The organism is Pradoshia sp. Z3_51 (assembly GCF_058215915.1).
Genome location: NZ_JBZAJC010000009.1, coordinates 1 through 106,829 on the forward strand (window position 1 = coordinate 1; position 106,829 = coordinate 106,829).

At 37.5% G+C, this 106,829-nt stretch carries 109 protein-coding genes, 2 pseudogenes, 2 riboswitches and 1 other annotated feature; of the genes and pseudogenes, 78 read left to right on the forward strand and 33 right to left on the reverse strand.

Annotation, left to right across the window (positions count from 1 at the left end; translation table 11 throughout):
- Positions 1-551: IS1595 family transposase (locus AC4BHA_RS14735; protein ID WP_490558851.1), on the reverse strand; the 551-nt coding region annotated here is incomplete at its 3' end.
- Positions 552-687: 136 nt separating this feature from the next.
- Here AC4BHA_RS14735 and AC4BHA_RS14740 point away from each other — a divergent pair.
- From AC4BHA_RS14740 to addA, 4 genes are all read left to right on the forward strand, one after another.
- On the forward strand, positions 688-1,758 hold the full coding sequence (locus AC4BHA_RS14740) for a beta-carotene 15,15'-monooxygenase (RefSeq protein WP_490552019.1): 1,071 nt from the start codon (positions 688-690) through the stop codon (positions 1,756-1,758).
- A 32-nt stretch (positions 1,759-1,790) separates the two neighbouring features.
- Entirely contained in the window at positions 1,791-2,204 is a 414-nt protein-coding gene (locus tag AC4BHA_RS14745; RefSeq protein ID WP_490551987.1) for a GNAT family N-acetyltransferase, read from the forward strand.
- 372 nt (positions 2,205-2,576) lie between these two features.
- Entirely contained in the window at positions 2,577-6,056 is a 3,480-nt protein-coding gene (gene addB / locus AC4BHA_RS14750) for a helicase-exonuclease AddAB subunit AddB (RefSeq protein WP_066101660.1), read from the forward strand.
- Positions 6,046-9,789, forward strand: a complete 3,744-nt coding sequence (gene addA / locus AC4BHA_RS14755) for a helicase-exonuclease AddAB subunit AddA (RefSeq protein ID WP_490558852.1) — start codon at positions 6,046-6,048, stop codon at positions 9,787-9,789. Before addB ends, addA begins: the two co-directional genes overlap by 11 nt.
- A 123-nt stretch (positions 9,790-9,912) precedes the next feature.
- Here addA and AC4BHA_RS14760 read toward each other — a convergent pair.
- A pseudogene (locus AC4BHA_RS14760) lies at positions 9,913-10,316 on the reverse strand (SMI1/KNR4 family protein).
- Positions 10,317-10,451: 135 nt separating this feature from the next.
- Entirely contained in the window at positions 10,452-11,360 is a 909-nt protein-coding gene (locus AC4BHA_RS14765; RefSeq protein WP_066101657.1) for a 3-hydroxyacyl-CoA dehydrogenase, read from the reverse strand.
- A gap of 243 nt (positions 11,361-11,603) precedes the next feature.
- On the opposite strand from AC4BHA_RS14765, the gene hlpB reads away from it, so the two are divergent.
- On the forward strand, positions 11,604-11,906 hold the full coding sequence (hlpB, locus tag AC4BHA_RS14770) for an HNH nuclease-like protein HlpB (protein ID WP_148630864.1): 303 nt from the start codon (positions 11,604-11,606) through the stop codon (positions 11,904-11,906).
- 4 nt (positions 11,907-11,910) lie between these two features.
- Here the strand turns inward: hlpB and AC4BHA_RS14775 are convergent, their stop codons facing one another.
- From AC4BHA_RS14775 to AC4BHA_RS14800, 6 genes are read right to left on the reverse strand one after another with little or no spacing between them, the layout of a single operon-like run.
- On the reverse strand, positions 11,911-12,129 hold the full coding sequence (locus tag AC4BHA_RS14775; RefSeq protein WP_066101652.1) for a spore germination protein: 219 nt from the start codon (positions 12,127-12,129) through the stop codon (positions 11,911-11,913).
- Positions 12,129-12,524 (reverse strand): spore germination protein GerPE, encoded by a 396-nt coding sequence (locus tag AC4BHA_RS14780; RefSeq protein WP_139891463.1) that lies wholly within the window; start codon positions 12,522-12,524, stop codon positions 12,129-12,131. The genes AC4BHA_RS14775 and AC4BHA_RS14780 overlap by 1 nt, the downstream gene beginning before the upstream one ends.
- 13 nt (positions 12,525-12,537) lie before the next feature.
- Positions 12,538-12,714, reverse strand: a complete 177-nt coding sequence (locus AC4BHA_RS14785; protein ID WP_139063800.1) for a spore gernimation protein GerPD — start codon at positions 12,712-12,714, stop codon at positions 12,538-12,540.
- 8 nt (positions 12,715-12,722) lie between these two features.
- Complete coding sequence (gerPC, locus tag AC4BHA_RS14790; RefSeq protein ID WP_490558853.1) at positions 12,723-13,331, reverse strand: spore germination protein GerPC; 609 nt, start codon at positions 13,329-13,331, stop codon at positions 12,723-12,725.
- Positions 13,332-13,336: 5 nt separating this feature from the next.
- Positions 13,337-13,558: a spore germination protein GerPB gene (locus AC4BHA_RS14795; protein ID WP_139891461.1), complete on the reverse strand. Its 222-nt coding sequence runs from the start codon at positions 13,556-13,558 to the stop codon at positions 13,337-13,339.
- Positions 13,559-13,569: 11 nt separating this feature from the next.
- Positions 13,570-13,791: a spore germination protein gene (locus tag AC4BHA_RS14800; RefSeq protein WP_139891460.1), complete on the reverse strand. Its 222-nt coding sequence runs from the start codon at positions 13,789-13,791 to the stop codon at positions 13,570-13,572.
- A 188-nt stretch (positions 13,792-13,979) separates the two neighbouring features.
- Here AC4BHA_RS14800 and AC4BHA_RS14805 point away from each other — a divergent pair, with 188 nt between their 5' ends.
- From AC4BHA_RS14805 to AC4BHA_RS14840, 8 genes are all read left to right on the forward strand, one after another.
- Positions 13,980-15,170, forward strand: a complete 1,191-nt coding sequence (locus tag AC4BHA_RS14805) for a DUF418 domain-containing protein (RefSeq protein WP_066101635.1) — start codon at positions 13,980-13,982, stop codon at positions 15,168-15,170.
- A gap of 125 nt (positions 15,171-15,295) precedes the next feature.
- A complete protein-coding gene (locus AC4BHA_RS14810; protein WP_148630870.1) occupies positions 15,296-16,180 on the forward strand; it encodes a fumarylacetoacetate hydrolase family protein in 885 nt (294 codons plus the stop codon).
- Positions 16,181-16,260: 80 nt separating this feature from the next.
- Positions 16,261-16,617, forward strand: a complete 357-nt coding sequence (locus AC4BHA_RS14815; protein WP_066101632.1) for a YisL family protein — start codon at positions 16,261-16,263, stop codon at positions 16,615-16,617.
- 124 nt (positions 16,618-16,741) lie between these two features.
- Positions 16,742-17,590, forward strand: a complete 849-nt coding sequence (locus AC4BHA_RS14820) for a GNAT family N-acetyltransferase (RefSeq protein WP_490551966.1) — start codon at positions 16,742-16,744, stop codon at positions 17,588-17,590.
- Between the two features lie 246 nt (positions 17,591-17,836).
- Complete coding sequence (locus AC4BHA_RS14825) at positions 17,837-18,529, forward strand: copper homeostasis protein CutC (RefSeq protein ID WP_490558854.1); 693 nt, start codon at positions 17,837-17,839, stop codon at positions 18,527-18,529.
- A gap of 433 nt (positions 18,530-18,962) precedes the next feature.
- Positions 18,963-19,523: a DUF2238 domain-containing protein gene (locus AC4BHA_RS14830; RefSeq protein WP_490558855.1), complete on the forward strand. Its 561-nt coding sequence runs from the start codon at positions 18,963-18,965 to the stop codon at positions 19,521-19,523.
- Between the two features lie 196 nt (positions 19,524-19,719).
- The gene (locus AC4BHA_RS14835) at positions 19,720-20,253 is read left to right on the forward strand and encodes a DNA topology modulation protein (protein ID WP_140461144.1); all 534 of its coding nucleotides are present in this window, start codon (positions 19,720-19,722) and stop codon (positions 20,251-20,253) included.
- An 83-nt stretch (positions 20,254-20,336) separates the two neighbouring features.
- Entirely contained in the window at positions 20,337-20,873 is a 537-nt protein-coding gene (locus AC4BHA_RS14840; RefSeq protein ID WP_490558856.1) for a DUF1572 family protein, read from the forward strand.
- A 176-nt stretch (positions 20,874-21,049) separates the two neighbouring features.
- On the opposite strand, the gene AC4BHA_RS14845 is transcribed toward AC4BHA_RS14840, so the two are convergent.
- A complete protein-coding gene (locus AC4BHA_RS14845; RefSeq protein WP_066101611.1) occupies positions 21,050-21,619 on the reverse strand; it encodes a DUF2777 family protein in 570 nt (189 codons plus the stop codon).
- A 221-nt stretch (positions 21,620-21,840) separates the two neighbouring features.
- On the opposite strand from AC4BHA_RS14845, the gene asnB reads away from it, so the two are divergent.
- The 4 genes from asnB to AC4BHA_RS14865 all read left to right on the forward strand — a co-directional run bounded on the left by asnB (position 21,841) and on the right by AC4BHA_RS14865 (position 25,468).
- Positions 21,841-23,691: an asparagine synthase (glutamine-hydrolyzing) gene (asnB, locus tag AC4BHA_RS14850; protein ID WP_490551959.1), complete on the forward strand. Its 1,851-nt coding sequence runs from the start codon at positions 21,841-21,843 to the stop codon at positions 23,689-23,691.
- Between the two features lie 130 nt (positions 23,692-23,821).
- Positions 23,822-24,028, forward strand: a complete 207-nt coding sequence (locus tag AC4BHA_RS14855) for a helix-turn-helix transcriptional regulator (protein ID WP_490551957.1) — start codon at positions 23,822-23,824, stop codon at positions 24,026-24,028.
- Positions 24,025-24,432, forward strand: a complete 408-nt coding sequence (locus AC4BHA_RS14860) for a hypothetical protein (RefSeq protein WP_490558857.1) — start codon at positions 24,025-24,027, stop codon at positions 24,430-24,432. Before AC4BHA_RS14855 ends, AC4BHA_RS14860 begins: the two co-directional genes overlap by 4 nt.
- 109 nt (positions 24,433-24,541) lie before the next feature.
- Positions 24,542-25,468, forward strand: a complete 927-nt coding sequence (locus AC4BHA_RS14865) for an aminoglycoside phosphotransferase family protein (protein WP_490551953.1) — start codon at positions 24,542-24,544, stop codon at positions 25,466-25,468.
- A 122-nt stretch (positions 25,469-25,590) separates the two neighbouring features.
- On the opposite strand, the gene AC4BHA_RS14870 is transcribed toward AC4BHA_RS14865, so the two are convergent.
- The 3 genes from AC4BHA_RS14870 to AC4BHA_RS14880 form a co-directional block, all read right to left on the reverse strand.
- Complete coding sequence (locus AC4BHA_RS14870; RefSeq protein ID WP_139891452.1) at positions 25,591-26,073, reverse strand: endolytic transglycosylase MltG; 483 nt, start codon at positions 26,071-26,073, stop codon at positions 25,591-25,593.
- The gene (locus tag AC4BHA_RS14875) at positions 26,063-26,446 is read right to left on the reverse strand and encodes a hypothetical protein (RefSeq protein ID WP_139891451.1); all 384 of its coding nucleotides are present in this window, start codon (positions 26,444-26,446) and stop codon (positions 26,063-26,065) included. Before AC4BHA_RS14875 ends, AC4BHA_RS14870 begins: the two co-directional genes overlap by 11 nt.
- 795 nt (positions 26,447-27,241) lie before the next feature.
- Positions 27,242-28,984 carry a glycoside hydrolase family 13 protein gene (locus AC4BHA_RS14880; protein ID WP_490551951.1) on the reverse strand — a complete coding sequence of 581 codons (1,743 nt, stop codon included), beginning with the start codon at positions 28,982-28,984 and terminating at the stop codon, positions 27,242-27,244.
- A 331-nt stretch (positions 28,985-29,315) separates the two neighbouring features.
- On the opposite strand from AC4BHA_RS14880, the gene AC4BHA_RS14885 reads away from it, so the two are divergent.
- From AC4BHA_RS14885 to AC4BHA_RS14910, 6 genes are all read left to right on the forward strand, one after another.
- Complete coding sequence (locus AC4BHA_RS14885; RefSeq protein ID WP_066101595.1) at positions 29,316-30,581, forward strand: extracellular solute-binding protein; 1,266 nt, start codon at positions 29,316-29,318, stop codon at positions 30,579-30,581.
- Positions 30,582-30,777: 196 nt separating this feature from the next.
- Complete coding sequence (locus AC4BHA_RS14890) at positions 30,778-32,067, forward strand: carbohydrate ABC transporter permease (protein ID WP_066101593.1); 1,290 nt, start codon at positions 30,778-30,780, stop codon at positions 32,065-32,067.
- Complete coding sequence (locus AC4BHA_RS14895; RefSeq protein ID WP_066101590.1) at positions 32,067-32,912, forward strand: sugar ABC transporter permease; 846 nt, start codon at positions 32,067-32,069, stop codon at positions 32,910-32,912. Before AC4BHA_RS14890 ends, AC4BHA_RS14895 begins: the two co-directional genes overlap by 1 nt.
- Before the next feature lie 36 nt (positions 32,913-32,948).
- A complete protein-coding gene (locus AC4BHA_RS14900) occupies positions 32,949-34,490 on the forward strand; it encodes an alpha-amylase family glycosyl hydrolase (RefSeq protein ID WP_139891449.1) in 1,542 nt (513 codons plus the stop codon).
- 77 nt (positions 34,491-34,567) lie between these two features.
- Positions 34,568-36,247: a glycoside hydrolase family 13 protein gene (locus AC4BHA_RS14905; RefSeq protein WP_490551947.1), complete on the forward strand. Its 1,680-nt coding sequence runs from the start codon at positions 34,568-34,570 to the stop codon at positions 36,245-36,247.
- A gap of 18 nt (positions 36,248-36,265) precedes the next feature.
- On the forward strand, positions 36,266-37,285 hold the full coding sequence (locus tag AC4BHA_RS14910) for a LacI family DNA-binding transcriptional regulator (protein ID WP_066101581.1): 1,020 nt from the start codon (positions 36,266-36,268) through the stop codon (positions 37,283-37,285).
- Positions 37,286-37,351: 66 nt separating this feature from the next.
- Here the strand turns inward: AC4BHA_RS14910 and AC4BHA_RS14915 are convergent, their stop codons facing one another.
- Complete coding sequence (locus AC4BHA_RS14915) at positions 37,352-38,218, reverse strand: SDR family oxidoreductase (protein WP_139891448.1); 867 nt, start codon at positions 38,216-38,218, stop codon at positions 37,352-37,354.
- 211 nt (positions 38,219-38,429) lie between these two features.
- Positions 38,430-39,302, reverse strand: coding sequence for an SDR family oxidoreductase (locus AC4BHA_RS14920; protein WP_066101576.1), 873 nt, complete (start codon positions 39,300-39,302; stop codon positions 38,430-38,432).
- A 209-nt stretch (positions 39,303-39,511) separates the two neighbouring features.
- Here AC4BHA_RS14920 and AC4BHA_RS14925 point away from each other — a divergent pair.
- Positions 39,512-39,692, forward strand: a pseudogene (locus AC4BHA_RS14925) (hypothetical protein); the annotation flags it as partial.
- A gap of 75 nt (positions 39,693-39,767) precedes the next feature.
- On the opposite strand, the gene AC4BHA_RS14930 reads toward AC4BHA_RS14925, so the two are convergent.
- The 3 genes from AC4BHA_RS14930 to AC4BHA_RS14940 form a co-directional block, all read right to left on the reverse strand.
- A complete protein-coding gene (locus tag AC4BHA_RS14930) occupies positions 39,768-40,259 on the reverse strand; it encodes a YajQ family cyclic di-GMP-binding protein (protein ID WP_140461149.1) in 492 nt (163 codons plus the stop codon).
- A 126-nt stretch (positions 40,260-40,385) separates the two neighbouring features.
- The gene (locus tag AC4BHA_RS14935) at positions 40,386-40,520 is read right to left on the reverse strand and encodes a DUF3941 domain-containing protein (RefSeq protein WP_139891447.1); all 135 of its coding nucleotides are present in this window, start codon (positions 40,518-40,520) and stop codon (positions 40,386-40,388) included.
- Positions 40,521-40,607: 87 nt separating this feature from the next.
- Positions 40,608-41,465: a DegV family protein gene (locus AC4BHA_RS14940; protein ID WP_139891446.1), complete on the reverse strand. Its 858-nt coding sequence runs from the start codon at positions 41,463-41,465 to the stop codon at positions 40,608-40,610.
- A gap of 135 nt (positions 41,466-41,600) precedes the next feature.
- On the opposite strand from AC4BHA_RS14940, the gene AC4BHA_RS14945 reads away from it, so the two are divergent.
- The 14 genes from AC4BHA_RS14945 to AC4BHA_RS15010 all read left to right on the forward strand — a co-directional run bounded on the left by AC4BHA_RS14945 (position 41,601) and on the right by AC4BHA_RS15010 (position 57,066).
- The gene (locus AC4BHA_RS14945) at positions 41,601-42,443 is read left to right on the forward strand and encodes a YitT family protein (protein ID WP_066101567.1); all 843 of its coding nucleotides are present in this window, start codon (positions 41,601-41,603) and stop codon (positions 42,441-42,443) included.
- A gap of 458 nt (positions 42,444-42,901) precedes the next feature.
- Positions 42,902-43,711, forward strand: a complete 810-nt coding sequence (locus tag AC4BHA_RS14950) for a YveK family protein (protein ID WP_066101564.1) — start codon at positions 42,902-42,904, stop codon at positions 43,709-43,711.
- Entirely contained in the window at positions 43,701-44,390 is a 690-nt protein-coding gene (locus tag AC4BHA_RS14955; protein ID WP_490551942.1) for a CpsD/CapB family tyrosine-protein kinase, read from the forward strand. The genes AC4BHA_RS14950 and AC4BHA_RS14955 overlap by 11 nt, the downstream gene beginning before the upstream one ends.
- An 18-nt stretch (positions 44,391-44,408) precedes the next feature.
- Positions 44,409-45,779: a sugar phosphate nucleotidyltransferase gene (locus tag AC4BHA_RS14960; protein WP_490551940.1), complete on the forward strand. Its 1,371-nt coding sequence runs from the start codon at positions 44,409-44,411 to the stop codon at positions 45,777-45,779.
- A gap of 275 nt (positions 45,780-46,054) precedes the next feature.
- Positions 46,055-46,726, forward strand: coding sequence for a sugar transferase (locus AC4BHA_RS14965; protein WP_066102381.1), 672 nt, complete (start codon positions 46,055-46,057; stop codon positions 46,724-46,726).
- 87 nt (positions 46,727-46,813) lie between these two features.
- Positions 46,814-48,268, forward strand: coding sequence for an oligosaccharide flippase family protein (locus AC4BHA_RS14970; RefSeq protein ID WP_490558858.1), 1,455 nt, complete (start codon positions 46,814-46,816; stop codon positions 48,266-48,268).
- Between the two features lie 24 nt (positions 48,269-48,292).
- On the forward strand, positions 48,293-49,045 hold the full coding sequence (locus AC4BHA_RS14975) for a sugar phosphate nucleotidyltransferase (RefSeq protein ID WP_066101553.1): 753 nt from the start codon (positions 48,293-48,295) through the stop codon (positions 49,043-49,045).
- Between the two features lie 84 nt (positions 49,046-49,129).
- The gene (locus tag AC4BHA_RS14980; protein ID WP_066101550.1) at positions 49,130-49,888 is read left to right on the forward strand and encodes a WecB/TagA/CpsF family glycosyltransferase; all 759 of its coding nucleotides are present in this window, start codon (positions 49,130-49,132) and stop codon (positions 49,886-49,888) included.
- A gap of 13 nt (positions 49,889-49,901) precedes the next feature.
- On the forward strand, positions 49,902-50,819 hold the full coding sequence (locus AC4BHA_RS14985) for a glycosyltransferase family 2 protein (protein ID WP_066101547.1): 918 nt from the start codon (positions 49,902-49,904) through the stop codon (positions 50,817-50,819).
- 66 nt (positions 50,820-50,885) lie between these two features.
- Positions 50,886-51,530, forward strand: coding sequence for a CatB-related O-acetyltransferase (locus AC4BHA_RS14990; RefSeq protein WP_066101544.1), 645 nt, complete (start codon positions 50,886-50,888; stop codon positions 51,528-51,530).
- Positions 51,531-51,589: 59 nt separating this feature from the next.
- Positions 51,590-53,251 (forward strand): right-handed parallel beta-helix repeat-containing protein, encoded by a 1,662-nt coding sequence (locus tag AC4BHA_RS14995; RefSeq protein ID WP_066101542.1) that lies wholly within the window; start codon positions 51,590-51,592, stop codon positions 53,249-53,251.
- Positions 53,252-53,296: 45 nt separating this feature from the next.
- A complete protein-coding gene (locus tag AC4BHA_RS15000; protein WP_066101539.1) occupies positions 53,297-54,733 on the forward strand; it encodes an O-antigen ligase family protein in 1,437 nt (478 codons plus the stop codon).
- On the forward strand, positions 54,730-55,893 hold the full coding sequence (locus AC4BHA_RS15005; protein WP_066101538.1) for an NAD(P)-dependent oxidoreductase: 1,164 nt from the start codon (positions 54,730-54,732) through the stop codon (positions 55,891-55,893). The genes AC4BHA_RS15000 and AC4BHA_RS15005 overlap by 4 nt, the downstream gene beginning before the upstream one ends.
- 27 nt (positions 55,894-55,920) lie before the next feature.
- Positions 55,921-57,066 (forward strand): glycosyltransferase family 4 protein, encoded by a 1,146-nt coding sequence (locus AC4BHA_RS15010; RefSeq protein WP_139891440.1) that lies wholly within the window; start codon positions 55,921-55,923, stop codon positions 57,064-57,066.
- A gap of 42 nt (positions 57,067-57,108) precedes the next feature.
- Here AC4BHA_RS15010 and AC4BHA_RS15015 read toward each other — a convergent pair whose 3' ends face one another.
- The 3 genes from AC4BHA_RS15015 to AC4BHA_RS15025 form a co-directional block, all read right to left on the reverse strand.
- The gene (locus AC4BHA_RS15015) at positions 57,109-57,303 is read right to left on the reverse strand and encodes a DUF3813 domain-containing protein (RefSeq protein ID WP_066101532.1); all 195 of its coding nucleotides are present in this window, start codon (positions 57,301-57,303) and stop codon (positions 57,109-57,111) included.
- Complete coding sequence (locus AC4BHA_RS15020) at positions 57,304-57,444, reverse strand: competence protein (protein WP_066101530.1); 141 nt, start codon at positions 57,442-57,444, stop codon at positions 57,304-57,306.
- Positions 57,445-57,521: 77 nt separating this feature from the next.
- Positions 57,522-58,340, reverse strand: a complete 819-nt coding sequence (locus tag AC4BHA_RS15025; RefSeq protein ID WP_066101526.1) for a Cof-type HAD-IIB family hydrolase — start codon at positions 58,338-58,340, stop codon at positions 57,522-57,524.
- Positions 58,341-58,470: 130 nt separating this feature from the next.
- On the opposite strand from AC4BHA_RS15025, the gene AC4BHA_RS15030 reads away from it, so the two are divergent.
- The 4 genes from AC4BHA_RS15030 to AC4BHA_RS15045 all read left to right on the forward strand — a co-directional run bounded on the left by AC4BHA_RS15030 (position 58,471) and on the right by AC4BHA_RS15045 (position 61,046).
- Positions 58,471-59,235: a prolyl oligopeptidase family serine peptidase gene (locus AC4BHA_RS15030; RefSeq protein ID WP_066101523.1), complete on the forward strand. Its 765-nt coding sequence runs from the start codon at positions 58,471-58,473 to the stop codon at positions 59,233-59,235.
- A 71-nt stretch (positions 59,236-59,306) separates the two neighbouring features.
- Positions 59,307-59,615 (forward strand): metal-sulfur cluster assembly factor, encoded by a 309-nt coding sequence (locus AC4BHA_RS15035; protein WP_066101520.1) that lies wholly within the window; start codon positions 59,307-59,309, stop codon positions 59,613-59,615.
- Positions 59,616-59,765: 150 nt separating this feature from the next.
- A riboswitch (TPP riboswitch) is annotated at positions 59,766-59,867 on the forward strand.
- A 65-nt stretch (positions 59,868-59,932) separates the two neighbouring features.
- Positions 59,933-60,035: riboswitch (TPP riboswitch) on the forward strand.
- Positions 60,036-60,257: 222 nt separating this feature from the next.
- A complete protein-coding gene (locus tag AC4BHA_RS15040) occupies positions 60,258-60,392 on the forward strand; it encodes a hypothetical protein (protein WP_257468970.1) in 135 nt (44 codons plus the stop codon).
- Between the two features lie 183 nt (positions 60,393-60,575).
- Positions 60,576-61,046 carry a GNAT family N-acetyltransferase gene (locus tag AC4BHA_RS15045; protein WP_254654683.1) on the forward strand — a complete coding sequence of 157 codons (471 nt, stop codon included), beginning with the start codon at positions 60,576-60,578 and terminating at the stop codon, positions 61,044-61,046.
- Between the two features lie 118 nt (positions 61,047-61,164).
- On the opposite strand, the gene AC4BHA_RS15050 is transcribed toward AC4BHA_RS15045, so the two are convergent.
- Positions 61,165-61,815 carry an MOSC domain-containing protein gene (locus tag AC4BHA_RS15050; RefSeq protein WP_257468969.1) on the reverse strand — a complete coding sequence of 217 codons (651 nt, stop codon included), beginning with the start codon at positions 61,813-61,815 and terminating at the stop codon, positions 61,165-61,167.
- Between the two features lie 238 nt (positions 61,816-62,053).
- Between AC4BHA_RS15050 and AC4BHA_RS15055 the strand changes: the two genes are divergently transcribed.
- From AC4BHA_RS15055 to AC4BHA_RS15085, 7 genes are all read left to right on the forward strand, one after another.
- On the forward strand, positions 62,054-62,260 hold the full coding sequence (locus tag AC4BHA_RS15055; protein WP_066101510.1) for a twin-arginine translocase TatA/TatE family subunit: 207 nt from the start codon (positions 62,054-62,056) through the stop codon (positions 62,258-62,260).
- Positions 62,261-62,795: 535 nt separating this feature from the next.
- Positions 62,796-63,833, forward strand: coding sequence for an N-acetyl-gamma-glutamyl-phosphate reductase (gene argC / locus AC4BHA_RS15060; RefSeq protein ID WP_066101507.1), 1,038 nt, complete (start codon positions 62,796-62,798; stop codon positions 63,831-63,833).
- A gap of 25 nt (positions 63,834-63,858) precedes the next feature.
- Positions 63,859-65,085, forward strand: a complete 1,227-nt coding sequence (gene argJ, locus AC4BHA_RS15065) for a bifunctional ornithine acetyltransferase/N-acetylglutamate synthase (protein ID WP_066101503.1) — start codon at positions 63,859-63,861, stop codon at positions 65,083-65,085.
- A 14-nt stretch (positions 65,086-65,099) separates the two neighbouring features.
- Complete coding sequence (argB, locus tag AC4BHA_RS15070) at positions 65,100-65,870, forward strand: acetylglutamate kinase (RefSeq protein WP_139891437.1); 771 nt, start codon at positions 65,100-65,102, stop codon at positions 65,868-65,870.
- Positions 65,870-67,033: an acetylornithine transaminase gene (gene argD / locus AC4BHA_RS15075; protein ID WP_139891436.1), complete on the forward strand. Its 1,164-nt coding sequence runs from the start codon at positions 65,870-65,872 to the stop codon at positions 67,031-67,033. The genes argB and argD overlap by 1 nt, the downstream gene beginning before the upstream one ends.
- Before the next feature lie 57 nt (positions 67,034-67,090).
- Complete coding sequence (gene argF / locus AC4BHA_RS15080; protein ID WP_139891435.1) at positions 67,091-68,053, forward strand: ornithine carbamoyltransferase; 963 nt, start codon at positions 67,091-67,093, stop codon at positions 68,051-68,053.
- 46 nt (positions 68,054-68,099) lie between these two features.
- Complete coding sequence (locus AC4BHA_RS15085; RefSeq protein WP_490558859.1) at positions 68,100-68,285, forward strand: YjzC family protein; 186 nt, start codon at positions 68,100-68,102, stop codon at positions 68,283-68,285.
- 26 nt (positions 68,286-68,311) lie between these two features.
- On the opposite strand, the gene AC4BHA_RS15090 is transcribed toward AC4BHA_RS15085, so the two are convergent.
- A complete protein-coding gene (locus tag AC4BHA_RS15090; protein ID WP_066101490.1) occupies positions 68,312-68,503 on the reverse strand; it encodes a YjzD family protein in 192 nt (63 codons plus the stop codon).
- Between the two features lie 264 nt (positions 68,504-68,767).
- On the opposite strand from AC4BHA_RS15090, the gene AC4BHA_RS15095 reads away from it, so the two are divergent.
- The 3 genes from AC4BHA_RS15095 (at position 68,768) to AC4BHA_RS15105 (ending at position 70,567) form a co-directional block, all read left to right on the forward strand.
- Positions 68,768-69,490, forward strand: a complete 723-nt coding sequence (locus AC4BHA_RS15095) for an alpha/beta fold hydrolase (RefSeq protein WP_490558860.1) — start codon at positions 68,768-68,770, stop codon at positions 69,488-69,490.
- A gap of 59 nt (positions 69,491-69,549) precedes the next feature.
- A complete protein-coding gene (locus AC4BHA_RS15100; protein WP_066101488.1) occupies positions 69,550-70,302 on the forward strand; it encodes a Rossmann-fold NAD(P)-binding domain-containing protein in 753 nt (250 codons plus the stop codon).
- 76 nt (positions 70,303-70,378) lie between these two features.
- Positions 70,379-70,567 carry a ComZ family protein gene (locus tag AC4BHA_RS15105; RefSeq protein WP_066101485.1) on the forward strand — a complete coding sequence of 63 codons (189 nt, stop codon included), beginning with the start codon at positions 70,379-70,381 and terminating at the stop codon, positions 70,565-70,567.
- 7 nt (positions 70,568-70,574) lie between these two features.
- Here AC4BHA_RS15105 and AC4BHA_RS15110 read toward each other — a convergent pair whose 3' ends face one another.
- Positions 70,575-70,820: a hypothetical protein gene (locus AC4BHA_RS15110; protein WP_139063793.1), complete on the reverse strand. Its 246-nt coding sequence runs from the start codon at positions 70,818-70,820 to the stop codon at positions 70,575-70,577.
- A 185-nt stretch (positions 70,821-71,005) separates the two neighbouring features.
- On the opposite strand from AC4BHA_RS15110, the gene AC4BHA_RS15115 reads away from it, so the two are divergent.
- The 4 genes from AC4BHA_RS15115 (at position 71,006) to AC4BHA_RS15130 (ending at position 74,975) form a co-directional block, all read left to right on the forward strand.
- Positions 71,006-71,941, forward strand: coding sequence for a beta-ketoacyl-ACP synthase III (locus AC4BHA_RS15115; RefSeq protein ID WP_066101479.1), 936 nt, complete (start codon positions 71,006-71,008; stop codon positions 71,939-71,941).
- Between the two features lie 33 nt (positions 71,942-71,974).
- Positions 71,975-73,216 carry a beta-ketoacyl-ACP synthase II gene (fabF, locus tag AC4BHA_RS15120; protein WP_139891431.1) on the forward strand — a complete coding sequence of 414 codons (1,242 nt, stop codon included), beginning with the start codon at positions 71,975-71,977 and terminating at the stop codon, positions 73,214-73,216.
- Positions 73,217-73,337: 121 nt separating this feature from the next.
- Positions 73,338-74,108 carry a DUF2268 domain-containing putative Zn-dependent protease gene (locus tag AC4BHA_RS15125; protein WP_066101474.1) on the forward strand — a complete coding sequence of 257 codons (771 nt, stop codon included), beginning with the start codon at positions 73,338-73,340 and terminating at the stop codon, positions 74,106-74,108.
- A gap of 105 nt (positions 74,109-74,213) precedes the next feature.
- Positions 74,214-74,975, forward strand: coding sequence for a YjbA family protein (locus AC4BHA_RS15130; protein WP_066101471.1), 762 nt, complete (start codon positions 74,214-74,216; stop codon positions 74,973-74,975).
- Positions 74,976-75,443: 468 nt separating this feature from the next.
- Here the strand turns inward: AC4BHA_RS15130 and trpS are convergent, their stop codons facing one another.
- Together trpS and AC4BHA_RS15140 are read right to left on the reverse strand one after the other, a co-directional pair.
- Positions 75,444-76,433: a tryptophan--tRNA ligase gene (gene trpS, locus AC4BHA_RS15135; RefSeq protein ID WP_066101468.1), complete on the reverse strand. Its 990-nt coding sequence runs from the start codon at positions 76,431-76,433 to the stop codon at positions 75,444-75,446.
- A 46-nt stretch (positions 76,434-76,479) separates the two neighbouring features.
- Positions 76,480-76,718 (reverse strand) — a binding site (T-box leader).
- Between the two features lie 47 nt (positions 76,719-76,765).
- The gene (locus AC4BHA_RS15140; protein WP_490551932.1) at positions 76,766-77,146 is read right to left on the reverse strand and encodes a DUF3899 domain-containing protein; all 381 of its coding nucleotides are present in this window, start codon (positions 77,144-77,146) and stop codon (positions 76,766-76,768) included.
- A 359-nt stretch (positions 77,147-77,505) separates the two neighbouring features.
- Between AC4BHA_RS15140 and AC4BHA_RS15145 the strand changes: the two genes are divergently transcribed.
- From AC4BHA_RS15145 to AC4BHA_RS15170, 6 genes are all read left to right on the forward strand, one after another.
- On the forward strand, positions 77,506-79,161 hold the full coding sequence (locus tag AC4BHA_RS15145) for a peptide ABC transporter substrate-binding protein (protein ID WP_066101466.1): 1,656 nt from the start codon (positions 77,506-77,508) through the stop codon (positions 79,159-79,161).
- Positions 79,162-79,286: 125 nt separating this feature from the next.
- Positions 79,287-80,216 (forward strand): oligopeptide ABC transporter permease, encoded by a 930-nt coding sequence (gene opp3b, locus AC4BHA_RS15150; RefSeq protein ID WP_066101463.1) that lies wholly within the window; start codon positions 79,287-79,289, stop codon positions 80,214-80,216.
- Positions 80,216-81,244, forward strand: a complete 1,029-nt coding sequence (gene opp3C, locus AC4BHA_RS15155) for an oligopeptide ABC transporter permease (protein ID WP_066101462.1) — start codon at positions 80,216-80,218, stop codon at positions 81,242-81,244. The genes opp3b and opp3C overlap by 1 nt, the downstream gene beginning before the upstream one ends.
- Before the next feature lie 18 nt (positions 81,245-81,262).
- Positions 81,263-82,333: an ABC transporter ATP-binding protein gene (locus AC4BHA_RS15160; protein ID WP_066101460.1), complete on the forward strand. Its 1,071-nt coding sequence runs from the start codon at positions 81,263-81,265 to the stop codon at positions 82,331-82,333.
- Between the two features lies 1 nt (position 82,334).
- Positions 82,335-83,282 (forward strand): ABC transporter ATP-binding protein, encoded by a 948-nt coding sequence (locus AC4BHA_RS15165; RefSeq protein ID WP_490558861.1) that lies wholly within the window; start codon positions 82,335-82,337, stop codon positions 83,280-83,282.
- 183 nt (positions 83,283-83,465) lie between these two features.
- A complete protein-coding gene (locus tag AC4BHA_RS15170; protein ID WP_375138407.1) occupies positions 83,466-84,653 on the forward strand; it encodes a putative glycoside hydrolase in 1,188 nt (395 codons plus the stop codon).
- 253 nt (positions 84,654-84,906) lie between these two features.
- Here AC4BHA_RS15170 and AC4BHA_RS15175 read toward each other — a convergent pair whose 3' ends face one another.
- Positions 84,907-85,095: a hypothetical protein gene (locus tag AC4BHA_RS15175; protein WP_066101454.1), complete on the reverse strand. Its 189-nt coding sequence runs from the start codon at positions 85,093-85,095 to the stop codon at positions 84,907-84,909.
- Positions 85,096-85,388: 293 nt separating this feature from the next.
- Here AC4BHA_RS15175 and AC4BHA_RS15180 point away from each other — a divergent pair, with 293 nt between their 5' ends.
- The 7 genes from AC4BHA_RS15180 to AC4BHA_RS15210 all read left to right on the forward strand — a co-directional run bounded on the left by AC4BHA_RS15180 (position 85,389) and on the right by AC4BHA_RS15210 (position 93,110).
- Positions 85,389-85,970 carry a GNAT family N-acetyltransferase gene (locus AC4BHA_RS15180; protein ID WP_490558862.1) on the forward strand — a complete coding sequence of 194 codons (582 nt, stop codon included), beginning with the start codon at positions 85,389-85,391 and terminating at the stop codon, positions 85,968-85,970.
- A gap of 355 nt (positions 85,971-86,325) precedes the next feature.
- Complete coding sequence (gene spxA, locus AC4BHA_RS15185) at positions 86,326-86,721, forward strand: transcriptional regulator SpxA (RefSeq protein ID WP_066101447.1); 396 nt, start codon at positions 86,326-86,328, stop codon at positions 86,719-86,721.
- 259 nt (positions 86,722-86,980) lie between these two features.
- Positions 86,981-87,640 (forward strand): adaptor protein MecA, encoded by a 660-nt coding sequence (gene mecA, locus AC4BHA_RS15190; RefSeq protein ID WP_066101444.1) that lies wholly within the window; start codon positions 86,981-86,983, stop codon positions 87,638-87,640.
- Between the two features lie 193 nt (positions 87,641-87,833).
- Positions 87,834-89,351, forward strand: coding sequence for a cardiolipin synthase (cls, locus tag AC4BHA_RS15195; RefSeq protein WP_490551931.1), 1,518 nt, complete (start codon positions 87,834-87,836; stop codon positions 89,349-89,351).
- Between the two features lie 122 nt (positions 89,352-89,473).
- Positions 89,474-90,619, forward strand: coding sequence for a competence protein CoiA (locus AC4BHA_RS15200; RefSeq protein ID WP_066101438.1), 1,146 nt, complete (start codon positions 89,474-89,476; stop codon positions 90,617-90,619).
- A 50-nt stretch (positions 90,620-90,669) separates the two neighbouring features.
- Entirely contained in the window at positions 90,670-92,481 is a 1,812-nt protein-coding gene (gene pepF / locus AC4BHA_RS15205; RefSeq protein WP_066101435.1) for an oligoendopeptidase F, read from the forward strand.
- 146 nt (positions 92,482-92,627) lie between these two features.
- Positions 92,628-93,110 carry a GyrI-like domain-containing protein gene (locus tag AC4BHA_RS15210; protein ID WP_066101433.1) on the forward strand — a complete coding sequence of 161 codons (483 nt, stop codon included), beginning with the start codon at positions 92,628-92,630 and terminating at the stop codon, positions 93,108-93,110.
- A 105-nt stretch (positions 93,111-93,215) separates the two neighbouring features.
- Here the strand turns inward: AC4BHA_RS15210 and AC4BHA_RS15215 are convergent, their stop codons facing one another.
- The 5 genes from AC4BHA_RS15215 to AC4BHA_RS15235 all read right to left on the reverse strand — a co-directional run bounded on the left by AC4BHA_RS15215 (position 93,216) and on the right by AC4BHA_RS15235 (position 96,466).
- Positions 93,216-93,398, reverse strand: a complete 183-nt coding sequence (locus AC4BHA_RS15215; RefSeq protein ID WP_490558863.1) for a hypothetical protein — start codon at positions 93,396-93,398, stop codon at positions 93,216-93,218.
- A gap of 299 nt (positions 93,399-93,697) precedes the next feature.
- Positions 93,698-94,579, reverse strand: a complete 882-nt coding sequence (locus AC4BHA_RS15220) for a ClpXP adapter SpxH family protein (protein ID WP_066101430.1) — start codon at positions 94,577-94,579, stop codon at positions 93,698-93,700.
- Positions 94,572-94,976 (reverse strand): globin domain-containing protein, encoded by a 405-nt coding sequence (locus AC4BHA_RS15225; protein ID WP_490558864.1) that lies wholly within the window; start codon positions 94,974-94,976, stop codon positions 94,572-94,574. The genes AC4BHA_RS15220 and AC4BHA_RS15225 overlap by 8 nt, the downstream gene beginning before the upstream one ends.
- A 216-nt stretch (positions 94,977-95,192) precedes the next feature.
- Positions 95,193-95,864 (reverse strand): lytic transglycosylase domain-containing protein, encoded by a 672-nt coding sequence (locus tag AC4BHA_RS15230; protein ID WP_490558865.1) that lies wholly within the window; start codon positions 95,862-95,864, stop codon positions 95,193-95,195.
- A gap of 5 nt (positions 95,865-95,869) precedes the next feature.
- A complete protein-coding gene (locus AC4BHA_RS15235; protein WP_490551926.1) occupies positions 95,870-96,466 on the reverse strand; it encodes a CYTH domain-containing protein in 597 nt (198 codons plus the stop codon).
- Between the two features lie 268 nt (positions 96,467-96,734).
- On the opposite strand from AC4BHA_RS15235, the gene yjbM reads away from it, so the two are divergent.
- The 4 genes from yjbM to AC4BHA_RS15255 all read left to right on the forward strand — a co-directional run bounded on the left by yjbM (position 96,735) and on the right by AC4BHA_RS15255 (position 99,606).
- Positions 96,735-97,358, forward strand: a complete 624-nt coding sequence (gene yjbM, locus AC4BHA_RS15240; RefSeq protein WP_066101419.1) for a GTP diphosphokinase — start codon at positions 96,735-96,737, stop codon at positions 97,356-97,358.
- A gap of 22 nt (positions 97,359-97,380) precedes the next feature.
- Positions 97,381-98,175, forward strand: a complete 795-nt coding sequence (locus AC4BHA_RS15245; protein ID WP_066102367.1) for an NAD kinase — start codon at positions 97,381-97,383, stop codon at positions 98,173-98,175.
- Between the two features lie 121 nt (positions 98,176-98,296).
- Positions 98,297-99,184 (forward strand): RluA family pseudouridine synthase, encoded by an 888-nt coding sequence (locus tag AC4BHA_RS15250; protein WP_066101416.1) that lies wholly within the window; start codon positions 98,297-98,299, stop codon positions 99,182-99,184.
- 98 nt (positions 99,185-99,282) lie between these two features.
- Positions 99,283-99,606: a hypothetical protein gene (locus AC4BHA_RS15255; protein WP_490558866.1), complete on the forward strand. Its 324-nt coding sequence runs from the start codon at positions 99,283-99,285 to the stop codon at positions 99,604-99,606.
- Positions 99,607-99,696: 90 nt separating this feature from the next.
- Here the strand turns inward: AC4BHA_RS15255 and prpE are convergent, their stop codons facing one another.
- Positions 99,697-100,443: a bis(5'-nucleosyl)-tetraphosphatase PrpE gene (gene prpE / locus AC4BHA_RS15260; RefSeq protein WP_490552015.1), complete on the reverse strand. Its 747-nt coding sequence runs from the start codon at positions 100,441-100,443 to the stop codon at positions 99,697-99,699.
- A 132-nt stretch (positions 100,444-100,575) separates the two neighbouring features.
- Between prpE and mgtE the strand changes: the two genes are divergently transcribed.
- The 5 genes from mgtE (at position 100,576) to AC4BHA_RS15285 (ending at position 106,717) form a co-directional block, all read left to right on the forward strand.
- A complete protein-coding gene (gene mgtE, locus AC4BHA_RS15265) occupies positions 100,576-101,937 on the forward strand; it encodes a magnesium transporter (protein ID WP_066101407.1) in 1,362 nt (453 codons plus the stop codon).
- Positions 101,938-102,045: 108 nt separating this feature from the next.
- A complete protein-coding gene (fabI, locus tag AC4BHA_RS15270; protein ID WP_066101403.1) occupies positions 102,046-102,825 on the forward strand; it encodes an enoyl-ACP reductase FabI in 780 nt (259 codons plus the stop codon).
- A 287-nt stretch (positions 102,826-103,112) separates the two neighbouring features.
- Positions 103,113-104,132 carry an ABC transporter ATP-binding protein gene (locus tag AC4BHA_RS15275; RefSeq protein WP_490558867.1) on the forward strand — a complete coding sequence of 340 codons (1,020 nt, stop codon included), beginning with the start codon at positions 103,113-103,115 and terminating at the stop codon, positions 104,130-104,132.
- Positions 104,110-105,105 (forward strand): ABC transporter ATP-binding protein, encoded by a 996-nt coding sequence (locus tag AC4BHA_RS15280; RefSeq protein ID WP_490558868.1) that lies wholly within the window; start codon positions 104,110-104,112, stop codon positions 105,103-105,105. Before AC4BHA_RS15275 ends, AC4BHA_RS15280 begins: the two co-directional genes overlap by 23 nt.
- Before the next feature lie 13 nt (positions 105,106-105,118).
- Entirely contained in the window at positions 105,119-106,717 is a 1,599-nt protein-coding gene (locus tag AC4BHA_RS15285; RefSeq protein ID WP_490558869.1) for an ABC transporter substrate-binding protein, read from the forward strand.
- Positions 106,718-106,829: the final 112 nt, after the last annotated feature.

Consider the following 106,829-nt stretch of genomic DNA (forward strand, 5'->3'; position numbering starts at 1 on the left):
GAAACCCCTCTTTTTTCGTCTTTTTCTCCACGCTTCTTGGGTTTTCTATGGGTGATTTCGTTACCTTTCATAGACTCGCGAAAGAAGGTTTCGTCACTCTCAACGATACCTTGCAATTGATTAAATCCAAGACTTCCTAATGCGTTCAAGATTTTATGTCTCCAATAGAATGCAGTAGAGATGTGTATATGAAGTTTTTCAGCGATTTTTGGTAGGGTGTATCCTTCTACCATTAGTTCAATGTATTTCACCCATTTTTCGGGGTAGCGAGAGCCTGAAAATGGCGTATTCGTCATATCATTGAAAGATTTTCCGCAATCATTACATAGATAGCGTTGTCTTGAACGATATTTACCGTTTCGTTTAACCGATGTGCTACCACAATGAACACAACCCAAACCAGACGCAAATCGGGCTTCACGAATGCTTTTAAGTAGTCTCGTAATTTTATCTGGTTCATCTGGAAACAAGTCCTGCTTCATAGCGTTAAACAACGCCATTTGCTCTGATTTAGTTAATTCGCTGAAGTCTTCATACACATCTGTCCACATATCCGAACGCCTCCCTAAACCCCATTATAACCTTTAAAAGTATGGGCAAGAAAGCAACAATCTATACGAAAACAGCCTTATTTTTTAACACATATAGACAGAAAAAAGTCGAATTGTTTCGGAGAAAGGTGTGAAAATGGTGATTGTGAAAAGATTCTTATATCGAGAGTTTTTATTGATTATGCTGTTTCTTCTTGTTCTAATCTCTAATGTTTGTTTATATCGTACAGCGTTTGGAGTTGAAATTTTACAATACAATCCAAATGGTGCAGTGGTAGGCTCCATAATTGATTTGTCATTGGTTTTGCCGGTTTTATTTATGGCGTGGAAGAGAAGCTGGGGATGGAAAAATATGATTTTATTGGCGGCCAGTGGTCTCATTTTAGTCCGCTTCCTAATTCCAATGGAATATTTGGCGCCATTTGAATCAATCACTTGGGCTGGCTTTCTGATTGAAGGTTTATTAGTATGTTTTGAATTGCTGCTCATCGTCACATTCTTCAAATATATGCCGTACATTACCCGTTCTGTTAAAAATAGTCCACTCCCGGTTGTTTTTTCATTCCCGAATGCTGTTGAGCAAAAAATGAAAAAAACGCCTGTTATTGTTCAAATGATTTGTTCAGAAATACTGATGTTTTATTATGCTTTTGCCAGCTGGAACAAAAAGGTGAAGCTGAGCGAAAATCAATACACCCTGCATCAAAAATCAAGCTATATTGCTTTCCAAGTGATGTTGATTCACGCGATTGTTTTTGAGACAGCAGCAATTCATTGGTGGCTGCATGGAAAATACTTTCTATTGTCCATGATCTTACTCCTTCTTAATATTTACTCGGTCATTCTATTTGTGGCAGATATTCAGGCTGTCCGTTTGAATCCCTTAAAGATTACGGAGGACCGTATGTATATTTCTCTTGGGTTAATGAAACGTATGGAAATAAAGTGGACAGATATTGAATCCCTAATTGATGAACAAGAACAACTTAAGCAAAAGGTTACTGAAAAGACGATTGAATTCATTTACCGAGATTTAGAAGAAGTTTATCCAAATGTTATTTTAAAATTAAAACACCCCGTTCAAGCCACTCTCATAATGGGCATAAAGAAAGAATATGAACAAGTTGCGATTCGAGTGGATGAACCAGAAAGATTCAAGGTGATTTTGAAAGAAAAGGTCACATTAGATAGGGAAACTAATCATTAGGAGTAACGATAAAAAAGGCATTGGGGGATATCATGATTTACATAGAGCATGGGCAGCCCATAGAAATCCGCAAATATAGTGAGCAGGACTTTATTTCTATAAATAAGCTGAATGCGGAAGAACAATGGACAAACTTAGTTACGGAGAAAGATAAAACAAAGCAAGCCTGGAACAATTCTAATATTGCATTTGTAGTACTCTCAAAAGAGGAAATTATCGGATATATAAGGGGCATTACTGATAAACATGTCACTCTCTATATTTGCGAACTTTTAATCGAAAAAAGATACCGGGGGCTAGGGATTGGTCAGTATCTGCTAAAGTTTGTACATGGATTGTATCCCTCTACGAGAATAGAGATGCTGGCAAGCAGTAAATCTCACTCCTTTTATAACCAAATCGGTTACAGACCTTTTTATGGATTTAGAAAAACATTTGGTGAATAATTTTAGTTATCTGTTTTCATTTTTTTGAAGAGTTTAAAGTAAGAATAGCGCCTAATAAAATGCCTGAAAAATATAAAGTGAGAGCATAGAATTTAATAAGGAAACTAACCAAAACAATGATCACAATCCAGATGGTCATTGTTTTATTTTTGCAGTGAAAGTTTTCCACTTGCCGATTGTCATTTTCATATTAGTGCCTATTTTGACTTCTCCTCTTTCTCTCGTTTCCTGTGATATAACAAAAACGAATCTTCTATTCACCATTGAAATAAACCATTTTTTACAATGCTGGGATATAGAGTCAATTGAGGAGAAAACGCCATTAATTATGATAAAATAGAGAGATAGATATAAAGGGGGGAGGCACATTTAATGTCTTTGCAATTTTATATTGGAAAAACAGGTACAGGTAAGACAGAGACTATTTTAAATGACATTAGGACCAAGCTGGAGAGTGATCCGGAAGGTTCTTCGATTATATATATTGTTCCAGATCAGATGACTTTTCAGGCTGAGCTGGAATTAATTAATACGCCTAATCTGGGCGGGATGATACGTGCTCAAGTGTTTAGCTTCAGCCGTCTGGCATGGAAGGTTTTGCAGGAAACAGGCGGTATGGGCAGACGGCATTTAAATAATGTCGGTGTCAACATGGTGATTCGCAAAATCATGGAGGAAAATAAGGACGAGTTAAAGACCTTTCAACGTTCCAGTGATAAGCAGGGCTTTATTACCCAGCTGAGTGATTTACTGAAGGAATGTAAGCGATATTGCCTGACTCCTGAGGAAATGCTAAACCAATCAGATGGAAAGGTATCACCGATTTTACGATCAAAGCTTGATGATCTATCCCTTTTATACAATGGATTTGAGCGTGAATTAGAGGGTCAGTACGTGGATTCAGAGGATTACTTTACTTTATTAGTAGAAAAGATGCCTGAATCAGCTTACCTTCGCGATGCTGAAATTTATATAGATGGATTTTACAGCTTTACAGCCCAGGAATACGGCATTATGGCAGCTCTAATGCAACACTGTAGGAATGTGACGGTTTCGTTGACATTAGATCAGCCCTTTAAAGAATGGGCGCCTGATCCACTTCATTTATTCAGGATGACAGGGGAAACTTATTTTGATCTATACCAGATTGCGCTCCAAAACGGAGTAAAGGTGGAGGAGGATCGTTTATTTAAGGAACCGCATCGATTTATTCAAAATGAATCCATGCAGCATTTGGATAAATGGTTTGCCAACAGACCGGCACCAGTTTATGATCAGGAGCCGAATTTTGAATTTTGCCCAGCTGGTAACAGAAGGGCTGAGGTGGAAGGAATCGCACGTAAGATTCTAAAGAGTGTTAGGGAAGGATATCGATACAGAGATATCTTTGTGTTAATGAGAAATAGCCAGGAATATGCTGAAGTGGTGGAAACCGTCTTTATGGACTATGGTATTCCTGTCTTTATCGATCAAAAGAGACCTATGCTTAATCACCCTTTGATCGAGCTTATCCGTTCTACACTTGAAGCCTTAACGAATAATTGGCGTTATGAACCGATGTTCCGTGCTATAAAAACAGACCTTTTGTTTGATAAGAATGCCTATATACCAAAAGAGCGTGAGAGTGCTGCTCTGCTAGAAAATTATGTATTATCCAGAGGCTATTATGGTGACCGTTGGAGTAAGAAGCAGGGCTGGAAGTATAAAAGAAATCGCGGTCTTGAACTGGTTGCCAGTGTCCAGACAGATGAAGAATTGAAAATGGAATTGTTGCTGAATGAAACGAAGGAACAAGTGGCAGAGCCCATCCGTCGACTTGCAAATCGTTTTAAAAAAGCAACATCCGGAACGGATTATGCTCAGGCTTTATATATGTATTTAGATGAGCTTAACATACCGGAAAAGCTTGAAAAAATGGCTCGAAGCGATGAGCAGGAAGGCCGACTCATCCATGCAACCGAGCACGACCAGGCATGGAATGGTGTCATGGATTTGTTGGATCAATTTGTAGAAATTGTTGGGGACAGGCCGGTTACGTTAAAGAATTTTGGTGCAATCCTAGAAAGCGGGATTGAAACACTGAACTTCTCCTTAATTCCACCTTCCCTTGACCAAGTAGTCGTGACCAATATGGATTTATCACGTCCTCAAAATGTAAAGATTGCTTTCATAGCAGGCCTAAATGAAGGGGTGATTCCTTCAAAAGTAAGTGAAGGGGGAATCCTTTCAGATACGGATCGAGAAACACTGAAGTCTACCGGAATAAAGATGGCACCGACATCAAGTACCAAATTATTAGATGAAGAGTTTGCTGCATACAAGGCATTCCTGCTTGCATCCGACTATGTATATTTTTCTTATCCACTGGCTGATGACGAAGGAAAGCAATTATTGGCTTCCTCTTATATGAAACGAGTGAAGGATTTATTTGGTTCGGTGAAAGAAACTTTCTTTGTGCATGATCCGGCTGAAATGAGTGATGAGCTGCAACTGGAGTATGTGGTTCAGACGAGAGCAACGCTGTCATTCCTGGCAAGCCAGCTTCAACAGAAAAAAAGGAATTATCCGGTATCGCCTGTTTGGTGGGATGTATATAACGAATATGTTAAAGACGGTCCGATGAAGGATCAGGCGGCCTTTGTTCTTTCAGCGCTTTCGTATCAAAATAAAGCGAAGAAAATCCCTGACCAAAAAGCGGTTGAATTGTATGGAGATACAATCCAGGGAAGTGTGTCAAGAATGGAGCTATTCAATAGCTGCCCATTTGCGCATTTTTCCTCACACGGCTTAAAGCTTAGGGAACGGGATATCTACCGTTTAGAAGCTCCTGATATCGGAGAAATGTTCCATGGTGCTCTGCAATGGATGACGGAACAAATTATCGAACGTGGGACAAGCTGGGGAGCTTTATCACGGGAGCAATGTATCCAATTAGCCAGAACGGCTGTAGAGGTAATGGCACCGAAACTGCAGAATGAAATCTTATTATCTTCCAATCGATTCCATTATTTAAAAAGGAAACTGGAACAAATTGTGGCGAGAGCCTCAATCACTTTAAGCGGACAAGCGAAAAACAGCCAATTTTCACCGATTGGGCTAGAGCTTGGATTTGGCCGGAGAGGTTCTTTGCCGCCTCTGACCTTTGAGCTTAAAAATGGAACAAAGATGGAACTGGCTGGGCGAATTGATCGGATTGATCAGGCGAAGACAGATGATGGAACCTATTTGAGAATCATTGATTATAAATCGAGCTCGAAGGATTTAAACTTCACGGAAATCTATTATGGAATCGCCTTGCAAATGCTGACTTACCTCGATATCGTGGTCACACACTCACCACTGTTGGTTGGGGAACAGGCTAAGCCTGCAGGTGTCCTGTATTTCCATGTTCACAATCCATTAATTAAAAACAATGGAGTTTATACGTTAGACCAGATTGAACGTGAAGTCTTTAAAAGCTTTAAGATGAAGGGATTGCTTTTAGGGGATGACCAGGTTGTTAAAATGATGGACAGTGATTTGGAAAATGGGGAATCCCTGATTGTACCTGCTGGATTTAAGAAGGATGGGCATTTTACGGCGGCTTCACGAATCGCAAGTGAAGGAGAGTTCTCTCTTTTAAGCCGGCATGTGAAGAGAATGTATGCCGATACGGGTAATGCAATTACGAGCGGTGTAGCTGATATCAAACCTTATCGTTTGCAAAATAAATTACCATGTACCTTCTGTAATTATAAAACAGTTTGCCAGTTTGATCCTTCTCTTGAGAGCAACGAGTACAGAGTATTTAAACCGGCTAAAAAAGAAGAAATCTTTGAGGCTATACGGGAGGAGGAAGAAGATGATGAATAACCGTAAACAAATTCCCGTAAAACCGGCAGATGCCTTATGGACAGATGACCAATGGAAAGCTATCACTGCGGATGGAAATGATATTCTAGTAGCGGCTGCGGCCGGAAGTGGTAAAACAGCTGTACTGGTTGAGAGGATTATCAGGAAGATTATTTCAGAGGATAACCCTCTTGATGTGGATCGTTTATTGATAGCCACCTTTACCAATGCTTCAGCTGCTGAAATGCGCCACCGTATTGCGGAGGCGCTGGAGAAGGAAATTAAAAAGAATCCGGACTCCAGACATTTACGTAAGCAGCTCAGCTTGCTGAATAAGGCGAATATCTCAACCCTTCATTCCTTCTGCTTGGATGTAGTCCGGAGTCATTATTATTTGCTGGACATTGATCCTGGATTCCGAATTGGGGACTCAACGGAAATCGAATTAATTAAAGATGAAATTCTTGAAGAAGTATTGGAAACACAGTATGGAATATCTGATAATGAGCCGTTTTTCAGGCTTATCGATGCATTTACGGATGACCGCAGTGATCGTACGATTCTCGAAATTATCCGAGTGCTTGATGATTTTTCAAGATCAAATCCCAATCCTAAAGAATGGCTGGAAAGCCTTGCGGATATGTATGAGATAGGGGAACATACCAGGATTGAGGATCTGCCATTTTATCCAGTCTTGAAATTTGATATCATGATGCGCCTCGCTGCAGCTAAAGAAATGATCCATGAAGGCTATCAATTAACCTTGCTACCTGATGGTCCAGCTGCCCTGGGTGAAACATTTAAATTAGATGAAGAGCTTATTAACAAGTTATCCGAGTCGCTTGAAGCAGATTGGCAGTCGATGGCAGATGCATTTTCAGCGGTTAGCTTTGCAAAAGCAAAAACGATTCGCAAGGGAACCTGTGATGAAGACTTGGCAAAGCAAGCCAAGAAAATGAGAGATGATGTTAAGAAATTGCTGAATGGAATTACGAGCGATTTATTCTTCCGGAAAGCAGATAGTTTTTTAAAGGATATATCAGATATGAAGCCGTATGTAGTGACGCTTGCCGGGTTGGTCACAGCGTTCCAAAAACGATTCCTGGCAGAAAAGCTTGAACGCGGGATTGTTGATTTTTCCGACTTGGAGCATATGGCGTTAGCAATTCTTGGGACTTATGAGTATGGAACATTAAAGCCAACAGATGTTGCGTTGGAGTACCGTGATAAATTCAAAGAGGTACTTGTCGATGAATATCAGGATACTAATATGGTGCAGGAAACAATCCTTCAGCTTGTTACACAGGACGGTGAGTCAACCGGCAATATGTTTATGGTTGGGGATGTTAAGCAATCTATCTATCGATTCCGCCTGGCTGAGCCTAATCTTTTCATGGGGAAATACAGCAGATTTTTAACAGAGCCGACAGATACCGGAATGAAGATTGATTTGAATAAAAATTTCCGCAGCCGAAGTGAAGTATTGGCAGGTACGAACTTTTTATTTAAACAATTGATGGGAAAAACGGTTGGTGAAATAGAATATGATGAACCCGCTGAATTGAAAAAAGGAGCAGCCTATCCTGAGGATGAAGAGTACCCGGTGGAACTTTATTTGATTGATAAATCGGCAGAAGGAGCTGGTTACGGATCTGAGGATGATGACGAGGCAGACGAAGATCTTGAAACGGTACTGTTAGAAGCTAGGCAAATGGCTGAATTAATTAAACAAATGATTAATGAACGCCGTAAAGTGTATGATGCCAAAACGAAAACATACCGAAACATTACCTATCGGGATATTGTCATCTTGCTGCGTTCCATGCCATGGGCTCCTCAAATTATGGATGAATTCAGAGCGCAGGGTATCCCGGTTTATGCCGATCTCTCAACAGGATACTTTGAAGCGACAGAAGTAGCTATTATGATCTCTCTCCTGCAAATTATTGATAATCCATATCAGGATATTCCGCTTGCATCCGTGCTGCGTTCTCCTATTGTGGGGCTGGATGAAGAAAACTTGTCAGATATCCGGATTAACCTGCCAAAGGGGCAATTCTATGATGCGTTAAAGGCCTATTGCCAGTATGGTTCATTTGAAAAATACGGGACTGTCTTTTTAAAAGTGAAGCGATTCTTTGATTATCTTCACGAATGGAGAAACCAGGCACGTGAGGGGGCACTATCCAGTTTAATTTGGCAGCTCTACCGGGACACGGGCTATTACGATTTTGTTGGCGGTATGCCTGGCGGCAAACAAAGGCAGGCCAATTTATTGGCACTATATAACCGGGCCAGACAATATGAGGAAAGTTCATTCAGAGGAATATTCCGCTTTCTCCGTTTTATCGATCGGATGAGAGAAAGGGGCAGTGATTTGGGTGCGGCACGTGCCCTCGGTGAACAGGAAGATGTTGTCCGGATTATGACCATTCATAAGAGTAAGGGACTGGAATTCCCTGTCGTGATTTTGGGCGGTTTGTCTAAGAAGTTTAATCAGATGGATCTAAAGCGTTCCTATTTAGTGGATAAGGATCTGGGCCTTGCATTTCGATATGTGAATCCGGAGTTAAGGATAACCTATCCATCCTTACCGCAGATTGCTTTTAAAAAGAAGCAGCTCCTTGAAAATATTGCGGAAGAGATGCGCGTTCTGTATGTTGCGTTAACCCGTGCAAAAGAGAAGCTGTACTTAATCGGAACACTCTCGGATGCTGAAAAATCGTTTAAGAAGTGGTCTGCCTACGAGAATAAAGAAGGCTGGCTTCTACCTGATTATACAAGGGCAAATGCCACTTCCTATATGGATTGGATTGGTCCGTCTCTAGTGAGGCATCGTATCTTTAAAGAAGGGGCAATCGCCAGTGATTCACTTGCTGAGATTGCTAGTCATCCATCAGAATGGCAGGTACATGTCCGGAAATCGAATACGTTGCAATCAGTTACAGAGGAAGAAAACATGGAAAGTAAACGATTATTTAAATCAATTGAACAAATGGAACCAATTGAGGTAGAGTCTGAGTTTAAAGAACGGGTCAGGGACCAAATGGAATGGGATTATCGATTTAAAAGCTCGACAACTGGGCGTTCTAAGCAGTCTGTGTCCGAATTGAAACGATTAAATGAATCAAAGGATGAATATAGTGCAACTGATTTGGTTCGAGCGACCTTTAAACGGATGAATTTAAAGAGACCGGCTTTTATGCAGCAAAAAACAATGTCACCTGCTGAAAAGGGAACGATGATGCATTTAGTAATGCAGCATTTGGACTTTACAAAGCCAGTCACGGAAGAGTCTGTTCAGACGTTACTGGGGTATTTGGTGATGAAGGAATACGCTACGAAGGAACAAGTCAGTGAGATAAGAACTGACCAGATTTTGAGCTTTTTTGAAAGTGAATTGGGTCAACGCTTGCAGCAAGCAAATAAAATACGCAAGGAAATTCCATTTACAATGGCACTTCCTGCACATGAAGCGTATCAGGATTGGCAGGATGGCGACGAGAACATTCTTGTTCAGGGGATAGTGGATTGCCTATTTGAAGATGAGAATGGGCTTGTACTGCTTGACTATAAAACAGACGCGATAACAGATCGATTTAAAAATGGATTTGAAGAAGCTGAGCCTGTATTAAAAGAAAGATATGAAAAGCAGATTCAGCTATATACAAGAGCGATTGAACAAATCCTGAAAAGAGAAGTTTCAGAAAGATATCTGATGTTCTTTGACGGTACACACGTATTGAAGCTTTAACTGCTGAAGGCGGCACATTTGGACGGGAAACCGTGCAGTTGTGTCGTCTTTTTTTATATTTTCTCTTTCGATACTGTCTAATTTGGGAAAATAAATGGCCAACAGGAATCGCTATATCATTTATTATTGGACCGATACGATAAATTTTTTCAAGTTAGAAGCTACTTCTTCTAGTTCGCCGGTTTCGTGATACCAAATATAAATTTTATCATCCAGGTTTGTATCTACAATCTTATAGCATAATTTGTCCCCTGTACCATCCTCGCCAATAGATATGAGATTTTTATCCATTTCTTCGTCTCGCATATCTTTATTTTGTCTTACAATATCATCCCATGTTCTTTTTAAATTTCTAGGATCTTTAATTGGGAAAAGGATCCATTCATCAATCTGTGCTTGGTTAGATAGTTTAAAGAGATCTTTATACTGTTTGGGGAAATTTCATCTAAGTGTTCTTCTGCTAATTTTATATCTAAATCTGTAACTCCAGGTTTTTTTGTATCAAGCAAATCGACAATATCATTCATTTAATCCATAACCTCCCTTTTAATCTTATATAAAGATTCTTGATATATTTTTAAAATCCTTCTTCAGTGGACCTAAAGAAATCCTATTAGCATTTATGCCAATAGGATTTATCTTAGAAGTATCAGTGATCTGGTTTAAGGCTGTAGAAAGTCTTTTTTCTTATAGGCTGGATTCGGATATTTATAGAATCCTTCCCCTGTTTTCATACCCAATTTGCCTTTGTTAATAAATTCTGTTTTGACTAAATCTGCAATGTCCTTGAATGGATTTTGCTCTGGATTTGGATGCTTTGCTGCTTTAGTACTGACGATGTTATAAACTGTTTCCAAACCGACTACATCAATAATCGCAAATGGTCCAAGAGGTGCACCTGTAGCAATCATCCATGTTTTATCGATTGTATATGGATCCGCTACTCCATTTCCCCATAGATTTTGGGCTGCATCCAGTAATGGAACGAGTAAGCTGTTTAGAATATAGCCAGGTTGCTCTTTTTTTATATGGAGCGGAACCATTCCAATTGCGGCTGCGAATTGCAATACATCTTCAACCACTTGGTCATCAGTTTGAGGATGTGGCATGACTTCTCCAGTATTATTCATCCAAACGCGGTTTGCGAAGTGCAGGGCCAAGAATTTCTCCGGACGTCCGGTATATTCGGCAAAATCACTAGGAAGCATCGTAGAAGAGTTTGTTGCAAACACCGTATGTTCAGGTGCAACTTTACTCAACTCAGTGTAAAAGTTAATTTTGATTTCTTTTAACTCTGGAATAGCTTCGATGACCAAGTCGGCATTAGCTGTTGCGATTTTTAAGTCTGTTGCATATTGAATACGTGATTGAGCAGACCTGGCTGCTTCCTGTTCATTTTTAAAATAGGCAATGTAGGTATCTTCTAAATCGGTGATACGATTCTTTGCTTGTTCAATGGCGCTCTCATTAATATCATAAATGGTGACATTAAAGCCTTTAAAGGCTGTTTGAAAAGCGATTTGACTCCCTAAAACCCCACTGCCTGCAACTGTCACATTTTTATAATTCATGATTAATTTCCCCCAATCTGTAAATTGGATATTAAGTTCTTACCAGTAAATATCCATACCCTTCAAGGAAAATATACTACTATATTGTTAAAAATAAAAATAGTAAGACTTTAGACTTGTTCAAGTGAAATAAAACGATATAGATAGGAGTAAAACAGGAATGGATGTCACTTAATAATGGAAATATAAATGAATACGATCATTGTGCTAATTTAGGAAAAGGTATGAAAAGGAGGGGATTATATGAGTAAAGCAAGGAGCGGTGTATGTGAACTCTGTCTACGAAATTATGTCGAACGGACGATTCACCATTTAATTCCACGCGAATATGGTGGGGGCCCCAATGATACCTCCAAGCTATGCATTCCATGCCATAAACAGATACATGCTCTTTATCCAAATTTGGATTTGGCTGTCAGACTTAATACGATTGAGAAACTGAGAGATGATCCTGAAATCAAGAAATATTTAAAGTGGATTGTAAAGCAGCCGGCAGGTAAATTACCGCGTATAAAAAAATCCGGCTATAAGGCCGGAAAAAGGTGATTGATTAATTATTCGCAGAGATGGGCTGATCAACCCCATTTATACCAATAACGGAGTTTCCACTAAGTCCATTTGTATCAAAAATAATTCCACCGGTAATTCCAGAACCTGATCCATTCACACTTTTAGTTGCATATTTTGGGGAGATAACCAGAGAGTCGCCGAATTGAATAATTCCGCTTCCTGCATTAAGGACTTGAACGGAACCGACAAGAGCAGGCATTAAGTTTCCTCCCTTCTTTCATTTTTGGGCCGATTAAGAAGCTGTCTTACATTCATGACTCTAGTTTCGGATCGGATAAACCGGCCGTTTCCTACCTGTAATAAAGAGGAAGCAGAGATGGCCTGTGTTCGGATGCAATCAACAAAAAGGTATGGATTAACATTCTCAAAAATGATATGAACCATTTCTTCAATTGGTTCAAAATCAGGCACTGTGTAAAATACTTTATAATCTCCGAAATTACCTTCCTTTCCGTAAAAAATTTCCTGTTCCCGCTGATAGGCAAGGACATTGTCAACTGAGTAACTATATTGAATTTCTCCTATATCAAATGTAGATCCCCTGGATAAAATGGATACATGAATATGATCGACTATCGATGTTCTTTCCCACATGGCATGGTCCTCTTTAACGATTAACAATAGGCTGCAAGGGTCCAAATTCTAATGCGTTTAATGGCGTGTCAGAGGCGGCAAATAGCTGCATGGTTTCTGTATCGCCGACTTTAATGGCAGAGGCGCTCGATACAGATATCAACTTAATGCAGCCAACCTTAATTTGTTCGTTTACGACATGGAAATTCATCACATTGCTCACTGCTCCTTCATTGAATCAGGATAAACCTCTATAAATCTGATGATGGCATTTTCGATATCTGTTTTGAGTACTTCTGATATTTGCTCCCGAATTGCCGGGATTTTTTGCTCAGTCCTGTTATGAGGTGGCGTTTGATCCAAATAATGATGAATACGCTGAGGAAGCTGCCGGGCTAGATCCTCCATGATAAAGGAGCGCATGGTTTCATCCGCTTTTTGTTCGCAGATATGTTCGGCTCTTTTAAAGATTTCATCCTTCTGATTATTTAGGTCAAGTAAAACCTCACTCGTTAGTTGATGGACAAATTCATCCCTGGATGGAAAGAGAAATGGACCGGAAGGAGTATGATTATTGATGGCCAGCTCATCGATTTTTTCTAAATCTGAAGGGGTTAGCCCTATATTTAAGGTACCCTCCAATCTTTCCACTTTCAGTTGGTCAAATTTATACTCTATCCGATCGACACGAATCGGTGCCTGGTGTTTTGCCTCTGTTAATTCTTCTTTTAATTTCTTTACGTCTTCTTCCAGTTTGAAAATAGCCTGCTGTTGATATTCCAGCGTATTTTGTAAATAGTGTAGGAATTGGGTTAAATCCTGCTGCACATGACTCATCCTTTCCTATTCTGGACTTGAACCTGCGGAGAATCTTCTTCAGTCTCAAAAAGGGGATGGTGCGCTTCCGGAGCAGGTGCCTCAAAGCCACCGGAATTGGTTATGAGTGACTTGGACTTGATGATACCGGCACTGCCGATTTGCAGCACGGATGCATTAGCAATTGCATTAATTTTAATGGTATTAATCATAATCGTTTGCTTAACAAAGATGTTCATTTTCTTCACCTCTATAACGTAAATGCAATTGGTTGATCGACAACATCTGCATCAAACGTATTCGTAGCACTGTAAGGATTGTTTACAGCTACATAATCACCTGTATTAAATGAACCCGCTCCGGAAAATGTTTTAGCATTAGAGTAGGGAGTGACTTTGTAAATATCCCCCACATTAAATACACCGCTGCTCCCTACACTGAGAATTTGGACAATACCTACAATACCTGGCACATTTAACACCTTCCTTGAGTATACCTGTATCTACCTTCTTAACAATTCTTTAACAGTATATGAGGAATGGGCTGAAAGGTGAGGGAACCTCTTTGCTTTAGAAAAAACAGATAATTATGATAGGGGATTTTAGCAGAAACTGCTAAACTGGTTTTATAAGAAATTTTTAGGAGAGATGGGGTGTTCTATTGCAATCCATAACGGATAAACAAAGGATACATGTGGTTGATTTTCTGCGTGGGATTTCAATTGTAGGAATTTTATTGGTCAATATGCTCGATTTTCATTCGCCTTTTTTGTATCTTGAATTAGATTATTGGGATAACAATCTAGATCTCTATACATATGCACTCATTGATATTTTGGCACAGGGGAATTTTTATCCGCTTTTTGCCTTTTTGTTTGGGTTCGGTACGATTATTTTAATGACTAGGGCAGAACAAAAGGGGATATCGTTTCCTGTTTTATTTACAAGGCGGATGATCTTTTTACTATTGCTGGGCATAATTCATGCATTTTTAATTTGGCATGGTGATATTTTAATCACATATGCCGTCTGTGGATTACTTTTGCTGCTTGTTTATCGATTAAAGGGTAAAACATTGCTTCGTTTATCAGTATGGTTATATACCATTCCTTATGGAATATTTGGGCTGCTCATTCTACTGCTCGAATTATTGACCCCAACATCTGGATTGTTAAATACCGATTTTTCAAAAATAAATAAAGCCATTGAAATCTATTCAAGCGGGACGTTCACTGAGATTTTTTCACTGAGATTTAATGACTGGGCTGCTGTCAATGGACCGGCAAATATGTTTTTTTTATTTTTATCCGTTTTTCCATGTATTTTGGCAGGAATGGCTTTTGCCAAATTGGAATGGCTCACCAATCTGAAGGTTCATCAGAAAAAGTTACAGATCATGTTCCTTGTATCATTGCCTATAGGACTGCTTTTGAAAATGTATCCGTATCTGTCGAGCCAAAATTATGCTACTGAATTTTGGCAGGATATTTTTGGTGGGCCCCTCCTGACACTGGCCATTATAACAGGGATTACTCTTATTTATGAGCAATCTCCAAAGGTTAGAAAAATGGCTGTTCCTTTTGTCAGACTGGGAAGAATGTCGCTTACAAATTACCTTATGCACTCCATTCTATGTACGCTGATCTTTTATTCATATGGACTAGGGCTATATGGCGAAGTGGGAGCTTTTATGGGTACTTTATTAGCTGTATTGATTATCCTGTTTCAAATGGTATATACAAAATATTGGTTACGCTCTTTTAGAATGGGACCAATTGAATATGGCTGGAGAATCGTTACTTACTGGGACAAAGCATCATTCAAGCGGGAAAAGGTATATGATACATTTTAATAAAGGTGGAACGCAGTTTAATAAGAGTATAGCTTAAAAGGATAGAGATACGTAATTTGTCATTTTAGTAGCAGGGAAGAGCTGCATAAATGGTTTTAAACCAATATGAAAGGAATGTGGGAAGGATGAAATTTTCAACCGTCAATGATAATGGACAAGCAGTAGCAGGACTGATTGATCAGGATTTATTTTATTCTTTAGAAGTAATTAGGCAATCCAGTGAGGTACTGAAAGGATTGCCAACTTCTTTACAGGCTTTGATTGAAGAATCTGAAACATGGCTGCCAAAGCTTCAGGGATGGGTACAAGCTGCAGAGAAAACAGAAGGTAAATCAATCGACTCTTTAATATGGCTGGCTCCTCTGCCGCGTCCGCACAAAAATATTTTTTGTGTAGGTAAAAATTACGCTGCACATGCTACTGAATTTGATGGCGGGGTTCCACCGGAGGATATGATTGTATTTACGAAGGCTCCAACCGCAGTCAATGCCCATAAACAAGTTGTGCCTCTTCATACAGAAGTAACGAATGAGCTGGACTATGAAGGGGAATTGGCTATTGTAATTGGCAAAAAGGGAACCTCTATTTCCCGTGAAAAAGCTTATGATCATGTTTTTGGATATACCATCTTAAACGATATTACAGCAAGAGATTTGCAATCAAAACATCAGCAATATTTCCTGGGAAAAAGCCTGGATGGTACGTGTCCAATGGGTCCATGGATTGTTTCAAAAGATCATGTGCCACATCCGTATGATCTGGAAATTAAAACAAAAGTAAACGGGGAAACAAGGCAGCATGCCAGAACGTCATTATTTTTGTTTCCAATTGACGAAATCATCGCTACTATTTCGAAGGGAATTACGCTGGAGCCTGGCGACATTATTGCGACCGGTACACCGGCAGGAGTAGGAAAAGGGTTTAAACCACCGCGTTATTTAAAAGACGGGGATGTGATTGAAATAACTATAGAATCGATTGGGACTTTAAAATCTATCATTTCTAAATAAATTGTAAATACATAATGTTCGTAGAATACAACCTAGTATGCTACTATTATGTTGAATATTGCTGAAAGTGGGGGGATTTTATGAGCGGGTCTACTTATGAACATATTTTTATGTGGGTATTATCTATTGTTGTGTTCTTAGTATCTTTAAAAATGACAGGTAAAAATTTAAAAATAATGATGATGATTAATAGGGTACTATACATATTAATTATTGCAACAGGTATCATGATGTTAATGAATGTTTCCAATATTAGTGGTGAATACATCGCCAAGACGATTATTGGTGTTTGGGTAATCGCTGCAATGGAAATGACAAACGTGAAGCGATCAAAAGGAAAGAATCACAAATCTTTCTTCATCCAGTTTTGGATTGCGTTTGTTTTAGTGTTATTGCTAGGCTTTAGATTACCTATTGGTATTCAATTATTCGGATAAGCAGTGGCTCAGTCGATAGAGACTGGGCTTTTTTTTATTTAATCTAATTCCTAATTTATTATAATAAAAGGTTTTTTCATTTTACTTCTAGAATTAATTTAAATTCAGAAGGGAGATGAAGTTCTTGAGATTTACGGAACGTACCTTGAGAATTTTTAAATATGCAGAAATAGAAGCCAAAAGGACAACTAATATCATTTATCCAGTTCATTTAGTATTAGGAATGTTGCTTGAAAGGACAGGTGTCTGTGCTGAGCTATCTATTAAGAATCCAGAACTTCGGGAGCTATTAGTTAAGCGGATTAAAGAAGTGTACTCGAATACTTACGAACATGGAATCAGTTATGAGCCCTTTAAAATGAACATTTCTTTATCGACTAATCAGGTGTTAATACATGCAAGTAACCGAATGAAACGCTTTAACCAGATTTATTTAAATGAAGGACATCTTTCTGATGCAATATTTAAAAGTAAGGATTTTTCAACCTATTCCATATTGGATGGCTTAGATGTTTCCAGCATACTTGGAATAATGTCTTCCCCGAGAGATATGGCTGTTCCTCTGAAGGATTATGAATTCCCAAGTATTTTAACAAGTAATATAAATTATCGGAAAGCGGAGCCAAATGATGCCGCATCGTTAAAAGTCTTTGTGGAAAGTGAATTTGGAGCTAGGTGGCTAGACTCAATTGAAAATGGGTTTTTAAAAGATAATATTCCTATTTTCATCGCTTTAGACGATAACCAAATTATTGGATTCGCTTGCTTTGATGTAGTAAGAAAAAGGAAGGGATTGTTCGGTCCGATGGGTACTACTCTATCAAATCGAGTCCAAGGAATAGGATTCATTCTCCTTCATCATTGTTTAAGAGAGATGCAGGAAATAGGCTATGAATATGCAATCATCGGGCAGGCTGGACCACTGGAATTTTATGAAAAAGCGTGCAATGCTGTCGTGATTCCAAGGAATTAGTGACTGTGATTTTGAACTTACAGATACTCACAGATACTTACAGAGGGAAGGGGTTAAACCTATATTTGTAAGGTGAAAACCCTTATAGTATTCAATCTTACTATTTAGACCAATGGTTATATTTTGATTGTTTTATAAAATAACGCTCGGTTCGTTTTGTTATAATGAAGTTTATAAAATAATAATTTTCTCTATAGGGATATCATCCCGTGGATTAAATAATGTGAACTAGCAGCAGGTGATAATATGATTTTGGAATGTATAGTGGAAAATGAAAAAGATGCCATTAAAGCAGAGCAGCTTGGATTTAACCGTTTGGAATTAGTGTCTGCCATGTCGGAAGGCGGACTAACCCCAAGTTATGGAACAATAAAACGTGTAATCGAAAATGTGAAGATACCTGTTCAGGTGATGCTGCGACCGCATAGCTATTCTTTTGAATATGATGAGTTCGATTGGATGTCGATGAAAGAAGAGCTTCAAGCCTTTTCAGATTTGGGTGTACAAGGGATTGTATTTGGCTGCTTGAGGAACGGGAAAATCGATCAGGCTCTACTGGAGAAAGTGATAAAGGAAGTACCGCATTTTGATATTACGTTCCACAGGGCATTCGATGAACTAAAATCTCATGTAGAGGGACTTAAAGTACTTTGTCAGTACTCCCAGCATGTAAGGCGAATTCTAACTTCCGGCGGTGAAAGAAGAGCCTATGAAGGCAGGGAAACACTACAGCAGCTGATTACTTTAACAGATGTATGGTCGGGTCCTGAGATATTAATCGGCGGTGGCCTGGTTAAGGAGCATATTCAGGAATTGCATTCATTCCTGAATGCAAAGGAATACCATTTTGGGTCAGGGGTCCGAAAAGACCGTTCTTTTGCCAATGGGTTCGACACCGAAAAAATAGAGTACTTACTCGAGTTATTTGGAAGAAAGTGATGGGAGAAAAGACCCGTTTTAAATGGAAAACTTACGATTAAATTCGCTTGAAGGTGAGATAAACAAGAAAAATTACCTGAGAATTAACAATACAGATTTAAGTGCAGAACAAGTTGCCCAAAAGATAAAAAAACACTTCAAATTATAAAGTGTTCTTTTCATCAAATGGTAGTTTCATATCTATTTAATAGGATAGAAGCATTTTGCTATGTTAGTGAAGTGTGTGAATATCATGTAGCATAGCGGTGTCCATATTAATTTTCTTACCAAAACAATGAGTAATGTTAATTGAGCTAGTTGTTCAGATGGATCATACTTGATGCTGCCGCCAAATGTGCGGCATTTTTTATTTATTAGAATATAAAACGCATCCATACATACAGCATATTTTATTACTAAATATACTTTTTTGACAGCGAGAGGAGAAACAGTGATGCATAGAATTAAAATCGAAACAATCACGTTTTGGATAGTTACACTGTTAATGGGGGTTGCAACGATAATAATGTTCATAGAAGGTGACAGTACGAAAGGATTTATGGGTATTTTAACTTGTATGAGCTTAGTAGTCTTAGGAGGTTGGCAATGGAAAGCAAAAAAGCCGCTTGACGGGCCGCTTATGATGATGACGTATATATTTATTTTCATTTCAGTTGGAATTGGTACATTTGGCGGAGGGTACGCGATTAAGCACTTTGATGATTTCCTTCATGTTACCTCCGGGATTTGGCTTGGGTATGCAGCATTGGTACTAACTAGGCAGATAATTGGTGAGGAGCTTACACAAAAATTGCCGAAAGCGTTTCTGGCTAGTCTCATGGTTATCTTTGTGCTTTGTCTAGCTGGTGCATGGGAGCTGCTTGAGTTTGCGGGCGATCAATTATTTCATTTTACCGCTCAAGGGCGAGATCATAAGGATACGATGTTTGATATGATGGATGGATTGATTGGTGGGATTATTAGCGCAGTTTTTTACCTTATCATCAGAAAATAATAAATGAAGTCGGCCGCATGATTGTGGCCGGCATTTTTACTATTTTGGAATACTCGCTTGAGTTCATTAGATACGTTGATTTAAGAAGGATTAACACTAATTATGTTGAAATTATAATATTGAGGTTCGGTAATAGAAGAAGGATATTGTCTTTAGTTTTTAGAATTAAAACCTTTTATTTTGACAGGGGAATCATATGAAAAAAATCATGCTTATTGGTTCTGGAGGTTCAGGGAAATCAACTTTAGCAAGACAACTAGGTGAAAAGTTGAATATAAATGTCTATCATCTTGATTCATTATTTTGGAAACCTAAATGGGTAGGCGTTCCTAAAGAGGAACAAATACAGGTTCAATATGAGTTAGTAACAAAAGAATATTGGATTATTGATGGTAATTACAGTAGCACGATGGATATAAGGATAAATGCAGCCGATACGATAATCTTTCTTGATATACCGAGAACAATCTGCATTTACAGAGCATTTAAAAGAATGTTCCAATATCAAAATAAAACAAGACCAGATATGGGAGAAGGCTGTGAGGAGAGATTTTCTTTCGAGTTTTTAAAATGGATCTGGGAATATCCAAAAAAGCAAAAAACCAAAACGGTATCTGTAAGTGCAGTAATTAAGATGATAATGAATAGCTTATATGTAAAAGTTGGATGGATGGGATGGTGTCTATTCTCTTTCCGCAGCATAGAAAACTTTTTTATTGATATTGGTTAAATTGTTCAAAGTAGATTTTAAACAAGAATATGTTTACGGTTAATGAAAGAAAATTTCCTGACTTATGATGTGGGAGGATACTGATGAGTATGGAGACTGAGTATTTAAGGATTATTAAGGAACGATTTAAAAGTGTTAAAAGTCTTGGAGATAAAGCAGTTTCACAATTATCAGAAGAAGATATACATTGGGCTTTAAATGAGGAATCCAATAGTGTAGCTGTTATCGTACAGCATTTAAGCGGCAATATGGTATCTAGATGGACCGATTTCCTGAATTCGGATGGAGAGAAGCCTAATCGAAATCGGGAACAGGAATTTATAAATCATCTTTTAACAAAGGATGAAATGATCGGTATTTTAGAAGACGGATGGAATACTCTTTTTAAAGAATTACATAATTTAAGCGGAGACGATTTATTAAAGAAAGTATATATACGTGCCGAAAGTCTTGTGGTAATAGACGCAATCGAGAGACAATTAGCTCATTATGCGTATCACATTGGACAAATCGTCTATATAGGTAAACAAATAAAGAGTAAAGAGTGGGAAAGTCTTAGTATACCAAAAGGCCAATCAGAAGCTTATTTGCAGCAAATGCTGAAAAAACATCAATCCTGAAATAGGGTATCCTCCTAATAAAACCCCTCTAAAAAGTAATTTGCCTATAGCAGACAGCCTGTCACTTGAAGTAAACAGTATATAACCTAAAGTGCTCACGAGCTGAAAGTACTTTAGGTTATCACGATTTAAAATGGATTGGAGATGTGTGAAAATGAAATGAGCTGCCAGTGTCCTTAATCCTTGTTCTTTACTAATTTTTCAATGATCATTCGTTTTCCAGTATTTAGGGTAAATTCAAAGCGGTTTTGTTCTTTGTTGTGCTCGTTAAAATGGTGGTGGACAGAGCAGATATAATCACCATTATCAAAAATGAAAAAGTTCGTGCCTGATGACTGGGCTGTAGATGAAAAGGATAATTGGTTATAGCCATAGATACAGTCATAAGCAGAGAAATCCATGCTGTTTAACGTCGTGATGAATTGAAAGAAAGCATCATCCCTTAATTCCTCCAGTAATCGTTCCAAAGAGTATTGTAAATTTTTTTTAATACGAACCTGGTCTTCATCTTTTATAAAAATAAGCTCTTTGCCCGATAAAAGCTTCCCGTCTTCTACTAATGTCCCTTTTCTCCAACGATTATTACGATAAATGGATATCTCATTATTCATATATTCCTCAAGTGGGTATGCCTCATCTGTTTCTTCATCGAAGAAGACCCATTGATCATTGATGTTTTCAAAGATTCCTTCTGTATATGCTCGCAGCTGTTTACTTAATAGTTGATTTCTAAGTTGATTTTTCATTTGTGCGCCTCCAAGTGCAGATAAAAGAGTCTATGTAGAACTCAAATTACTGCATATCCGTTTTGTAATGATAAAATTTATGGCACTGTTTTCTATTTCTTAACATAAGCATCTTCTTTTATAACCCCACCCCTTAAAGTTGGACAATTAACAACTTTGTGTAAGATGCATATCATGTTAGCAGGAATGGGCCATTTGCTTGTTTGAAAGGATGATGCATTTTGTGCGGTATTACTGGCTGGGTTGAATTTAATCGATCTATTGATCAAGAGAAAGAGATTCTCATTAAAATGACAAATACACTCTCAAAACGTGGACCGGATGACACGAATATTTGGGATAGCCAACATGTCGGTTTGGGACATAAAAGGCTCATTGTGGTGGATCCGCTCTGTGGAAAACAACCTATGATCCGTGAAAAAAATGGGAATCAATTTGTACTATGCTACAATGGTGAACTTTACAATACTGAGGATATTCGAAAAGAACTACTATTAAAAGGATATTCATTTACTGGCCATTCGGACACCGAAGTTCTGTTAACTGCCTATATAGAATGGCAAGAAAAATGCGTGGATTTTTTTAATGGGATATTTGCCTTTGCGATTTGGGATGAAGCCAAACAACAATTATTTGTGGCAAGGGATCGATTAGGGGTGAAACCTTTTTTTTATTCCCTGAAAAATGGCCAATTTTTGTTTGGTTCTGAAATAAAAGCTATTATGGCTCACCCGGCAGTCAAGCCGGTTTTGACAAGAGAAGGACTTGCAGAAATATTCGGACTTGGTCCATCTCGATCACCTGGTTCAGGGGTTTTTAAAAATATTCACGAACTCCGCCCAGGACATACCTTAACCTTTAATAGAGAAGGACTTAAAATTAACCGATATTGGAATGTGAAGAGTGAAACACATCAGGAGAGTCTGGATGAAACCGTAGAAAAGGTCCGTTTTCTAGTGACGGATGCTGTAAAAAGACAATTGGTTTCAGATGTTCCGTTATGTACATTCCTATCAGGCGGACTTGATTCAAGTGCCATTACAGCAATCGCAGCCAAGCAATATCAGATGGATGGGAAACCTGCTCTTAATACGTATTCGATTGATTATGAGGATAATGCTGCCCATTTTCAAGCGAATGAATTCCAGCCCAATGCGGATGGACATTGGATTGAACTAATGAATCAGGAATTTGGTACGAAACATCACTATTGTGTCATCAGTCAAGAAGAACTGATAAATAATTTGGGAGAGGCCGTAATTGTAAAAGATTTACCGGGAATGGCAGATATCGATTCTTCCTTGCTTTGGTTTTGCAGAAAAATCAAAGAGGACTATGTCGTCGGTCTTTCTGGAGAATGTGCGGATGAGATTTTTGGAGGCTATCCATGGTTTCATAATCCTGAACAATTATCAAACGATACTTTTCCATGGATGCGCTCTATCCATGAACGAAATCAATTACTTAGACAAGAATGGAGAAAAAAGCTATCTCTTGAAGAGTATGTAAAGCATAAATATCAAGAAAGCCTACAGGAGACACCTTTGCTTTCGGGAGAATCCGACTTGGAAACAAAAAGAAGGCAGTTATTTTATTTGAATATGACCTGGTTTATGACCAATCTATTGGATCGTAAAGACCGAATGAGTATGGGAGCAAGTTTAGAGGTACGTGTTCCATTTGCAGATCATCGTCTAGTGGAATATGCTTGGAATATACCGTGGGATATGAAAATGGCCGGTAACCGGGAAAAGGGAATTCTAAGGAAAGCCTTGAAGGGGATCCTGCCAGAAGATGTTTTATACAGAAAGAAAAGCCCATATCCGAAAACGCATAATCCTCTTTATACAAAGCTTGTGAAGGATTGGCTTGAGGAATTATTAGAGGATGGGGATTCCCCGCTATTCGAATTCTTCGATAGAGATCAGCTGAAAGCCCTTGTTGATACTGGAGGATCTTCATTTAAAAAGCCATGGTATGGGCAATTGATGTCCGGTCCGCAATTACTTGCTTATTTAATTCAAGTGCATATATGGTTTAAGCATTACAATATTATTTTGGAGGATTCATAAGTAAAACGAAGGCTGCCAATACCATGGCAGCCTTTTCTCGTGCAAAATACGGTATAACTGAAGAATCTCGTTATGTAATTTATATTTTACATTATGGAATATATATGTTACTTTAACATCGAGGTGTATTATGGAAAATTTAGTAAAAGTTGCTCGTGTAAGAGTAGGCTTGACGCAACAGCAATTGGCTGAAGCTGTTGGTATTACAAGACAAACGGTTAGTCTTATTGAGAAAGGGAGATACAACCCATCATTAAAGCTATGCTTGCAAATTTGCTATACAGTAAATACAAAATTAGATGAAATCTTTTGGATTGAAAAGGAGGATATTGAATGAAAAAGATTACAGATGAGAGGCTTATCTTCAAAAATTTACAAAATATTAAAATAGCTTATATCATACAAACACTTGGTATTCTATGTATACTTGGATACGATTTTTTTCAGGGCGGCCTTGAAAAAATGCGTTCAAATCCTCTTTGGTTTTTATTTATATTAACTTCTGTTGTGTCTGCTTATTTATCAATGAGTGTGAGTATCGAATATGAAAAAGAAAACATTAATCCTAAAAAATCATTTATGATAAGTTTAATAGTATTGACAGCTATTGTAGTCATTTCTGCCTCTCTCATTTCAATTACACCTGGCTATGGATGGGGGGAAGGTCTGCTTGTAGGAGGTGTTATTTTTATCTGTGGTCTTACACCTTTGTATTATGTTTACCGGCTAAGAATGAAATAAGGAAATAATTTTGTAGATGAATAAGTATATAGAGATATGGTTTAGCAGCTTTATAAGGTCTAAGAAAAAAGTGATTCTACATAAAAAAATATGAGACGGAGGTAGTATATTGATTGATTTCTCTTTTTGCTTCAGTCAAAACGAAAGTGAGAAGATAATTAATCGCTTTGGGCTGGATTTTTATAAGAAAGTCTTGTTAGATCTTGTATATTATGCTGACAAGTGGGATTTAACAGCTATGCAATTCATTCCGTCTTATTCCGCAAAGGTAGTGTTTAAATGTCAGTCTAAAAAATATGGTGATGTGGTCCTGAAACTAGGTGATCCTTCTTTAGGAGAGATTGTTACAGAATATCATACATTATGTCAATATCATGCGCAGGGATTTTGTGGAGTAATTGAAGCGGACATTGAAAATGGTGTCATTCTTGAAGCCTGTATACAGCCTGGAACATCTTTGAGAGAAGAGAATTCACTTGGAAAAAGATTATCTGTTTTTTGTCACCTTTACAAAGGACTTCATATCTTCCCATCTAAATCTGTGGTTTATCCTAGTTATATGCAATGGCTCGATCGAATAACAAATTACATGAGCAAACAAAAAGATTGTAGAGAGCTATATTTATGTATGAAAAAAGCGAGAAATATTTATTTATCGATTTCAACTATGTATTCTGAAAAGGCGTTGCTTCATGGTGATTTACATCATGACAATATCCTTCTTGGTATGGATGGAGAATATATAATTATTGATCCTAAAGGTGTCATCGGTGACCCAGTGTTTGATGTTCCGCGTTTTATATTAAATGAATTTGATAATGAAAAAGATAGGAAAACGTATAAGAAAATAAACTATATCATTGGAGTTTTAGAAAAAGAGCTTACTATCCCAGATTCTATTATAAGACAATGCCTATATGTCGAAACTCTTATGAGCGTGTGTTGGTGTATAGAGGATGGTGGAGAATATTCAAGTGTTAAGAAAGATATTATATTAGCAGAAGCTGTGTTGAATAGCTGCTCTTTAAATCTCTGAACTAAATAGAAAGTTATTGGAGGATTAATCCATTATACTAGAAGAAAAACAGAATGAAACAATATATATAAAGCCGGAAACCTTCAGAGTAAATTTAGTCTCCAAGGCTCCCGGCCATTATATTACTTGAATATATGGTTAATGACTTCATCCATAGACATTGTACTATCCACTTCAAATACGCCAGGTTTCAGTTTGTTTTCCAACTTCCTGCTTTCGATCGTTTTCGTAAAGCTAGAAGCGTCTTTAATGATTTTTCCTTTAACCAACGCTTGAGCAACATCAATACTAGTCATTCCGCTAGCTACATTGATTACTGTTTTGTAGACAACTTGTTGATCCTGCTGATTAGAGTTTTCTTTTGCAGTTTGCTCTGCTTTTTGCAGTTCAGCGGAGTATTCGTCCTCTGTTTTTATAACATATCCCAAAGAAGATAGCTCATTTTTCATTTCATCTTCTGTCATTTCTTTAGTAACGGTATTTTTTGGAGATTCTGCAGCTTGAGTAACCGTTTCTTCCTCAGAGGAGGAAAAATATACGGCGCCGCATACACCTGCTGCCACAATAATCCCTGCAGCAAAGCTACTCAGAACTTTAGGCGTCATTGGCTATTTTCCTCCTTCTTTGGCTAGGACCTTCGTATGGAGCAAGCAGTTCTACTACTTCGTTCTCCGTAAGTTTGTGCATAGAGGCAATACTTTTAGTGGAATAGCCGCGCTTATATAAGTCCAGCATTTTCACCATAACTTGGCGTTCTTCAGAGTGATGACCCATGATGCCAGCTTCCTGAGCAGTAACCTCTGCATTTAATTCTAATTTATTGATTTGCTCCTGCAGTTTGTTCGTTTCATCGAGCATGACTGCATAATAACTGTCTAACTGTTTTTTTTCCTCTTTCGTTTGCTTTTTCATTTTCATAAATGAAATAAGAAGTAAAACGACAGCTGTACTAAATAAGATAACTAAAGCTAGATTCATTTGTCTTAAATCCTCCTATAAAAATACTCTACTTATTATACATGTAAAAATAGCATTTACGACAGAAATTGCCCAAAAGAAAAAAATTTGTAATCTTCTTTTCAAAAAAAGTGCTCTTTAACAAGCGATATGGATGACTGTTATACATAACTTGTTATTTTATTGGTAATATAGTGAATATTTAGGTGTGAGTTAAAGCAGGTAAGTTATAGATAAGTTTCATTTAATAGGAGGAAGGCAATGGTTAGATTGGAAGAAATGAAATCAGATGAGTTTCAAAATTATCAAGTTATGCAATTAAAAACTATGCAAATGAACACGTAAAGGCTGGTAATTGGAAGGAGGCAGAAGCAATTGATCAGGCTGCTGCAGAATTTAAAAGGTTATTACCTGATGGAAAAGATACCGCTAATCATCACCTATTCTCTATTCGTGAGGAAGAGAGAGAAGTAGGTATGATTTGGCTTGCTCAGCTTTCAACGATTAATATTTGGAAGGATAATCAAGGACTTGGTTATGGAAAAGAGGCAATGTAAGAAATTAAAATCTTCGCCCAAAATCAGGGTCTTAACTATATAGGGCTTCACGTCTTTGGTCACAATAAGTGGGCACGAGATTTATATGAGAAATTAGGATATATAGAAACGGATATTATCATGAGGAAAAAATTAAGATAAAAACAGTCCTTAAGTGGAGTATTTGTATCTATGGTAAGTTTTATAGAGATAATTGCTGAAGAATGGAAAGCATTTTGTTGAAAAAAGCCGCCCAAAAACAGGCGGCTTTATAGATACTTTATTTAGAAACAGAAAGAATCGTATATCCGTCTTCGGCAAGTGTAATCTGACCTTTATCATTCCACTGACTTTTAGAATCCATGTAAAGTGGCTTAGCACTCTTCCATTCTTTCAAAGAAATAGACTTTGATTGTTTGCCAAGATTAATGCACACATAGGCAAGAGAGTCAGAGCTTTCTCTTTTATACATAACTACATCAGGATCATGAGCTACAAAGAGAAGATCACCTTCATTGGCGAGGACCTTATGATCTTTACGTAAGTTAATTAAGGATTGCACATGCTTACGAAGCTCGAGGTCTTGATTTTTGTCCTCCCAAGGCATACATTTACGGCAGCCGGGATCATCTTCACCATCTAGTCCAATTTCATCGCCATAATAAATGCATGGCGTTCCCGTAAAGGTAAGTAATATCGTGAAAATTTGTTTGATTTTATCAAGATTACCTTCACATTCTGTTAAAATCCTAGGTGTGTCATGGCTTCCGATTAAATTGAAGGCCGCCATATTCACAATATGTGGATACATATGATAAACCTTCGTCATTTTTTCAGCAAACTGTGTAGGTGTGATGGTGCTTTTGGCGAAAATTTCCAATATTGCAGTTAAGAATGGATAGTTCATTACAGCATCAAATTGGTCTCCACGCAGCCACGGCATGGAATCATGCCAAATTTCGCCGAGTATGTATGCATCCTCTTTTTCAGATCTGACTGCTTTACGGAAATCACGCCAGAAATCAAAATCTACTTCATTGGCTACATCTAGTCTCCAGCCATCAATATTGCATTCACGGATCCAATACTTAGCCACATTTAGCAAGTATTCTTTTACTTCTGGATTCTTTGTATTTAATTTTGGCATTGTTTCTACAAAACCAAAGGCATCATAGTTGAGATTTTCTTCAACCATTGGAAGGCTGCGCGTATGGAACCAATCCTTATACTTGGAATCCTCTCCTTTTTCTAATACATCCTGGAATGGCTTGAAATGATAGCCGCTATGATTAAATACCGCATCAAGCATGACCCTTATACCGCGCTTGTGGCTTTCTTCAACGAGTCGTTTTAATGTTTCCTTCGTTCCAAATTGAGGGTCAAGCTCCATATAATCAATGGTGTCATATTTATGGTTGGAATAAGCATGAAATACAGGGGTGAAATAAATTCCAGTAATGCCTAAATCCTTGAGATAATCTAAATGATCGATGACCCCTGCCAAGTCACCGCCAAAGAAATTGGTTGGTGTCGGTGCGGCACTTCCCCATGGCAAAGTACCTTTAGGATTTAATTTTGCATCCCCGTTTGCAAACCGTTCGGGGAAGATTTGGTACCAAACAGTATCTTTAACCCACTCTGGTGCGCTGAATACTTCTGTATGATGAAGATATGGTAAAGCAAAGAGAAGGCCGACTTTAGGAAGTTCCTCGTAAAAACCTTTTTCAGAATAATAGGCTGTTTTAGCATTCTTATCTGTTAAACGGAAAGTATAGCGAGCTCGGCGGTGAGGAAGATCAATGGTAGAACGCCAATAATCATACAGTTCATCACTGCCGGTATAGTCCATATTTTTTGCTTTGTAAATCCATTCACTGCCCTGAAAATCATAGGGATCACCATATAGTAACTCCATCTTTTCAATATCATCTTTTTTACTCATGATCATAATCGTAATGGAGTTTAATGATGAACTATACATAAATTGATCTCTTGCAAAGTGAATAACAGATGCTTTTTCCATGTAACCTTTCTCCTCTCAATATACAAGTGAATATTAATGCAAACGCTTGCGCCTTCTATTCATTAACTATATCAGTTAATGATAAATTTTCAATCTCGAAAATTTTAGATAATAACAATGTGTTTTTACCCATAAAACGATGTAAAATAACTTAATAAATAATTCACAATTTTATTATTGTTAAATTTTGATAAATAAGTATAATAAAGGTGTTGAGTCTGCAATCGTTTTCATTAGAAAATTAATACAAAAATTATATTTGAACATCAAGTGCATTCTTATGTGCAAACGTTTGTTTACTTAGCGATATTATAAGAGGAGGGGTTGACCCATGAAAAAAGCATACTCCATGTTAATGGTGCTCATGCTCGTAATTGGCGTACTGGCTGCTTGTGGACCAGACAGAGAGAAAGAAACAGGCAGTAAGGAAGATACGAATACGGATAAACCTGAAAAACTAGTCATTTGGGAAGATACAGATAAAGGACCTGGCTTAGAGCCGGCTATAAAAGCATTTGAAAAAGAGCATGGAATTAAAGTTGAATATAAAGAAATGGGTATGGCAGATAAGATTCGTGAACAAATCAGATTGGATGGACCAGCTGGAAAAGGTCCGGATGTTATCACATTGCCGCATGATCAAATTGGTCAATTAGCTATTGAAGGTGTATTAGCTGAACTAAAAGTAGACCAAAGTGTAATCGATACTTTTACAGAATCTTCTGTTCAGGCACAAACCTATGATGGTAAATTATATGGCTTGCCAAAAGCTACTGAAACACCAGTCTTTATTTATAACAAGAAACTTATGGAAAAACCGCCTGCAACAATGGATGAATTATATACATTTGCAAAAGAGAACACAAAAGGCAAAACATATGGATTTACAGCTAAATGGGATGATTTTTATCATGCATATGGTGTAATTGGCGGTATGGGTGGTTATGTGTTTGGAGAAAAAGATGGATCTCTAAACCGTGATGATTTAGGACTAAATAATGAAGGTGCAATTGAAGGCGCTGAATTTATTGCTAAATGGTATAAAGAAGGCCTGTTCCCTAAAGGGATTATTGGAGAAAGCGGCGGTTCAGCACAGGATGGTTTATTTAATGAAGGAAAACTGGCTTCCGTACAAAATGGACCTTGGGCTTTCCAAGGATATAAAGATGCAGGTATAGATATTGGAGCAACTGCATTGCCGACACTTCCAAATGGAGAACACATGAAAACCTTCATGGGTGTTAAAGGATGGCACGTGTCAGCTTACTCTAAAAATACAGATTGGGCTACTAAATTGGTTGAACACTTAACTAATTATGATAGCGCGAAAGTTCGTTATGAAAAAACACAGGAGATTCCTCCGGTTAAAAAATTGATTGAAGATCCAATTATTGCTGACAATGAATTTTCTAAAGCAGTAGCAGAGCAATCCCAATATGCGATTCCAATGCCTAATATACCAGAAATGGGAGAAGTTTGGTCCCCGATGGCAGCGGCTTTAGAGACAATCGCAACTGGTAAAGCAGATGCTAAATCTGCAATGGATGAGGCAGCGAAGACAATCAAAACAAATATTGATACCAACCATAAAAAATAATGCTAGGTAAGGGTTAGGCGGTATCCAATTATTCTGGATATGGCCTATCCTTTTATAACAAGGTATTGGTTATATTGCATTTTAGTGAAAACTCGGGAAGAGACTTTCTCTTTGTTCATCTTCCCTTTAGAAAGTTTGTTTCTGGGCTTTCACAGAATATAGCCAATTCTTTTCGTAGAAAGGGGAAAAACCCACGATGGATATAATTCCTGCTCAAACAAAAACCAACTATGCTAAAAAGGCTGCTTTATTTTCGATTATTCCAGGGTTTGGACAGTTTTTTAATAAACAATACATAAAAGGAATTATCTTTCTTATTTTGACAGCCTCTTTTTTTATTGCTTTTGCAGATATGTTAAATATTGGATTTTGGGGATTGGTCACTTTAGGTGAAATTCCGAAGCTTGATCATTCTGTTATTTTATTGATAGACGGCATTCTAACGTTAATTGTAACGATTATTGGTTTAGGTATTTACGCTTTTAATATTTACGATGCTTATAACAATGGTAAAAAGAGAGACCAAGAGATTGCATTAAATTCTATACGCGAGCAATATCAAAATTTAATTGATAATGGATTCCCCTATCTAATTGTTTCTCCGGGATTTTTGTTATTAATTTTCGTTGTTATATTTCCGATTATCTTCTCTTTCCTTTTGGCATTCACAAACTATGATTTGTATCATTCCCCGCCTGCAAATCTGGTCGATTGGATTGGATTTCAGAACTTTATTGATATTTTTAAAATAGAAATATGGAGAACCACATTCTTTAAAGTGTTTGGCTGGACTATTGTATGGACATTTACAGCAACGACTTTACAAATTGCACTCGGAGTCTTTCTGGCAGTATTGGTTAATCAGAAAGATTTAAAGGGCAAGGCTATCATTAGAACCGTCCTGATTTTGCCTTGGGCCGTTCCTGCCTTTGTATCCATCCTTGTATTTTCAGGTATGTTTAATGAATCATTTGGTATTATCAATACGACGATTCTTCCGGCTCTTGGATTACCTCCAGTGGATTGGATGACGGAAGCAAACTGGACAAGACTTGCTTTAATTCTCATACAGGGCTGGTTAGGATTTCCGTTTATTTTTGCCATGACAACAGGAGTCCTTCAATCTATACCGGAGGATTTATATGAAGCGGCCACGATAGATGGGGCTAGCTTGATGCAGAAATTCAGAAAAATTACTTTACCGCTCGTTTTGTTTGCCACTGCGCCTATACTAATCACACAGTATACGTTTAATTTTAATAACTTTAATTTAATCTTTTTATTTAATAACGGAGGCCCTGCCATACCGGGTCAAAATGCGTGGGGTACGGATATATTAATTTCGTGGATTTATAGATTGACAATGACATCGGCTCAATATGGAAAAGCTGCCGCAGTTACGATGATTCTTTCACTAATTGTCATGTCTGTAGCATTATGGCAATTCAAACGGACTAAGTCTTTCCAAGAGGAGGATATGATGTAATGAAGAGTTCAAAAAAGAATAAAATGATCCGCTTAACCTTATCTTATATAGTCATAGCCATCATGTTTGCCATTGTCATCTATCCAATTCTTTGGATTATAGGCTCATCCTTTAATCCGGGGAACAGTTTGTCCGGTTCAACGATGTTTCCCAAAAATCCAACGCTCGACCATTATAAAGAGCTATTTGATATGAAAAACAGTGATTATCTGATTTGGTACTTTAACTCTCTTAAAATTAGTATTATGACAATGATTTTAACGGTTATTACGGTTTCTTTTACAGCCTATGCGTTTTCACGATATCGGTTTGTTGGGAGAAAAAATGGATTAATGACCTTTTTGATTTTACAAATGATCCCGAACTTTGCAGCCTTGATTGCCATTTATGTATTGGCCGTTCGGACAGGATTGCTGGATACACATATCGGCTTAATTTTACTGTATGTGGGTGGACAAATTCCGATGAATACGTGGTTGATGAAGGGGTATCTTGATACCATTCCACGTGAACTCGATGAAAGTGCGAAGATGGATGGAGCTGGTCATTTACGTATATTCTTCCAAATCGTCCTGCCTTTGGCAAAACCAATCATAGCGGTTGTAGCGTTATTCGCTTTTGTTGCTCCTTTCGGAGATTTTATTTTAGCGAAAATATTAATTAGCTCAAGTGATCAGTATACGATTGCAGTTGGTTTATATGAACTGGTTGGTAAGAAATTTGGAGCAGAATTCACCAAGTTTGCAGCAGGTTCGGTTTTAATTGCTATTCCAATTGCTACCCTTTTCCTATTCTTCCAAAAATACTTTGTTTCCGGATTGACGGCTGGCGGTACAAAGGGATAAGGTTATTTTGATGGGAGAAATAAGGGGGAAATTAGTATGTTAAAAAAAGTAATGGCCATTCTGCTGGCGCCGTTTATCTTACTTTCGACAATTCCAGTATCTGCGGAGGAAATAGAGGGAAGAGATTGGCAGGATGAGTCCATCTACTTCATCATGGTGGACAGATTTTATAATGGTAATACGAAAAACGATCATAGTGTGGACCTTGATAATCTTAATACATACCAAGGCGGGGATTTTGCCGGTATTATGCAAAAGTTAGATTATTTGCAGGAAATGGGCTTTACCACTATTGCACTGAATTCAATCGTTGAAAACACAGAATCAGGCTATCATGGAGATTGGGCTCTGGATTATAGAAAGATCAATGCGAATTATGGAACATTAAAGGAATTTAAACAGTTAGTGCAAGAAGCTCATAAACGTAATATGAAAGTGATCGTTGACTTTAATGCGAATCATGTCGGACCTAATCATCCATGGCTTAAGGATTCGGCAAAAGAAGATTGGTTTCATGAAAGAAAAGATGTGACCTCTGCAAGTAACCAGGAAGGGAAGCAGGCTGGATGGATAGATGGATTACCAGATTTAGCACAGGAAAATCCTGAAGTATCTGCTTACTTGCTGGATGCTGCGAAGTGGTGGATTACAGAAACCAATATTGACGGCTATCGCTTGAATGATTTGGAGTATGTTTCTGTTGATTTTTGGAGTAATTTCAGTAAAGAAATGAAATCGGTTAAAAATGATTTCTTTCTACTTGGTAATGGTACTATAGAAAATACATCTGATTTGGTTGGCCTTCAGGAATCAGGCATTGATGGTGTACTAGATAAACAACAAATGGAAGCGTTGAGAGAGGTATTTGCTAAACCGGATCAGAAGATGAATTCATTATTCACTATCTGGAATGAACGAATGCAAACGATGAGTCAGCCACATCAGTTGGGAGTTATGGTTGATACAGAAGATATACCTAGATTCACTAAGTCAATGCAGGATCATAATCAATTCCCTGGAACGAGATGGGAATTACTAATGACCCATATGTATACCATGCCTGGTATCCCAATGGTTTATTACGGATCCGAAATAGCCATGAATGGTAATGAGATACCTGATAATCGCCGTATGATGGATTTCAGAACAGATAAGGATTTAATTGAATATATTGGTAAAATAGCTGCACTGCGTAAAGAATATCCTGCTTTAAGGAAAGGCACTCTTGAACTTTTGAACGAGCAGGATGGAATGGCCGTCTACAAAAGAGAGTATGAAGACCAAATAATGATAGTTGCGATTAATAATAGCTCGAAAACAAAAACCATTCAACTTGATGCAGCTAATCTTCCAGCAAGTGAAGAGTTACGTGGCAGGCTTAATGCAGATATGGTCAGAAAAAGTAATGATACCTATTCAATTACTTTGGATCGTGAAACATCAGAAGTCTATTTGGCAGCAGAAAAAAGCGGCGTAAATTATGTATTCATTGCTGTAATCGTTTTAGTTAATATCTTGTTCTTTGGGTTCCTTTATTTGGCACGAAGAAAAGGCAAACGGCAAAACAATCATAATTGAACGAAAATGGAGGGATGTTATTTCTCTCCTTTTTTTTAATAATAATCATAGACTAGCATAAGTGAGGATGAAAGTGCTTGAATAAGAAATGGTGGAAGGAAGCAGTTTGTTATCAAATATATCCAAAGAGTTTTAAAGATTCCAATGGAGATGGGATTGGAGATTTACGAGGGGTAATTAATAAACTTGATTATTTAACCGAACTGGGGATAGATGTTATCTGGATTTGCCCTATTTATCAATCCCCCAATGCGGATAATGGTTATGATATCAGTGATTACCAAGCAATCATGGACGAGTTTGGAACGATGAAGGATTTTGACGAATTACTGGAGAAAGTTCATAAACGGGGTATGAAATTAATAATGGATCTGGTTGTTAACCATACAAGTGATGAGCACCCGTGGTTTTTAGAATCCAAAACATCAGTAGATTCACCTAAAAGAGATTGGTACATATGGAGTGATGGAAGCCCTAGTGGCCCACCGAATAATTGGGAGAGTATTTTCTCCGGCAGTGCATGGGAATATGATGTGGAAAGTGGGCAATATTATTTGCATGTATTTGCAACAAAACAGCCTGATTTGAATTGGGAGAACAAGGATATGAGAGAGGCCGTTTATAATATGGTCAATTGGTGGTTAGATAAAGGGATTGACGGATTCCGTATTGACGCTATTAGCCATATAAAAAAGAAGGCTGGTTTTCCAGATGCAGCAGGATTAGATGATAACGGGATAAAAGGTTTCAAGATGTATACGGACCAGGATGGGATTCATGATTTCCTTCAAGAATTAAAGATGAAAACATACTCAAACTATGACATTATGACGGTGGGAGAAGCAAGTGGGGTAAGAGCCGAAGATGCAGACCCCTGGGTAGAAGAGCAAAAAGGTGCTTTTGATATGGTATTTCAATTCGAGCATTTGAGCCTATGGGAAAAAGAAACTGAAGTTGATCTCGACCTTGTATCATTAAAAAGAATCCTGTCAAAATGGCAAACTGTATTACATGGTAAAGGCTGGAATGCGTTGTTCATTGAAAATCATGATAAACCACGTATTGTATCCGTACTGGGAAATGATCAGGAGTATTGGCAAGAAAGCGCTAAGATGCTAGGAACTATGTATTTCTTCATGCAGGGTACCCCTTTTATTTATCAAGGGCAGGAAATTGGCATGACAAATGTAGCCTTTCCTTCTATTAATGATTACGATGATATTAGCATGAAGAATTACTATCAGTTAGAAACTGCCAAAGGAAGAGACCATCTTGAAATTATGAAGGTAATATGGAAAAACGGACGTGATAATTCCAGAACACCAATGCAATGGGATGATTCGTTAAACGGTGGTTTTACATTAGGAATACCTTGGATGAAGGTGAATCCAAATTACCAGGAGATTAATGTAAAGCATCAGCGTCAGGATTCCAATTCGATTCTTTCCTTTTATAAAAAAATGATTCGCTTGCGCAAGCAGTATGATTGTCTTGTTTATGGTGAATATAAGCTTTACCTTGAAGATGATCCTAATGTGTACATGTACTCCAGATTTACAGATGAACAAACCGCTTTAGTAATCTGTAATTTCAATAAAGATAGTGAAGCTATTACTTTACCGGTGTTCAATGGGTTGACAGGGGAGCTAATCCTTAGTAATTATAATAATCATAGTGAAGAAACAGACGAACAGGGTAATATCTATTTATCACCATATGAATCAAGAGTCTATCTCTTCAAACAGATCGCTGAATAGGAAATGGGGAACAATCGTATGGCGATAACGATAAAAGACGTAGCGAAATTGGCAAATGTGGCACCTTCGACAGTTTCCAGAGTAATTGCCAACAATCCAAGAATAAGCGAGAAGACAAAAAGAAAAGTAAGAGAAGCAATGGAAGAACTCGGCTATCATCCAAATTTTATAGCGAGAAGCTTGGCAAACAAGTCAAGTGAGGTTTTAGGAATCGTTATGCCCAAGTCTGGAGATGGATCTTTTTTAAATCCATTTTTCTCTACGGTTATGAAGGGTTTAAGCCAGGCTGCGCATGAAGACTTGTATGGCTTACATATTACTACGGGGATATCGGATGAAGGAATATTTAATGAAGTTGAAAAAATGGTACATGGCGGCAGAGTGGACGGAGTTATTTTGCTTTACTCTAAAGTTGACGATACCGTATTGAACTATCTATATAAAATAAATTTCCCATTTGTTGTTATTGGAAAACCACCAATGCATGACAGCAGTATTACGTATGTGGATAACGATAATTTTCAGGCCGGCAAGGATGTAGCCGATTATTTACTTGCGAACGGGCATAAGGATATCGCCTTTATTGGAGGGAGTGCCCATCTGGTCGTCACGATTGAACGGATGAGAGGGTACGAGGAAGCATTGAAGGAAGCTGGAATACCTATTTTAAAAGAATATGCGATTCATGAAGATTTCATGCTTGAAGGCGGTAAAGAAGCAGTCAAGCAATTAATGAATCTTGAAAAACCTCCTTCAGCATTGATAGTTGCTGATGATTTTATGGCACTTGGTGTACTGAACATGCTTGATGAAATGGATATCAGTGTTCCAGAGGATATCTCAGTAGTAAGCTTTAATAATGTCTTAATTTCTCAATTGTCAAAGCCTCCTCTTTCCTCTGTGGATATCAATATAGAGAAATTGGGGTATCAGGCAGTCAAATTGCTGATTTCCAAAATAAAGAACCCTCAGGGACCAACAATGCGTATGATTATTCCGCATCAATTCATTATTCGATCATCTGTTACAAAAAAATAAGGTACTTTTATAAAGAAACGGTGAAGACATCTTAAAGGTGTCTTCACCGTTTTCTATCTTTATCCATTATCCATTAACGACACTGCCGCCATTTACATGCAAGGTTTGTCCAGAAACATAGGACGAGTCATCACTTGCCAGGTAAACATAAGTAGGAGCCAATTCATCAGGCTGCCCAATACGGCCAAGCGGTGTATTTTGACCCCAGCTTTCTTCAATTTGCTCAGCAGAGAAGGATGCGGGAATTAACGGTGTCCAAATAGGGCCCGGTGCAACGGCATTCACATAGATTCCCTTAGGAGCAACACTATTGGAAAGGGCACGGGTAAAGGATACGATCGCTCCCTTTGTAGATGAGTAATCAATTAACAATGGATTACCCTGGTAGGCTGTTACACTGGCAGAATTGATAATCTTGCCGCCCTTCGGAAGATGTTTCATGGCTGCTTTTGCCATATAAAAATATCCGAATATATTGGTTCGGAATGTGCGTTCCAATTGTTCTGACGTTATGTCAGTAAATTCTTTTTGAACATGCTGTTCTGCAGCGTTATTGACAAGAATATCGAGTTTACCGAATGTTTCAACGGTCTTTTCTACAGCATTTATGCAAACATCTTCATATCCAACATCGCCTGTGATTAACAGGCATTTTCGGCCTTCCGCTTCTACAAGCTCTTTTGTTTTTTCGGCATCTTCTTGTTCTCTATCGACATAAAGAATAGCTACATCGGCGCCTTCTTTGGCAAAGTAGACTGCAACTGATCGGCCAATTCCGCTGTCACCGCCAGTAATAATAGCCACTTTATCTTTTAATTTCCCACTGCCTTTATAGGAAGAAGTAACGGTAATAGGTTCGGGATCCATTTTATACTGCAATCCCGGTTGTACTTCTTGCTCTTGTCCTGGCGCATTATTAAATCTTTCACTCATAACTGAATACCTCCTATATTTTTCATCTATGTGTATACTTTTCCACTGTTTGTTGAAACAAAACATTTTTCGTCATGAAGGTCGCTGAATAAGATTATATAGTCGGCGTCAAGTGAGGGGCGATAAACTATATAGAAAGAAAATCGAAAAGGGTAACACCCTCAATTGAGAGTGTTACCCTGTCTTTGTGTATATGATCTAGAATCGTTAATTACCCATTCACAACAGAGCCGCCATTGACATGAAGGACCTGTCCGCTGACATAGCTGGAATCATCACTTGCCAAATAAACATAAGTTGGGGCTAATTCGGATGGTTGTCCAGCACGTCCAAGTGGAACGTTTTTACCAAATTCAGCCACTTTATCAGCCTCGAATGTAGCAGGAATTAATGGTGTCCAAATTGGTCCCGGTGCTACTGCATTCACGCGGATTCCTTTGCTGGCAATACTATTGGAAAGCGCACGTGTAAAGGATACAATGGCACCTTTCGTTGAAGAATAATCAATCAATTGTGCATTACCTTGATAGGCTGTTACAGAAGTTGTATTAATGATGGAGCTTCCTTTAGATAAGTGAGGAAGGACAGCTTTTGTTAAATAGAATTGTGAAAAGATATTGGTTCTAAATGTTTTTTCTAATTGTTCATCACTGATATCCAACAGGCTCTCCTGAGGATGCTGTTCAGCTGCGTTATTGACTAAGATATCAATTTTGCCGAATTCACTTTTAACTTTTTCGGCGACTTCGCGGCAAAAAGCACTGTCACCTATATCTCCAGCCAATAGCATGCATTGTACGCCTTCGTTTTCCACTAAATCTTTTGCTTTATTCGCATCCTCGTGTTCATTCAAATACACAATCGCAACATTGGCGCCTTCTTTAGCATAATAGTGGGCAACAGATCGGCCAATCCCACTGTCTCCGCCTGTGATAATCGCTACTTTTCCTTTTAATTTATCGCTGCCTTTATAATTTTCATCGACTTCTTTTGGTTCAGGATGCATTTCGTTTGTTACACCAGGTTGAGTATCCTGTTCTTGGGCTGGAAATCCATCTTTACCGATTTTTATATCTTCATTCATTTCACAACATCCTTTCCAATTAATGTTTCCCTATTGTTATTCCTCATTTATGGAAAAAGAAACATGGAAATAGGATTAAAGTTAAGGATGTTTTATTACTTACAAAAAAAGCACTGGAAAATAAGGTGTATGTAAAAAAATGTGATGATTTGCTGATTTTAATGTCGTTTTGTTAATGCTCAAAACAATAGGATCCAAGTAGTGATAGTGAAGAAATTCAGGATTTTTTAACCGAATTAAAAATAAACCCTTTGAGAAGGTTGGGCTATTAAGGGTAATGCTCACTGGATGGACTGAAAATTTTAAAGCATTAGAGAATAAGAGTTTTATTCCTGGGCTTCAGTGGGCATCACTGCACAAATAGTTCCCTATATTAAACCTGAAAAATAGAAAAAAGCCATCGTGTAGCCGATGGCTTTTTAGATGCAATTCAATATGCCTCTGCTCTTCAAACCTATGTAAATACTAGCGGAAGTTTATAAATTGAACTTCGATAGAGAGATCTGCGTCTCGAATGGCTGCAATAACTTGCTGAAGATCATCCTTGCTTTTTCCGGTCACACGGATTTGATCGTCCTGTATTTGGGATTTAACTTTGTTACCCACATTTTTAACAATTAAATTAATTTTCTTTGCGTTGTCTTTGTCTATACCTTGAACCAATTTAGCACGTTGGCGAACTGTGCCGCCTGAAGCGCCTTCCATTTTTCCGTAATCAAGGTTCTTAACGGGAACGCCCCGTTTAATGAGCTTGCTCATTAAAACATCCTTTAATTGCCCCATTTTGTAATCATCGTCAGAAACAAGCACGAGTTCCTCATTTTCCAGCTTAATATCACTTTTGCTACCTTTAAAATCATAACGTGTTTTTACTTCCTTCATTGCCATCGTTACAGCATTTGTTACTTCGGATAAGTCAATTTTTGAAACCACATCAAATGAGCTTTCTTTAGCCATACTATCCCTCCGTTTTTAACTTTATTATAAAAAAAGCACTATATAAGTTCAATTACAAGTAAAAAAGAGGATTTTTTATTGAAATCCTCTTTATACCCAGTTAATATGTTGAAATGGAGATTTTACTTATAAGTGATCAGTCTTTTTTGAAAAAGATTTTTTTCCGGCTTTTCGGTTTTTCTCTTCCTGAATATTTTTAATTTCATGTTTAGCTTGGTTATCTCTGGCTTTTTTATCATTATCTGAAGTATGATATCCCATGTGTGCTTGCCCCTTTGCAAATTATTTACTACGCATATGTGTAGTATGTTGCAAGTAGGGGAAAATATGTATACATCAGAATGTATTTCAGGATAGTTTATTTAAGAAAAATATTGCAATGGTACCTGGACCGGCATGAGCGCCAACAGTTGCACCGACAGATGAAATATATACGGATTTTGGTTGGAAATTTTCTTCAATTAATTGCTTGAATTCCATAGCTTTTTCGATATCATCGCCATGACTGATTCCAATTATTTGTTTATCTAATTGGTCTCCTCGTTCTTTCATGACATCAATGACGGCTTGCATCAGTTTTTTACGGCCGCGGAATTTATCCAGTGGAACCAGTTTGCCATCTTCAACATTTAGCAGTGGCTTGATATTTAATAAACCGCCGAAAAAAGCAGATGTTTTGGAAATTCGGCCACCTCGAGCCAGGTATTCCAAATTGTCTACCGTAAATAAATGTTCCATATGGGAGGCTGAAAACTGTGCTGTTTCTTTCAGTTCTTCAAGACTGGCTCCTTTAGCGGCTTTGCGTACGGCTTCCATGACGACTAGGCCATAGCCTAAAGACGCGCATTTACTGTCGACAATTTCTAATTGAAGATCCGGGTACTCAGCTTTAACTTCGTCTCTCATCATAACAGCTGTTTGATAGGTACCGCTTAATTCGGAAGAAAATGCGACATAAAGTCCGGGTTGTTTATTTTTTGCCAGCTCTTCGAATTTTTCGTAAAAACTTTGTGGAGACACCTGTGATGTTTTGGGTGCTTTTCCTTCGCGCATGGCATCGTAGACTACTTTTGGTTTGATTGTAACTTGATCATCATATTCATTGTCATCAAGATGTACTTTTAATGGAAAAAGAATGATGTTGTTATCCTGGAAGTATTCTAATGGCAAATCGCTTGCACTATCAGCCAAAATTTGTACACTCATATAGACACCTACTTTTTTAAAATTTACTTAGTTTAATTATAAGTCTATTATCTTTTATAGAAAACAAAAATTGTTCACATATCTTTCTATCATGGGGAATTTATTTTCAGTTGTCAACTTAAGGAGGAGCTAAATTTGGTTTGGAATGAAACAAAAAAAATACTGGCTGTTGTGGTTGGAGCTTTATTAAATGCAATCGCAATGAATTATTTCTTGATACCTGCAAACGTGTTTGCGAGTGGGTTCACGGGTACAGCCCAAATTATATCAGCAGCATTGGACATGTTTACGAATATTAATTTATCTACAGGTATATTATTACTTGCTCTTAATATTCCGATTGCTATTCTTGCATGGTTTAAGGTTGGAAGGTCTTTCACAGTGTACAGCTTTTTAGCTGTTGTATTAATGTCATTATTCTTAGAAATATTACCGGTACAATCCTATTCAGATGATATTATCCTAAATGCTGTTTTCGGCGGTGTAATTGGAGCGGCCGGTGTGGGAATCACACTGCGATTCGGTGCTTCCACTGGTGGTATGGATATCGTGGCAATGATTCTTTCTAGAATCAATGATAAGCCAATCGGCATTTACTTTTTAATGCTGAATGGAGCTATTGTAGCCATTGCGGGGCTTATGTATTCAGAAGAACAGGCACTTTATACATTAATTTCATTATATGTTTCTACGAGAGTAATTGATGCTATTCATACAAGACATATAAAAGTTACAGCTATGATTGTAACAAGACATGCAGATGAATTGAAGCAGGCGATTCATTCCAAGCTGGTACGCGGAATAACAATGATTCCTGCTGTTGGAGCCTTTACGGGCGAAGATAAAAATATGCTAATGATTGTGATAAGCCGTTATGAGCTATATGACCTGCAGAGTGTTATTCAGGAAGTAGACCCACATGCATTTACAAATATCGTTCAATCTACCGGAGTTATCGGTTCTTTCCGGAAAGATTGACAAGGAATAAACCCTTTCCGTGTGCTTTAGAGCGAACGGAAAGGGTTTTTTTTTGAATGCAGGATAAGAATGAAGATGCATAGAGAACTAACTACCCTCAATATAGAAAGCGCTTACAATAAATGCTTTTTTTTGCGAAAAACATTTATCTTATAAAAAAGCGAAGGTAAAGTAATTTAAATTATTTTGAAATCGTGTTAAGAAAACATGGCCAAGGGCTGTTCATTATAAATTATTACCTTTGATTATTAAATCGACTGGTGGATAAGTATATAAAAATACGAAAAGGCTTACATTCATTATTTAGAATCAATATAAACTGAAATACCCTAAAATAAATAAATTTTACCAAAATACAAATTTTGACAATTTAAACCCTTTTCTAATTCTAGGTTCTATACTACAATCAACAATAAGTTCTCTTTTGAGAACAAAAAAAGAAATGTATGGAGGTTGGGATGGAAGATACAGTAAGTTTTAAGGATATTTTAAGTGTATTAAAGAGACGGTTAGTACTTATTATTTTGATGACGTTAATAGCGGCTCTGGCCAGTGGCATTATTTCCTATCTCTTTTTATCTCCTTCGTATGAATCATCCACACAAATTCTTGTCAACGACACTATGAACACGAACGAACAACAAAATCAGGATAAGAAAACAAAAAAAGAGGACGCCAAAACTGATAGCAATGAAACTAATTTAATCGACCCTAATCAAGTCCGTGCGAATATTGAATTGATTCATACATACAGTATGTTGATCAAGAGCCAGGCTATTCTAGCAGATGTAATTAGTGAGCTCAGCCTTGACAGAAGCATCGATAAATTAAATGAGCAAGTCACAGTAAACACGACTCAAAATTCTCAAGTTGTTGAAATAGTCGTCAAGGATCAGGACCCTGTTCTGGCAGCGAAAATGGCCGATAGTATTGCGACAGTATTCCAGCAAGAGGTTACTACATTAATGAATATTGATAATATTCATATTCTCGCGAATGCAAATGTTGAAGAGCCTTATGGGATATTTAATCCAGATATGATTAGAAATGTACTGATTGGTTTTTCATTAGGCTTATTTTGTGCTATTGGGGTAGCTTTCTTGTTGGAGTACCTCGATCCTACAATCAGAGATGAAAAAGATATCCTTTATGAATTAGGTATACCGGTTATCGGAAATATCCCGGAAATTAAAGTTAGCAGCAAAAGCATGGAAAGGCAGATGGAGGACAGCCGGGTGAAAATAGGAGGACGTACATTTGAGTCGTAATAGAAATAAAGACTTGCTGGTGAGCAAGGAAAGAGCGAAATATGCACAAATTTATAAACAATCGATTGTGAGTGAGCAGTACAGATTGCTGCGCTCAAGCATAACGTTTTCTCGAATTGGTAAAGACATCCAGACTCTGCTTGTCACATCTCCAAACCACGGGGACGGCAAAACGACCACCGCCGCAAATCTGGGTATCGTGCTGGCCCAGCATGATAAAAAAGTCATCGTCATTGATGCTGATTTAAGAAGACCGAAGATTCATAAATTATTTGACCTTAAACAATCTGATGGCTTAACAGCTATTCTTGCTGGCAAAGCGACAGTGGATGAAGCTATATGCATTTCAGATATACCAAATCTCCATATCATCCAGAGCGGTGCCGTAACCAAAACATCGTATGAGCTCTTAACAGCAAATCGAATAGAGGACATTATCTCGATTCTAAGCCAGCAATATGACACCATAATATTTGATACTTCACCTATCTTGTATACCGCTGAAACGCAAATACTTGCTAATCTTTGTGAAGCTTCCATGCTGGTCGTGAAAAGCGGTCAGACATTAAAAGAAGATGCAAGAAAGGCAGTAAATGTTTTACAAGATTCCAAAGCGGAATTATTGGGAGCTTCATTAAATGGAAATCCAATAAAACCAAAGGCTTATCAATATAACTGATTATTAAGGAGTGGTTAAATGCAGGTTATCCTTTTATCTGGAGGATCGGGGCAAAGATTATGGCCTTTATCTAATGATTCACGTTCAAAGCAATTTCTGAAAGTATTGGAAGGGCATGATAGGACAAACGAATCAATGTCTCAGAGAGTATGGCGACAAATGGATGAAGTAGGACTAATGAAGTCGGCAGTTATTGCGACGAGTAAGAAACAAGTGGATATCCTGAAAAATCAGCTCGGCTCAAACGTTCCCCTTATTATTGAGCCAGAGCGGCGGGATACTTTTCCGGCAATTGCTCTTGCTGCCTCCTACCTATATTCGATCAAAGGAATCAGCCTAGATGAAGTAGTTTCCGTTTTGCCCATTGATTCTTACGTGGAAAATGATTTCTATGAATCTGTGAAAAAATTGGAGGATACGCTAAACACAACAGATTGCAGTATTGCTTTAATGGGAGTGGAACCAAGCTATCCTTCTACTAGTTTTGGCTACATCGTTCCAGAAAAGAAAAATGATGGGCTAGTTCTTGTTAGCCATTTTGTAGAAAAGCCGACAGAAGAGTATGCACAAAGATTGATAAAGGAAGAGGCATTATGGAATTGTGGTGTATTTGCATTTAAGTTAGGTTTTATGATTTCGATTTTAGAAGAAATGAATTTGCCTATAGAGTACGAACAGCTACAAAATGTCTATGAACTCCTGCCTAGTATTAGTTTTGATTTTGAAGTTGTCGAGAAAACGAAGAATATTGTCGCTCTCCCCTATAAAGGAATATGGAGGGACCTGGGGATTTGGAGCACCTTAACTGAGCAAATGATCGAGACTGTTCAAGGCTTAGGTGTTATTTGCCCAAAATCTCATAATACCCATATCATCAATGAGCTGGACATTCCAGTTGCGGTTCTTGGTATGCCAGATGCGGTGGTTGTCGCGAGCCCCGATGGCATCTTAGTTGCCAATAAAGGTTTGAGTCATGATCTTAAGAAATTCATATTTCATTTTAATCAAAGGCCGATGTATGAAGAGAGACGATGGGGGTCGTATAAAGTCCTTGATCAAACCGTCTATGATAATGGGACAGAAGTGCTCACAAAAAGAATAACCATTCATGCCGGCAGCAATTTAAGCTATCAGGAGCATAATAAGAGAAAGGAAGTTTGGACTATTCTCAAAGGTGAGGGTTCTTTGGTACTGAATGAATATATATACGATGTGAAGCCGGGAAGCGTAATTGAAATTCCAGCTGGCACAAGACATGCATTGAAAGCTATTTCCGACTTGGAATTAATTGAAGTTCAAAAAGGTAGTTCGCTGACGGAGGAAGATGTGCATAGAATTAGCATGGAATGGGATGAAATTCTTCCTATGATTAGCTCAGTGACTCTTTAGTACATTTATATAGTTCGTTATTAAGAACAAAGAGAGCTATATAGAAACGTAATAGAAGGACTGAATATTCAAGCCAAAAGTAAAAGCAAGCATATTCATGGGAAAAAGAGTGAATGAAATTCTTTCTCTGATTAATTCAATCACTCTTTAGTATACCTATAAAATTCGTTATTGAGAACAAAAGGGGGCTGGAATGGAAAAATAATTAAAGGACTGGAACAACTCAAACCAAAAGTAAAAGCCACCATATATCAGGGGAAAAAGGAGTGAATTCATTGATTTCTTCTAAGGCAGGGACTGCACAGGAAGCGTTCGCAGAACCGAATGAGCTTGATAACAAGAAATTATATCTAGTATCTAAAAGATACTTAGACATTATTCTAGCTGTAGTGGGTCTTCTGCTGCTAATTCCTGTATTTTTTATTGTAGCCGTCTTGATAAAAATTGAAGATCCTAAGGCTTCTGTGTTCTTTAAACAAATACGTGTAGGCAAGGATGGAAAAACATTCTGTATGTATAAGTTCAGATCTATGGTGATGAACGCAGAGCAACTGATAGAGACACTGCTCAATCAAAATGAGTCCAGTGGGGCTATTTTTAAAATGAAAGAGGATCCTAGGGTTACAAAAATAGGACGTTTTATTCGCAAGACGAGTATTGATGAATTGCCACAACTGTGGAATGTTTTGAAAGGAGAGATGAGTTTGGTCGGTCCCAGGCCGCCATTGCCGAGAGAGGTAGAAAGTTACTCTGACTATCATAAACAGCGTTTGTCCGTTATTCCCGGCTGTACAGGATTATGGCAGGTTACTGGTAGAAGCAGTGTCGGCTTTGAAAAAATGGTTGAGCTGGACCTTTATTATATTCGTAAGCGCCATTTCTTTTATGATATAAAAATCATTTGCAAAACGTTTATCGTAATGTTCTTTCCTAATAATGCTTATTAGGAAAGAACAATAAGAAAGAAGTGATAGTCATAAATAATATTTATGTTTTATATCGACTTATTCTAAATCGTACGGTGGGAGTTACTGATGATTAAAGAATCAATGTTGTTATCAATTAATCGATTTGCCAAATCAATTGTCCAAGTTTTTTTAACTATTCTTATAGCCAGATTACTGACCTTAACAGAAATGGGCCTTTATCAGCAAATCTTTTTGATTGCAGTAATGGTAGGTGCTTTTATTCCGTTTGAGATGCATACAACGTTCAGTTATTTCTTTAACAAAACGGATAATGAACGTGAAAAATCATTAGTGATAACCAATACGTTCTGGGTTTTGTTCATTCTTGGTGTACTGATGATTTTCGGCCTGTATACTCTATACAATATTGAGTTTTTATTAAAGGATAGCCCATTGCGCAAATATGAGATTTGGATTGGATTTTGGAGCTTTGCAACCATAATGGGCTGTTATTTAGAAAATTTGTTTGTTTCTATTAAGAGGGCTAAAATTTATAGCTTTATTAATTTATCTTATTATTTTGCCTATTTCCTGATTATTGGCTATACATTATATGCGACAAAGGAGCTACTCTTAACAATTAAACTGATTGCCCTGTTTGAAATCGTTAGAGTCATCATTTTGCATCTGTTTTTCCATAAGATTCATGGCATGTCTTTAAAAGGAGATCTGCCATTATTAAAACAGCAGCTTAAATATACAGCGGCAGTTGGAGCAGTAACAGCCATCGATGTGATTACACAGACAAGTGATAAAATCATCATTTGGTTATTCTACTCAATAGAATTGTTTGCAATTTATTCAATATCATCAAAAGAGATTCCTTTCATGTCTATTATTACTGTAGCTGTTATAACAGCGATGCTACCAAGACTAGGTCGTTTATACAGCATACAAAGGCGGAAGCTAGAAGCCTTAAATCTCTGGTCAGAATCAAGCCGATTACTATCATTAGTCATGTTCCCTATTTTTTGGATTCTATTTTTCTATCATAAAGAGTTTATCGATCTTTTATACTCTGATACTTATTTAAGCGGATCCATCATCTTTTTAATATATTTAATGAAATTCCCGCTTCGCTTTACAGTTTTTTACACGCCTTTACTTATATCCGGTAATCAAAAGCTAGTTTTAAAAAACGCGCTTATCACGGTTATTTGCAATATCGTTCTAGGACTAGCATTGATGGGGTTATTTGGGTACATCGGGGTAGCTATAGCTTCTGTTATCTCATGTTTTATTAGTATTTACCTGCAGCAAAGAGATGTATGCAAAGTATTTGAAATTCGGCAAAGGGAGCTTCTACCCTACAGGTCAATTTTGATGACATTTGGAACCTCAGGTTTCACCGCAGGAGTGGTCTATTTAATTATCTCCTTTTTGCCTGGTCATCAATTTATCCATTTTTTTTCTGGCGGCATAATCACCATGCTGTTATGCATAGGGATCGCGCTAGTGAGAAAAGAAGTATCTATTCCCTTCTTATTCAATAAACCGATTGTTTTAAAGGTTAGGAGATAAAAAACTTAATAGGGAGTGTTGTAAATGAAAGGAATTATCCTTGCTGGAGGTACCGGATCGCGGCTTTATCCTTTAACAAAGGTCACCAATAAAAATCTGCTTCCAATCGGAAAATATCCAATGATTTATCATTCAGTTTATAAACTGAAGGAGTCCGGAATTGAAGAAATATTAATTGTAACGGGCAGAGAACATATGGGGGATGTAGTTGATTTGCTTGGCAGCGGCTTTGAATTTGGAGTTGAATTTTCTTATAAGGTGCAGGAAAAGGCCGGCGGTATAGCAGAGGCTCTTGGACTTGCTCGCGATTTCACTGAAAATGAGAAAATGGTCGTCATTCTTGGAGACAATATTTTCACAGATACAATTCGACCTTATGTGCAGCATTTTGCGCAACAGGAGAGTGGCGCGAAAATTTTAATTAAAGAGGTTGAGGATCCAAAACGTTTCGGTGTTCCGGTTATATATGACGGCAGAATCATCGCGATAGAAGAAAAACCAATGGTACCAAAATCGAACTATGCAGTGACGGGCATTTATATGTACGATTCGACCGTTTATAGGATAATTGACCAGCTTACCCCATCAGCGCGAGGTGAAATGGAAATTACAGATGTCAATAATCACTATATTAAGGAGGGTTTACTGAAATTTGATGTGCTGAGAGGGCGGTGGACAGATGCTGGTACACATTCTTCTTATGCACAGGCTAATATAATGGCTCAAAATATGGATTTCAGCAATTTATTTGAAAAAGAAGCAGTGCTCATGAAATAAAATTCAGCAATCATAGATAGATTCATTGAGTTTATAATGAGCAGATAAATGGACTGAAAATAGGGGTTAAGGAGACTGATCCAAATGAAAAAGTCCCATTTGGGCAATGTTGCAATGGATATCTTTAATATAAAGGAAGGCTTATGTGTGATAGAATCCCGTCTCATAAACAAAAAGAAAGCAGCAATCTATTTCTTAAATGCCCATTGTTATAATATCGCGCAAAGGGACAATGATTACAGGGAAATCATCAATAGAGCTGACTTTTTGCTGAATGACGGCTTTGGGATTAGATTAGGAGCTAAGTTGTTCGGTATCCAGCTTAAGGAAAATTTGAATGGAACTGATTTTATCCCAATGCTGTTGCAATTAGCGAGCGAAAAAGAGTACAGTGTGTTTTTGCTTGGAGCAGGTCCTGGCGTTGCTGAACTAGCTAAACAAAATATACAGGCAGTCATGCCGAATATTAAGATTGTTGGACAACGGAGTGGATATTTTAGTGATGAAGAGAATCAAGAAGTTATTCAGCAGATTAACGATGTATCGCCAGATATCTTAATTGTTGGCAGAGGAGTGCCTATCCAAGAAAAATGGATTGACCGGAATAAAGATGCACTTGATGCTAGAGTCATACTTGGCGTTGGCGCTTATATTGATTTTGCATCAGGTCGGATCCCGCGTGCTCCTAAGCTTATAAGGACCTTGAAGATGGAATGGGTGTTCCGTCTTATGTTAGAACCGAGACGCATGTGGAGGAGATATTTGATTGGCAATTTCCAGTTTTTTTATTACACCGTCAAAAATAAGTTGTTAGTTAATCAGGAAGCGGAGATCCAACGTTAATAGAGGAAGGAATATGGTGCGTATGAAGCCAAAGGTTTGTACGATAATTGTGAATTTTAATGGTACGCAAGATACGATTGCTTGTTTGAAATCACTGAACAATATAACATATGCCAATCATGAAGTAGTTGTCGTAGATAATGCTTCAAAAGAGAATGCTAGTTTAAAAGAATTTATAGAAGAGTCCAGGTTCCATTTTCTTGAACTGGGTGGGAATCACGGATTCGCCGCTGGGAATAACAAAGGGATTCACTATGCGCTTAGCCATATTGCTGATATTGACTACTTTCTCTTACTAAACAATGATACAGAAGTTGATCCCTATTTTCTTGAACCGCTTGTAGCTGAATGTGAGAAGGATAAAGAAGTTGGTGCTTGTTGTTCCCATATCAATTACCACAGTAAACGCAATAAAACATGGTATGGGGGCGGAGATATAAAGTGGTTAACAGGACGAGTACTGCATAAAACATTGGAGAGGAATGGAAAAATAGCTAGTGATGAGAATTTTCTAACTGGTTGTGTGTTTTTATTTCCGGTGGACATTCTTGATAAAGTTGGGTACTTGAATGAAGATTATTTTCTTTATTATGAGGATGCAGCCTATAGTCTTGAAATAAGAAAGGCTGGATATAAATTACGATATGTCCCTGATTCACTTGTTTTTCACAAAATCTCAGCAACTACCGGCTATCGTTCACCTCTCTCCAATTATTACGGAACAAGAAATAATTTGCTGTTTATGTCCATTTATGCCAACAAGTTAAATTTTCTTCTATTTTTAATGTTCTTTATCGGCAAAAATTTTGTTAAATACTGTTGGTATATTTTAAGGGGCAAACAATTTAAAAAGGTTGCGTTTGCCATCCAAAAAGCATTCTCCGATTTTGCTGCGTCAGCAAGCGGAAAACGTGAATATCCTTTTATGTAATAAATAAAGGAGGAGCTCATTATCAAATTTTTATATGGTCTGATCCCCCATTCGCTGAAAAGGGGATTGAGAGTCTATATATTTAAGAAGAATAATAAGTCAGTATTTATTGGTCCTTATGTTGAAATAGATCCGGCAACAACAAAGGTCGGAAAAAATTGCGCAATAAATTTATACACAAGTATTTCGAAGACAACTATTGGTGATTACACCTATTTTTCTGCTAACTGTAGTATCATGCATGCCAATATAGGTTCCTTTTGTTCGATAGGTCCAGACAGTAAAATCGGTCTCGGCAGTCATCCGACTGACTTCATATCGACATCTCCCATTTTTTATTCCACCTCAAAAGTGGTTAATAATATCAATTGGGTAGATCGGGATTACCATGTGGAATTTAAGAAAGTGAATATTAGAGATAACGTCTGGATTGGGGCAAATGTCTTTATTATGAATGATATCGAGATAGGTGAAGGAGCGATTTGTGCCGCAGGTTCTGTCATTACAAAGGATGTTCCACCTTATTCCATAGTGGGAGGAATACCTGCAAAAGTATTAAAATATCGCTTTGATGCCAATACGATTGAACAGTTGCTAGAGTTACGATTATACCAAAGAAGTGAAGAATGGCTTAAGGAAAATTTATGCGGTGCCATTACACCGGAAGAATTGCTAAATAAGGAAGTCACTAAGACGAAATCAATAATTTAAGAATACAAAGATTTGACTGAATTTATTAAATGGCAATCCACTAAAAGGGAGTAGACTAAATGATGCCCATACTTATACAAGTTCGTTTGACTTCACTATTGAAGGATACGAAATTTTGGTTAGTTATCTTGATTGTTATGAGTGCTCTTTTTTTTCTAGCTGTCCAAATCAAGCCCCCTGATAAGACAGATGGATTGCCAGAATCATCAGTTGATGAGGTGGCCAAGTCAATCGACCTTCAAGAGGAGATCGACCAGGTGAGTGCCAATGGGGGAGGGATTGTTAACGTGCCTAAAGGCGTTTACGAAGTCGATACAAAAATTATTTTAAAGTCAAATGTCCACTTAAAAGGTGCAGGGATAGGAAAAACCATTCTTAAGCTAAATCTAGAAAAGAGTAAAGGTACACCGGATGATTCTTCTATTCTCGTATCAGAATCGAATGCTCAAAATATTAAAATCAGTGCTTTAACATTTAATGGGGAGAAGGAAAAACGGGAAAAGCAAATTAATGACGGATATTCTCATACAGTTGTTTTGCAATTTGTGGATGGCTTTGATATTAGCGAGGTTGAAGTTGTTCGTTCTCCTAGTGCCTCTATCATGCTCTTTAATACGAAAAACGGAAAGGTCAGAGATTCAAGAATCATTGATGGGGGCTCAAATGGAATAATCGGGTTGCAGAGTACGGAAAATGTCCAAATCATGAATAATATCATCAACCACACCGATCATCAAAATGGTATATTCATCAGTTATCAGGAAGGAAAGTCCAGTCATAATATCACCATTGAGGGAAATAAGGTCGATGATGCCGGTGATTTTGGGATTGAAGTCGGGCATCTTGTTGAAGACGGCCATGAGCAGCATGAAAATATTGTTGTTCGAAATAATGAAGTGACTGGCTCACGGAATTCAGGGATTGCCTTTCGCACAGTCAGCGATGGGGTAATTGAAAACAATACAATTAAAGGCTATGGAAAAACAGGCGGATACGGTGGAGATGGCATCTTTGTAGAAGGCTGGAAGAATAAGTCCGTAAATGTCAAAGTTTTGAATAATAGGGTTGAGCAAACATATAACACTGGTGATGCCAATGCTATTTACGTGACAGGAATGGACAATACAATCATTGAAAATAATGAAATCATCGCCAGCAGAGGGAAAGGTTTATTCATTCAAGCATCCAAGATTGGAAAGCAGACAGGAGATTTTCCAGATGGAATCAGGCAATTCAATGACATTACTGTTCAGGGTAATCGGATTGCTGATGGGCGTAAGGAAGGAATCCACATCCAAGGTTATAAGGCGCACGGAATCAGCATTTCTGATAACGAAATCAGCCATAACCAGTCGACGGGACTCTTCATTGCAAATTTAAACGTAATGAGCTCTGGTCTTGAAGTAAGAAAAAATCAAATAAGTGAAAATGGGCTGGCTGGGATTGAAATGTATAGCCAGGAGGATTTTCTCCTTGAAGGGAATTATTTAAAAAATAATGGAAAAAAATCCGAGGAACTGAAGAACCGATCTGCAGTCGTTCTCTCTCATGTTGGAAATGGCAACCTCAATCAAAATACATATGAAGATGACCAAAAATTGCCGACGCAGAAATATTATTTACAGATAGCAGAAGCTACAGCAACAGTCAGTCAAGAAAATATGGACTTCATTGGTACTAATCCAAGATTAAGAAATAGTACGGCCCATTACTTAGAATAGTCATTGGAAATCATAACGGTGGAGTTCCTAAAAGGAGGGGGATCGGTGAACAGCTTGCTCATGAACACCAATAATCGGCAGTTTATTCAAATAGCAATGGCGGTCATTCTTGCGATGGTCGTTGGAGTCTTTGCTGCCTTACCGCTTGTCTATTTACCTATCATCATATTGATTATAGCGGTCATTTTTTTCTTTCCATTATCAGTTGAGAGAATTTTCACCTTCATTGCCCTGTCCATTTTTATTGACCGATCGTTTATTACCTTTCAGGGATCATATATACGGATCTTTCAAATATTGTTTCTAGCATTATTTTTAAAGTTTGCGATTGAATATTTGCTCTCTAGACGGGAAATTGTACATGCCCCCTTATTTATCCTGATTAATTTATGGGTCTTCAGCTATTTTTTTAGTATTGGCCATTTAATCAGTGTGGGGGATTTCTGGGAATCTGTCGTTGGGCAACTATTTTTGAACCTATTCTATTTTATTTCTGTGCAATGCATCTATAGTAAAGGACTTTCTTACTTTGACAAGATTTTGAAATACACCATTATTTCGGGTGTTATTGTAACTTTTGTCGGAATCCTGCAATGGATTGGATTCTTTTTTGGATTTGAATTTGGGCTCAGCCATTATGAAGAGATAGGAATTCCTAGACCATCATCATTTGCCCATGAACCTGACTGGTATGGCTTATTTGCCGGATATTCCGCTGTCTGGTTTGTCGTGATGTATTTAAGAAAGGATTCCCGTTTATTTTCACAGCTCTTTATTTTGATTGGCATGTTTATGTGTTTTGTAGGTGTATTTATCAGTATGGCCAGAGCAAGCATTCTATCCTTAATTGTAGCAATACTCTTTATTTTAATTATCACAAAAAATATGAGAGCGATTAAACTGCTTGCGAGTTCAGCCATTATTATGATTGTGGGGGCGATGGTACTCTTCATCATAAACCAGGACATTTTCATGAAGGTATATGATCGCTTCAATCCAAGCACAAGTCTTGAAACCGACCAGGGAGCAGCAGACAGCCGGTTTGCATCAATCCAGCTGATGCTTGATTATATCCCGAAGCATCCGCTAGTCGGCAATGGCAGCGGCGGAATGTCGGAATTATCAATGAGAGATGATATTAGGCAGGAGTATATTTATGGAGGGGAATTAAACGCTGGGAAAGGGAATGCCAATATTTTTTTAACCGTATTGTTTGATACGGGTATCATTGGTCTGATTATTTTCCTGCTGATTCTTGGAAGGGCCGCCTGGATGATTCTGTCTGTTTATCATAAATCTAATTTCATACCTCTTGGCTTTTTAGCAGCTAGTATTTTTATCTTAGTTGATTTCAATTTCAATAATGGATTTAGAATGGGATTCGTGTGGTTTCATGCTGCTTTAATTGCAAGCTATTTCCTTCTCATAAGAAAAGAAAAGAGAAGACTTAATACCATACCGGGGGGAGAATTGGATAGATGATGAAACAAAGAGTGGGCATTATCGGAAGCGGGTTTATTGGGAAAGGTTTAGTAAATGCACTACATTTATTTAATGATATAGAAGTGACAAAGGTATTAACAAGAAGTAGGGTAGATACTCGAGGAGATTACCGATATCCTGATTTACTGACCCATTCAGTCGATGAGGTGATTGAGCATTCAGATGTAATTGTTGAGTGTACAGGGGATGTTTTGTTTGGCACCGATATGATTGCTAAGGTGATGGAAGCAGGAATTCCTGTCGTGACAATGAATACGGAGCTGCAAGTTACAACAGGCTCCTATTTTGCCAAACGAGGTTACATTACAGAAGCAGAAGGAGACCAGCCTGGTTGTTTGGCGGCTTTAAGAGAAAATGTTCTTCAGATGGGATTTGAACCAATGGTTTTTGGCAATATAAAAGGATTTTTAAATCCTAATCCTTCACCCAAGGATATGCTTTATTGGTCGAATAGAAATAAAATCAGCTTAGAGATGGTTACCTCGTTTACTGATGGAACGAAAGTGGAGTTTGAACAAACACTTGTGGCAAATGGGCTTAATACAAAGTTTTTGCCATCAGGGATAATGGGAATAAGCGCGGAAGATTTACAGGAGGGGGCTAATGCACTCGCATTAGAAGCTGATCAATTAGGATATCCAATCAGCGATTATGTTCTGTCGTCAAAGGCTCCTGCTGGGGTATTTATTACGGCTAAGCATTTGGATATGCAGGGGCAGCGTAATGCACTTCAATATATGAAGCTAGGGGATGGTCCTTATTATACGATTATCCAGCCTTTTCATTTATGCCATCTTGAAGTGGTCAAAACAATAAGAAGGGTTTTTGAAAAGAAAGAAGTATTATTAAATAATAGCTGTTTTCCATCCTATAGCATGGGATCGATTGCTAAGAAGAAGCTGAATATTGGAACTGTCATCAATAGAGGCATTGGAAGTTTTGAAGTGAGAGGGAAAGCGTTAAAGATTGAAGATGAGCCTAACCATATACCAATTGGACTCTTAGATTCGGTAAGGATTATAAAACCTGTAGAAGAAGGGGAAATACTGACCTTCTCACATGTTGAAATAGACGATAGTCTGGCCTATAGGGCATGGATGGAAATAAAAGAACAGTCCATATTATTGCAGGAAATTTAATGAATATATGAGAGGATGTGAATCATCATGAGAGTTCTCCATGTCATCAGACAATACAAACCAGTTATTGGCGGTATGGAAAATTATGTGGAAAACTTGGCCGTCCACCTAAAAGAAAGAGGGATTTATTCGGAAGTATTAACGTTAAATGCAGATTTTTCAAATGGTGAAAAATTTTCCGATTCTGCCATTATAAATGGGATTAAAATCAAGAGAATTCCTTATTTCGGTTCGCGGAGATATCCGATTGCGTTATCTGCTGTCAACTATATCTCTGAATTTGATTTAATTCATATCCATGGGGTTGATTTCCTGCTCGATTACTTAGCTGGATTAAAACCATTTCATAAAAAAACGATGATTCTCTCTACACATGGCGGGTTCTTTCACACGAAGAAGTTTTACCTTTATAAAAAGCTTCACTTCCATACTGTAACGAAGTATAGTTTGAAGAATATGAAATGGATTGTCGCTGTCAGTGAAAATGATTATAAATCATTTCGACCAATCTGTCCTGAGAGGCTAGATTTGATTGAATGCGGAATAAACTTTGACCATTATCATACGATTGCAGAGGAAAATGGGTACCCGAATCGGTTTATCTTTGTTGGAAGATTCTCGAAGAACAAACGAATAGACAAGCTTCTGCTTTTGATTAAGAAGCTGAAGGTAGAATTCCCAGATGTGCACCTATCCATTGTGGGAAGGGATTATGATAACTTAAAGGGAGAGTTAGAGAAACTTATCGATGAATATGAAATTGGAAATCATGTGGCTATTTGTGAGGCATTATCTGAAGAGGAACTCCTCGAGGAAATGGCCAAGGCGTCCTATTTTATATCCGCTTCCGAATATGAAGGTTTTGGGTTATCTTCATTAGAGGCGATGGCAGCGGGAAGGGTAGCATTGCTGAACAATATCCCCTCCTTTGAAAAAATGATTCAGGATGGCAAGAATGGCTATTTGTTGTCTTTCGATGATGTCGATTCTGTTGAACAAAAGGTTAAGGAAGTTTTATTCAACAAAGATATGGAAAAAGTCAGGCGGGCAGGAGTAGAGAAGGCTAGGCAAAATTCTTGGGGAGCAGTAGTGGAAAGGTTCATTGATTTGTATGAATCTATTCATAAAGAGGCAAATGATACCCATTCAAAATTGGCAAGCAAAGTGAAATAAAGAGAGGGCGCAAGGAGTGTACCTTGGTGCCCTCTCTTTTTATTATTGAATGCTGTTTTCTAGGGAGTCAAGCACATCTTGCATTTGATGGAGTTGCGCCTGCTCAGCCAGTGTTGAATTCGCAAATGCAGAAGATAGCTCATTGCGTGCTTTAGTGATTAGTTCCTGTTGATTAGAGCTTTCTATCTGTGCCAATTCCACAGCTTTTTGAGCCCGACTAAATAATTCATTGCGCATTTACAGTCCTCCACAGGTAGAAGAATCTTGATTCTCTTCAGCCTCAGCCATCGTTAAACGATATGGGAATCGCTCACTATGTTTAGACACAGCAGTTTTACCTTGTTGAACAAAGCGCTTTGATTTATTTCTTTTTCCCATGGAAGTACCTCCTGCATTCAAGGTGTGACTCGAAAGGAAGAGTCATATCTATCATAACCAGACGGAGATTATGTTAGTCACGCAGATTTTATATTAAATTTCTCTTCAAGGAAGACTGCAATTCCATCTTCCTCATTTGATAATGTAATGTGATTAGCAACATTTTTCAGCTGTTCAATACCATTTCCCATGGCTACGCCGGTTCCTACATAATCAAGCATTTCTAGATCATTATCTTCATCGCCAAATGCGATAATATTTTTTCTGGAAATTCCTAAATCTTTTGATACCAAATCAACACCAACTGCTTTGCTCATTCCATTTCTAACGATTTCGATGACATGCCATGGATCTGCCCAGCGTCTGTGATCAATGACTTCAGCATGGACATCCGAAAGGTGTTTCCTGATTCCGGCGACATCATTTTCATCGGAATGAATAAGCATCGAAGTAGGGGAAGCCTGTAGAAATTGGCGTAGATCACCTGTAGTTATATTGCTGCTGCCGTGATGCAAAATATCAATTAATTTTTCATCATGGTAATGGAAATACACATCATCCTTTACCTCGGCAATAATATTGTGTAAACGATAATCGTCCATAGCTTCCACAATGTCTTTTGCCACTTTTATATCTAGCGGCGAATGATGCATGCCCCAGCCTGTATGGAGGGGATGGTGAATAAAAGCTCCATTAAAATTCACAATCGGGGTTTTAAATTGCATTTCACGATAATAAGGTTCACTGGATCGGTATGGTCTCCCAGTAGCAATCATCACTTCATGACCATTATTTTGTAATGTTTGCAATACTTTTTTAGTACGTGGAGAAATGGTTTTATCATCTTTCAATAATGTTCCATCTAGATCAAGTACAATTAAATGTTTATCTGACATATGGCTCTCCTTCTAAAATTATAAGTTGAATTAATTCCATTTAGATTCCTATTTTATATATCATAACAAGTATAGCCGTTTAATGGTATCGTTTGGTTTGTAAAAAAATATATAGAGAAGGGGAATAATAATGATACAAGTAGAGAAAGTATATGTTGAACATATTCCAATGCTTATAGTAGGTAAGCAGGATATGAATAATGTACCTCTCCCCGGATTTATTTTTCTTCACGGTTTTACCAGTGCAAAAGAGCATAATCTGCACTATGCTTATCTTCTGGCGGAAAAGGGGTTTAGAGTATTTTTGCCTGAAGCATACTTGCACGGTGAACGAGAGGAACGGGACATGAAGAAGGATTTATCGAGTTCATTTTGGAAAATTGTTATTTCCTCTATAAAAGAATTGCATATGATCAAAAAATATATTACAGAGCATGGATTAGCGATTTATGATTGTATTGGTCTTGGCGGTACATCTATGGGTGCAATCACGACACTTGGCGCACTAACTCAATATGATTGGATTCGTGTGGGAGTCAGTCTGATGGGAAACCCGGAATATAAAGAGTTTGCGCAGTATCAAGTGGAGGAATTTGAAAAACAGGGGATTGATTTAGGGTTTACGGAGGAAGAGAAATTGAAAGTATTCAGTACTCTTGAAGAACTTGATTTATCCTTGCAGCCCGATAAACTAAATAATCGCCCTCTTTTCTTCTGGCATGGGGAAAAGGATCCTATTGTACCGATTGCAGGTGGCCGTGCGTTTGTTGAAAACCTCCAGGAAAAAGTAGATTCTGGCAGAATTACTTACATATCTGATAAGACGGCCGGTCATGCTGTTACTAGAAGTGGATTACTGCAGGCCGTTAACTGGATAGAAGAGAATCTTGTATAAGGATTAAGAATGGTCAGATTAAGTGAAATTTGGTAGGATTGAAACAAGAACGTTGAGGAAGGAGATTTAACATGGATCAAGATATGAAAGATAGCCTTATGAGTGCATTGGAAGAAGTTTTGGACCCTGAATTGGGAATTGATATAGTAAACCTAGGCCTAGTCTATAATGTCGATATGACCGACGAAGGCGATGTGACAGTAACGATGACCTTAACCGCGATGGGCTGTCCATTGGCAGGTACCATTGTCGATCAAGTACGTTATGCATTAAAGGAATTGCCTGAAGTGAAAAACGTAGAAGTAGACATTGTTTGGACACCGGCATGGACAAAGGATCGTATGTCACGTTATGCGAAAATTGCCTTGGGTATACAATAATAAAGATTGAATATATTTGGAGAGCTGAGTTTAAGGCTCTCTTTTTTATGAAAAAAAATATCTTTAAGATATTCAAATATCAACTGGGTTAATAGAATCGGTTGGTCCTATTGGAATTGGTTTTTATTTCTGATAAAGTTAAAATAATCAAATTATTTGCAGGGGGACTCTTGTTACGAGTTGAGAAGGTTAAAACCTGACCCTTTGAACCTGTCAGTTAATACTGGCGCAGGGAGCATGAAGTACATAAGTCTACTCGATATGTGCGAAAAGCTCTTTTAAGATGTATAGAAGAGCTTTTTTGTTTCCAATTAAATAGTTGATTGCGGGGGGACTCAAATTACGAGTTGAGAAGGTTAAAACCTGACCCTTTGAACCTGTACAGTTAATACTGACGTAGGGAGCGATAACATCACTTTGTTGATGCGAGACCCTTTTTTAGTATAGGAAATACCTGGTGCAGATGGAGTGGCTGTTGTTTCTGCTATTGCTTTAAGTGATTATCCACTTCAAGCGGTCGAATCGTTTAAGCAGCAGTTTGTATGTTAAGTATCATGAAATGAATTAGGGTTTATGGGAAGGATAAAAGTGAAAGAGTGAGAATCTCTTCCGCTATTATTCTTGATAGGAGGCATAACAAACATGCGTGAATATGACCTAGTCCAATTAAATGAAGAACAGGTAAGGCAATTAAATGAGTACCAGGAAAAACTCAGCGAGCAATTAGGCCAAGATATTATTCTGATTGCTTATCATGATGAGGAGGAAAGCATTTAATTCCTGTAAAAAGGCGATCAGCTATATAGCAATGAATCGCCTTTTTACATATTAGAAAAAAGATTTGGTGAATTGATCAAGAATATAGGAAGATTATAGATAGATGGTTTACAGTTAATATAGGTATTTATGAATCCTAAAACCATGCACAGAAGAGAAGGATAGAAGAAGGGATAGAGAAGAGTGATAGGGAATATTCGCATATGTACGGAAATTACCGAAAAACACTGGCGGTTGTTAATGGAGGCAGATCCTTCAAGACAGCAAATCGAAAAATATAGCGATACAGGCTATACCTTTGAACTTCTTAGTGATGATGATATAGCAGGAATTATTATTGTAACTCCAAAAACAACGGAACGAGTAGAAATTATGAATCTATCCGTAGATGAAAAATGGCGGGGCAGAGGATATGCGAAGGCACTGATTGAGTATGCTTGTTCGTTTTCAGCTGCCAAAGGGTATCGCATCGCAGAAATAGGTACTGGAAATTCCAGTATCTATCAACTTGCACTCTATCAAAAGGTTGGTTTTAGAATTATGGGTATCGATCATGATTATTTTAGTAGGAATTATCCTGAGCCAATCTATGAAAATGGTATGTTATGCCGGGACATGATTCGTTTAGAAAGAAAACTTCAATTAAATAAGTAGTAGGTAGTAGCGCATATCATTTTGGGAAGTGATTTCATATTTGCAGTTTATCTATAATAATGAAGAATTAGAGACTGGGCATATGAATGTGACGGCCAGTCTCCATAAAAGATGTATATTATTTAGCCGAAGCTAAGACCCTACTAAATTTCTCTTTCCAGCTTTCTGATAAAGCATCGACGGAAAGGATACTTTGGATGGCCTCTCTATTGCTGGAGTCATGATACATAATTTGATTGGCATATGCAATCGTAATGCTCTGTGGGGCTCGATCGATAATTTCAATGACAGAACCTTTAGTAAGGATACCCTCCTCCAAAACTCGTAAATAATAGCCCGAATAGCCACTTGCTCTAATCCAAAAAGGTAATTGGTCTATATTATGCCGAGCGGCAATTTTATAACAGGGTTCCCGTGGTTGGGTAACTTGAAATAGGCAGCCATCTGCCTTAAGAATGTCGCCAATCCTAACCTTATCCTCCGTTAATCCAAATATAGTTAAATTTTCTCCAAAATCCCCTGCTTTAAATAATTGTCCGATTTTCTCTGACCAGTAAGGGTAATGTTCTGAGGGATATACACATATTGCTTTATCAGGACCTCCGTGATGATTAAGGTCACTTTGTTTATCACCTTCTAAGTTGGTCTTTGAAACATGTATGGGATGGTGGACTTCATCTTTATAGATAGCAGATTGTACAACTTTACTCTTATAATGCAGAGATGCAGGTTTTCCTACACGTATTGACTCGATTGTTCCGCTGATCAAGCTAATCCCCTCTCTCATCTTTATTTCTTTAATAATAGCAAAAATAAAGACAGTCTATTCCGCATAGACGCAACTTATTACAAAATTAAAAATAGTGCCATACCCTTAGGGAAAAGTATACCTGGCAAACTAATAATAAGGAAATTCCATTATTTGTTTTTCAATGAAGAGAATGGTAGGATAGCTATGTGAACATGCTAATGTTTAGTAGAGATAGATTGAGATGGGAGAGAATAATATGTTTTCAAATATTGGAGTACCTGGGCTTATTCTTATATTAGTTCTCGCATTAATGATATTTGGGCCATCAAAGCTTCCTGAAATAGGAAGGGCATTTGGGAAAACATTAAAAGAGTTTAAAAATGCTACAAAAGATATAATAGAAGATGATGATGAAGTTAAAAAGAACAATAAGGTCAATATTGAGAAAACGCCAAATCCTTAATGTTTCATAAAAATTAAAAAGTACTATGATAAACCACCCTTTATTTTGCAGGCAGGGGTGGTTTTTAGTTTCTTCCTAGAGTAGTGCCCAAAGATGCAGCAATATATAGAGTACACGGTAATGAGGATATAGTAGTAAAAGACAATCTTTTTATATAACTATGTATAAAGGAAACTCCATTTTGAATCTTTTTTCAAAATGGAGTTTTTATTTTTTTGTTAAATGAATAGCTTTTAAAGCGACGAATAAATAATTAGGTCATTATTTAACCTGTCTGGCAGTGAATAACAGCATTTGTAGACTATAAAATGAAAGGTAAGGGGTAATTGTTTGAAAAATTTATGGAAAAGTAATCAAGGTCATAATACTACCTTTGACATAGTTTAATGATGATGAAGTTATATATTTTGAACTATATACATTAGGCAGATGACTATTTTTCTGAAAATAAATAAAAATACATTTGATTTTATAAATATACATACTATAATAGATAGATATTACAGAATATACAATCAATGGATGGGGTGGAAACATGAATGTATCTGTTGTAGGGGCTACAGGATATAGTGGAATGGAATTAATACGTTTACTTTCGAGTCATCCAACATTCCATTTAACGGCTGTATATTCATCTTCGAGTGCAGGTAATCGACTTGATCATGAAAATAGACAGCATTTTGGACTGATTCCCCATGTTTTAAGTGAAGTGGATCCAGGGCTAATTGCTAAACAAAGTGAACTTGTATTTTTGGCAATGCCCAGTGGCGTATCAAAGGAACTTGTTCCGGAACTGTATAAGAAAGGCTTGAAAATTATAGATTTATCCGGAGATCATAGGTTGAAAAGCGGAGAATTATATGAAAAGTGGTATAAAGGATCACCGCCATCAAACGATTTATTACAAAATAGTGTGTATGGACTATCTGAATGGAATCGGGCAGCAATCCGTGAGAGCCGTTTAATCGCAAATCCTGGCTGTTACCCGACAGCTACTTTGTTAGGATTGGTTCCGCTTTTATCAAATGAATTAATTGAATCATCTGACATTATTATTGATGCTAAATCAGGTGTTTCAGGAGCAGGTAAAAAGAGTAATGATTCGAAACATTATGCCCATGTAAATGATAACCTATCAATCTATAAAGTACATCAACATCAGCATATACCTGAAATAGAGCAACAATTATCAGAATGGGACTCTGAGCTGGCGCCTATTATGTTTACTACTCATCTCATTCCTATGACACGTGGAATAATGGTGACGATGCATGCAAAGGTAAAGCCTGAAGTAACAGCTGAACATATTCATAATGCTTTTCTAACAGCTTACCAAAATGAATTCTTTATTCGTTATAGGGGTGAAAATAGCTTTTCATCGACAAAGGAAGTGTATGGCTCCAATTTTTGCGATATAGGTTTCAGAATGGATGAGAGGACAGGAAGAGTCACCGTCGTTTCTGTAATTGATAATCTCGTCAAAGGAGCAGCAGGCCAAGCGATTCACAACGCAAATATTATGATGGGACTTGAAGAAACAGAAGGTTTACGTTTTTATCCAGTCTATCCTTAAGGAACAAAGGGAGTGGAGATAATCTATGAAGGTGCTAATGAATGGGGACATTAAGGCAGTAAAAGGAGGTATTCTTATACCAAAAGGGTATCAGGCAGAAGGAATCCATGCAGGTTTACGCTACGCGCGTAATGATCTAGCTATTTTATATTCGACTGTTCCAGCGAATGCAGCAGCCGTATATACGTTAAACACTTACCAGGCAGCTCCAATCCTTGTTACTAAGGAAAGTTTGAAAATAGAAGGAAAACTGCAGGCAGTCGTAGTAAATAGTGCGTGCGCTAACGCTTGTACCGGAGAACGTGGATTGAAGGATGCCTATTGTATGCGATCACATGTAGCGGATAAATTACACATACCTCCGTCCTACGTGGCGGTTGCTTCTACTGGAGTGATTGGTGAATTTTTAGAGATTGATAAGATATGCACCGGAATTGAAAATATTCATTTGACAGATCAGGAGGCGGGAGCTGAACATTTTGAAGAGGCTATTCTGACAACGGATACAAAGACCAAGAGCTGTGCTTTTCAAACTATAATCGATGGGGTTGTCGTTTCAATGGGAGGAGCGGCAAAGGGATCTGGCATGATTCATCCTAATATGGCAACGATGCTTGGGTTTATTACAACGGATGCAAATGTGGAACAGAGTTCCTTGCAAAGAGCATTAAGAACTGTGACAAATGTTTCGTTTAATCAAATTACAGTCGATGGAGATACTTCAACCAATGATATGGTTGTTGTTATGGCAAATGGAATGGCAGAAAATCAAATGCTCTCTGAAAAGCATCCGGAGTGGAATCGCTTTGTATATTTATTAAAAGAGGTTTCCGAATCGTTGGCAAAACAAATCGCGCGTGATGGTGAAGGTGCCACCAAGCTGGTTGAAGTGGTTGTAAAAGGAGCAGAAACAGACCAAGAGGCTCAAGCACTTGCAAAAACAGTCATAGGATCAAATTTAGTGAAAACAGCTGTTTATGGGGCCGATGCCAATTGGGGCAGGATTGTCGGAGCGATGGGGAGAAGCAATATCCCTTTTAATCAGGACCGGGTAAGCATTTTTTTCGGACCGGTGGAGGTTCTCCATTTTGGTGCACCCATTATTTTTGATGAGGAAAAAGCTCGTGATTATTTACTAGGCAATGAAGTCCAAATCAGAATCGAATTGACAGATGGACTCGGCACCGGAACTGCATGGGGATGCGACCTTACGTATGATTATGTAAAAATTAATGCAAGCTATCGAACTTAAGGGGAGATGTTTGGATGAAGATAATTGTTGTCAAATGCGGGGGAAGCATTATTGATCAATTAACCGATCATTTTTTCAATAGTTTAAGGGAACTGGAGGATAAAGGATATTCGTTTGTATTCGTCCATGGGGGCGGACCAGATATAAATGATATGCTCGCTAAATTTGAGATCCCTGTTCAGTTTGAAAAGGGTTTAAGAAAAACATCTGTCAAGGTCCTTGAGATAGCAGAGCTTGTCCTTGCTGGGAAGACGAATAGGCAGCTTGTGCATAAATTACAATCAAAAGGGTTTCAAACAATCGGAATAAATGGGTCGGACGGATTCATATTAGAGGCGGAGTATATTAATAAAGCAGAGCTTGGTGAGGTAGGAATGATTAAAAAGGTAAACAGCCATCTTTTAGAGAGTCTGTTATCGAATGGGGTCTATCCCGTACTCACCCCGATTTCCATGTCAAAAGAAGGACGAAAGCTTAATGTAAATGCAGATTCCGCTGCTGGTGCTGTTGCGGCAGCCCTAAGAGCTGAAATGTGCATTTTTATAACGGATGTCAATGGAATAAGGAATGGTACAAAAACCATTGAGCATATAACAGAATCAGAAATCACCCAAATGATTGATCAGGGAACGATATATGGTGGGATGATTCCAAAAGTGCAGGCTGCTTTATCTGCTAAAAAGCAAGGTGCGTCAACAATATTAATTACAAGCGGTGTATCCAGATTCTTTGCTGATGAAAAATGGCAGGGTACATTCCTTGGAGCTGAGGAGAGGGTGATGTGATGTCTGCGCTATTACCGGTCTACAAAAAATGGGATATCACACCAATAAAAGCGGATGGCTCATGGATTGAAGCAGAGGGCGGAAAGAAATATCTTGATTTTACATCCGGTATTGGTGTGGTTAATCTCGGGCATAAAAATGATGAAGTCAAAAAATCTGTCGAGGCACAAATGGAACTGTTCTGGCATACGTCCAATTTGTTTCAGCTTCCCATCCAGGAAGAAGTGGCATTAAAGCTGAACGAGCTTACCGGATTGGATGGTGTTTTCTTTTGCAATAGCGGTGCAGAAGCAAATGAAGCGGCACTAAAGCTGGCCAGAAGAGCAACTGGAAAAACGAAAATCATTACATTCCAACAATCTTTTCACGGTCGTACATTTGGAGCAATGGCTGCTACTGGACAAAGTAGTATCCATGATGGATTTGGCCCATTACTGGAAGGCTTTGTTTATGTTCCATTTAATGATATTGATGCAGTCCATAAGGCTATAGATGAAGATGTGGCGGCTATTATGGTAGAGATCATTCAAGGTGAAGGCGGGATTATTCTTATTGATGAGGGCTTTTTAAAGAGTATTAACCAACTATGCAATGAGAACAATATATTGCTGATTATTGATGAAGTTCAAACGGGAAATGGGAGAACAGGCTATCCTTATGCTTATTTAAAGTATAAGGGAATCAAACCGGATATTGTGACCACAGCTAAGGGTCTTGCTAATGGTCTGCCCATAGGTGCGATGGTAGCCAAAAAAGAGCTGAAAGAATCATTCGGCAAAGGTGTTCATGGTTCTACCTTTGGCGGAAATCCAGTATCATTGGCGGCAAGCAAAGTGGTGTTGAATCAAATAAGCAATCCTCAATTTTTAGCAGAAATCAGAGATAAAGCTGAGTGGTTTATTAGTGAACTGAAGATAGCAGCCGAGGATATCCCGGTTATAAAAGAGATCAGGGGAGAGGGTCTGATGATCGGGATTGAATTAAAGGAAGAAGTAGCTCCCTATATTAAACAAATAATTGAACATCAATTATTTGTCTTACCAGCCGGCTCGCATGTGATTCGTTTGCTTCCTCCGTTGACTGTTTCACGAGATGAGCTTTTATTAGCTTTAGCCATTTTAAAGGAAGTATGCAAAACCAATCTAACAATGACGAAGGCCTAAGTTATCTGATGCCTCGTTCGTATAGTCTATAAATTTCAAGTGAGAGGAAAGGCAGATATGAAACTACTGTATGGAACTAAACGAATAATCAGTCAAAAAGATTTTTTATCCATGGAAGCCATTACGGCGCAGCAATTGAATGAATTATTGGAGCTCGCAATGGATTTAAAAGAAAGGCTAAATAAAGGATATTTGGATACCCCATTAAAGGGGAAAATATTGGGGATGATCTTTGAAAAAAATTCAACAAGGACACGGGTTTCTTTCGAAGCAGGCATGCTTCAGCTAGGGGGTCATGCCATTTTCTTAAGTAGAAATGACACGCAGCTTGGCAGAGGTGAACCGATTTCAGACACAGCACAAGTGTTATCAGAATATGTGGATGCAATCATGATACGTACTACTGGCCATGATAGAGCGGAAACATTGGCAACAAGCTCCAGTGTGCCGGTTATTAACGGATTGACTGACCTTGAGCATCCATGCCAGGCATTGGCTGACTTGTTAACTATTAAGGAAGAGAAAGGAACTCTCCAGGGAATCAAGCTCGCTTATATCGGTGATGGGAATAATGTTGCCAATTCTTTGATGATGGCTGCTGTTAAATCGGGTATGCAAATTGCGATTGCAACGCCTCCTGGTTATGAACCAGATCCTCTTTTGGTCGAGAAAGCTATGACTGAAGCAATAATCAATGGAGGGAAAATAGAACTGACCCACAATCCAGAGGCTGCTGTTAAGGAAGCTGATGTTATTTATTGTGATGTTTGGACCAGCATGGGCCAAGAAAAAGAAAATGAAAAAAGGCTGGAAGATTTTAAAAAATTTCAGGTAAATGAGCAATTGGCTGCTGGCGCCAAACTCGATTATTTATTTATGCACTGCTTACCAGCACATCGCGGTGAAGAGGTGACATCTTCCATTATTGACTCATCTAATTCCATTGTCATTAAACAGGCGGGAAATCGTTTACATGCTCAAAAAGCACTTTTGGTTGATTTAATGGTCAAACCTAACTAATAGTTGAACAATAATTGGGGATTCTAGAACAAAAGGAGGGATTTTTTTGGGACAGAATCGTCATTTTAAACATGGACAAAAGGCACCAAATAATGGTGAATATATCGAAATAGGGGAGACTGGCAGCAATGTCGTTAACCCAAGGAAGATTAAGCTGAAAGCAGGAGAGTATTTTCCTGAGACAACCAATGATGATCGTCATTGGACATATGTATCAAAAAAGGGCCGCTAAATTAGCGGCCCTTTTTTGAAAATGAATTAATGTCCGGATTCCTGTACCGGATCATTTGGTATTACAGCTGAAACCACTAAAATTAATAGGGTAATGACCACACTAAGAATGGAAGCTGTATTGAAATCGTATTTACCGCCTTCAACCATTGAGCTTGTTACATAAATCACCATATGTGTTAATGCAAATGTCCATATAAATGTCAAAATATATTTCAATTTTCTCACCCCGTTCATCTACAATCCGTTATTATTTTATCATACCATACGTAACACTGGAAACAATTTAAATTATTTAGGTAAATATGGTTTGTACTTTATTACTTTGGGTTTTATCATAACATAGCCCAAAATGCAATTGATTATGAATACAAGTTAAAAAATAAATGGTTATTCTAAGCAATCAGAGAGATAAATAGCCCGGACAAATTGATTTATAGTGACATACATTAACATGGACTAAGGTTATTTGAGGGGAAAGCTATGATAAATCACAAAACGTTTCAACTGAATAAAGAATGGACAACCATTTTTTACCCGGAACAACCGAGTGGCTTTGCCATTATGTTACTCGGTGGAGATAAGCATTATATAAATGAAAAAGCTAATTTTTGGCTGGATCATCCAGGCAAAAAACAAATGCTTGAGTATCTGTTGAAGAGAGGGTATACGGTTTTTAGCTCTTATTTATCCGGTGCGCATTGGGGTAATGCTGAAGCTGCAGATTTAGCTATGGAAATGTATGCATTTTTTATCCGCAAGGAAATCGTAAACGAAAGAATTCATATCATAGCGGAAGGAACTGGCGCGTTGGTGTTAGATACAATTTGTCATAAATTAAAAGAAAGAGTACGATCTGTTGTATTACTAAATCCCATATTATCCGTAAAACAGAGCTATGAAAAAGAAGAAATAAATAAATTTTTCTTTAAGAAAATGAAAAAAGAATTGTACCAAGCCTACCATTTGAATGATCATACATTTAAAGAATGGATGGAGAAGAAGCCGGATACGACATTAGGAAAAGATATGCCGGTCTTAATCGTGCACGTCCTCGATAGGCTGGAAAGCAACCTGCCGGTTAAATATAGCTCATTCATTAACAATCATCCTTCATCAGAAATTAAGTATATTACACCGGAAAAAAGATATATTATTCCTTATCAAATCAATTCCTTTTTTAAAAACCATGAAAAAGATTTATAAATCTGAATAACCCTCGGGTTGGTTTAATACATTTATATAAACCGACAGGGGGTTTTTATATGCCTGAACATATTGTTCTGTCTCCGTATTCCTTTGTTGGATTTGAGATATGCAATAGGTTAATGGAAGAGGGTGTAGAGGTTATTGGGGTGGATTTACCTGTTTTGGTCGATCCAAAAGAAAAGGAAGAAAAAGAATTATTTTTAGGTAGAAATTCAAATTTCAAAGTAAAGAAACATGATCAGGTTATTAATGAAATAAAGGATGGCTATTTTTTTTATATTACTGATATGGATAATGAGTGTGAAAAATGGCTTGAATATGTAGAAAAAATCCCTAAAAAAATTGAGGATACGTTTATTTATGTAGGTATGGATAAAGAGGGATTGGTTAACAAGGATATTCCTAATCGAGTGGATACCACTATCATATTGCCAACCGTATACGGTCCATGGCAGCCGGAAAATACCGTCTTTTACAATTGTCTTAGTCAATCTCAATTTCCTTTTGAGCTATATGATTTAGAAAACAAAAGAGATGCTATCTATATAAGCGATGCCATTACAGCTATTTTTGAAATATCAAAATTTGAGCATGGAATCTACCAGGTTCAATCTGATATAAAAGAACATTGGCACCTTTTATTAAAAGAGCTTGGTTATCGGATTATCGCAGAAACTGGTGAAAAGCGAAATCCTGACCTTCAAAAGCTGAACATTAGGGAATATTTAGCGGTAACAAAAATATCCCCGCATGTGGGGATCAATTTAGTTAAGCAGCATATAAGGATTAGGAACCTCATGAGCTATTAGAATACTTTTTATATAATCGCCCCTTTCTACCATGATTAAGGGGTTTTTACAATTATTTGGAAAGGCGGTGGTTAACATGAAGAGGAAGCTTGAATATATGGCAATGGGCATGAAACACTATTCAGAAATCAAAAAGAAATTAAGTGAAGCGGGCTTAGATATAGATCGTCAACAATTACAGCCATTTATGGACATTTTCTTTACGGTTATGGATGAGGCTTATGAAAAAGGATATAAAGATGGTCGTTTAAAAAAAGGTGAGTGAAAGTCCTTCACTTAATTAAATTTGTAAATTTACTTATAAGGGATGGAATCTTTTTGAAATAAGGACTCAACTCGCTGATAGTGGACATTAGAACATCAGATTGTTCCATCAGTCTAGTGAAATCAATATTGGATGCTTGCTGTTCTTCAGGGGGAGGATCTTCCTTCGCCTGATTTTTCGTATGACGATCACCAAACATAAATCGATTAAAAGCCTCCTGATTGTCTGACCTGTTTCTATGATCATTGTTCAAGACATTCACCTCGTTTTTCACATATTCTTACTAATTAATGTATGTTGATATTGCTGGCTTGTATGGACATTCATTCATCTTTTTCGGAAAATTTGTTGCAATAAGGATTGATTTCTTTTAGAATTAGTACCAAGTCATAATATCAAATAATATAATCAGATGAATATAGCAAGAGGGGTGTAAGGATGAATGCTGGCATAATCGGAATTGGCAAATATCTTCCTGAAAACGTGGTAACAAACTTTGATTTGGAAAAAAAGATTGATACGTCAGATGAATGGATCCGAACACGCACTGGAATAGAAGAAAGAAGAATTGCCGATGATACCGTTGATTCTTCACATATGGCCTACGAGGCAGCAGTCAGGGCGATGGAGAATGCTGGAGTGACTGCTGAGGAAATTGAATTAATTCTAGTGGCAACTGTCACACCGGACCAATCCTTTCCTACAGTTTCCTGTATGATTCAAGAAAGATTGGGCGCAGTTAATGCAGCAGCTATGGATATTAGTGCAGCCTGTGCAGGATTTACCTATGGAATTGTAACTGCAAGTCAATTTATTAGGACAGGCAGCTATCGCACAATCTTGGTAGTAGGTGTGGAAAAGCTTTCAAAAATTACGGATTGGAATGACCGTAATACGGCTGTACTATTCGGAGACGGAGCAGGAGCAGCAGTATTGGGTCCTGTCAGTGATGGAAAGGGCATTCTATCTTTCGAGCTTGGAGCGGACGGTTCTGGTGGCATTCATTTAGAGAAAAAGCAAGATTATCTCACGATGAATGGCCGGGAAGTGTATAAGTTTGCAGTTAGACAAATGGGTGAATCATCCATCAATGTTTTAAATAAAGCAGGTTTGACAAAAGAGGATGTAGACTTTTTAATTCCGCATCAAGCAAATATACGAATTATGGAAGCTGCGAGACAAAGATTGGAGCTTCCAATTGAAAAGATGTCCAAAACGATTCATAAATATGGCAACACATCGTCATCTACTATTCCGATTGCGCTTGCTGAAGAAGTGGAAGCAGGAAAAATAAAAGACGGTGATTTGCTCGTATTAGTTGGTTTTGGAGCCGGTTTAACATGGGGAGCAGTTGCGATGCGATGGGGCAAATAAGAAAAGCCGAGATTAACTCAAGGAGAGATTGTAATGGAGAGTAAACGTGTAGTTGTGACAGGTATGGGGACCATATCACCTTTAGGCAATACTATCCGGGAGAACTGGGAAAACTTAGTGGCCGGAGTTTCAGGAATCGGGCCATTAACCAGAGTTAATGCGGATGAGTACCCTGCTAAGACAGCGGGGGAAGTAAAAAACTTTGAGATAACAGATATTATTGATCGGAAAGAAGCTAGAAAAATGGACCGGTTCACCCATTATGCGATTGCAGCATCAAAAATGGCAGTTGAGGATGCTAAATTGGAGATTACTCCTGAGAACGCAAATCGTGTTGGTGTATGGATTGGTTCCGGAATTGGCGGCATGGAGACATTCGAACAGCAATATGAAACATTTCAAAAAAGAGGCTATCGTAGGGTCAGTCCATTTTTTGTGCCGATGCTTATTCCGGACATGGCTGCAGGACAAGTATCCATACTTCTCGGAGCTAAAGGGGTAAATTCCTGTACGGTGACAGCATGTGCTACAGGAACGAATTCAATCGGAGATGCGTTTAAAGTTATCCAGCGCGGTGATGCGGATGTGATGATTACAGGAGGTGCGGAAGCCCCTATCACGAAAATGTCTGTAGCTGGTTTCTGTGCGAATACTGCTTTATCCTCTAACCCAGATCCTAAAACATCAAGCCGTCCATTTGATAAAAATCGAGATGGATTTGTTATTGGAGAAGGTTCAGGCATTCTCGTACTTGAGGAATTATCACATGCAATTGCGAGAAATGCGCCGATATATGCTGAAATTGTCGGATATGGATCAACAGGGGATGCCCATCATATAACCGCTCCAGCCCCTGAAGGAGAAGGTGGCGCAAGAGCGATGAAAATGGCTATTGATGATGCAGGTCTTGATCCGGAACAGATTGATTATATTAATGCTCATGGAACAAGCACAGAATACAATGATTCCTATGAAACGATGGCCATTAAAACAGTCTTTGGTGATCACGCTTATAAACTGGCAGTAAGTTCAACAAAATCGATGACCGGTCATTTATTGGGAGCAGCAGGTGGCGTTGAAGCAGTCTATACGGTTTTGGCAATCAAGAATGGTATCATTCCACCGACTATTAATCTTGAAACACCGGATCCCGTGTGTGATCTTGATTATGTCCCGGGTGAAGCAAGAAAACGCCAAGTTGACTGTGCGATGAGTAATTCACTTGGATTTGGCGGCCACAATGCCACAATCGTTTTTAAAAAATATAACGGATAGAAAACTTCAAGCGGCCTCTCTTTTTGGTTCATCTACCAAAAAGGGAGGCTATTTTGATTCCCATAAAATATATCCTTTCATATAATGCTCTATTCAAATATAAACAGGATAGGTGAATGGGATGGGAGTTATCAGAACGGATAAATGGTTGGAGGAGTCCTTTAATGATCGGTTAAAAATAGAAGAGAATATTTTAGACACAGTAAATATGCGAGAACATGTTCTAATTGAAGTTTTAAATAGAATTGGCCTATACCAGCCCAACCTAAAAACAAACAAGACATATCAAAATATGAAGGAACGGAAGGTGTGGCATAGAATCGCACTTTATCATAAAAAATATAAAAAAGCATGGGATGGTCCGGATATTCCTATTTTCCTATTTCCGATGGCAAGTGAAGTGTTCAGCTTATTTCGCTCTCCCAATAAACATAAATCAGGGATTGCTTTCATTGATAAATTGTTTTTATTTATATCGGAGAAGGTGAAGGATAAAGAACTGGAAGCTCTATTTGTCCATGAATATCATCATACAACGAGATTGGAATCCCTGGGGGGGCAGGTTAAGCATAGATTGGCAGACTCTATTATTATGGAGGGTCTTGCAGAATTTGCGGTATCAGAATATTGCGGTGAATCGTATTTGGCGCCTTGGATAACCAATTATCAAACGAAGGAAATCGAAGAACTGATTACAGAAAAATTCAAACCGAACTTTGATATGAAGCGATCTGATCCCCTTCATGATAAGTTGTTATTTGGGCATGGTACAATGCCAAAAATGGCCGGATATGCGGCAGGTTACAAACTTGTAAAGGATTATGCAGATCTTCATTCCATGAAGACTAGGGATATGATTGGTCTTTCTACTGATAAAATAATCAATGGATAATTCACTATGCAAAGAAAATCAATTTGCCACTCATACAAGGAATATTTTACAGGAAACTTGCCTATAATGATTGACAAATAGGATAGAAGTGAGGGATATTCGGGAATGTTGTATCTCCATGATGTTTGGGTAAATTGGTTTGAAGGTGAAGAAAACAGTTATAACATTTGCAGCTTTCACGAGTGGAGGAAAGAGGATACGGTTGAGTTACTTGACCAGGTTCCGCTTTTGAAGTTGGAGCCGGTTCTTTTTCACTACATTGAAAATGATTTATTGGAATTGCCTTCAAGTCTTCTACAGGATGTTTATAAGAAGGCGTATATTCGGAAGAATCATGAAAGACTTCCGATGGATTATTGTTTTGTTGCTACAGATGGGACAGGCATCATTGCTATTGATACGATAGGATACACCATACCAATCCGAAAGAGTAGATTAATTCCAAGGCAGGAGCAATTGGCTTATGATATGGTACGTAATGTGGATGCGCATCAGTATGACTATCAGTCAATGATTACAGATTATCAGAAGAAAGAGTATCATATCCTTTCCCCATCTCCTGATTTTATGCTGGGGTTAACACGCAAGGAACGTCAATTAAAGCAATTATTGTTCATGGTACTTGATCAATTAAAAAGTTCAAGCAATACAGCTGAAATTCGTTATTGGTATACAGAATGGGCGCCTGAACAATATTCAACAGTTTTAAAAATGGATTTTGATGAAATATGGCACAAGCTATACTCGGAAATGAAGATAGGCTGGTCAGAAAAACACGCCATGTTATGTGAACGTTTAATAAAAGGCCAACCATTTTTCGAAAAGCTCTGGGAAATAGAAGTAGGAGATCGACCATCCATGCTGTAATGGATGGTTTTTTTATATAAAAAGCTGAGGCGACTGCCCAGGAGCGAAGAGCATAAGACGAATACTCGGAGGGAGGTGCTTTTCCCTCCCGCAGAGTATTTGCTTATGACTCAAGCTCCTAGGAGCCGAAGCTAGATTAAGTAAAAAGCTGAGGCGACTGTTCAGCTCCGACAAGCATAAGAGGAGGCACGTAGGGAGGCGCTCTTTCCTCCCGTAGTGGCTACACTTATGACCTCGAGGAGCTAGGAGCCGAAGCTAGATTGAATAAAAACCTGAAACTAACTTAAGGAACGAAAACTAAAAGCGCCACATCGTGTGGCAACGTCTTTGTGACCAACATCCTGTTGGCCTCCGCAGAGTATTTGCTTATGACTCGAGTTCCTAGGCCCTGAAGTCGAATATAATAAAAAAGTGCTGAAGCTAGATTCAATACAAATCTAGCTTCAGCACTTTAATTTAGAACAATCTTTATCTTCTTTTACGACCTAAACCAATTGCGTTTTTCATTTTTCGTAATGTTTTATTAGCAGCTTTATTTGCCTCGAGAGCTCCTTTGTCGAGGATTTCATCCAATTCAGGGGAATTCAGTAATTCCTGATGACGTTCCTGAATAGGTCGTAGTGTTTCAACCACTACATTGGCAACCTCTGCTTTAAAATCTCCATATCCCTTACCTACAAAGCGTTTTTCAATGGATTCTATGCTTTCACCGCTTAGTGCAGAGTGAATGGATAGAAGGTTTGAAATACCTGGTTTATTTTCCTTGTCGAATTTCACGATTCCTTCTGAATCCGTAACCGCACTCTTGATTTTCTTCTCAACCTGCTTTAGATCATCTAATAAAGAAATAGTTGATTTTTTATTTGGATCGGATTTGCTCATTTTTTTGGTTGGCTCCTGTAAAGCCATGATTCGCGCCCCTGAAGCAGGTAGTTGGATATCAGGGATTGTAAAGACATCTCCATATTTTTTATTGAAGCGTTCAGCAATATCACGTGTCAATTCAACATGCTGTTTTTGATCATCGCCTACTGGAACAATGTTGGTTTGATATAAAAGGATATCAGCAGCCATCAATGGAGGATAAGTCAGAAGACCGGCTGAAACAGATACCTGTGATTTAGATTTATCTTTATATTGAGTCATTCGCTCAAGTTCACCAATAGAAGTATTACATTGCATAATCCATCCGGCTTCTGTATGAGCGGGAACCTCAGATTGGATAAAAATTGTCGCTTTCTCAGGATCAATCCCAACAGCCAGATAAAGGGCTGCAAGATTTCGAATGTTCTTTCTTAGTTCGAGGCGATCCTGCGGAACCGTAATCGCATGGTGATCAACTATGCAAAAGTAACAATGGGAATCATTTTGCAATTCTACGAACTGCCGTAATGCTCCTATATAATTACCAAGGGTCACCAGACCGGTTGGCTGAATGCCAGAAAAAATAATACTCATTTTCATTCTCCTTTCAATATAAAAAATCCCATTCGTCTCCACTATTAAAAGGGACGAATGGGATTCGCGGTACCACCCTAATTGTTTACGTTCTATACATAAACCACTCAGGAATATCCAAAAAGATATTCTTGCCCAGTAACGCGGGCAAACGTCCTGTCATACTGTCATTTTTCCTACAGGAGGCTTAAAAGTCCATTCAGGTATACGGGCTGTTTGTTCGCAGCAACCACAAACTCTCTGAAAACCTTGTACTACCTTACTACTCTTTGTCATAGCCTATAATAAATATTAAGTAATGATATTCTACTTAAACCTGATTAGAAAAGCAACTATCCAAAGAAAATAATTGAGCAAATAAAGGTAATGACACATGAAAAGATACCTGCATAAAGTAAAGGGCTAGTCCAGGAAAAGGTAAGTACCTCCATATTCGGGCCTTTATCTTTAGAATCGCCTTCTAGTTCAGATATATATTCTTCTTTTTTTGAATTGATTTTCCAGAATTTTTTAAACGAGTAGGAAAAGAAAGAAAAGAAACCTCCTCCTATTACATATAGGAGAGCGCCGGCACAAACATAAAAGAGGCCTATCATAAAATAGCTATCAATCAATGAAAGCAGAAAGGGAGTTTTTATATTAATTGAATAGATAATTGAAATTAGAAGGCTGATACCGTTTAATAAAAGAAATTTTTTTTGTGAAGACTTCATGGGTTTCCTCCGAATATAAGTTGTTTTATAAAGTGTATTTAAATTTTATACCAATAATTTAAAAATTAAAAGTTGCAAGTTTATTTATAAAATTTTATTATATTCATAACGTTTCATTTTAATTAAATATGCTTTTCTGGTTGGAATTATCTGAAAAATATAATTTTTTTGTTTTTATAGGATATTTTACCCAGACATTGGTGTATCAAGGTTTGTTGTTAATTCTTGTATTCGAAATGACATATGTTCGTAAACAAAATGTAAAAAAATGATTGCAAAAAATTCTGAAACGTTTTATGATTGGTTACGAAATCTTCTGAAAATTAGAAGAGTAAAAAATAGGGAGGTCATTTACTAGTATGAAAGCAAAAAAAATCTCATTATTTCTTGTAATGATTCTTGCTTTGAGCACTTTCCTTGCAGCTTGTTCCGGCGGAGACGAAGAGACAGGTAGCAATGATAAAGGTGAAGGCAAGAAAGACGTTGAACAAGTACTTAACTTAGTGGAAACTTCTGAAATTCCGTCTATGGACACTGTAATGGCTACTGACTCTGTTTCTTTCAACGTTATGAACAATACGATGGAAGGTCTTTACCGTTTAGGTGAGGGAGATAAAGTTGTTGCAGGTGTTGCTGAGGGAGATCCAACAGTAAGTGAAGATGGAAAAACTTTCACTATCAAACTGCGCCAAGATGCTAAATGGTCAAATGGTGATCCTGTAACAGCTCACGATTTCATTTATGCTTGGCAAAAAGCTGTAAATCCTGATACTGCTGCTGAATATGCATACATGATGTATGTAATTGAAAATGCTGAAGAAATCAACACTGGTAAAAAGAAAGTGGAAGAGTTAGGTGCTAAAGCGCTTGATGATTACACTCTTGAAATTAAACTAACAAATGCTATCCCTTATTTCCAATCTCTACTTTCTTTCGGAACATTCATGCCACAAAATCAAAAATTTGTTGAAGAACAAGGCGAAAAATTTGGTCTTGAAGCAGATACAACACTTTATAATGGACCATTCACGATGTCTGAGTGGAAACATGAAGAAAGTTTCACACTTTCTAAAAATGATCAATACTGGGATAAAGATACTGTAAAGCTCGAAACAATCAATTTTAAAATCGTAAAAGATACTAACACAGCCGTAAACTTATATGAAACAGGTAAAATTGATCGTGTAGGATTGACTGCTGAAAACGTTGATAACTACAAAGATAGCGAAGAATTCGGTACGGAAAAAGATACTTCTGTATACTTCCTTCGTTATAACCAAAAGAACAAAGCATTAGCAAATGTTAATATCCGTAAAGCAATTGATATGGCTTATGACAAAGATGCTTTTGTAAAAACAATCTTAAATAATGGATCTGTACCTGCATACTACTTGGTACCAAGTGATTTTGTTAAAGGTCCGGACGGAAAAGATTTCCGTGAAGCTAACGGAGATATGAACGTTACAAATAAAGATGAAGCTAAAAAGCTTTGGGAACAAGGCTTGAAAGAAATCGGCGAATCCAAAGTTGAGCTCGAATTGCTGAATTATGATGGTGACTCTGCTAAGAAAACTGGTGAGTATATCAAAGAACAGCTTGAAACTACTCTTCCAGGACTTACAGTTGGCCTTAAGCAACAACCATTCAAGCAAAAACTTGAATTAGAATCTAAAGGTGATTATGACTTCTCTTATGCTGGTTGGGGTCCAGATTATCAAGATCCTATGACTTTCATCGATATGTTCGTAACTGATGGAGCTCATAACCAAATGGGATACTCAAATCCTGAGTATGACAAATTGGTCGAAGAAGCTGGATCTACATTATTAAGTGATTTGCCAGCACGTTGGGAAGCTCTTCAAAAAGCAGAAAAAATCCTAATTGAAGAAGATGCGGCCATCAGCCCACTTTATCAACGCGGACTTTCATTCCTATCGAAGGATAAAGTTAAAAATCTATACAACCACGCCTTTGGCGGAGATTACAGTTACAAGTGGGTATCAATCGAGGAATAATAGCTCGTGTGCCTGAATGGGAGAGTGCATGCCTGAAATGGCCATGTGCTCTCCTTTTCCCTAGTTATAGGAGAAAATTCAGAATAGAAAAACAATTGCCAAAAACTGAAAAAGGGGGGCTAATAATGCTGCGATATACATTACAACGGATATTCTATATGATTATTACTTTATTTGTTATTACAACTGCTACCTTTTTCTTGATGAAAATGCTGCCGGGATCTCCGCTGAAAAATCAGGAAAAGCTTACTGCTGAACAAAAAGAGATTATTTATGAAAAATATGGACTGAATGACCCAGTGCCGAAGCAGTATGTCACTTATATGACAAATTTAGTTAAAGGGGACTTAGGTACTTCTTTCCAATATGACAACAGACCGGTTACAGAATTAATTGCTACACGGATTCCAAATTCTGCCCATCTGGGTTTTCAAGCTTTGCTGTTTGGAACGATTGTTGGCCTAATGTTAGGAATAGCTGCTGCACTGCGTCATAATACATGGATAGATTATGGTGCCACTGTTATTGCTGTCCTGGGTGTTTCGATCCCATCCTTCGTTTTTGCAGGATTTTTACAGTATTTCTTAGCCGTTGAAAATCAAATCTTCCCGGTTGCTTTCTGGGATGGATTCGAATATACGATTTTGCCAACACTGGCGCTTTCCGCTGGGGTTATAGCAAGCATCGCTCGTTTTATGAGGTCTGAAATGCTAGAAGTTATGGGATCGGATTATATTACTCTTGCAAAAGCAAAGGGTTTATCTGGTGTAGCTGTAGTATTTAAGCATGGTATAAGAAATGCATTGATTCCAATTATTACGATTCTTGGACCAATGGCTGTCAATATTATGACTGGAACACTAATAATTGAACGAATCTTTGCTATTCCTGGATTAGGGGAACAATTTGTTAACTCTATTAATATGAATGATTATCCAACCATTATGGGTACTACGATTTTTTATAGTGCACTATTTATTCTTGTAATCTTCTTGGTGGACATCATGTATGGAATTGTTGATCCTCGTATCCGCCTTGCTGGGGGGAAAAAATAATGGAAAATAATCTAAAGACAGAAAACCTTTCTCCAGAATTATTTAAGGTTGTAGGGCAAGAATCTCATGAAGCAGAGAAAATCGTTCGCCCCAGCCTAACATTTTGGCAGGATGCATGGAGACATTTACTTAAAAATAAAGGTGCAATTTTTGGACTTGTCATGGTTGTGATCTTCGGTCTTTTAGCAATCTTTGCACCAATGACGTCTGGTTACACATATAAGCAACAGGACATAGCAAATTCTAAATTGCCGCCTCGTGTTCAGGGGTTGGAAAATATCAGCTGGCTTCCATTTGATGGTACAGATAAAAATGGTGTGAATGTCTATGAAAAAAATGGTATTGAAGACAGATATCACTGGTTTGGTACAGATGATTTAGGGCGTGACCAATGGACAAGGGTTTGGTACGGCGCAAGGATTTCCTTGTATATCGCTATATTGGCAGCCGTAATTGAGTTTTTCATTGGTGTAACCTATGGAGGGATATCCGGTTTCTTTGGAGGCAGAATTGACGCTGTCATGCAGCGTATTATTGAAGTGCTCGTCGGTATTCCATATCTAATTGTTGTTATTTTAATGATCCTAATTTTCGAAAAACCTGGGGTAATTTCGATTACACTCGCCATGGTTATAACCGGTTGGATAGGAATGGCTCGGATGGTTAGGGGGCAATTCCTGAAATTAAGAGATCAGGAGTATGTTTTGGCTTCGAAAACGCTAGGTGCTTCAAATAGAAGCTTAATATTCAAGCATTTACTACCAAATGTATTAGGACCCATTATTGTTACATCGATGTTTACAATTCCGGGAGCCATATTCACCGAGGCATTCCTAAGCTTTATTGGTCTGGGAATTGCTGCACCTGAAGCTTCTTTGGGTTCTTTAGTAAATGACGGTTTTAGATATATAAAATCATATCCATATTTATTGATCATTCCATCCTTAGCTATCAGTATACTAATCTTAAGCTTTAACTTATTGGCTGATGGTCTCCGTGATGCGCTTGATCCAAAAATGCGAAAATAATAGGGAAGGAGAATTATAATGGAGAAATTACTTGAAGTAAAAAATTTGCATGTCTCCTTCGATACCTATGGTGGTGAGGTTAAAGCTGTACGTGGAGTTAGTTTTGACTTGTTCAAAGGAGAAACATTGGCAATTGTTGGAGAATCCGGTTCCGGAAAATCCGTTACAACAAAGGCATTAATGAGATTAATTCCGAATCCTCCAGGACGTATAAAAGAGGGACAAATACTTTTTGGAGAAAATCGTGACCTTGTTAAAATGACTGAAAGAGAAATGCAACGAATTCGCGGTAAAGAAATGTCAATGATATTCCAGGATCCGATGACTTCTTTAAACCCAACCATGAAAGTCGGTAAGCAAATTATGGAAGGGTTAATCAAGCATCAAAATTTAAGCAAAGCAGCTGCCCGTGAGCGAGCTATCGAGCTTTTAAGATTAGTAGGGATTGCCCAGCCTGAAATTCGTATGAACCAATATCCTCACCAATTCTCAGGCGGAATGAGACAGCGTGTAGTTGTAGCGATTGCTCTTTCATGCAATCCAAAAGTGCTGATTGCAGACGAACCAACAACAGCCTTGGATGTTACCATTCAGGCCCAAATACTAGAATTAATGAAGGATTTACAAAATAAAATTGATACATCCATTATCTTTATTACACATGATTTAGGAGTTGTTGCGAACGTAGCTGATCGTGTAGCGGTTATGTACGGAGGACAAATTGTTGAGACTGGAACGGTAGATGAAATTTTCTATGATCCGCGCCATCCGTATACATGGGGGCTATTATCCTCAATGCCTAGCCTAGATAATAGTGGGGATGTTGAGCTTACAGCGATTCCTGGTACTCCTCCGGATTTGATTCATCCACCGAAGGGGTGTCCATTTGCACCAAGGAATCCCTATGCTTTAGCAATTGATTATGAAAAGGAACCGCCTATGTTCCAGATTTCAGATACTCATTTTGCAAAAACTTGGCTCCTACATCCTGATGCACCAAAAGTAAATCCACCGGAGCTAGTCCAACAGCGTATTCGCCATATGGCCTCCAATTTTGAAAAACCTGTACAAGTAGGAGGGGTTAACTAATATGGCTACAAAAGAAAAAATTATCGAAGTCAAAGGACTTAAACAATATTTTAATGTTGGTAAACCGAATATGGTTAAAGCGGTGGACGATGTATCTTTTGAAATCTATAAAGGTGAAACATTCGGTCTGGTGGGAGAATCTGGATGTGGCAAATCTACAACAGGGCGATCCATTATCCGTTTATATGATTTGAGTGGCGGAGAAGTCATTTTTAAAGGGAAAGAAGTCCATGGCAGAAAATCAGGTAAGGATCTAAAGCAATTTAACCGAGGTATGCAAATGATCTTTCAGGATCCTTATGCTTCATTAAATCCTCGTATGACTGTGGGCGATATTATTGCTGAAGGCATTGATATACACGGATTAGCGAAAAATAAGGAAGAACGTATGAAACGCGTATACGATCTTCTTGAAACGGTTGGACTTAACCGTGAGCATGCGAGTCGTTATCCGCATGAATTCTCTGGTGGTCAGCGTCAAAGGATTGGGATTGCCCGTGCACTCGCAGTGGATCCTGAATTTATTATTGCCGATGAGCCAATCTCAGCGCTTGATGTTTCCATTCAGGCACAGGTTGTTAACCTTCTGAAAAAGCTTCAAAAAGAAAAAGGGTTAACATATTTGTTCATCGCGCATGACTTGTCAATGGTGAAATACATCAGTGACCGTATTGGTGTTATGTATTATGGTAAATTGGTAGAAGTTGCAGACAGTGAAGATCTATATAAAAACCCAATGCATCCATATACACAATCTCTACTTTCTGCGATTCCTCTGCCGGATCCGGAAAGTGAACGCACGCGTAGAAGAAAATCGTATAATCCGGACGTTCATGGTTATGATGAAAATGAACAACTAGAAATGCGTGAGATTGCACCAGGACATCATGTATTGTGTTCATTAAATGAATTTGAGCAATATAAAAAAACATATATCAAAAAAAATTAGTATGAACCGTTTGTGGTTCACGAGTCTTATTTGGAATATGTAGCAAAAAGGTTATCCTTCTGTGGATAGCCTTTTTGATGTATTTTTGGAAAAAGAGGGAAGTGAGATGTTTTTTCATATTTATAGGAGGTATAATAATAGTGACATGAAGGAGTGATGTGGGGGATGAAATTGGTTAAAAAAATGGCAGTGTTAATGTCAATCCTAATGATAGGGACACTGTTTACAGAGGTATCATATGCTGCTACAGAGGCTGAAAAAGAGTTTTTACTACATAGTGGACAGAGTATTGTTCTAGAAAACAAGGAACTTCCTGAGGGGATGCAACGATTTATAAAAGAATCGAAATATTCATTTACATATCCTGATGCAGTAAGAGGCATTTATGTGACAGGAAATTCTGCAGGGGGCAGTAAATATAAAGAACTGGCAAAATTAGTGGATACAACAGATTTGAATGCGATGGTGATTGATATAAAAGATGACTTCGGTAAATTAACCTATAAACCAGATGCATCTAAGCCATATGCTGAAGCTGGAACAAATCTAATTAAAGATCCAGATAAATTATTAAAGGATATGGAAAAAAGAGAAATCTATCCGATTGCCAGAGTGACGGTTTTTAAGGATAGTTATTTGGCAAATAAAAAACCTGAATGGTCATTTTTAGATGGAAAAGAAGTATGGAAAAATGGCAGAGGAGAATCATTTGTTAACCCATTTGTAAAAGATGTATGGGAATATAACGTTGAGATTGCAAAAGAAGCAGCTGAAATGGGTTTTCAGGAAATTCAATTTGATTATGTTCGCTTTCCCGAAGGATTTGAGAATCGCGATAAAGAATTGAAATACTCAGTGGGTAATTACGGAGATAAAGCTGTAGATAATGTTCAGCATCGAGTAAATGCTGTTACAGACTTTGTAGAGTATGCTAAGAGTGAATTAGAGCCATATGGAGTAAAGGTATCAGTTGATATTTTTGGCTACTCTGCTACTCTTCCAGAAGCGCCTGGGATAGGACAAAACTTCTCTAAGATATCTGAGCATGTTGATGTCATTTCTTCTATGATCTATCCGAGTCATTGGACATCCTATTTTGGAATTGCCAAGCCAGATTTAGAACCATATAAACTTGTAAAAGAATACGCAAAACTAGAGAATAAAAAATTGAGCAGTTTAGAGAGTCCGCCAATCTCCAGGCCTTGGATTCAGGATTTTACGGCACCATGGCTAGGTAAAGGAAATTATAAGCAATACGGAAAAAAAGAAGTAGAAGATCAAATTAGAGCGTTAAAAGAAGAAGGAATCAATGAGTATTTATTATGGAACTCAGGAAACCGTTATACCTCCGGAGTAGACTATAAACAATAATAAAATCATATAAGCTGAAACAAAGGATTGGCTAAAAAAAGCCAATCCTTTTCTTTAGCTTATTTCATACTCCAATCGGGTGAGAATTTTTATTAGTAATGTATAATTTGGGGAATTTTATCAACAGGTTCTTAAGAAGTAGAATACTGGCTGCATCCGCCATTTATAATAATGTTTAAAGCCAGTGATGATTATGCAGTTTATTTCGCTACGCGAATACAGCTCTGTTAGGAAGGTTAAGAAATTGAAATGGTTATTTGTTTTTCTTGCCGCCAACCTTATTAAATCCGGTTGTTGATCTGTTCGTTTGTATCACAAACTCAGAACGCTTGTGCCTGCCGAAAATCAGATTTCCAATACCATTTGTTAATGGACCCATAAAAGCAGTTAGACCAATAATTAAAAAGGATACCAATATAAAATCAAGGATATATTCGCTCATTCGTTCCTCCTTTTATATTTCGACTGTGTAAATTTCTTTACATTTTTATTGTAATAGATTAAGAAGTGGGAGAAAAGGGAAAAGGTAACTTGGTTGCTAAATTTTATACATTTAATAAAATATATCACCTTAGAAGATAGAAAAAATCATGCGAATAGGCAGGATGCTTGTTCTAAACTATTAATCCATGAGATAGGTAACACCTATCATTTAACAACCTATAAGAATATGTATGAATGTAAAATCAAAATTACTAGATACGAACTAGATAAACAAAGGAGCAGATACATCAGATGAGTTGGTATAAAAGATTGCGTGAATATTTTCCGGAAGAGGAAATGAAATCAGATGAACATATAAACATGCTGTTAAATCATGGCCAAAAGGACTACTTCCTTGATAATGGGAAAAATCATATTTTATTATATGCAGAGAAAGAGAACTTTATCTTTGTTGATTACTTATATGTGATGGGTAATGCAAGAGGAAATGGTACAGGAAAAAAGGTTTTGGACAAACTGAAATTGAAGGGAAAACCAATCTTTTTAGAAGTAGAGCCGATAAATGAGTCGGAAGAGGATTCAGAGAAAAGATTACGATTTTATAAACGAGAGGGTTTTAAGCATGCGAATACCGTCTCCTATGTTAAAAATTCACTCGCTACAAATAAAGATGTAGAATTGGAGATTCTTTATTGGAGTCCGGAAGCAGATAAGCATATGGATCAAGAGGTATTAGATGGAATGAAAGAAATCTATCGTGATTTGCATACTTATAAGGATGAAGAATTATATGGAGGGAAATACCGGCCAACTGAGAAAGCCTTGAAAATAAAAGAAAATAAATCTGATATTTTAGATGAAATAACAAGCTGAAGATTTAACTTCAGCTTGTTTTCTTTTTACCTCAAATGTTTAACGGCTTCGCTCTAGGGTATATAAATAATAGAAATTATTTAAAAAAAGAGACACAGGCCAAATGAAATAGGGCAAAGGAATGGAGTAATATAACAATTATTTCAATAATATGATAGTAAGGTTAATGTTTAGTAAACCCGGAAACATTTTCTAAAAAATCTCTACACATTCCATTATTAATCATGTATAATAATTTTATATGTTCCTTAATTATAATTATTTTAATTTAGATAGTATCATAAGCATTGTGAAATGTTAAATATATAGCTCTAACGGGATAAGGGAACTTAAAGAATAGGGAGAGTGACAGGGAATGGTTACACTTTACACATCACCTAGCTGTACGTCATGTAGAAAAGCAAAAGCTTGGTTAGAAGAACATGATATTCCATATAAAGAACGTAATATTTTTTCTGAATCATTAAGTCTTGATGAAATAAAAGAGATTTTACGTATGACTGAAGATGGTACCGATGAAATCATTTCAACACGCTCGAAAACTTTTCAAAAGTTAAATGTAAATCTTGATAATTTACCTTTACAGGAATTGTTTAATATCATCCAACAGAATCCCGGATTATTAAGAAGACCAATTATCATTGATGAAAAACGTCTGCAAGTTGGTTACAACGAAGATGAAATCAGACGATTTTTACCTCGTAAAGTAAGAACATTTCAACTTCGAGAAGCACAGCGCTTAGTTAATTAATTTTTATATTGTTCATAAACCCCCTTCCTGGACAGCGAAGGGGGTTTTGGTGTATCTTAAATTATTAGACATAATTATTTTATGAAATATAGGCTTTTTGTTTCCCACTATTTACTATTTATCATAAAATATAACTACCACCTGCTTTATAAAAAGAACATCCATGATTAACATTTTTAAAAACAGGGAAAAGATATAACAACCTAGTTTGGGGGTATATCCCTTCAATTACCTCAAACCAGAAGGGAGAGAGTGAATCATGGAAATCGAACGTATTAATGAGAATACTGTAAAATTCTACATTTCATATGGGGATATTGAAAAGCGAGGCTTCGATCGAGAAGAGATCTGGTATAATCGTGATCGAAGTGAGGAACTTTTCTGGGAAATGATGGATGAAGTGCATGAAGAAGAGGATTTTACTGTTGAAGGCCCACTTTGGATTCAAATCCAAGCACTTGAAAAAGGGTTGGAGATTTTAGTTACTCGAGCGCATCTATCCAAGGATGGCCATAAATTCGATTTGCCAATTGATGATCCCGCCAATTCCGTTGATGTGAAGATAGAGTCTATGCTTGAAGAGCATTTTCAAACTAACCAAGCAATAGATGAGCAAATAACAGAGGATGATACATTGGAATTTGTCCTTTCATTTAAAGACTTTGAAGATGTCATTGCATTAAGTAAAACGAACGGAATTCAAGGAGTTGTGACCAAGTTATACTCCTTTGAAAATATATATTATTTGTATGTAGAATTTCCAGATGGAGAGTTTGTGGAAGAAGAGATTGATAATAAGCTATCAATTATACTTGAATATGCTGATGAATCTCCTGTTACAATCCATCGTCTTGAAGAATATGGAAAAGTCATTATACCTAAAGATGTATTCTCGACTGTAAGCCAATACTTTTCTTAATACTCATTAATTGAAAGCTGATTTCCACTTGGAAGTCGGCTTTTTAGTTCTTAAATTGGTCTGGAATCACCACATTGAGGACCCCCTATTTAGAAAGTGTGATTGAAAAACTAATCGAGGGTTTGCGTCATTCAGACCATATTGGGGTATAGATAATGAAAGTTTTCAATGAAAAATGGATAAGGTGAGGATTATGAAGAATTTTATTAATGTTCTTTTATTTATCGCAATTTTAGGGATTGTGGGATTTATATATCAGAAAAATTCCGATGGGGATTATATTCAATATGGAAGTATATTATTTACAATAACTGTTGTTTTTATTGGATTTATTATATTCCTGGAAAATCGTCATCCTGCACAGACACTAGCATGGTTAATCGTTTTGGGTGCTTTTCCGGTAGTTGGATTCTTGTTTTATTTGTTATTTGGAAGGAATTTTAGAAAAGAAAAGATATTTAAGAAAAAATATTTTTTAGATAAGCAAAAGTATATGGATATTACAGGGGAAAGTGAGAAAAGATTATTAAGATTAGATAATGAGAATCATGATTATAGCCAATTGTTTAATCTAGCTGATCAGATTGCCAACACCCCTATCTCTTTATCTACGGAGACTAAAGTTCTTACAAATGGAAAAGAAACATTTAATTCTATTAAAGAAGCTTTATTGCAAGCAAAACATCACATACATATGGAATATTATATTGTTCGCCATGATACCTTGGGGAATGAAATTAAAGACATACTTATTAATAAAGCGAAAAACGGGGTGAAAGTTAGATTTCTTTATGATGCAGTCGGATCATGGACTCTTTCAGGGGAATATATTAAGGAAATGAGAAAATGGGGGATTGAGGTAGTGGCGTTTGGCCCTGTTAAGCTCCCCTTTTTAAATAATAAATTTAACTTTAGAAACCATCGAAAAATTGTTGTAGTGGACGGAGATATTGGCTTTGTTGGTGGTTTAAATATCGGTAATGAATATTTGGGTAAAGATGAGAACTTTGGATTTTGGCGTGATACCCATTTGAGGTTAAATGGAGAAGGAGTCCGCAGTTTACAATTAATCTTTTTGCAGGATTGGTATTACATGACCAATCACAGTTTCTTAACAGATGAGTATCTTGCTCCTGTAACAACAGATCATGAAAAAGGGCATCATGGGGGAGTACAAATAATTGCAGGTGGGCCTGATAATGAATACAGTACCATTAAAAATATATTCTTTTCTATGATTGTTTCTGCAAAAAAATCAGTTTGGATTGCCTCCCCTTATTTTATCCCAGATGAAGACATATTTTCTGCCTTGAAAATTGCTGCTCTAAGTGGTATTGATGTTCGCTTATTAGTACCTAGTAATCCGGATAAGAGAATTGTCTTCCATGCTTCGAGGTCCTATTATCCTGATTTATTGGAGACAGGAGTTAAAGTCTATGAATATCGTGAGGGTTTCTTGCATTCAAAAATCATCATTGTAGATGGAGAACTTGCATCTATAGGTACCTCAAATATGGATATGAGAAGCTTTCACTTGAACTTTGAAGTCAATGCGTTTCTCTATAAGACCGATAGTGTACAAACATTAGTAAATGATTATCTACATGACTTATTAGTTTCGAATGAGCTGCATATTGAGGTATTTAAAGGTAGACATTTCGGTATGAGAATGATGGAATCATTATTTAGACTACTATCACCGATGCTATGATGAAAAAGCTCCGCCTAGTTGAAAAGTTCAACAGATGGACATATAGAGTTCATTTAGAATGAAGGTTTATTAAATAGATAACGAGAATTTGATAGGTATCCTATAGGAAAAGGAGCCTGTACATGCTGGTTGCAATTAATAAAGAAGATAAACAAATTCATGCCAACCAAATTATAAAGAGACACGAGGAAGAGTATCGCTGTCCTGCTTGCCGGAAACGTGTGATATACCGTTCCGGCCCGCGGACGATTCCCCATTTTGCTCATCAAACAAAGGGGAATTGCCAAGCAGCAACTGAATCTGAAACAGCAGATCATCTATCAGGGAAAAATAATTTATACCGTTGGTTAAGAAGCTGTCAGTTGGATGTTGAACTGGAGAAATATATAGCTATCATAAAGCAAAGACCTGACATTTATGTAAAGAGGAAAAATCAATATTATGCAATCGAATATCAATGTTCATCTATTCATGAAGAGTTATTTTTGAAAAGAACAAAAGGATACTTGGATGCAGATGTTGTGCCTATCTGGATTTTTCACAGCCACTTCATTAAAAGAAACGGAGTTTATCTGTGGAGGCTAAATTCACTCCTTAAATCTGCTCTTAGAAAATCTTCATCACCTTTTCTCCTCTTTCACAACCCCAAGCAAGCAAATTCCATACTGGCATTTGTGAATATTATACCTGTCTCAATAGAACAATGCTTCGGTCAGATGGTATTGTTATCTGAGGGAATGGATCTGGAAAGTATCTTATCTCCACCCAAGCAAGAAATCCCTTATTTAAACGATTGGTTTAAAAAACGTACTCTGCAACTTATGAATGAAATCCGTTTTAAAGGCTTGCAAAGTAAGCTGATTAAAGAATTATATCAGGTTGGGATATCTCCGTTTAAAATCCCTGAATTTGTTGGTGTTCCATTGTTAAGCGGCTGTATGTATGGAATGCCGGCGACTGTCTGGCAAGGATTAATCTATATCGATTTACTGAATTGCTTTAACCTGCATGGAAGAATCAGTGAAGCATGGATTCGGTCAAGATTTTTGGAAAGAATAAAGAAGAAGGATATAATTTTAAATCAATGCCCTTTAATGAGCCAGGATATATTTACCGCATTGAAAGAATATCTGAGATTCCTTGAAAAAATTGATTATTTGGAAAAAATAGATGTAAATCATTATATAATAAGAGAAGACTTCATTTTAGACGATCATTTTGAAGAGATAATCAAATTGAGGTTATTCGATTTTTATGAAGGGAATTAAAGGTATTATGAAGAACTTTATGAAAGAAGCAAATGATTGGAGGGAACTGCATGGCTGCAGATATTAAACAATTACCTGAAAGAAAAGATATACCTGTAGAAGATACTTGGAGACTGGAGGATATCTTCCCAAGCGATGAAGCATGGGAGAAGGAGTTCAAGGGCATTTTGGCTGAATTGCCAAAAGGCGATCAATATAGAGGGAAATTAGATGAGAGTGCTGATACCTTATGGCAGGCTTTGCAATTTCAGGATATGATTACTGAAAGACTTGGACGTTTATATACATATTCTCACATGAGATATGACCAGGATACCGGTAATACATTTTATCAGGGAATGGACGACCGCGCCCGGAATTTATATTCTCAGGCTGCCAGTGCTTTTTCGTATATTTTACCTGAAATCCTTGCAATTAAAGAAGAAACAATTAATCGGTTCATGCAAGAGAAAAAGGAGCTTTCCTTATATGAACAAACTTTAAAAGAGATCAATCTGCAAAGACCCCACGTTCTATCAGCAGAGGCAGAGGCTTTATTGGCTCAGGCATCAGAAGTGATGGGAACTGCATCCAATACTTTTGGCATGTTAAATAATGCCGACCTTCGTTTTCCTACAATTAAAGATGAGAACGGGGAAGAGGTTGAACTGACTCATGGAAGGTACAGCAGATTTTTGGAGAGCAGTGATCGTAGAGTTCGTGAGGAAGCCTTTAAAGCGATGTATAAGACATATGGACAGTACCGAAATACGTTCGCAAGTACATTATCCGGGACAGTGAAGAAAGATAATTTCTATGCAAAGGTACGTCATTATGATTCTGCAAGACATGCAGCTTTAAGCAATAATAATATTCCGGAAACCGTATACGAAAATCTAATCAATTCCATTCACAACAATCTGCATTTACTACACCGTTATGTGAAGCTTCGTAAAAAACTTTTAGGTGTGGATGAATTGCATATGTATGATTTATATACACCTTTAGTGAAAGACGTGAAGATGGATATTTCCTATGATGAGGCTAAAGAATATATTCTAAAAGGGCTTGAGCCTTTAGGTGAGGAATACATCAATGTATTAAAAGAAGGGTTCGAAAACCGTTGGGTAGATGTTCACGAAAATCGCGGTAAACGAAGCGGCGCATACTCCTCAGGTTCATATGGAACTAATCCATATATTCTAATGAACTGGCAGGATAATGTGAATAATCTTTTCACATTAGCTCATGAATTCGGCCATTCTGTACACAGTTTTTACACACGCAAAAATCAGCCATATCCATATGGTAATTATTCGATTTTCGTAGCTGAAGTAGCATCTACTACAAACGAAGCCCTGTTGAATGATTATTTGCTTAAAACAATAGATGATGAGAGCAAGAAAATTTATTTATTAAATCATTATCTTGAAGGTTTTAGAGGAACAGTATTCCGTCAGACGATGTTTGCGGAGTATGAACACATTATTCATAAGATGGCACAGGATGGAGAAGCTCTGACTGCTGAAAGCCTAACACAAAAATATTATGAGCTTAATAAAAAATACTTTGGTGATGATATTGTTATTGATGAGGAGATTGGTTTGGAATGGTCAAGAATCCCTCATTTCTACTACAATTATTATGTATACCAATATGCAACTGGATTCAGTGCAGCAGCAGCGTTAAGTAAACAGATTTTAGAGGAAGGGCAGCCGGCTGTTACGCGCTATATTGAATTCCTAAAAGCAGGCTCAAGTGATTTCCCAATTGAGGTTCTTAAAAAAGCAGGTGTAGACATGACTTCACCGAATCCGGTTGAAGAAGCTTGTAAAGTTTTTGAGGATAAATTAAATGAGCTGGAAGCTCTTTTAGATAAATAAAAATAATTCGAGGATTTTTTAAACCACCCCTTAGAAGTTAGACACCAATTTAACTTTTAAGGGGCGGTTTTTTTAAAATGGAATTAAATGCTGAAATTAAACTTAATGATTCCAGTACTAGTAACTCTAGAGGAGGGAAATAACCCTTGGAGGAAAAAGTTTTACACAATCCAAAAATTGAGGATCTTAGTGAAACTAAATTAGTAGGTTTTCGAGTTTTATGCGATAGCGAACAATATCTAAATGAAATTCCAAAAGCAGCACAACTTCTTAATGAACGTATGAATGAAATTCAACAGGTTACCAATTCATCTGTACAATATGGGGCATTTGTTGTTGATAACTATTCAGAAACTGAAGATGGTTATTGGATATGTGTTCAAGTTAACGAGTACGAGGATATACCGGATGATATGGTTTACTTAACGATTCCGCCTCAAAGATATGCTGTAGGCAAACATAATGGAGCTAATTATAGTATTAGAGATACATATGCAAGATTACACGCTTGGATTGAAAAAAACGGATATGAAAGACAATTAGATAAATGGCATTTAGAGAGGTATCATAGTTGGAATAATAAAGATAATCTAATTATTGAGTTATTGGATACTATTACAGAATCTTAAACTCTAAAAGTAAGTGCAGGCCAATCAAGAGAACTCGCCAATTTTCTGCGAGCTCTCACTTTAATTTATAACTATAACCGGTAGTTTTAGGCCAACTTAAGGCTTTTAGAATCCCTTGAATTTTTTTTGATAACCAAGACTATAGATAAAGATGAAAAAAGAGAGAAACAAAATAGGTGACGATACATAGAGAGGAATGATCCGCATAATCCCAAACAGCTGCAGGGGAATAGAAAATAAAACTAATAGGATTAAACTGCAAATATAAATTTTTTTCATAGAAATCATCCTTTATTACATAAGATAATTTGTACTGATTTCTAAAGAATATGGCAGAGGATAACCAAGTATGCAGTAAAAATGTCAGAAATGTGAATTAATGAACAAAGTGCTTGCATATGTGAAGAGAATTTGTTATATTACTATTGTGAAGTTGATCACTAGCAAACATTTACCCCTTTGTTTGACCGTGAAAAATTTCTCCCATCCCCTTTGTTCGTATGAAGAATAAGACTCTGTCCGATTACAGAGTCTTATTCTTATTTATACGGAAAAATATTCTAGGATAATAATTATAATGACGGTTTTTAATCGTTTTCTGCATATCTCCAATACGTTATGTTGGATGATGGTATCCTCTCAACCGTACGCTTCAAGAGTAATTTTTTCATTTCCCTTTCAACTTCTTGCTTATCCATTCGGTAAATAAATGTAATCTCATGAGTATTAATAATTTGAAAATCCTTAATACAGTCCTCTAAAGAGGGGAGTGATTGTGCTTTAGGCGGAAATCCTAACATCTCCTCAAGTATTTGAACATAAACTTCATAAGGGTAAGCCCCTGTTACCTTTATACCTTCATCTTCCATCTTTTGATTAAAGAAGACCAGGCTAGGCAGGTCAGTGACATCCATTTCTGATGAGATTTTTAAATCACATTGAAAAGCTTTTATGGCACTTTCTGAATTGATATCACGTGAAAACTCATCACAATCTATCTTGGCTTTATGAGCGCAGGCTAACAATGTATGCCAATTCGATACACTTTTTTGATCAAGAAATAAAGCCTCCTGAATTTTCTTAAAAAAACGATATCCAGCCTTCTTTCCTTGCATTTCTGCAGCTTTAATCGCGATAGGGGTGATATATAACGAGCTTTCAGGATTGTTGATCCAGATATTATCATCACAGGAAATACCCGACCTGTTTGCAGCTGAAAGGAATGATGGAAATGGGTGCTTAGCATTTGTATGCTTTCTTTCCACTTTTTTGCTAAACACATACTTTAAAGCAAAGTAATGTCCATATTCTAATTTCAGTCGTTTTATAATTCGTTCCAGCTCAAAGCAAATTGAACAAGTAGGATCTATAAATAAATAGATTTCTAATGGTTTTTCCAACGGTTTAAAATATTGATGGACAGACAGCCAATCCTGCCATTTTGGAATTGAAGAGTCATGCTTATTCATAACTATCACCTTTTTGCTGGATATCGTTTGTATTTATCATATGCTCAGCTGTTAAGGTAAGTCTGCCCAGCAGATACTCTCTTAAAGGAGAATCTAACTGAATACTATCCATAGCCTTCTCCATACAGCTCAGCCAGGCTTTTGCACGCATAGGTGTAATTTCAAAAGCAAGATGTCTTGCTCTCAGCATGGGATGACCATGTTCCTTAGTATACAAAGAAGGTCCACCAAGAAACTGAGTAAGAAATTGTTTCTGTTTACGAGCTGTCACTGTAAGATCATCTGGAAAAATAGGAGCTAGCAGCGGATGCGAACCCACATGATCATAAAATGCATCTATTAATTCAGATAACCGCTCTTTCCCTAATGCATCATATGGAGTTGGATTTTCTGCCATACATTATTCTCCCTCCATGAGTTGATAAGAATAATTTTAACAAGCAAGACTTGAATTATCCAATATACTGCTTTTTTTCCTGATTTTATAAGATTTTGAAGGGTAGATGCTAGCAGAGAAGCTTAGTAGAAGGTTATTGATAGTTCTTCAATTTGCATATATAAGGGGAAATAAAAAACTGTTCATTTTATGAACAGTTTTGCAGGTTTGGTTATTTTATGCGTAATAGGAAGTCATGACTTTATTTACATAGTTTTGCGTTTCTTTAAAAGGCGGTACACCACCGTATTTATCAACATTTCCTGGACCTGCATTATAAGAAGCTAAGGTCAATTCGATATTTCCATTATATTTAGTCATCATGGATTTAAGATACTTGGTTCCACCCATAATATTATCATAGGGGTCCATGATATTGTTTACGCCAAGAGATGAAGCCGTTTTGGGCATTAGCTGCATTAAGCCTGATGCCCCGGCTGAGCTAATGGCATTTGAATTATAGCCGCTTTCCTGCTGTATGACGGATCTGATTAATTTTTCAGGGACGTGATATTTATTGGAAGCTTCTTTTATAATGTCATCGTAGTCCGTATTCTGATTCATGCTTGCTGTACCAGTAGTTGATTGATTAGTAATTGGGACAGGATTGTACGCAATGGACGGAGAAGACGGAATGCTGCTGTTGATTATAGTTGCCAATGTACCTAATCCTGGATTGGCAGCAAGTGCATTATTCGTAGGAAGGCTGACGGATGTAAGAACTTCATTCAGCATAGCCTGAAATAAATTGGCAGAAGAAGGTGCCTGAGTTACAGAATTAGTATCTGTTGGTCTCAGGGATCCGAGAGCTTGAAGCTGAATAATGGTATATATGTCTCCTACGTTCATTATGTTCACTCCTCAGTATGGTTTAAAATCATTTGATTATAAAAACGTTGAACTTTATTTTCAGTTGGACGAACCGGAATGCCAGCTTCTGATAAAAGCTGATCAAACTCTTTCTTTCCTTGATCAAAGTTGTCTACTTCAAATTCTACCTCATAATCCTCTATTTGGAAATAGGAGCTATTATCTAAAACGAGCAGGCCGCTCATAAAAGGAAGCTCAACCCGTTTTGTTGTCAAGGTACCAAAATAACGAATTTCTTGTGGGTTGATTTTTAGATTTTTTATTCTTTCAGAGATTTTGCTATCAGGGATACCGCCATCTTTTATGATTTTATTAGCTGTATCAGGGTCTATATCCCAGTTGGTTTCCAGTAAGCCTTTTTGATTTTCAAGAGGCTGTTTAAGGGTCATCTCATAAGATGAATTTTTTTCACGTATACGTAGTGCTGAGGTATATTTTTTTAAGTCAAACGTAACTGTGTCAAAGTAATGATTTTTTTGTACTGTAAAATGATCTGGTTTTATTTTGAAACGTTGCATGAGGTGGTTAAATTCCTCAAATGTCAGCAAATTTTTGAATTCAATTTCGATTTGTTCGCTCATATGTACATCCTCCATGATAAACTTATGTATAACTATTATGACTTTTTCATTAGATAACATCAATCTTAGATATCCGTTTAATCTTTGTGTTAAAATGGGTTTGAGCAATTTAGGGTAATAATTAGTACTAAATGTATTCATTAGCATGGTTGAATAGCGATGATCAATTCCTTAAATACATACTAATACATGATAATGTCTTCGATTCTGAGTTTTCCCTTGCTCTCTATAACAAGAATATTGAAAAGTATTACAGGTGGTGGAATCCATGAGTAGAAAATGGGATGAATTTTTAGCCCCCTATAAACAGGCGGTTGATGAGTTAAAGATCAAATTAAGGGGTATAAGAACCCAATGTGACTTAGAAAAAGAACATTCACCAATTGAGTTTGTTACAGGACGCGTTAAACCGATCGCAAGTATCCTGGATAAGGCTTACCAAAAGCAAATTCCTGAGGAAAGACTTGAACTGGAATTACAGGATATAGCCGGTCTTCGAATTATGTGCCAATTTGTGGATGATATAAAACAGGTCGTTATGCTATTACGACAAAGAACTGACTTCGTAATTATTGAAGAAAGAGACTATATTACAAATAAAAAAGCAAGTGGATACCGTTCGTATCATGTAGTTATTGAATATCCGGTTCAAACGATTCACGGAGAGAAAAAAATATTAGCGGAAATACAAATTCGTACCCTTGCCATGAATTTCTGGGCTACGATAGAGCATTCACTTAATTATAAGTATAACGGACAGTTCCCGGAAACATTACGCAATCGCTTAGAGAGATTAGCTGAAGCAGCTTTCCATATGGATGAAGAAATGACACAGATCAAAATGGAAATCCAGGAAGCGCAGCAATATGTCTTTAAGAAGAGGGGGAAATAACACTTTACAGGTGGGGATTATGATGAAATATGCAGTTACGTCTAAAGGAGATACCAAATCCAATCATTTTATGGAGCAAGTGAAGGATCAACTGGATAGTCTGGGTGTTATTTATGATGAGGATCAACCTGATGTTGTTATATCTGTCGGCGGTGATGGAACATTGTTATATGCCTTTCATCGTTATAGCTCACGTCTTGATAAAACAGCATTTATAGGTGTACATACGGGTCATTTAGGTTTTTACGCTGACTGGAGACCTGAAGAGATTACAAAGCTAGCTAATGCTATAGCTAAGACGCCTTACCAAACTGTTGAGTACCCACTGCTGGAGGTTACTGTTCGATACAGTCACGGTGGCAGAGAGTCAAAATATTTAGCCTTGAATGAATCAACTGTTAAAAGTGTGGGGAGCACATTGGTGATGGACGTAGAAATTAGAGGGCAATCCTTTGAGAGGTTTAGAGGAGATGGTTTGTGCGTATCTACTCCTTCAGGCAGTACTGCTTATAATAAAGCCCTTGGTGGTGCTATTATTCATCCTTCCATCCCTGCTGTGCAATTGACGGAAATGGCTTCAATCAATAATAGAGTGTTCCGTACAATTGGATCTCCTCTAATACTGCCAGGTCATCATACCTGTATGATGAAACCAGTAACAAATGATGATTTTCAAATTACAATTGACCATTTAAGTCTTTTGCATAAAGAGGTAAAATCGATTCAATTCAGAGTGGCAGATGAACGAATTCGTTTTGCTCGTTTTAGACCTTTCCCATTTTGGAAAAGAGTTCGTGATTCTTTTGTTACAGAATAAAAAGAAAGTTATAGTAGGTGACCTAAAAGAATGCAATTGTCTTTTGGTCACCTTTTTTACTGAATAAATAATCCTTTAGCTTAAAAAGCTATAAATATGAATAATGAAAAGGAAGGTCTCCATGGTGAAGCCATTTACATTAGAGTGGACAGTAGAAAATCAGGAAAGCAATAAAGTTTTGAGAGAATATTTGGCGGATAAAAAAATATCAAAATCAGCGTTGGCAGATATTAAATTTAAGGGTGGTTATATTTTTGTTAATCAGCAAGAAGTGACGGTGCGATACATATTAAAAACTGGTGATCAGGTTACCGTAATCTTCCCGAAAGAGGTGGGAAGTGAGCAGCTGATAGGTGAGAAGATACCTCTTTCTATTATCTATGAGGATAACTATGTAATGGTCGTCGAAAAACCGGCCGGCATGTCTACAATTCCATCTAGAGAGCATCCAGCCGGTAGCTTAGCCAATGCAATCATTGGCCATTATGAACAAATTGGCCATTCAGCGACCGTTCATATTGTCACAAGATTGGACCGGGATACGTCTGGCTTGGTCTTAATAGCCAAGCATCGCCATATACACCATTTATTAAGTTTGTCTAAATCTATAAAAACGGTGGAGAGAAAATATAAAGCAATCGTCACCGGTGTGATTACACCCTTGGCTGGAACAGTGGAAGAACCTATTGGCCGTATGGATACCAGCATTATTAAACGTGAGGTACGGGAAGATGGCCAATATGCATGCACGGAATATAAAACGCTGCAATTATTTGAACGGTATTCACTTGTGGAATTAAAGCTGCAAACCGGAAGAACGCATCAAATACGAGTACATATGGCACATTTGGGGCATCCGCTAATAGGTGATGATTTATATGGGGAAAGCAGACAACTGATTAAGCGGCAGGCATTACATTGTTATTCGTTGAAATTTCTTCATCCAATAACGGGGAAAGAACTTTCGTTTGAGAGTGAATTACCAGAAGATATGATGCAATTAATATAGGGCTTATGAGTATTTGAGCAGATATATCTATTTTTAAAATAAATAAACTGAGGATAAATAAAGTTTTGCAAATAAGTATTTTAAAAGGAGTGAAAATAATGGTAAATAACATCAAAACAATAGATGAATGGATTGCTGATAATCATTTGAATCCAACCGAAGTTGGTTTTATTGAAACAATCCTTACCTTTGCTTCTACAGTAAGGCATCTCCAACATAAAAAGACAGCTATGAATGAGGCGATCAGGACCATGTTTCCTGATAAAAGAGCTGAAATAACTCCAAAAATAATATACCAAAAACTTGAGAAAATCCTGATAGACAATGACATATCAATTGATTTGGAGACAATGCTCAATCAATACCTTTCACAAGGAGTATGTGTTGACCTATGTAATGAGTTACTTCTGGATCGAGGATAATTCGATTTTTTTAACCAAAAGTTTTCTTGGAAAATAAAAAGGTGCTGAATGTCGCATAATAGGACAATCAGACACCTTTAATTACTAGAATTAATTGTCATAAGTATGAAATTTTTCTGGAACAAGCTGTTGAGAGGAGGTTACTGAGAAAAGGGCCATATCTGGGTAACGCAAAGCAGTTAATTTTCCTCCAAATACAGCTCCTGTATCGATATTGTACGTATTATTTTTAATTCTTGGTTCGCGGACAGGCGTATGCCCATAGACAATAATCGGATCACCTGGATGTCGAAGTGCCCAGTCCCTTCGTTCTGGTCTTCCATCCGGCAGTGTTTTTCCGGTTATATCCCCATATAAAACAAATGTTTTAACACCCTTATGTGTTGCTCCTATAAATTCTTTTTTGATACCGGCATGTGCAAGGACAAGCTTACCTTGATCTAAGACAAGATAAAGAGGAGCTGACTCGTATAATTGCATAAAATGGTCGCGCACCTTCTTTCTTACTGGTTTAGATAAAGCCTCAAGTTCAGCAATCGTTGTCTCTAAGCCATGTACAGCCTTTACTTTATTGCCTAGGAAATAACGATATAGTTTATTGCAATGATTACCCGGTATATATAAGGCAGTTTTCCGTTGTATGGTTAATGACCATACAAGGTTAATCATCTCTATAGAATTAGGTCCTCGATCAGTAATATCGCCTATAAAGACAGGGGTATTTCCGTTTGGATGGACAGGAATACTATCCTCATTAAATTGATAACCCAGTTTGTGGAATAATTCGATACATTCCCCATAACAACCATGTACATCGCCTATACAATCATAGATCATTTGCATCACTTCCTTCTATTACCTCTATATTACCCTTTTTTAAAGGGTTTCAATTATATCTATTTAGGAAATTGTAAAGGGTATGATAGATACGCCTTAAACGACATAAAAAAAGGTATGGTGACCTCTAAAATGGAAATTCAGGAAAGCAAGCAAAGAGATTTACTGCGTTTATTAAAAGAAGAGAACCTCCAACAGTTTCGGATTATATTTTTAGATATTCACCCCTATGATCAGGCAAAGTTTTATGCGAATTTAGAAGAAAAAGAACGGGCAACTGTTCATCACTTTCTCTCACCGGATGAAATGGCAGAGCTAATAGGGAATCTTGCTTATGAATATGAAGAAGAGATTGTAGAGAGAATTTTAGCAGAAATGGATCCTCGATATGCCGCCTCTATTTTAGCTGAAATGCATCCGGATGATGCTGTTGATTTGCTCAGTAATTTGGATAAGGAACAAATAATCAGTTATTTGTCTTTAATGGATGAAGAACAATCGCAAAATATCATGCATTTGCTTCACTATGAGGAATCAACTGCAGGAAGTATCATGACGACTGAATTTATAAGCATTGCAGAGAATCAAACAGTAGGATCTGCCATGAAACTAGTGAGGAAGGAAGCACAGGATGCTGAATTAATTTATTATATTTATGTTATGGATGAAAAGCAAAAATTAACAGGGGTACTATCCTTGCGTGACTTGATTGTGGCAGATGATGATACAATGGTCTTTGAATTAATGAACAAACAGGTCTATTCGGTGAAAGTAAGCGATGATCAGGAAGAAATAGCTCGAAAAATGAGAGACTATGATTTTGTGGCGATGCCGGTTGTTGATTTTCAGCATCATCTGGTCGGCATTATAACATTTGACGATATGATTGATGTTATGTATGAAATAGCTTCCGATGATTATTCCAAATTAGCAGGGGTATCCGATATGGAATACATAGATAAAAGTCCTTTTTCATCTGCCCGTAAAAGACTCCCGTGGTTGATTATATTATTATTTCTAGGCATGATTACCGCTAATTTAATCGGTCAATTTGAAGAAACTTTATCGAAAAAGGCAATTCTGGCGGTGTTCATCCCCTTAATTGCAGGGATGGCTGGGAATACAGGTACACAAAGTTTGGCTGTTATAGTGAGAGGAATTGCTACAGGGCAAATTGAGGATGAAAACAAGCTAAAGCTCCTTTGGCGTGAAGCGGGAACAGGACTTATAACCGGAATATCATGTGGAATCGTGGTTACCATTATCGTTTATGTTTGGAAAGGTGAACTAATTCTTGCTGCCCTCGTTGGTATTTCCATACTGGTAACATTAATTGTCGCCACATTAGCGGGTAGCCTTGTGCCTTTATTGATGCATAAGATGAATATTGATCCTGCTGTAGCCTCAGGACCATTTATTACGACCATTAATGACTTAATAAGTATTCTTATTTACTTTGGAATGGCTACTCTCTTTATGGGTTATCTCACATGATATATTTAGCTGAAAAAACAGAAAATGGTTGCGATTCTTCTTTACTTAGTTTAAATTAGTAGTAGGTACTAATAACTTGTGTTAATTATTTAAGGAGGAATCCTTCCTATGAACTTAAGTATGGATGGGAAAACCATTGTTGTAATGGGTGTGGCAAATAAAAGAAGTATAGCTTGGGGTATAGCTAATTCACTTTACCAGGCTGGTGCTAGATTAATTTTTACATATGCAGGGGAACGAATGGAAAAGAGTGTTTATGACCTTGTAAACAGCTTAGAGGGTGGAGAAGAGACCTTCGTCCTGCCATGTGATGTTACAAAAGATGATGAAATCGAAGGATGTTTTGCTACGATTAGAGAAAAATATGGAAAGATAGACGGGATTGCGCACTGTATTGCTTTTGCCAATAAGGAAGAGCTTAAAGGTGAGTATATGAACACGACGAGGGACGGGTTCCTATTGGCCCAAAATATTAGCTCTTATTCATTAACAGCTGTTGCAAAAGCAGCAAAAGAAATCCTGAATGAAGGGGCTAGTATCGTTACTCTTACTTATCTTGGCGGTGAACGAGTAGTCCAAAACTATAATGTCATGGGTGTGGCCAAGGCCTCACTTGAAGCAAGTGTGAAATATTTGGCTAATGATCTTGGGCCTAACGGCGTAAGAGTAAATTCTATTTCAGCAGGAGCAATCAGAACCTTGTCGGCCAAAGGAGTCGGCGATTTTAATGAAATTCGAAAAGTATTTGAAGAGCGTGCACCTTTGCGCAGACAAGTAACCCAGGAGGAAGTGGGAGACACAGCCCTATTCCTGTTCAGTCCATTGTCCCGGGGAATTACGGGGGAAAATATCCATGTGGATTCAGGGTATCACATCTTAAGCTTATAAATAAAATGACTCTCTATTGCAAGGTGGCTTTGATAACCGCTTTTGAAATAGAGAGTTTTTTTATGAAAAGTGTTACTGTGTAAATCAGTCAATCAATCACCTAAATAAAGTGGAACTGTTCCCCCTTCATTATTGTGTTAAGATCCAATATTATTCTCCTATACAATAAAAATGTTATAAATTTCTAATAAAATGATAGTCAATTGGGAAAAGCTGTGACATAATAAATCATAATATTTTAAATATTTTAATAAATTACATAATAATATTACGCAGGAGGGAATGGCTTGGATGACACTGTGGTTTTAGATGTAAACCATTTAACCGTTTCTTTTATGGATGATGGAAAATTGGTTCCTGCAGTTGAGAATATCGATTTCCAACTTCATAAAGGAGAAATTCTTGGTATTGTTGGTGAATCAGGAAGTGGGAAGAGTTTGACCTCTTTATCCATTATGGGACTGCTTCCACAACCGCCGGCTATTGTTGATCCCCAGGCAGTCATTAATTTTGAGGGAGACAATTTATTAAAAAAATCCGAATCAAAAATGAGGAAAATTCGCGGGGATCGGATATCTATGATCTTTCAGGAACCGATGACTTCTCTTAATCCTTTGTTTACAATCGGCCAACAAATGATTGAAGCATACAGGCTGCATAGAAACAGTAATAAAGTTAAGGCGCGTACTGAATGTATGGAAATGTTAAAGCAGGTAGGGCTGCCTCGGGCTGCTGATTTAATGAAAAATTATCCACATGAGTTATCAGGCGGTATGAGACAGAGAGTTATGATTGCGATGGCCATGGTTTGCAAACCAAACATATTGATTGCAGATGAACCGACTACGGCACTTGATGTTACCATTCAAGCCCAAATTCTTAAGCTGATGAAAGATTTAAATAATCAAACTGAAACATCAATCATTCTCATTACTCATGATCTTGGAGTGGTGGCTGAAATATGCGATCGCGTTCTTGTTATGTACGCAGGAAAAATTGTTGAGAAAGGAACGGTCAGGGATATATTTAAAAATCCTAAACATCCATACACAAAAGGATTACTGAAATCTGTACCCGACATCCGGCAGAAAGATAGTAAATTATATTCCATTCCAGGTAATGTTCCGAAACCAGGAATGATTCAAAATGGCTGTGTATTTGCTCCGCGTTGTGAATATGCCATGCCTGCCTGTGCCACACTGACTCCGGAATTACAAAAGGTGTCTCCCCAATATCAATGGGTAAGGTGCCTATTATATCAGGGACAGGAAGGAGGCATCCATCATGACGGAGCTATTAAAAGTTGAAGGCCTGAAGAAATTTTTCCCTATCAATGGAGGAGTTTTGAGCAGGAAGATTGGTGAAGTAAAAGCCGTTAATGATATATCCTTTCATGTGAAAAAAGGGGAAACTCTTGGGATTGTTGGGGAAAGTGGCTGTGGAAAGTCAACAACCGGCAGATTATTAATGAGATTGATTGACCCAACAGAAGGAAGTATTGTCTTCGAAGATAAGGAAATCATGTCTATGTCAAAAAAGCAGCTTAGACAAGTGCGACGTGATATTCAAATGGTTTTTCAGGATCCTTATGCGTCATTAAATCCGAGGCATTCCGTCCAACAAATATTAGAAGAACCTTTAATTGTTCATGGCATTGGCAATAAGAAGGAGCGGGCAAATAGGGTAGCAGAAATGATAGATGTTGTGGGACTCAGTTCCTATCATTTAAAACGTTATCCCCATCAATTCAGTGGCGGTCAGCGTCAGCGGATCGGTATTGCCCGAGCCCTAATGACAAAACCTAAATTAATTATTGCAGATGAGCCTGTTTCTGCGCTTGATGTATCCATACAGGCCCAGGTACTAAACCTGTTAAAGGATATCCAAAAAGAATTTGGACTTACTTATATTTTTATAGCACATGATCTGGGGGTTGTCAGGCATATTAGTGATCGCGTTGGAGTCATGTATTTGGGGAGAATGGTAGAATTGTCGGGCAGCGAAGAGTTATACGAACACCCTCTTCACCCGTACACACAAGCTTTATTATCTTCAGTACCAATACCAGACCCTGATATTAAACGGGAATCCATCATCTTAACTGGAGACATCCCAAGCGCATCCAATCCACCGAGTGGTTGTGCATTCCATACTAGATGTCAGCATGCAATGGAAGTTTGTAAGACTATTAATCCAGTATACCAAGAAATAAAAGGGGATCATTATGCTGCATGTCATCTCCATGGTGAACATCACAGCAATGATAATAAACAAATATAAGAGGGGGTTTCATATGAAAAAGCTTTTATTGGTTATGGTCAGTATTCTAATGCTAAGCGTTGTACTGGCAGCATGTAATTCTGGCGACAAGGAGACTGAAGGCGGAGGCAGTGAAGAGAAAGGAAATACAAAGGATACACTTGTTTTTGGGCGTGGCGGTGATTCCACTTCGTTAGATCCAATCACGACAACCGAAGGAGAGTCATTTAAAGTCACGATTAATATTTTTGATACACTGCTAACTTACGGTAAACAGGATACGACGCTGCAACCTGGATTGGCTGAAAAATGGGAGGCTTCTGATGATGGTCTTTCATATACATTTACATTGAAAAAAGGCGTTAAGTTTCATGATGGTACTGATTTTAACGCAGAAGCAGTAGTATTCAACTTTAACAGATGGATGAATGGCGATGCTGATCAGTTTCCATATTACAGCATGTTTGGCGGCTATAAAAAAGATGAAGGGCATGTCATTAAGGAAGTAAAAGCGGTTGATGAATCGACTGTTCAATTTACCTTGAAAAGACCTCAGGCGACCTTCCTTAAAAATATTGCAATGAGCTGTTTTGGAATAGCCAGCCCTACTGCAGTTGAAAAAGATGGTGATAAGTTCCGGGAAAATCCAGTTGGTACCGGTCCGTATAAATTTAAAGAAAAAGCAAATGACAAAATCGTTATTGAAAAGAATGAAGATTATTATGTAGACGGAGAGCCAAAATTAAAAACAATTATTTTCCGTACGATTCCTGATAACTCGGCACGTTTGAATTCATTAAAGATCGGTGAGATTGATGTGATGGACGGTGTAAACCCATCAGACCTTGAAACAATTAAAGGAGATGCAAATTTACAGGCTATTGAACGTCCTTCCATGAACGTTGGGTATCTTGGCTTTAATGTAACGAAAAAACCATTTGATAATCCAAAAGTCCGTCAGGCTTTAAGCCATGCCGTTGATAAGCAAGCTATCATTGATGCTTTCTATTTAGGAATGGCAAAACCAGCGAAAAATCCTCTGCCGGATTCAGTGGAAGGCTATAACGATGAAATTCAGGATTATGAATTTGATTTAGATAAAGCAAAAGAATTATTAAAAGAAGCTGGTTATCCGGATGGATTTAAAATGGATCTTTGGGCTATGCCAGTTCCGCGTCCATATATACCAGAAGGAAAGAAAATTGCAGAAGCGATTCAGGCAAATTTTGAAAAAATTGGAGTTAAGGCAGAAATTCAAACTGTAGAATGGGCTACATACCTTGAAAAGGCAGCAGCTGGCGAGTTCCCGGCCTATATGCTGGGCTGGACAGGTGATAATGGAGACCCTGATAACTTTATCTATACATTGCTTGATAAAGATTCAATCGGATCTAACAACTATTCCTATTACGCGAATGATAAGCTCCACGACATTTTAATTGAAGCGCAAACAATTGTTGATCAAGACAAACGGAATGAGCTATATAAACAGGCTCAAGAAATTATCCATGAAGATGCACCGTGGATTCCGCTCGTTCACTCAACGCCTTTGTTGGCAGCATCAGCTGATTTAACAGGACTTGTACCGCATCCGACCGGATCAGATATTTTAAAGAATGTAGAATTCAAGTAAAACTGTGTTAAGTAAGGGCGCCTTTACATGGATGATTCATATAGGGGCGCCTGTTTATTATGGAGGTGCATACAGATGTTTTCTTATACAATGAAAAGGATTCTGTCTGTTA

What these genes read in the sequence shown, in the direction of transcription:
- AC4BHA_RS14740 (WP_490552019.1), top strand. Translation starts at nt 688, where the DNA reads ATGGTGATTGTGAAAAGATTCTTATATCGAGAGTTTTTATTGATTATG.
- AC4BHA_RS14745 (WP_490551987.1), top strand. Translation starts at nt 1,791, where the DNA reads ATGATTTACATAGAGCATGGGCAGCCCATAGAAATCCGCAAATATAGT.
- addB (WP_066101660.1), top strand. Translation starts at nt 2,577, where the DNA reads ATGTCTTTGCAATTTTATATTGGAAAAACAGGTACAGGTAAGACAGAG.
- addA (WP_490558852.1), top strand. Translation starts at nt 6,046, where the DNA reads ATGATGAATAACCGTAAACAAATTCCCGTAAAACCGGCAGATGCCTTA.
- AC4BHA_RS14765 (WP_066101657.1), bottom strand. Translation starts at nt 11,360, where the DNA reads ATGAATTATAAAAATGTGACAGTTGCAGGCAGTGGGGTTTTAGGGAGT.
- hlpB (WP_148630864.1), top strand. Translation starts at nt 11,604, where the DNA reads ATGAGTAAAGCAAGGAGCGGTGTATGTGAACTCTGTCTACGAAATTAT.
- AC4BHA_RS14775 (WP_066101652.1), bottom strand. Translation starts at nt 12,129, where the DNA reads ATGCCTGCTCTTGTCGGTTCCGTTCAAGTCCTTAATGCAGGAAGCGGA.
- AC4BHA_RS14780 (WP_139891463.1), bottom strand. Translation starts at nt 12,524, where the DNA reads ATGTGGGAAAGAACATCGATAGTCGATCATATTCATGTATCCATTTTA.
- AC4BHA_RS14785 (WP_139063800.1), bottom strand. Translation starts at nt 12,714, where the DNA reads ATGAATTTCCATGTCGTAAACGAACAAATTAAGGTTGGCTGCATTAAG.
- AC4BHA_RS14795 (WP_139891461.1), bottom strand. Translation starts at nt 13,558, where the DNA reads ATGAACATCTTTGTTAAGCAAACGATTATGATTAATACCATTAAAATT.
- AC4BHA_RS14810 (WP_148630870.1), top strand. Translation starts at nt 15,296, where the DNA reads ATGAAATTTTCAACCGTCAATGATAATGGACAAGCAGTAGCAGGACTG.
- AC4BHA_RS14815 (WP_066101632.1), top strand. Translation starts at nt 16,261, where the DNA reads ATGAGCGGGTCTACTTATGAACATATTTTTATGTGGGTATTATCTATT.
- AC4BHA_RS14825 (WP_490558854.1), top strand. Translation starts at nt 17,837, where the DNA reads ATGATTTTGGAATGTATAGTGGAAAATGAAAAAGATGCCATTAAAGCA.
- AC4BHA_RS14830 (WP_490558855.1), top strand. Translation starts at nt 18,963, where the DNA reads ATGCATAGAATTAAAATCGAAACAATCACGTTTTGGATAGTTACACTG.
- AC4BHA_RS14835 (WP_140461144.1), top strand. Translation starts at nt 19,720, where the DNA reads ATGAAAAAAATCATGCTTATTGGTTCTGGAGGTTCAGGGAAATCAACT.
- AC4BHA_RS14840 (WP_490558856.1), top strand. Translation starts at nt 20,337, where the DNA reads ATGAGTATGGAGACTGAGTATTTAAGGATTATTAAGGAACGATTTAAA.
- AC4BHA_RS14845 (WP_066101611.1), bottom strand. Translation starts at nt 21,619, where the DNA reads ATGAAAAATCAACTTAGAAATCAACTATTAAGTAAACAGCTGCGAGCA.
- AC4BHA_RS14855 (WP_490551957.1), top strand. Translation starts at nt 23,822, where the DNA reads ATGGAAAATTTAGTAAAAGTTGCTCGTGTAAGAGTAGGCTTGACGCAA.
- AC4BHA_RS14860 (WP_490558857.1), top strand. Translation starts at nt 24,025, where the DNA reads ATGAAAAAGATTACAGATGAGAGGCTTATCTTCAAAAATTTACAAAAT.
- AC4BHA_RS14870 (WP_139891452.1), bottom strand. Translation starts at nt 26,073, where the DNA reads ATGACGCCTAAAGTTCTGAGTAGCTTTGCTGCAGGGATTATTGTGGCA.
- AC4BHA_RS14875 (WP_139891451.1), bottom strand. Translation starts at nt 26,446, where the DNA reads ATGAATCTAGCTTTAGTTATCTTATTTAGTACAGCTGTCGTTTTACTT.
- AC4BHA_RS14880 (WP_490551951.1), bottom strand. Translation starts at nt 28,984, where the DNA reads ATGGAAAAAGCATCTGTTATTCACTTTGCAAGAGATCAATTTATGTAT.
- AC4BHA_RS14885 (WP_066101595.1), top strand. Translation starts at nt 29,316, where the DNA reads ATGAAAAAAGCATACTCCATGTTAATGGTGCTCATGCTCGTAATTGGC.
- AC4BHA_RS14890 (WP_066101593.1), top strand. Translation starts at nt 30,778, where the DNA reads ATGGATATAATTCCTGCTCAAACAAAAACCAACTATGCTAAAAAGGCT.
- AC4BHA_RS14895 (WP_066101590.1), top strand. Translation starts at nt 32,067, where the DNA reads ATGAAGAGTTCAAAAAAGAATAAAATGATCCGCTTAACCTTATCTTAT.
- AC4BHA_RS14900 (WP_139891449.1), top strand. Translation starts at nt 32,949, where the DNA reads ATGTTAAAAAAAGTAATGGCCATTCTGCTGGCGCCGTTTATCTTACTT.
- AC4BHA_RS14910 (WP_066101581.1), top strand. Translation starts at nt 36,266, where the DNA reads ATGGCGATAACGATAAAAGACGTAGCGAAATTGGCAAATGTGGCACCT.
- AC4BHA_RS14915 (WP_139891448.1), bottom strand. Translation starts at nt 38,218, where the DNA reads ATGAGTGAAAGATTTAATAATGCGCCAGGACAAGAGCAAGAAGTACAA.
- AC4BHA_RS14920 (WP_066101576.1), bottom strand. Translation starts at nt 39,302, where the DNA reads ATGAATGAAGATATAAAAATCGGTAAAGATGGATTTCCAGCCCAAGAA.
- AC4BHA_RS14930 (WP_140461149.1), bottom strand. Translation starts at nt 40,259, where the DNA reads ATGGCTAAAGAAAGCTCATTTGATGTGGTTTCAAAAATTGACTTATCC.
- AC4BHA_RS14935 (WP_139891447.1), bottom strand. Translation starts at nt 40,520, where the DNA reads ATGGGATATCATACTTCAGATAATGATAAAAAAGCCAGAGATAACCAA.
- AC4BHA_RS14940 (WP_139891446.1), bottom strand. Translation starts at nt 41,465, where the DNA reads ATGAGTGTACAAATTTTGGCTGATAGTGCAAGCGATTTGCCATTAGAA.
- AC4BHA_RS14950 (WP_066101564.1), top strand. Translation starts at nt 42,902, where the DNA reads ATGGAAGATACAGTAAGTTTTAAGGATATTTTAAGTGTATTAAAGAGA.
- AC4BHA_RS14960 (WP_490551940.1), top strand. Translation starts at nt 44,409, where the DNA reads ATGCAGGTTATCCTTTTATCTGGAGGATCGGGGCAAAGATTATGGCCT.
- AC4BHA_RS14970 (WP_490558858.1), top strand. Translation starts at nt 46,814, where the DNA reads ATGATTAAAGAATCAATGTTGTTATCAATTAATCGATTTGCCAAATCA.
- AC4BHA_RS14975 (WP_066101553.1), top strand. Translation starts at nt 48,293, where the DNA reads ATGAAAGGAATTATCCTTGCTGGAGGTACCGGATCGCGGCTTTATCCT.
- AC4BHA_RS14980 (WP_066101550.1), top strand. Translation starts at nt 49,130, where the DNA reads ATGAAAAAGTCCCATTTGGGCAATGTTGCAATGGATATCTTTAATATA.
- AC4BHA_RS14985 (WP_066101547.1), top strand. Translation starts at nt 49,902, where the DNA reads ATGGTGCGTATGAAGCCAAAGGTTTGTACGATAATTGTGAATTTTAAT.
- AC4BHA_RS14995 (WP_066101542.1), top strand. Translation starts at nt 51,590, where the DNA reads ATGATGCCCATACTTATACAAGTTCGTTTGACTTCACTATTGAAGGAT.
- AC4BHA_RS15005 (WP_066101538.1), top strand. Translation starts at nt 54,730, where the DNA reads ATGATGAAACAAAGAGTGGGCATTATCGGAAGCGGGTTTATTGGGAAA.
- AC4BHA_RS15010 (WP_139891440.1), top strand. Translation starts at nt 55,921, where the DNA reads ATGAGAGTTCTCCATGTCATCAGACAATACAAACCAGTTATTGGCGGT.
- AC4BHA_RS15015 (WP_066101532.1), bottom strand. Translation starts at nt 57,303, where the DNA reads ATGCGCAATGAATTATTTAGTCGGGCTCAAAAAGCTGTGGAATTGGCA.
- AC4BHA_RS15020 (WP_066101530.1), bottom strand. Translation starts at nt 57,444, where the DNA reads ATGGGAAAAAGAAATAAATCAAAGCGCTTTGTTCAACAAGGTAAAACT.
- AC4BHA_RS15025 (WP_066101526.1), bottom strand. Translation starts at nt 58,340, where the DNA reads ATGTCAGATAAACATTTAATTGTACTTGATCTAGATGGAACATTATTG.
- AC4BHA_RS15030 (WP_066101523.1), top strand. Translation starts at nt 58,471, where the DNA reads ATGATACAAGTAGAGAAAGTATATGTTGAACATATTCCAATGCTTATA.
- AC4BHA_RS15035 (WP_066101520.1), top strand. Translation starts at nt 59,307, where the DNA reads ATGGATCAAGATATGAAAGATAGCCTTATGAGTGCATTGGAAGAAGTT.
- AC4BHA_RS15040 (WP_257468970.1), top strand. Translation starts at nt 60,258, where the DNA reads ATGCGTGAATATGACCTAGTCCAATTAAATGAAGAACAGGTAAGGCAA.
- AC4BHA_RS15055 (WP_066101510.1), top strand. Translation starts at nt 62,054, where the DNA reads ATGTTTTCAAATATTGGAGTACCTGGGCTTATTCTTATATTAGTTCTC.
- argC (WP_066101507.1), top strand. Translation starts at nt 62,796, where the DNA reads ATGAATGTATCTGTTGTAGGGGCTACAGGATATAGTGGAATGGAATTA.
- argJ (WP_066101503.1), top strand. Translation starts at nt 63,859, where the DNA reads ATGAAGGTGCTAATGAATGGGGACATTAAGGCAGTAAAAGGAGGTATT.
- argB (WP_139891437.1), top strand. Translation starts at nt 65,100, where the DNA reads ATGAAGATAATTGTTGTCAAATGCGGGGGAAGCATTATTGATCAATTA.
- argD (WP_139891436.1), top strand. Translation starts at nt 65,870, where the DNA reads ATGTCTGCGCTATTACCGGTCTACAAAAAATGGGATATCACACCAATA.
- argF (WP_139891435.1), top strand. Translation starts at nt 67,091, where the DNA reads ATGAAACTACTGTATGGAACTAAACGAATAATCAGTCAAAAAGATTTT.
- AC4BHA_RS15095 (WP_490558860.1), top strand. Translation starts at nt 68,768, where the DNA reads ATGATAAATCACAAAACGTTTCAACTGAATAAAGAATGGACAACCATT.
- AC4BHA_RS15100 (WP_066101488.1), top strand. Translation starts at nt 69,550, where the DNA reads ATGCCTGAACATATTGTTCTGTCTCCGTATTCCTTTGTTGGATTTGAG.
- AC4BHA_RS15105 (WP_066101485.1), top strand. Translation starts at nt 70,379, where the DNA reads ATGAAGAGGAAGCTTGAATATATGGCAATGGGCATGAAACACTATTCA.
- AC4BHA_RS15115 (WP_066101479.1), top strand. Translation starts at nt 71,006, where the DNA reads ATGAATGCTGGCATAATCGGAATTGGCAAATATCTTCCTGAAAACGTG.
- fabF (WP_139891431.1), top strand. Translation starts at nt 71,975, where the DNA reads ATGGAGAGTAAACGTGTAGTTGTGACAGGTATGGGGACCATATCACCT.
- AC4BHA_RS15125 (WP_066101474.1), top strand. Translation starts at nt 73,338, where the DNA reads ATGGGAGTTATCAGAACGGATAAATGGTTGGAGGAGTCCTTTAATGAT.
- AC4BHA_RS15130 (WP_066101471.1), top strand. Translation starts at nt 74,214, where the DNA reads ATGTTGTATCTCCATGATGTTTGGGTAAATTGGTTTGAAGGTGAAGAA.
- trpS (WP_066101468.1), bottom strand. Translation starts at nt 76,433, where the DNA reads ATGAGTATTATTTTTTCTGGCATTCAGCCAACCGGTCTGGTGACCCTT.
- AC4BHA_RS15140 (WP_490551932.1), bottom strand. Translation starts at nt 77,146, where the DNA reads ATGAAGTCTTCACAAAAAAAATTTCTTTTATTAAACGGTATCAGCCTT.
- AC4BHA_RS15145 (WP_066101466.1), top strand. Translation starts at nt 77,506, where the DNA reads ATGAAAGCAAAAAAAATCTCATTATTTCTTGTAATGATTCTTGCTTTG.
- opp3b (WP_066101463.1), top strand. Translation starts at nt 79,287, where the DNA reads ATGCTGCGATATACATTACAACGGATATTCTATATGATTATTACTTTA.
- opp3C (WP_066101462.1), top strand. Translation starts at nt 80,216, where the DNA reads ATGGAAAATAATCTAAAGACAGAAAACCTTTCTCCAGAATTATTTAAG.
- AC4BHA_RS15160 (WP_066101460.1), top strand. Translation starts at nt 81,263, where the DNA reads ATGGAGAAATTACTTGAAGTAAAAAATTTGCATGTCTCCTTCGATACC.
- AC4BHA_RS15165 (WP_490558861.1), top strand. Translation starts at nt 82,335, where the DNA reads ATGGCTACAAAAGAAAAAATTATCGAAGTCAAAGGACTTAAACAATAT.
- AC4BHA_RS15170 (WP_375138407.1), top strand. Translation starts at nt 83,466, where the DNA reads ATGGCAGTGTTAATGTCAATCCTAATGATAGGGACACTGTTTACAGAG.
- AC4BHA_RS15175 (WP_066101454.1), bottom strand. Translation starts at nt 85,095, where the DNA reads ATGAGCGAATATATCCTTGATTTTATATTGGTATCCTTTTTAATTATT.
- AC4BHA_RS15180 (WP_490558862.1), top strand. Translation starts at nt 85,389, where the DNA reads ATGAGTTGGTATAAAAGATTGCGTGAATATTTTCCGGAAGAGGAAATG.
- spxA (WP_066101447.1), top strand. Translation starts at nt 86,326, where the DNA reads ATGGTTACACTTTACACATCACCTAGCTGTACGTCATGTAGAAAAGCA.
- mecA (WP_066101444.1), top strand. Translation starts at nt 86,981, where the DNA reads ATGGAAATCGAACGTATTAATGAGAATACTGTAAAATTCTACATTTCA.
- cls (WP_490551931.1), top strand. Translation starts at nt 87,834, where the DNA reads ATGAAGAATTTTATTAATGTTCTTTTATTTATCGCAATTTTAGGGATT.
- AC4BHA_RS15200 (WP_066101438.1), top strand. Translation starts at nt 89,474, where the DNA reads ATGCTGGTTGCAATTAATAAAGAAGATAAACAAATTCATGCCAACCAA.
- pepF (WP_066101435.1), top strand. Translation starts at nt 90,670, where the DNA reads ATGGCTGCAGATATTAAACAATTACCTGAAAGAAAAGATATACCTGTA.
- AC4BHA_RS15215 (WP_490558863.1), bottom strand. Translation starts at nt 93,398, where the DNA reads ATGATTTCTATGAAAAAAATTTATATTTGCAGTTTAATCCTATTAGTT.
- AC4BHA_RS15220 (WP_066101430.1), bottom strand. Translation starts at nt 94,579, where the DNA reads ATGAATAAGCATGACTCTTCAATTCCAAAATGGCAGGATTGGCTGTCT.
- AC4BHA_RS15225 (WP_490558864.1), bottom strand. Translation starts at nt 94,976, where the DNA reads ATGGCAGAAAATCCAACTCCATATGATGCATTAGGGAAAGAGCGGTTA.
- AC4BHA_RS15230 (WP_490558865.1), bottom strand. Translation starts at nt 95,864, where the DNA reads ATGAACGTAGGAGACATATATACCATTATTCAGCTTCAAGCTCTCGGA.
- AC4BHA_RS15235 (WP_490551926.1), bottom strand. Translation starts at nt 96,466, where the DNA reads ATGAGCGAACAAATCGAAATTGAATTCAAAAATTTGCTGACATTTGAG.
- yjbM (WP_066101419.1), top strand. Translation starts at nt 96,735, where the DNA reads ATGAGTAGAAAATGGGATGAATTTTTAGCCCCCTATAAACAGGCGGTT.
- AC4BHA_RS15245 (WP_066102367.1), top strand. Translation starts at nt 97,381, where the DNA reads ATGAAATATGCAGTTACGTCTAAAGGAGATACCAAATCCAATCATTTT.
- AC4BHA_RS15250 (WP_066101416.1), top strand. Translation starts at nt 98,297, where the DNA reads ATGGTGAAGCCATTTACATTAGAGTGGACAGTAGAAAATCAGGAAAGC.
- AC4BHA_RS15255 (WP_490558866.1), top strand. Translation starts at nt 99,283, where the DNA reads ATGGTAAATAACATCAAAACAATAGATGAATGGATTGCTGATAATCAT.
- prpE (WP_490552015.1), bottom strand. Translation starts at nt 100,443, where the DNA reads ATGATCTATGATTGTATAGGCGATGTACATGGTTGTTATGGGGAATGT.
- mgtE (WP_066101407.1), top strand. Translation starts at nt 100,576, where the DNA reads ATGGAAATTCAGGAAAGCAAGCAAAGAGATTTACTGCGTTTATTAAAA.
- fabI (WP_066101403.1), top strand. Translation starts at nt 102,046, where the DNA reads ATGAACTTAAGTATGGATGGGAAAACCATTGTTGTAATGGGTGTGGCA.
- AC4BHA_RS15280 (WP_490558868.1), top strand. Translation starts at nt 104,110, where the DNA reads ATGACGGAGCTATTAAAAGTTGAAGGCCTGAAGAAATTTTTCCCTATC.
- AC4BHA_RS15285 (WP_490558869.1), top strand. Translation starts at nt 105,119, where the DNA reads ATGAAAAAGCTTTTATTGGTTATGGTCAGTATTCTAATGCTAAGCGTT.